The organism is Kitasatospora sp. NPDC058115 (assembly GCF_042884635.1).
Taxonomy (GTDB): domain Bacteria; phylum Actinomycetota; class Actinomycetes; order Streptomycetales; family Streptomycetaceae; genus Kitasatospora.
This window is the reverse complement of the sequence record NZ_JBHVTL010000023.1, coordinates 1-112,425: the sequence shown is the minus strand read 5'-3', so window position 1 is coordinate 112,425 and position 112,425 is coordinate 1. Positions and strand designations below refer to the sequence as shown.

Here is a 112,425-nt window from a genome sequence, read left to right as displayed (position 1 = left end):
AACGCCGCGAGCGAGACCGGGCGGCCGTCCACGAAGGCGGCCACCGCCGGTTCGCCGTTGACCAGCACCGGGCGGGACTCCCCGGCGAACTGCGTGCCGAACGCGCTCGCCCCGGCCGCCACCTCGGCCGCGCCGCGCCGGAAGGTGGCCGGCCGCAGGGCGCCGCCGTCGGAGCGGGCCACCACGTCCGGGTCGAGGACGGTGAGCAGGGCGTCGAAGTCCCCGCCGCGGGAGGCGGCCAGGAACGCCTCCACCACCTCGCGGCGCAGCGCCAGGTCGGCGTCCGGCGCGGGGGCGGCGCCCTGGACGCGGCGGCGGGCCCGGCTGGCGAGCTGGCGGGTGGAGGCGGAGGTGCGGCCGAGGATCGGGGCGATCTCGTCGAACGGCACCGAGAACAGGTCGTGCAGCACGAATGCCAGCCGTTCCGGCGGGGCCAGGGTCTCCAGCACGATCATCAGCGCGATGCCGACCGAGTCGGCCGTCAGGATCTCCTGCTCCGGATCGGGTCCCCGGGTTCCCCCGATGACCGGGTCGGGCAGCCGGACCACCTGCCCGTCCTGGTCCTGCAGCGGGTCCTCGCGCCGGGCGACCCGGGAGCGCAGCAGGTCCAGGCAGACCCGGCCGGCCACGGTGGTCAGCCAGCCGCCCAGGTTGGCGACCTCGCCGACGTCCGAGCGGCTCAGTTTGAACCACGTCTCCTGGACGGCGTCCTCGGCCTCGCTGAGCGAGCCGAGCATCCGGTAGGCGACCGCCCGCAGATGGGGCCGGTGCTCCTCGAAGCGCTCGGCCAGGAAGTCTTCCCCGTTCATCCGTCACACCTTCGCGTCGGGATCCGTCAGTACCTTGACGGACGCCAGCCGCTCGGCGTGACACGGACACGGACGCGGATACGGACGGATCCTGCCCGCCCCCCGGGCCAGGACGCGGCAGCGGGGCCCTCAGGGGCGGCGCGGACCGCGGGCGGGCGCGGACGGGCCGCCGGAGGGACGCGGGCGCGGCGGACGCGGCGGGCGGGCCGCGCCCGGGGCGGCCTGGCGGCGCTGGATCTCCCGCCAGATCCGCGGCGGGCACGGGCCCTGGGGGTGGTCGGAGAGGAAGCTCTCGTACGGCACCCGGCGCGGCGTCATCCCGATCTCCACCCAGGACGGCTTGCCGGTGCGGTCCCAGCCCTCGTTCTCCATCCGGATGTAGTCGTCGCGGTGGTCCTTGTCCTTGCTGGTGATCTGCAGGACCTCCGCGTACCCGGCCCGGGCGCCGACGACCACGCAGTAGTGCCGGGCCGCCTCCGCGCGGTCCCGGAACGGCACCATCGCCACCCACACCTCCCCCGCCGCCGGGCGGCCGACGGTGGCGGTGCGGGAGGAGGCCCGGTCCGTGGCCGGGGCCGTCCGGCGGGCCCGGACCGGCTCCACCGGGTCACCGGACCAGGACCGGACGCCCAGCCGCCAGATCCAGGCGAACACGCCCACCAGGAGGCACTGCAGGGCGTAGCCGTTCGCCGCCGCCGGATCGTGGCCGGTGCCGAGGACCTTCGGCACGAGGTACGCGCCGACCAGGTGGGCGACCAGTGAGCACGCGGCGGTCAGCACGGCCGCCCGCGCCGGCACCACCCACCGGGCGACGGGCCGCCGGTGCCGGCCCGCCGACCGGTCCACCAGCAGGGCGACCGCGTACGCGATGCCGACCAGGATCGCCACCTGCCCGGGCGTGGCGTGCAGCGGCGGGGTCTGCGCCCGCATCAGGGCGGGGACCACGACCGGCACGGCGAGCGGATACCCCAGCAGCACGCAGAACAGCGGCACCAGGAGAACCGCCGGGCAGCCGCCCCGGCCGGGCCGTCGTCTTCGCGGCGGAACCGCTGAACTCCCGTACTGGTACGCCATGTTCGCCACCCCCAGCGCGATCGTGCGTCCGGCGCAATGTATCGGAGATCCGGGGTCCGCGGGGGTTGCGGCGATAATCCCGCCATGAGCCGCCCCCGAACCACCCGTGACGCCGCTTCGTGGACCGCGTTCGGCGGCGACCTGCACCTCGACCTCGGCGAACGGCGCGCCGCCGGGTCCGGGCTGCGTGCGGCGCTGGAGGACGCGCTGCGCGCGGCCGTCCAGGACGGACGGCTCGCGCCCGGTACCCGGCTGCCGTCCTCCCGGGCGCTCGGCGAGGACCTCGGGATCGCCCGGAACACCGTCGTCGAGGCGTACGGGCAGCTGACCGCCGAGGGCTGGCTCAGCTCCCGGCAGGGCTCCGGGACGACGGTCGCCGGACGCGCCGCGCCCCGGCCCGCCGGGCGGGCCGTGGAGGTCCGGGCGGGCGGGCGCCCCACCGGGCGGCACGACCTGCTCGCCGGGCGGCCGGACCTCTCGCTGTTCCCGCGCAGCGCCTGGCTGGCCAGTGCCCGCCGGGCACTGGCGGTGGCCCCGCACGAGGCCCTCGACTACGGCTCGCCGCTGGGGCGGATCGAGCTGCGTCAGGCGCTCGCCGACTACCTGGCCCGGGTGCGGGGCGTGCGCACCGACCCGGAGCGGCTGCTGGTCTGCGCGGGCTTCGGTCAGGGCCTCGGCCTGCTGGCCGCCGCGCTGCGCGAGCGCGGGGCGGGGCGGGTCGCCGTCGAGGCGTACGGGCTGCCGCCGCAGCGGGAGACCCTGCGGGCGTCCGGGCTCGCTCTCGCACCGTTGCCGCTGGACTGCTCCGGGGCGCGGACGGAGCTGCTGGCGGAGCTGTCGGGCGCGGGAACGGGCGCACGGGAGGGCCGGCGGCGGACGGACCGGCCGGGGACGGACCGCCTGGGGACGGACCGGCTGGGGGCGGTGCTGCTCACCCCGGCGCACCAGTTCCCGACCGGCGCGGCGCTGGCCGCCGACCGCCGGGCGGCCGCCGTCCGGTGGGCCCGCGAGCACGACGGCTACGTGATCGAGGACGACTACGACGGCGAGTTCCGCTACGACCGGCAGCCGCTCGGCGCGATGCAGGCGCTCGACCCGGACCGGGTGGTGTACGGCGGCACCGCCGCCAAGAGCCTGGCGCCCGGCCTGCGGCTGGCCTGGCTGGCGCTGCCCGACGAACTGGTGGAACCGGTCGCCCGGCTCAAGGCCCGGGCGGACACCATGAGCCCGGTGATCGAGCAGCTCACCTTCGCCGAACTGATCACCTCCGGCCGCTACGACCGGCACGTGCGGCGCTGCCGGCTGCACTACCGGCGCCGCCGGGACCGGCTGGTCGCGGCGCTCGCCGAGCGCGCCCCGCGGGTGCGGGTCACCGGGATCGCCGCCGGACTGCACGCCGTGCTGGAACTGCCGCCCGGCTCCCGCCCGGAGGCGGAGTCGGTGGAGCGGGCCCGCGCCGCCGGCCTGGTCCTCACCGGCCTCGGCTGGTACCTCGCCGGTGACACCCCGGCCCCGGACGCCGCCCCGGCCCTGGTCGTCGGCTACGCCACCCCGCCGGAGCACGCCTTCCCCGCCGCCCTCGACGCGCTCTGCGCGGTGCTGCGCACGGCGTGAGGAGCCCGGGACGGGCCGGGGCCGCCGGGCGGGTGCCTCGGCGGCCGGGGGCGGGCGGAGCGGGGACTACTTGTTGCGGCTGCCCAGTTCGAACAGCAGCATGATGAAGCCGGCGAAGAGGTGGATGCCCGCGGTGTAGATCACCAGGCGGTGGTAGACGCGGCGGTTGGCCCACTTGCCCGCGTCCATGGTCTTCGGGGCGTCCTCGGCCCTGGTGTCCGGGACGGGCACGGCGGTCGGGGCGGGAGTGGCGGCGGTCTCGGCCATCGGGGTTCTCCTCCGGTTGTCCTGACGTCGGGTCAGTGGTGCGGGGCGGCGGGGCCGCCACCGAGGCAGAGTTCGCCGCCGGGGCTCTGCAGCAGGGTGTGCATGAAGAGCAGTTCGACCCCGGACGAGGAGTCGGCGGCGATGCAGTGCGGGGTGAGCGAGTCGAAGTGGGCGGAGTCGCCCACCTCCAGCAGGTGGACGCGTTCGCCGAGGGTCAGCTTCAGCCGGCCCTGGAGGACGTACAGCCACTCCTCGCCGGGGTGGACGCGGACCACGGCGTCCTGCACGCCCGGGGGGACGTGCACGCGCAGCGCCTGCATCGCCCGGCCGGGCGCACCGGTGCGCCGGTAGCCCCAGCCCCCGGCGCGGCCGGGCTCGATCGCGCCGCCGCGCACCACCGGGTCCGGCTCGGTGAAGGTCTCGCCGAGCAGGCCGGAGACGGAGGTGCCGTAGGCACGGGCGAGTCCGAGCAGGACGGGCAGCGAGGGCTGCCGGCGTCCGGTCTCCAGCCGGGACAAGTAGGCTGGGGACAGACCGATCCGGGCGGCGGCGACCTCCAGGGTGAGGCGGCTGCTGAGCCGGTGGTCGCGCAGCCTGGCGGCGAGGCCGGCCACCTCCTGCGTCTCGTGGTCGCCCACGGGGGCGGCGGGGACGGCGTCGGCGGGAGCCTCGGGCGGACCGGCTGGGCTGGTGGTCATGTGTCCAGTGGACACCTCGCGTGCCGCCCGGGCAATTTTTTTGCCCCACAGGCAAGGACCGGTGTCGGGCCGCTACGGGCGGGGGATGTTCCTGAGGTTGGACCGGGCCAGGTCGATCATCCGCCCGACGCCGCCGGACAGCACCGTGCGGCCGGCGGCCAGCGCGAACCCCTTCAGCTGGGCGGCGGTGATGTGCGGCGGGATGGACAGCGCGTTCGGGTCGGTGACCACGTCCACCAGCGCCGGGCCTGGCCGTTCCAGCGCCTCCGCCAGCACCTCCCGCACCCGGGCCGGCTCGGTGACCCGCTTGGCCGGGATGCCCATCGCGCGGGCGATCCCGGCGTAGTCGACGTCGCCGTTGTCGATCTCCGACTCCGGGTAGCCGGAGACCAGCATCTCCAGCTTGATCATGCCGAGCGCGCCGTTGTTGAAGACCACCGTCTTCACCGGCAGGCGGTGCTTGACCACCGTCAGCAGCTCGCCGAGCAGCATCGACAGGCCGCCGTCGCCCGCCATCGCCACCACCTGCCGCCCGGGGAAGGCGAGCTGGGCGCCGATCGCGTGCGGCAGCGCGTTGGCCATCGAGCCGTGCAGGAAGGAGCCGATCACCCGGCGGCGGCCGTTGGGCTGCAGGTAGCGGGCGGCCCAGACGTTGTTCATGCCGGTGTCGACGGTGAACACCGCGTCGTCGGCGGCCACCTCGTCCAGCACCGAGGCCACGTACTCGGGGTGAATCGGCAGGTGCTTCTCGATGTCCTTGGTGTACGCGCCGACCACCCCCTCCAGGGCGCGGTAGTGGCGGCGCAGCATGTCGTCGAGGAAGGAGCGGTCGGTCTTCTGCTCCAGCAGCGGCAGCACGGCGCGCAGGGTGGCGGAGACGTCGCCGTGCACCGCGAGGTCCAGGGCGGTGCGGCGGCCGAGCCGGGTGGCGTCGTGGTCGACCTGGACGGTGCGGGCCTGCGGCAGGAAGGAGTCGTACGGGAAGTCGGTGCCGAGCAGCACGACGAGGTCGGCGGAGTGCAGCGCCTCGTGGCAGGCTCCGTAGCCGAGCAGACCGCTCATCCCGACGTCGTACGGATTGTCGTACTGGATCCACTCCTTGCCGCGCAGGGAGTGGCCGACCGGCGCGTGCAGCACCGCCGCGAGCTCCATCACCTCGGCGTGCGCCGCACGCACGCCCGCGCCGCAGAACAACGCGACCCGGCGCGCGGCGTTGAGCGCCCGGGCGAGCTCCTGCACCTGGGACCAGGGCGGGGCGGCGACGGCCTGCTCGGTGAGGAAGTGGCTGGTGCCGGTCGGGTGGGCGGCGGAGAGCGCGGCGACGTCACCGGGGAAGGCCAGCACGGAGACGCCGCGCGCGCCGAGGGCGTGCTGGATCGCGACGCGCAGCAGCCGGGGCAGCTGACCGGGCGTGGAGAGCATCTCGCACCAGCTGCTGCAGTCGGTGAACACCCGCTCGGGGTGGGTCTCCTGGAAGAAGCCGGTGCCGATCTGGGTGGAGGGGATGTGCGAGGCGAGGGCGAGGACGGGGACGCCGCTGCGCTGGGCGTCGTAGAGACCCTGGACGAGGTGGGTGTTGCCGGGGCCGCAGGAGCCGGCGCAGACCGCGAGGCGGCCGGTCAGCTCGGCCTCGGCGGCCGCCGCGAAGGCCCCGGCCTCCTCGTTGCGGACGTGCACCCAGCTGATGCCCTCGGCCCGGCGGATCGCGTCCACCACGGGGTTGAGGCTGTCGCCGACCACGCCGTGGACCCGTTCCACCCCGGCCTGCCGGAGCACCTCCACCATCTGCTCGGCCACACTCACCACGGGAGATCTCCTGACGCCGGGGACGCGCGACACCAGCACCTTCCACCGCCGGCGGGCGCCCCGCACCCGGAGTGGGCCGGACGGGTGAGGGCGGACCCGGCCCCGGACCGGGCCGAGGGGCGCCCCGGCGGTCGGGGCGCCCCTCGGCTGGACCGGTGGACCGGTGGACCGGTGGACCGGTGGAGCCGGTGGAGCCGGTGGGCGGGCTACTCGGCGGCCAGGTGGTCGGGGCCGGAGGTGATGCGGCCGGTGGAGAGGCCGGCCTGGGCCTGGCGGCGGGCCGGTTCGCGGCCGGGGGGCTGGCTGCAGCGCTCCTGGGCGGGCGGGGTGGTGGTGGGCACCGAGACCGGCCGGCCCGCCTTCACCTGGACCGTCTCGCCGTCGTGCCGCAGGTGGATCACCTCGCCCCGGCGCAGCGTGTACGTGGTCTCGTCGTGGTCGATCCGCACCCCCAGCAGCTGTCCGCGGACGAGCAGCGAGAAGCTGAGCCGCATGATCCCGCTGGGCAGCCGGGGCCGGAACCAGAGCACCTCGCCGTGGTCGCGCAGCCCGCCGAAGCCGGCCACCAGGGCGATGCAGGCCCCGGCGAGCGAGGCCATGTGCAGGCCGTCGCGGGTGTTGCCGCCGAGGTCGTGCAGGTCCATCAGGGCGGCCTCGGCGGTGTAGTCGTACGCGAGGTCGAGCTGCCCCACCTCGGCGGCGATCACCGCCTGGGTGCAGGCGGAGAGCGAGGAGTCGCGGACGGTCAGCCGTTCGTAGTACGCGAAGTTGCGGGCCTTCTGCTCGTCGGTGAAGGCGTCGCCGCGGACCTGCATGGCGAGCACCAGGTCGGCCTGCTTGACCACCTGTTTGCGGTAGAGGTCGAAGTACGGGTAGTGCAGCAGCAGCGGGAAGTTCTCCGGCGGGGTGTTCTCGAAGTCCCAGACCTGGTGGTCGGTGAAGCCGTCGGCCTGCGGATGGACGCCGAGGTTCTCGTCGTACGGGATGAACATCGCGGCGGCCGCGTCCCGCCAGGCGGCGGTCTCCTCGGTGTTGACGCCGAGCGCGGCGGCCTCGCGCGGGTGCCGGGCGGCGGCCTCCGCGGCGGCGCGCAGGTTCGTCTGCGCCATGAGGTTGGTGTAGACGTTGTTGTCCGCGATGGCGCTGTACTCGTCGGGGCCGGTGACGCCCTCGATGCGGAACCGGCCGACGGCGTCGTGGTGCCCCAGCGAGCGCCACATCCGGGCGGTCTCGACGAGCAGTTCCAGCCCGTACTCGCGCTCGAACTCGTCGTCCCCGGTGGCCCGGGCGTAGCGGGCGGCGGCGGACGCGATGTCCGCGCCGATGTGGAAGGCGGCGGTGCCGGCCGGCCAGTAGCCGGAGCACTCCTCCCCGCGGATCGTGCGCCACGGGAAGACCGCTCCGGCCAGGCCGAGCTGGGCCGCGCGGTCGCGGGCCAGCGGGAGCGTGGTGTGCCGCCAGCGCAGTGCCTGGTTGACGGCGGCGGGCAGGCAGTAGGTGAGCACCGGCAGCACGAAGGCCTCGGTGTCCCAGAAGCTGTGGCCGTCGTAGCCGGGCCCGGTCAACCCCTTGGCGGGGATGGCGCGTTCCTCGCTGCGGGCGCCGGCCTGGAGCACGTGGAAGACGGCGAACCGGACGGCCTGCTGGAGTTCGACGTCACCCTCGATCTCGATGTCGCTGGTCTCCCAGAACTCCTTGAGGAAATCCTCCTGTTCGGCGATCAGCCCGTCCCAGCCGGTGTACCGGGCGGCGGTCAGCGCGGCCTCCACCTGGTCCCGGACGGCCGGCAGCGAGCGGGTCGCCGACCAGCCGTAGGCCATGAACTTCACCAGCCGCAGCCGCTCGCCGGGGTGCAGCACGGTGGTGACCGTGATCCGGCAGTGGTCGGCCTCCGACTCGGCCACGGTGTCCAGCCGCTCCGGGCCCTCGATCACGTGGTCCATGCCGGCCGCGACCCGGATGCCGCTGTACCGGGTGCGGTGGACGAGCACGCCCTTCGTCCCGCCCGCGTGGTGCGCCTCGGCGAGCAGCGGGGCCTCCAGCACGGCGGCGGCCCGCGGGTCGCCCTCGGGGCCGCCCGGCAGCTGCTCGTTGGCGACCAGCTCGCTCTGCAGCACGACCCGCACCGGGCCGTCCACCGCCTCCACGGTGTACTCGACGGCGGCGACGGCCCGTTGGGTGAGCGAGACCAGCCGGGTGGAGTCGACCTTGATGGTCCGCCCGGCGGGCGAGGTCCACTCGGCGGAGCGCCGCAGCAGGCCCTCGCGGAAGTCCAGCCAGCGGCGGTGGCTGACCAGTTCGCCGTAGCGCAGGTCGAAGGGCTCGTCGTCCACCAGCAGCCGGATGATCTTGCCGTTGGTGACGTTGATGACGCTCTGGCTGGACTCCGGGTAGCCGTAGCCGCCCTCGCCGTAGGGCAGCGGGCGCAGCTCGAAGACGCCGTTGAGGTAGGTGCCGGGCAGGCCGTGCGGCTCGCCCTCGTCGAGGTTGGCGCGCAGGCCGATGTGGCCGTTGGAGAGCGCGAAGACGGACTCGGCGCGGGCCAGGGCGGTGAGGTCGAGGCCGTGTTCGGCGACCTGCCACGGGTCGACGGCGAAGGGCTGCTCCTGACGGTCCTTGCGCTCCTGGCCGGTCATGCCGACGCCTCCGCGGGCCGGCCGTCGTCACCGGAGTCACCGGAGTCACCGGAGTGGTCGGGGTGGTCGGGGTCGTCGGACCGGCCCGGGTCGTCGGGGATCAGCTCGGCGAGGTCGCGGACGACCACCGTGGCGCCGTCGCGGCGCAGTTCGGCGGCCTGGCCGGTGCGGTCCACACCGACCACCGCGCCGAAGCCGCCCGCCCGCCCGGAGGCCACCCCGGCCAGCGCGTCCTCGAACACGGCGGCGTGCGCGGGCTCGACGCCCAGCGCCCGGGCCGCGGCCAGGTAGGTGTCCGGCGCGGGCTTGCCCGGCAGGCCCTCGCGCTTGGCGACGACGCCGTCCACGATCACGTCGAAGAAGCCCTCGATGCCCGCCGCGCGCAGCACGTCCCGGCAGTTGGCACTGGACGAGACGACGGCGGTGGGCAGGGCGAGCGCGCGCAGCCGGCGCACGTAGCGGACCGAGCCGTCGTACGGGGCGACGCCCTGCTCGCGGATCATCCGCAGCACGGTGTCGTTCTTGGCCCGGCTGACGCCGTGCACGGTGCGGGCGCCCGGCGGGTCGGCGTCGGTGCCCTCGGGCAGGTCGACGCCCCGGCTGTGCAGGAAGGCGCGGGTGCCGTCGAGTCTCGGCCGCCCGTCCACGTGGGCGTCGTAGTCGGCGACGGCGTCGAACGGGATGAACGGCCCCCCGGTGCGGGCGGCTTCGGCCCGCAGGAAGGCGTCGAAGGTGTCCTTCCAGGCCGCGGCGTGCACCGTGGCGGTCTGGGTGAGCACCCCGTCGAGGTCGAAGAGGAAAGCGCGGATGTCGTCCGGTAGCCCCAGCATGGGTGCAGTCTTACCCGTCCGCGCGCGCCGTACCGCCCATTCCCGGCGGCGCGTCGCGGGAACGGGCGGTCCGCCGGGGGCGGCGGGCGCTCAGGGCGAGTCCGGGGTGGAGGTGACCGCGAAGGCCGCGCCCTGCGGGTCGCGCACCACGGCCATCCGCCCGGCCTGCATGTCGAACGGCGGCTGGATCACCGAGCCGCCCGCCTTGACCAGGGCGTCCACCGTGGAGTCGGTGTCGTCCACCGAGAAGTAGGTCATCCAGTGCGAGGGCGTGCCCGGCGCCAGGTACTCGGCGACCGGCTGCATGCCGCCCACCGTGTGGTCGCCGACGTTGAGCGAGTAGAACCCGTCCATGCCCTGGATGGTCCCCGGGCGCAGGCCGAACGCCTGCTGGTAGAACCGGCCGGCCGCGGCGGTGTCGGTGGTGTTGAGCTCGTTCCAGACCAGCGCGCCGGGCTCGTTGACGATGCCCGCGCCGATGAAGTCCAGCTGCTGCCAGACGCCGAACACCGCGCCGGTCGGGTCCGCGGCGACCAGCATCCGGCCGGTGGCGCCGACCTCGGCCACCGGGTGGACGATCGTGCCGCCGGCGCCGGCGACGGCCTGCGCGGCGGCGTCGGCGTCGTCCGTGGCGAGGTAGGTGGTCCAGCCGACCGGGGGCAGCGGCTGGCCCTCCGGGGCGGAGCGGGCCATGATCCCGGCGACCGGCTTGCCGTTCAGCGAGCACACGGCGTAGCCGCCGAACTCGGCCGGGCCGACCTCGCCCTGCCAGCCCAGCAGGTCGCGGTAGAAGTCGAGCGCGGCCTGCTGGTCGCTCGTCGTCAGGTCCACCCAGCAGGGGGTGCCGGGCTTGTACGGTGCGGTGACTACGGGCATTCCTGGGCCTCCAAGCGATGGTCGTCCGCCGCGCGGACCGCCGGGGACGCGGCCTGCCCGGCCGCGCGGCCGACGGCCGTACACCGCCCACGATCGCCGCGCCTCCGCGATCCCGCCACCGGACGGGGTCCCGGCGGGTCGCCGCCCGCCGGGCGTTCACCGGCGGGGCGCGGGCGGTCACGGCGCGTGGTGGTGGCCGCCCGCGGTGTGGAACGGCTGCGCCTTGCCGCTCTGCGCGTAGTCCTTGAGCCGGACGAGCAGCTGCGCCCAGGTGCCGGCCACCATCGGCACGCCCTCCTCGCTGCCGGGCTGCCAGCCGCCGTGCCGCAGCAGCAGCCGGGTGCGGTGGCCGGGCCCGCCCTGCTCGTCGGACCGCTCGGCGAGGTCCCAGCTGATCCAGGTGCCGGCCCAGTGCGGCGGGAAGGCCCCGGCGTTCGTCCAGACCACCCGATCCGGGCCGGTGCGCTCGCGCCGCAGCCGGTAGGGCTCGGGGTCGCCGGGCACGCCGAGCAGCAGCAGGTCGTCCTCCCTCTCCACGTCGGTGGTCCACCAGGAGGTGAGGCCGTCGTGGGTGGTCAGCGCGGCCAGGACGACGGCGCGCGGAGCGGCGATGTCGAGCTCCAGGGCGATCTCGGCCATGGGTTCCGCCTTTCGGGCCTGCTGCTCCCCCCGGCGTGTCCGACAGGCCCACCATGGCACGCGGCCGGGGGCCGCGCGCCCCGGGCCTCAGCCGCCGGAACCGTACGTCGTCCGGTCGCAGATGTTGTCGTCGGCCGAGCGGGCGTCCTCGGTGACGCTGGTGGGCAGCGGGGTGGGCACGGCCGGGGCGGAGGGGGCCGCGGCGGAACCGCCGGTGGCACCTGGGGTGGCCGCCGCGCCGTTGGCCGCCGCGAAGTCCTTGCCGACGATCACCGTGACGCCCGCCGAGGTGCCGGGCTCGACGACCGCGCCGGGGAACAGCTCGGCGACCTTCTCGGCGTTCGCCTTCTGGCCCGAGCCGTACTGGACCATCGTGGTCGTGTACTTGAGGTTCTTCGCCGGGCCGACCGCGGTGGCGGTGAACTTGGCGGCCTTGAGCTGCTCGGTCGCCTTGGCGGCCATGCCGGGGGCCGTGGTGCCGGAGTAGACGGACACCTTGACGTCCTTGTTGGCGGTCCCGGTCGCGAGCGGGGAGGCGGCGGACACGGCGGCCGTGGTGGCCGTGGTGGCCCCGGTGTCCGGAGCGGCCGGGGCAGTCGGCGCGGCGGCCTCCGGGGGCTGCTCGCCGGTGGCGTTCTGGCCGTCGATGGTCCGGTCGGCCTTGAGGGTGTCGAAGAGCTTGTCGGCGTCCGGCTGGACGATGTCGAGTTCCTTGTCGACCTTGCGGAAGCGCCAGGGCAGGGTGACGAACTTGAGGTCGTGCAGGTCGATGTTGCGCAACGACAGGCCGAAGGACATCAGCTTGTCGGCGCTGTCGAGACCGGGGTCGACGGTCAGCGACTTGGTGGCGGCGTCGGCCAGCGGCAGCAGGTTCGCCGGATTGAGGCCCTGGCTCTTGATCTTGGAGGCCAGCGAACTGATGAAGGCCTGCTGGCGCTTCATCCGGCCGATGTCGGAGCCGTCGCCGATGCCGTGGCGCAGCCGGACGTAGTCGAGTGCCTGCTGGCCCTCCACCTTCTGCAGGCCCTGCTTCAGGACCACCGCGCCCTTCTTGCCGAGGTTCGGGTTGACGTCGCCCTCGTGGATGTCCTGCGGCAGGCAGACGTCGACCCCGTCGACCGCCTTGGTCATCGCCGAGAAGCCCGAGAAGTCGACCACCATGGTGTGGTCGACCCGGATCCCGGTGAGCTTCTCCACGGTGTTCTGGGTGCACGCGGGGTTGCCGTCCTCGGAACCGCCGGTGGAGAAGGCCGCGTTGAACCGCTGGCTCTTCTCGCCCTTGGTCCACGTGCCGTTGGGCAGCTTGCAGGGCGGGATGGCCACCATCGCGTTGCGCGGCACGGATATGCCCACGGCGTGCTTGTGGTCGGCGTAGACGTGCAGCAGGATCGTGGTGTCCGAGCGGGCGCCGCCCTCCTCGCCGCCACCGAGGTCGGAGTTGTTCTTGCCCCGGCTGTCGGAGCCGATCAGCAGGACGTTGACCGGCTTGTTGCCGGCCGCGTCGGCCTGTGCCTCCGGCGGGCGGTCCTTGGCCACCGCGTCCTGGTCGAAGGACTTGATGTTGCCGTTCAGCTTGTAGTAGATCAGCCCGCCGGTCCCCGCCATCAGCACGAGCACCCCGGCGGCGGACCAGGCGACGATCTTCTTGGCGCCCCACTTGGGCTTGCGGGCCGCCGCCCTGGCCGCGGCCCGGCCGCCGGGCGGTGCCACCGGCGGCCTGCCCTGGGCGGCCCGGCGGGCCTCGGCACGGCCGCCCGGCCGCGGCGGGGGCACCGCGCCGGCGTTCGCGCCGTCGGCCGTGAGCGCACCGGGCGCGTCGTCACCGCGAGCCGGGCCCTCGCCCCACTGACCTGACATGCGTGTACCTTTCACCGCCGGACAGCGCGCCCCCCTACATCCGGACGCGTTGCACACAGAGAGACGGACGGGGTCGCCCCGGGGTTGCACGTACGACGGTCGCAATAACCGATGAACGCCCCCGGGGTTGCGCCCCGCGCAGCCCCCACAGCGGATCCGTCGTCCCCCAACAGACCCGCTTTGGATCATACAAACTGTTCGTCAGATCAAGACGATCCGTCGACGCGGCGCACTCGCCCGCAACGGCGAAGGCCCGGGCGGAGGTGTCCGGCCCGGGCCTTCGTGTCGGTGGGGCGCCAGGGGCTCGAACCCTGAACCTACGGATTAAAAGTCCGCTGCTCTACCCATTGAGCTAGCACCCCGACACCGTGGACATCATGCCAGACCGGGCCGACGCGTGCGGCCGAATGCGGCCCGGCGGACGGCCCGGCGGACGGGGCGGCGGGCAGGGCTGCGGGCCCGGCTGCGGGGATGCCGGGCCCGGGCGTGACCGGGGTCACCTCCCGGCCGGCCCCCGGCCGGACGGGTCAGCCGCGCAGGCGGACCCCCGGGGCGCCGGGGCGCCGGTGCGTCATGAGCGGCCGGCTGACGGCGAACTCCCGGAACCGGCGGGCCGCTTCGGAGTGGTAGGCGGTCCGGTTCCAGACCAGCGTGAGCACCCGGTGACAGCCCGGGGCCTCCACGTGCACCCAGGCGACCGGGACGTGGGTGTCCGTGCCGGACAGCCGGGACATCGCCGGGATGAGGCCGACGCCGAGGCCGCAGCTGATCATGTCCTGGCTGGCCCCCGGCTCGTCCCCCTCGCAGGACAGCCGGGGGATGAGCCCTTCGGCCGCGAACAGCCGGTCCAGCAGCGCGCGTTGCCAGTGCCCTCGGCGGGTGGTGACGAACGGCTCGTCGGCGAGCTCGGCGATCGTCACGCTGCCCCGGCCGTCCAGCCGGTGCCCGCGCGGCACGGCCAGCAGCACCTCCTCCCGGAGCAGTTCGACGGACGCCAGGTCCGGGCCCGTGAGCGGCTGCGAGGCCACGCAGAAGTCGACCTCCCCGCCGCGCAGTTGGCGGTCCATCTCGACCGCGTTGGCCTGCGAGAGCCGCACCTCGGCCCCCGGGTGGGCGGCCCGGAAGGAGCCCATCAGATGGGTCACGGTCAGCAGGGTCTCGGAGGCGACGCCGACCCGGCCGAGCCCGCTCTCCCGGGCCTCGCGCAGCGCCCGGCACCCGGCGTCGAGCTCGCTCAGCGCGCGGTCGACGTGGCGCAGGAACACCGCGCCGTACTGGTTGAGCCGGATCCGCCGCCCCTGCCGGTCGAACAGCGGGGTGCCCAGGTCGGCCTCCAGCCGGGCGATGGTGCGGCTGAGCGAGGGCTGGGCGATGTTCAGCTCCTCGGCGGCGCGGCTGATGTGCTCGAAACGCGCGACGGCCTGGAAGTGGCGCAACTGCAGCAAATCCACGGTTCACCTCTGCTGATGCCTGGCGGGTTATCGGCACATAGCAAAACCGGTCTTGGAACGTATAAGCAATCATCACCTACCGTCGTCGGCGGGGTTCGTCGCACCGGTGGCGGGCAGCGATGCCCGCCACCTCGCACGTCCGTGGCGAGGAACCCGATCCCCCTCACCCTGCCCGTCCGCCGACCCGGAAGGTCGCCTCATGAGCGCTGCGGACCTGGCCCGACTCCAGTTCGCGGCCACCACCAGCGTGCACTGGCTCTTCGTCATCCTCACCATGGGGCTGGTGCCCCTGGTGGCGTTCATGCACACCCGGGCCGCCTTCACCCGGGATCCCGCCACCCGCGCGGTGCGCGAACGCATGACCCGGTTCTGGGGCCAGCTGTACGTCATCAACTACGCGGTCGGCATCGTGACCGGCCTCGTCATGGAGTTCCAGTTCGGACTCAGCTGGAGCGGGCTGAGCAAGTACGCCGGGAACGTCTTCGGCGCCCCGCTGGCCCTGGAGACCCTGGTCGCCTTCTTCGCCGAGTCCACCTTCCTCGGAATGTGGATCTTCGGCTGGGGCCGGCTGCACCGCGGTGTGCACGTCGCGCTGATCTGGCTGGTCGCGCTCACCGCGTACGCCTCGGCGTTCTGGATCATGGTCGCCAACGGCTTCCTCCAGCACCCGGTCGGCCACGAGGTGCGCTCCGGCGTCGCCTACCTGACCGACTTCGGCGCCCTGCTGACCAACTCCAACGCGCTGGTCGCGCTCGGTCACGTCGCGCTCGCCGCGCTCACCACCGGCGGCGTCTTCGTCGCCGGCGTCAGCACCTGGCACTTCGCCAAGGGCACCCGCGAGACCGCGCTGTTCCGCAGCTCGCTGCGGCTGGGCGTCTGGGTGGCCATGCTGTCCTCGTTCTTCGTGGTCGTCGTCGGCAACCTCCAGGTCCCGGTGATCGAGCGGACCCAGCCGATGAAGGCCGCCGTCCTGGAGGGCAGCGGCGTCGCCGAGGAGCAGGCACGGCTGGTCGCCCAGTACGGCCCCGGGGACTACGTGCCCTGGCAGGGCTGGGTGAAGGGCTCGATGGACCTGATGTCGGGCCTCGGCAACCTCGTCTCGACCATCACGTTCGTCGCCGTCTTCCTGCTGCTGAAGGACCTGCTGGTGCGCAAGCGCTGGCTCTGCTACCTGATGACCGCGCTCATCCCGCTGCCGTTCATCGCCTCCGTCGGCGGCTGGGTGGTGCGCGAGATCGGCCGGCAGCCGTGGCTCGTCTACGGCGAGCTGACCGTCGACGACGCGCTCTCCGACGTCGGCCGGGGCTCCCTGGTCGTGTCGTGCACGGTGTTCATCGCCGTCTTCGCCGCCCTCGCGGCGGTCAACTGGACGCTGATCACCCGCTTCGCCCGGCGCGGCCCGGACGGCGCCCAGCTCGGCGCCGGCGATCCGGCCGACGACGACCTGCCCGAGGCGGACGGCAGCGGCGAGACGCTGCCGGTCCCGGCCTTCTGAGCCGGCGAAGGGTCCCGCACCGAGATGAACTCCCCTGACGTGACGGAAGGTTGGGCCGCATGAGCCTGGAGACCCTCTGGCTGGCCCTGCTCGGGCTGCTGCTCGCCGGCTACTTCGTGCTCGGCGGCTACGACTACGGCGTGCAGATGCTGTCCCCGTTCCTCGGCGGCCCGCCCGCCGGGGAACGGGAACCGGAACGGGTACCGGAGCCCGGCACGCGCAACGCCGCGCTCGACGCGATCGCCCCGTTCTTCCTCGGCAACGAGGTGTGGCTGGTCGCCTTCGCCGGTGTGCTGTTCGGCGCCTTCCCGCACCTGGAGGGCAGCCTGCTGTCCGGCCTGTACCCGCTGGTCGTGGCGATCCTGGCGGGCCTGGTGCTCGGCAACGCCGCGGTCCAGCTGCGCGGCCGCTCCCGCGGCGCCCGGGCGCTGCGCCTGTGGAACGCCCTGGTGGTGTTCGGCGGCGCGCTGCCCGCGGTGTGCTGGGGCCTCGTGGTCGGCCTGCTGCTGCACGGTGTGCCCCGCCGGGCCGACGGCTCCTTCCACATCGGCCCCGGCGAGGTGTTCGCACCGTTCACGCTGCTCTGCGGGGCGGCCGCGGCGCTGCTCTTCGCCGGGCACGGCGCGGCCTTCGTCGCGCTCCGCTCCGAGCCCGCGCTCGCCGCCGCCGCCCGGCGGACGGGCTCGACGCTGCTCGCCGCGGCCGGCGCCGCGAGCACCCTCGCGCTGGTGCTCTCGCTGTTCGGGGCGGGCGCCTCGATGACCAGGACGGCCACCTCGGTGGTCCTGTTCGCGCTCCTCGCCGCCGCCCTCGCGGCCGGCTGGTGGTTCCTCGGCCGCGGCCGCGACGGCCTGGCGTTCAGCGCCACCTGCGCCGCGACCGCGCTGCCCGTGCTGCTGGTCGGGGCCGGCCAGTACCCGTACCTGCTGACCGCCTCCTCCGGGGCCGGGATGACCGTCGGCGAGGCCGCCGCCGACGGGGCCACGCTGAAGCTGCTGATCGGGTTCGGCGCGGTGGTGATCCCGCTGATCCTGGTGTACCAGGCCTGGAGCTGGTGGGCGTTCCGCGGCCGGACCGGCCTGCGCCACACCGGCTACTTCTGACCGTCCCCCCGCGGGCCGGCGGTCCACCGCCGCCGGCCCGCGCGATCCATCCGCACCGCACACCGGGCAGGCCCCGGGAGGGAGCAACGGGATGAAGCCGGCCGAACGCCGTCTGCGGCGCGAACTCCCGGTGGTGCGGCGCCACCTCACCACCTCGGCCGGACTGGCGCTGCTGGGCGCCGCCCTGGTCGTCGGCCAGGCCGTCCTGCTGGCCGGCCTGCTCGCGGACGGCTTCGCCGGACACGGCCCGCAGCTCCCCGCCCTGGCCGCCCTCGGCGCCGTCCTCACCCTGCGCGCCCTGCTCGCCTGGGCCCGCGGCGCGCTCGCCCAGCGCGCCGCCGCCGAGACCGGACGCGCCCTGCGCGAGCGCCTCGTCGGACGGCTGCGGCGCACCGGCCCGCGCCGGCTGGCCGCCCGGCGGCACGGCGAGACGGCCACCCTGCTCACCCGCGGCCTGGACGCCCTCGACCCGTACCTCACCGGCTACCTGCCCACCCTGGCCGCCACCGCCGTCGTCCCGCCCGCGGTGATCGGCTGGCTCTGGTGGACCGACTGGGCCTCCGCGCTGATCATCGTGGTCACGCTCCCGCTGATCCCGGTGTTCGGCGCGCTCGTCGGCCTGCACACCGCCCGCCGCACCGCCCGGCAGTGGCGGCTGCTCGCCCGGCTCGGCGGCCACTTCCTGGACGTGGTCGCCGGACTGCCGACGCTGCGCGCGTTCGGCCGCGAGCACCACCAGACGGGCGTGGTGCGGGAGATGGCCGACGCCCACCGGCGGGCCACCATGCGGACCCTGCGGGTGGCCTTCCTCTCCTCCCTCGTCCTGGAGACCGTCGCCACCCTGTCGGTGGCCCTGGTCGCCGTCCCGGTCGGCCTGCGGCTGCTGGCCGGCGATCTCGACCTGCGCACCGGCCTGGTCGTCCTCCTCCTCGCGCCCGAGGCCTACCTGCCGCTGCGCGCGGCGGGCGCGGCGTTCCACGACAGCGCCGAGGGCATCGCGGTGGCCGAACGGGTCTTCGCCCTCCTCGACGAGGAGGAGCCCGCGGCGGCGGGCCCCGTCGCCTCCGCCGTCCCCGACGGCCGGACGGCGCGGCTGTGCCTCGACGCGGTCACCGTCCACCACCCCGGCCGCGCCGCGCCCGCGCTCGACGCGGTCTCGCTCACCGTCCGCCCCGGCGAGCACCTCGCCCTGGTGGGCCCGAGCGGCGCCGGGAAGTCCACCCTGCTCGCGCTGTTCCTCGGCTTCACCGCCCCCGGCGCCGGCCGGGTGCTGGTCGACGGCGCCGACCTCGCCGGGCTCGACCCCGACGGCTGGCTCACCCAGGTCGCCTGGGTGCCGCAGCGCCCGCACCTGTTCGCCGCCAGCGTCGCCGACAACATCCGCCTCGGCCGCCCCGACGCGACCGACGTCGAGGTCCGCGCCGCCGCCCGGGCCGCCTGCGCCGACGGCTTCGCCGAGGCGCTCCCGCAGGGCTACGACACGGTGCTCGGCGAACACGGCGCCGGGCTCTCCGCCGGGCAGCGCCAACGCCTCGCCCTCGCCCGGGCGTTCCTCAAGGACGCGCCGATCCTGCTGCTCGACGAACCGACCGCCCACCTGGACCCGGAGAGCGAGGCCGCCGTGACCCGGGCCACCGCCGCGCTCATGCGCGGGCGCACCGCGATCGTGGTCGCCCACCGCCGCGGCCTGCTGCCGCACGCCGACCGGATCGTCACCGTCCGGGCGGGCGTCCTGCACCCCGCCCCGGCCGCCGAGGGGCTGGTCCTCTCGTGACCGCGCCCGCCGCCCGCGCCGGCTCCCGCACGGCCGCCCGCGCCGCGTCCCGCCCCACCGTGCGGCTGCTGCGGCACCTCCTGCCGCACTGGCGCCGGCTGCTGCCCGCCGTGCTCGCCGCCGCCGGCAGCGAGCTCAGCGGCGCCGCCCTGACGGCCACCGCCGCCTGGCTGATCACCCGCGCCGCCGAACAGCCGCCGCTGTCCGCCGTCGCCGTCGCCGTCGTCGCCGTGCGCGCCCTCGCCCTCGGCCGCGGCACCCTGCGCTACGCCGACCGCCTGCTCGGCCACGACGGCGTACTGCGCGCCGTCGCCGGCTTCCGCGCCCGGGTGTACGAGGCGCTCGTCCCGCTCGCCCCGGCCGGCACCCCGGCGTTCCGCGGCGGCGACCTGCTGACCCGTCTGGTCGCCGACGTCGACGCCGCCCAGGACCTGCTGCTGCGCGTCCTCGTGCCGGTCACCGCCGCCGTCGCGGTCGCGGCGGCCGCCACCGGCGCTGCCGTGGTGCTGCTGCCCTCCGCCGGACTCCTGCTCGGGGTGCTGCTCGCCGTGGCGGGCCTGCTGGTGCCCGCCCTGGTGCTCGCGCTGTCCCGCCGGGCCGGGCACGCCGAGAAGGCCGCCCGCGCCGAACTCGCCGCGCTCACCGTCGACCTGACCGAGGGCGCGGCCGACCTCGCGGCGTACGGCGCCCGCGGCCGCGCCCACCGGCGGGCCGTGGCCGCCGTCGACCGGATCGCCGCCCTGGAACGCCGCGCGGCGCTCACCACCTCGCTCGCCTCCGCCGTGATCCTGCTGCTCCAGGCCGCCGCCGTGGTCGGCGCCACCTGGCTCGGCCTGGACGCCCACGCCGACGGCCGGCTGCCCGCCGTCCGGCTCACCGTCCTCGCGGTGCTCGCCCTGGTCTCCTTCGACGCCCTGACCGCGCTGCCCGCCGCCGCCCGCCGGCTCTCCGGCGTCCGGGCCTCCGCCCGCCGGCTCGCCGACCTGCTGGACACCCCGCCCCCGGTCACCGACCCGGCCGACCCGGCCCCGCTCCCCGCCGACGGCCCGCTCGGCGTCGAGATCACCGGCCTGCGGGTCCGTCACCGCCCCGGCGGTCCGGCCGTCCTCGACGGCGTCAGCCTCCACCTGCCGCCCGGCCACCGGGTGGCCCTGCTCGGTGCCAGCGGCTCCGGGAAGTCCACGCTGGTCGCCGCGCTGATGCGGTTCGTCCCCTACGAGGCCGGCAGCATCCGGGTCGGCGGCCGCGAGCTGCGCGACTGCGCGGGCGACGACGTCCGCCGGGTGATCACCGGCATGACCCAGGACGCCCACGTCTTCCACACCACGATCCGGGCCAACCTGCTCCTGGCCCGCCCCGGGGCCACCGACGAGGACCTGCGCGAGGCCGCCCGCCGGGCCCGGCTGCTCGACTGGATCGAGTCCCTGCCCGACGGCTGGGAGACCGTGCTCGGCGGGGACGGCGCGACCGTCTCCGGCGGCCAGCGCCGACGCCTGCTGCTGGCCCGCGCCCTGCTCGCCGACCCGCCGGTCCTCGTCCTCGACGAGCCCACCGAGGGCCTCGACCCGGACACCGCCGCGGCCGTCCTCGCCGACGTCCTCGACGCCACCCGCGGCCGCACCACCCTGCTGGTCACCCACGACCACGCCGCCCTCGCCGCCGTCGACGCCGTCCTGACCCTCACTCCGGGGCCGGCCCCGGAGCGAGGGTGAGGCGGTCGGCGGTGTCCGACCGGGCCTCCCGGGCGGGGGGCCGCCCGGGGCCCGCCCGCTGATCCTGCGGCCCGGGCCGGGCCAGGCCTGGCCTGAGAACGGCCCAGGGCCACTTCCGTCCCGACGGAAGCCCTTCCACCGCCGCCGCCTCCGGCGCGCGGTCACCCAGGCCGTGGTCGCCGCGCTGCCCCACGGCGACATGCACCTCGTCACCCTGACCGACGGTGTCGTGTACGACAACGTCCGCTACACCAAAGGCACCTGGCAGGGCGCCGCGGTCGTCGGATCCGGCGCGGACGTGTCCCAGGTCGTCACCGCGGCCATGCCCAACGGCGAGATGCACCTGGAGACCCTCGCCGACTGACGCCCCGACGCGCCGCCCCTGTCGCGGGCACGGACCGTCGGCCGGCCCGCGGCAGGAGGAGAACGGGAGAAGCCCCCGGTCGAACCGTCGACCGGGGGCTTCGCGGTGGGCCGCCAGGGGCTCGAACCCTGAACCTACGGATTAAAAGTCCGCAGCTCTGCCAATTGAGCTAGCGGCCCGTGGCCCCGCCGGGTCGCGGCGGGCCGCCGTGATCCTACCCGGTGGGCCCGGAGTCACGCGTCCGGTGGGCGGTGGGTCCAGTGGGCGGCGCGCACCCGGCGCAGCCAGGCGTCGGCGGGGCGCTCGTCGGGGCGGTCGGGGAGGACGCCGGGGCGGTCGAGGCGCTCGGCGGCCGCCGCGAGGAGGCGGTCGGCGCGGGCCGGGTCCTCGGCGACGCGCTCGCCGAGGTCGCGGACCCGCTCGGGGTCGGGCAGCCGCACCAGGTTGCGGCCGGTCTCGTGCAGGTGGACGGCCTGGTCGAGGAGGCGGACCAGGTGGCGGGCGTGCTTGGCGGCCCGGGCGCGGGTGACCGGGTCGGAGGTGTCACGGGTCCGCAGCTTGCGCAACTGCTGGGTGGCGTAGCCGAGGTAGGCGGTGCGAACGGCCCGGGCGCCGAGGAGGGAGCGGCGGATCGCGATCAGCTCCTCGCCCAGCGGGGTGCGGACCTCGTAGAGCTCGTCGGGCAACCAGACCAGCTCGGAGGCGGTGGGGTTGCCGGCGAGCGCCAGCCGGCACCACTTGGCGGCCTCGTGCAGGGTGCGGTCGGGGGCGGTGGTGACGTGCGATTCGGCGGGGCGGTGCAGACCGTGGAAGTCCTCGGTCGGGGCCGCGAACAGGCCGAGCCGGTCGACGTCGGAGCCGGCGTGGGCCAGCCCGTAGGCGGTCGAGCCGACGATGCCGGAGAGCAGGACGGTGCCGGGCGGGGTGGACACGGATCGGGCTCCTCCCGTCGGCCGGTCACGGGATCCCCCGGGAGCGGGGGTCCGCCGGTACCGGGAGTCTGCCGGTCGGGGCGGCCGCGGGCCAGCGAATTCCCGGGGCCGGGGCACGGCGGAGCGCGGCGAGTAGGGTACGGAGCATGGCCACCGCACACGGTTCCGAGCAGCCCGACGTCGTCCTGATCACCGGTGCCGGACGCGGCATCGGCGCCGCCACCGCGCTGCTCGCCGGGCGGCGCGGATACCGGGTGTGCGTCAACTACCGGGCGGACGAGGCCGCCGCCGCCTCGGTGGTGGAGGCGGTCCGGGCCGAGGGCGGCACCGCGCTCGCCGTCCGCGCGGACGTCACCCGCAGCGCCGAGGTGGCCCGGCTGTTCGACACCGTCGACGCCGAGCTCGGGCCGCTCACCGCCCTGGTGAACAACGCGGGCACGCTGGAGCGGCAGTGCCGGCTGGAGGACATCGACGAGGCGCGGCTGAACCGGATCTGGGCCGCCAACATCACCGGTCCGTTCCTGTGCGCCGCGCAGGCCGTGCGCCGGATGTCCACCCGGCACGGCGGACGCGGCGGCGCGATCGTCAACGTCTCCTCGGCGGCCTCCCGGCTCGGCTCGCCCAACGAGTACGTGGACTACGCGGCGGCGAAGGGGGCCGTCGACTCGATGACGCGCGGGCTGGCCCTGGAGGTCGCCGCCGAGGGCATCCGGGTCAACGCCGTGCGGCCCGGCCTGATCCACACCGACATCCACGCCCTGGGAGGCGAGCCCGGCCGGGTCGACCGGGTCGCCCCGAACCTGCCGATGCGCCGCGGCGGCCGGCCCGAGGAGGTCGCGGAGGCGATCCTCTTCCTGCTGTCCCCGGCCTCCTCCTACAGCACCGGCGCCTTCCTGGACGTCTCCGGCGGTCGCTGACCGGACAACCGGAGTTTCCTTCCCCTGACCCGGTGGGCGACCGTACGGTGGTGGCCATGACCGACGACGTGCAGTCCGCCTTCATCGACATCCCCGGCGTGCGCAACTTCCGTGACGCCGGGGGCGTCGGTGCGCTCCGCCGCGGTGTGCTGTTCCGCTCCGGCTCCCTCCACACCCTCACGCCCGAGGGCGCCCTGCGGCTCAAGGCCCTCGGCCTGCGCACCGTCATAGACCTGCGCAGCAGCACCGAGATCACCGCCTTCCCCGACCTGCGGCACGATCTCGACCACGAGACGCTCAGCCTCCCCACCCTGCCCGCCAACCGGGAGGACACCGAGCGCCCCTGGCCGGAGGACCAGGCCGAGCTGTACCCGTTCATGGCCGCCACCGCCGGCCCGTCCCTGGTCGCCGCGATCCGCCGCCTCGGCGCCCCCGGCGCCCTGTCGGCCGTCGTCCACTGCGCCGTCGGCAAGGACCGCACCGGCCTCACCATCGCCGTCGTCCAGTCCCTGCTGGGCGCCTCCGAGGCCGACATCACCGCCGACTTCCTGCTCTCCAACACCGGCCTCGGCCTGCTGGACGGCCCCACCCCCTACATCGACGAGACCGGTGCCGAGCGGATCTCCCGCCCGGTCTCGGCGGAGCTCCTCACCTCGTCCTTCACCTGGATCCACGACCACCACGGCACCGTCCCCGCCTACCTCCGCGCCCACGGCGCCACCGAGGCCGAGCTCGACGCCCTGCGCTCCCAGCTGTCGGCGTAGGCCGGGCGGCGGGGCGGCAGGGCACGCGGGGGGGACTACCGGCGTTCCAGGTGCCACCACTGGGCCGGGGAGTCGGTGTCCTCCCACTGGTGGACGGGGGCCGTCGGGTCCTGGTCCTCGGCCGGGGCGGTGAGGGGCTTGCCGCTGACGAAGCTGGTGAGGGTGAAGGTGCCGGGCGCGTCGACGTGGTGCTCGACCAGCCACTCCTGCGCGCCGAAGGCGTTGGCGGACCACTGCTGGACGGGCACGCCGTCCTCGGTCGAGGCGCCGGTGACGTCCAGGCGCTTGCCGCCGGCGACGTTCTCGACGTGGAACAGCGCCCCGCCCCGGTGGACGGCGGTCAGCCGCCAGAGCTGGGCGTCCGAGCCGTCCTCGGCGCCGAGTTGCACCTTCACGCCGCTGCGGCGGCTGCCGCCGGGGACCTCCAGCAGCAGGCCGGTGGCGACGTTGCGGATCCGGTAGAGGCCGTCGGTGATCTCGTGGTCGGTCACCGGGTGAGTCTCCCACCCGCCACCGACAGCCCCGGGCCCTATGCTGCGGCGAATGGTGTTCGACCCTCATTCCGCGCAGGACGGCCGCCCCGGCGGGCCGTCGGACAGTCAGCAGTCCCCGCTCGCCCGGGCAGTGGGTGCCCTGGAGGCCGCCGTGGCCGCTCCGGCGGACGGACCGGACGGGGGTGAGCGGTTCGAGGCGGCGCTGCGCCTGGTCGGCGGGACGCTCGGGCCCGCCGGGGAGGCGGAGTCGGCGGCCGTCGGCCCCCGGCTGGCGGCCCTGCTCACCGACACCCCGCCGTTCCCCCGGGCGCACCTGGCGATGATGGTCGGCGCCTGTGTGGAGCGCGGCGCCGACCCGGTGGCCTGCGCCGGCCCGGTGCTCGCCGGGCTGCGCGAGGCGCTGACCGGGGCGCTGCTGCTGCTCGACCGGTGGGCCGAGGACGCCGGGGACGCCCTGCCGGACCCCGACCGGGACGATCCCGGCCCGGTCCACGCCCGGCTCGCCGGGGACGGGCGCGCGGGCTCCCGGCACGCCCACCGGGCGGTGGCCGGCTGGTGGACGCTCGACCTGTGGCAGCGGGCCGCGTTCGCGCTCTGCACGCACGCCGCCGTGCGCCGCTCGGCCCGCGCCGAGGGGGTGGCGGAGGTGCTCGGCGAGCTGATCGACCGCTACCGCGAGCGGTCCGAGCAGCACGACCTCAAGGGCCTGCGGTACCTGGCCGCGGCCCTCGACGACGAGCCGCTGCTCGTCCTGCACCGGCCGAGCGGCACCGGCTACCTGCTCCGGATGGACGGCCTGACCGACAACTTCCAGCTGCACACCCTGCTCGCCGAGGTCCTGATCGGCGGCGGCCACCTGCCCGGGCCCCGCCCCGACCCGGAGGTGGTCGCGCTCAGCCGCACCGCGTGGCTGGACGGGCGCCGGTTCATCGCGACGGGGGCGTTCAACCTGGTCGCGCCGGACGGCGGTTGGATCTGGAACGAGGGCATGCCGGAGTCCATCCCGGTGGTGGACGGCGTACGGACCCTCGTCCTGGACCCGCAGCCGTACGAGCGGAGCTGGGCGGCCGGGCGGTTCGTCGAGCAGGTGCCCGGCGACCTGCGGCTGGAGCGGGTCCTGGCCCCGGAGGAGGCCGCGGCCCGGCTGGCGGCCGCGGCGCCCGCGCTGTCCTTCGAGCAGGCGGCGCGGTAGCCGAGCGGGCGGCGCGGTGGCCGAGCAGGCGGCGCGGTGGCCGGCCCGACGGCGGCGGGCGGGGGCCCGGGCGGGCCGGCGGAGGCGGCGGGTTATGGTCGAAAGCCCCGGGGGAACCCCGGGAACCCGCCGCGGATCCGCACCGGACCCGCCGAGGAGTGGAGTCGACGATGGCGAGGATCCCGAACGCGCTCGCGAGCACCGCACCGGCCGCGCTGACCGCCGCGAGCGGCCTGGTCGGCGGCTACGGCGTCGCCCGGTGGACCGGGAAGCGGCAGCTCGGCGGGGCGGTGCTGGCGGTGGCCGGCGCGGGCGCCGCCGCGCAGTGGCACCGGCGCTCGGGAGCGCCCGCCGCGGCCGCGCTGACCGGGCTCTACGTGGCGGCCTTCGGCGGCTCGCACCCGCTGGCGAAGAAGATCGGCGCCTGGCCCTCGGTCCTCGCCGTCACCGGGGTGGTGACCGCCGCCTCGGCGCTCACCTCGGCGCTGGTGACCCGCAAGGACTGAGGGCGGGGCGCCTACCCGCCGAACCTGGCCTCGAAGGCGGCCCGGTTGGGCGAGACCGGCGTCCGGTCCCAGACCGCGAAGACCACCCGGTCGAAGGCCGCGCCGTACCGGGCGAGCGCGTACGCGAAGGCCTCCGCGACCTCGGCCGGGTCGTTGCGGAACACTCCGCAGCCCCACGCCCCGAGCACCAGCGCGCGCACCCCGTGCCGGGCGGCCACCGCGAGCACCCGCTCGGCCCGCTCGGCGAGCACGCCCCGCACGTCGACGCCCCCGGGCGTGCGCAGGGCGAGCTGGCCGGCGTTCGGCGCCGGCGAGGTCAGGAAGGTGACCGGGTAGGGGCGCGCCAGCAGCCCGCCGTCCTCGCCCCGCACCACCGGCACATCGGGCGAGACGATCACCCGGTGGCTGTACCGGAGGTCGGTGGAGGCCCGGTGCGCCTCGTAGTAGTCCGGCGCCTCCAGCAGGCAGGTGTACAGCAGGGCGCTGCGGCAGAGGTCCTCCTCCTGGGCGCGGGCGCCGCGCAGGTAGCCGCCGCCGGGGTTGCGCGCGGAGGCGAAGTTGAGCACCCCGACCGTTCCGGCGCCCGCCCCGGCCAGTCGGCGGGCCGCCTCGATGCTGCCCTCGGCCGTCACCTCGACGGTGGCCGGGTCCGCCACCGGACCAGGGCCGCCGGCCGCGAGCAGCGCGTCCAGCGCGGCCGGGTCGTAGGACACCGTGCCGGCCCGCGCCGCCGTCAACCGCTCCGCCACCTCGACGAGTTCACCCCCGGCCGCGCGGAAGTCCCCCCGTTCGACGATGCCCTCGTTCACCGTCGCCACCTCACGCAGTCTGCTGCTCATGCCGCCGACCGTAGGGGACGGGGGAGGCACCGCGCCACTGGTTATTCTCGGTTGCAGAACAACAGTGCCGGCGCGGACGGCGACGGGCCCGCCCCACCGGAGTGGAACGGGCCCGTCGCGGGTGCGTCAGGTGCTACGCGGCGTCAGTGCCACGCGGCGTCAGTTCTTCCAACGCGGCTTGCGGTCGTCGCGGTTGAAGCCGGAGTTGAAGCCACCGGAGCGGCCGCCGCGGTCGTCGCGGTCACGGTTGAAGCCACCGGACTGCGGACGGCCGCCGGAGCGGTGGTCGTCGCGGCGGGCGAACGGACGGTTGTTGCTGCCGCCGCGCTCGTCGCGGTCACGGCCGAAGGAGCGGTCGCGGTCGCCGAAGGAACGGGCCGGGCGGTCACCGAAGGAACGGCCACCGCGGTCGTCACGGTCGCGGTTGAAGCCGCCACGGTCACGGTCACCGAAGGAACGGCCACCGCGGTCGTCACGGTCGCGGTTGAAGCCGCCACGGTCACGGTCACCGAAGGAACGGCCGCCACGGTCGTCACGGTCGCGGTTGAAGCCGCCACGGTCACGGTCACCGAACGAACGGCCACCGCGGTCGTCACGGTCACGGTTGAAGCCGCCACGGTCACGGTCACCGAACGAACGACCGCCACGGTCGTCACGGTCACGGTTGAAGCCGCCACGGTCACGGTCACCGAACGAACGACCACCGCGGTCGTCACGGTCACGGCCGAAGGAACGGCCGCCGCGCTCGTCACGGTCACGGTTGAACGGGCGGTCGCCGCGGTCGCCGCGGTCACGGTTGAACGACGGACGCTCGGTGCGCGCCTCGCGGTACGACGGGGTGCGCTCCTCGGTCACCGCGGCCGGCTCGGCGGCGGCCGCCGGGGCGGCGGTCTCGTCGGCGGCGGCACCCTCGGCCGTCCCGGCCTCGGCGGCCGGGGCCTCGTCCTCGATGCCCAGCTCGGCGCGCTCGCGCGCGGCCCGCGCGGCCAGGCGGTCGGCCTCGTCGCGCAGCTCGCCGGCGCGGCGCTGGGCGCGCTCCAGCTGGCGGGTCATGTCGGCGACCTCGCGCTCGGCGGCGCCGGCGATGTTGGCCGCGCTCTCCGCCTGGACCTCGACCAGCGAGCGGGCGCCGGTGATCCGGGCCACCTCGGCGTCGAAGGCGTGGTCGAGGATGTGGCGGCTGGCCTCCACGCCCGCGTCCTCCATCAGGCGGAAGACGCCGCGGCGCTGGTGCGGCAGCACCAGGGTGACGACGGTGCCGGAGCGGCCGGCCCGGGCGGTGCGGCCGGAGCGGTGCAGGTAGTCCTTGTGGTCGCCGGCCGGGTCGACGTTGAGCACCAGGTCGATGCCGTCGACGTGGATGCCGCGGGCGGCGACGTCGGTGGCGACGACGACGTTGACGTAGCCGTCCTTGAAGTCGCCGAGCACCCGGGTGCGGGCGCCCTGGGTCATGCCGCCGTGCAGCGCGTCGGCCTTCACGCCGGCCTCGACGAGCTGCTCGGCGACGCGGTCGGCGCCCATCTGGGTGCGGACGAAGATGATCGTGCGGCCCTTGCGGGCGGCGATCGCGTTGGTGATCGGCGCCTTGTCCTTGGGCTTCACCACGAGGATGTGGTGGGTCATGGTGGTGACGGCACCGGCCGACGGGTCGACCTCGTGGGTGACCGGGCTGTTCAGGTAGCGCTTCACCAGGGTGTCGATCTCGTTCTCCAGGGTGGCGGAGAACAGCAGGCGCTGGCCGCCGGCCGGCACCTGGTCGAGGATCTCGGTGACCTCGGGCAGGAAGCCCATGTCGGCCATCTGGTCGGCCTCGTCGAGGACGGCGACCTGGACGTCGTCGAGCTTGGCCGAGCCGCGGTTGATCAGGTCGCGCAGGCGGCCCGGGGTGGCGACCAGGACGTCGACGCCGCGCTCCAGCGCGTAGATCTGGTTCGACATCGAGGTACCGCCGCAGACGACCTTGAGGCGCTGGCCGAGCACCGAGCCGAACGGCTCCAGGGCGTCGGCGACCTGCATGGCCAGCTCGCGGGTCGGGACCAGGATCAGGCCGCGCGGGTGCTTGGCGCGGGTGCGCTCGCCGTCGGCGAGGCGGGTCAGCAGCGGCAGGCCGAAGCTGAGGGTCTTGCCGGAGCCGGTGCGGCCGCGGCCGAGCACGTCCTTGCCGGCCAGGGCGTCCGGGATGGTCGCAGCCTGGATCGGGAACGGGGTGGTGACGCCGCGCTTGGCGAGGGCACGGACGACCTCGTCCGGCAGGCCCAGGTCGCCGAAGGTGATGGTCGGCTCGGCGTCGGCCTCGGCGGCCTCGTCGGCCGCGTCCTCGGCGGCCTCGGCGTCGGTGGCCTCGGCGGCGGTGTCGGTGTCCTCGACGGCGTCGACGGCGGCGATCAGCTCGGCGTCGGCCTCGGCGGGAACGGTGGTGGTGGCATCGGCGGCGGACTCGCTCGCGGGCATGGCGAAGCGGGCGTCGTCAACGAGAGACATGCAAAACCTTCCGGAAGTGGCACGCGCCAAAGTCCGGGGTTCTGTTTCACAACCGCCTCTATGCGGTCAGCCACGGATCGCCGGAACGCGCCAAGGGCGCCAGATGGGAGTAGGGCGCCAGTCAAATGGATCAAACGAACGATCTACCACCATAGACGAGCCTGGGGATCGGAGGCAAATGCCCTGGCCAGGCTGCGGATCGGCGCTCAGTGGCCGCCCGACGCACCCGAGCTGGGGGGCGCGGTGGTGCTCGGGGCGGGGGTGGGCTCCGGAGCCGTGGTGGCGGTCGGGGCGGGGGTGGTGTGGCCGGGTTCCGGGGAGGACGGGCGCCCGGTCGGGCTGGCCGCCGGGGCGGACGCCGTCGTGCCGCCGGAGCCTCCCCCGGTGCCGCCCGTGGCGGCCCCGGCGCCGCCGGACGGGTGGCCGCTGCCGCCCGCGCCGCCGCCGCTGCCCGCCGCGCCCCCGGACGGCCCGCCGGTGGCGGCGCCGGCGGCTCCCGGGCGGGGCGCGGGGCTGGTGTTCGCGCCACCGGCGCCGCCGGTCACGCCGGGCGCGGACTCGCCGGTGGCCGCCGCCGGGACCGGCTCGATGCCGGCGGGCGCGCCGTTCACGCCGCCCCCACCGTTGCCGCCGCCCGCGCCCGCCGCACCGTTCACGCCTCCGCCCGCCTCACCGGGGGCCGCGTTCGTCCCCCCGGCCGGCGCGCTCTGCGCCTGCGCGCCCGCCGCCCGCTCCGAGCGCCCGGCCGCGACCCCCGGGTGGCCGGCGCCGCTCGGCGAGGCCGAGGCGGTCGTCCCGGGCCTGGTCGGCGTCCCCGCCTGGCCGACCGGCACCACACCGTGCCGCTCGTCCGCGCCCGGCCCGACCGACATGCAGCCGGTCAGCCCCAGCCCGGCCACCGCCAGGACCGCCGCGCCGCGCACCACGGCACTCCGGACCACCGCCGTGTCCCGCTCCGTCACCGCACGCACCACCCGCACCGCACGCATCGCCGCCACCGAGTCCCTCTCCTGCACCCGCCCCGCCCCGGCCGCCCACCCACGCGCACGGCCACCCTTGCGGGTGTCCAACGCCCGCCCGGGGCGCGCGGACACGGGTGGCACGGCCGGAAGCACCCGGACGGGCACCGCAGGAGCGCCGGACGAGCGCCCGCAGGAGCCCGGGCCGCCCGCGTTCAGCCCCAGAGCGCCGCGGCCAGCTCCGCACCCGCGTACACCGCCGCCAGGCCCGCCGCGACGCTGCCCGCCACGTTCGCCAGCGCGTACCGCCCGGCCCCGCCGACGGCCAGCCGCAGCGTCTCGTACGAGAACGTCGAGTACGTGGTCAGCGCCCCGCACAGCCCGGTCCCGAGCAGCAGCTGGACGTGCGAGGACGCCGCGCCGGCCGCCACCGCCCCGGTCACCAGCCCGAGGACCAGGCAGCCGGACACGTTCACCACGAAGGTCCCCCACGGGAACACCGAGTCGTGCCGGGACTGCACGGCCCGGTCGGTCAGGTACCGCACCGGCGCGCCGACCAGCGCCCCGGCCACCACCAGCAGCCAGTTCACGCCGCCCCGCCCTCCTCCGCCGCCCCGGCCGGCCCCGGTCCGCCGGGGCGTCCGGCGTACCGGAGCACCTCGCACCGCTCCAGGGTCACCAGCCCCTCCACCGCCAGTCCCTCCAGCTCGGGCAGGAACGCCCGCACCCGCTCCTCCGTGTCCACGATCACCACCGCCACCGGCAGGTCCTCGCTCAGCGACAGCAGCCGCGCCGTGTGCACCATCGAGGACGCGCCGAACCCCTCGACCCCCCGGAACACGCTCGCCCCCGCCAGCCCGGCCGCCCGCGCCCGGTGCACGATCTCGCTGTACAGCGGGCGGTGCCGGCACCGGTCGTTCTCGCCGACCAGCACCGTCAGCCGCAGCGCCGGTCCGCCCAGCCGGGGCCGCCCCGCGCCCGTCACACCGGCCGCCCGGGCCCGCGCAGCAGCAGACGGCGCGTCACCGCGGCCGCCGCCCAGACCGCCGTCAGCGCCGCCACCAGGGTCAGCCCCAGGTACGCCACGGCCGGTCCGGGCCGCCCCTCCTCCAGCAGCCGGCGGACGTCCACCGCGTACGTCGAGAAGGTCGTGAACCCGCCGAGCACGCCCGTGCCGAAGAACGGCCGCAGCAGCGGATGGGCCGGCCGGCCCTCGGTGACCACCACCAGGAAGACCCCGATCACGGCGCACCCGACCACGTTCACCAGCAGCGTCGTCCACGGGAACACCGAGGGTCCGGTCGTCCACAGCAGCCCCGCCCCGTACCGGGCCGTCGCCCCCAGCGCTCCGCCGACGGCCACCACCGCCACCGCCGGCCCCTGCCCGCGCAGCACCGGCGGACGCCGCCGGGCCGTCCCGGCCGCCGCACCGTCCGCCACCAAGTCCTCCGAGGTCGCCACAGACCCATGAAACACCGGCCCCGACCGCCTGGCACACCGTCACCGCAGACCCGACAATGAACCGGTGGAGATGACCCGGGAAGAGTTCGAGGTACTGGTCGCCGACGCGCTCGACCGGATCCCGCCGCAACTCGCCGCGATGATGGACAACGTCGCCGTCTTCGTCGAGGACGAGCCCGACCCCGCCGACCCGGAGCTGCTCGGCCTCTACGAGGGCACCCCGCTCACCGAGCGCGGCGAGTGGTACGCGGGCGTCCTGCCCGACCGGATCATCGTCTACCGCGGCCCGACCCTGCGCCTGTGCGAGGACCGCGAGCAGGTCGTCGAGGAGGTCCGCACCACGGTCATCCACGAGGTCGCCCACCACTTCGGTTTCGACGACCACGAGCTCGACGAACTCGGCTGGTCCTGACCCCGCCGCCCACCCGGCCGAAACCCGTTTTGGCGTTCGGCCCCGCATCCCATATGCTTCTCGACGTCCCCGAACGCTGGAAACAGCCGGACAGGCCGCAAGCCCTCATCGTCTAGTGGCCCAGGACGCCGCCCTTTCAAGGCGGTAGCACGGGTTCGAATCCCGTTGGGGGCACGCAGTACCGTAGTAAAGTGTTGTGCCGCAAGACCTGAGTGGTTCGCCACTCCAAGGTCCCGTGGAGCAGTTGGTTAGCTCGCCACCCTGTCAAGGTGGAGGTCGCGGGTTCAAGTCCCGTCGGGATCGCTCGTCTCGCAAGAGACGGTGCAGTACGGCCAGGTAGCTCAGTTGGTACGAGCGTCCGCCTGAAAAGCGGAAGGTCGCCGGTTCGACCCCGGCCCTGGCCACAGGTGCCTGAGAAGGCGGGAAGGCCCCGGAGAGATCCTCTCCGGGGCCTTCCGCGTGTCCGGGGCACGCCCGGCCTCCGCCCGGCCTCCGCCCGGGCTGCCGGACGGGTCGGGCGGGTCGGGCGTGCCCCGGTCCCGGGCGGTCAGCTGTCCAGCCACCCCCCGTCGGCGGCGATCAGCGAGCCGTCGGCCGCGTAGAGGCGGAGTTCGGCCGGGATGCCGCGCTTGGCGACGGCGATCCAGCGGGCCTCGGAGTCGCCGAGCGCGAGGATGGCCGGCTCGGCGGTGACGCCGTCGCGCCACCGGATCTCGGCGCGGGCGACACCCGGGCCGATCAGTCCGGCCTGGGCCCGGGGGACGTGGAACAGCGGGTCGGCCTCGCCGTTCTTGGACTGGGCGCCCAGCCAGACCTTCGGGAACTGCTCGCCGGGGGCGTGCACGAAGCCCGCCGGGCCGCCCGGCGGCGCGATCAGGGCGTCGGCGGGAGTCGCCAGCCGCCGGCCGTCCAGGACGTAGTAGAAGACCACGCGGTCCGCGTCCGGGCGCCCGTACTGGTCGACGTAGTCCGCGGTCGGCGCCGCCCCGGTGTAGCCGGCCGAGGCGTCCTCGGCCCAGATCAGCCGGGCCTGCTCGTGGATCCGCTCCGCGCCCGGGGCCGGCCACAGGGCCGCGACGACGCTCCACGGCTTGCCGTCCACGGTGCCGGAGAGCACCTGGATCCGGGCCGGGTCCAAGGGGTCGCGGGGATCGTGCTGCGGGGCGGCCGCGGCGCCCGGGGCGGCGCCCGGCACCAGGACCGCCGAGACGCCGGCGGTCGAGACCGTGACCGCCGCGGTGCCGGCCGGACCGCCCGCTCCGCCGCCCACCCCGCCCTGCACCGCCGCGACGCCCCCCGCCACCGCGACCAGGGCCAGCGCCAGCGCCGCGCCCAGCGACGTCCGCCGCCGGGCCACCCTCCGCCGGCCGCCGGCCAGCACGGCCTCGTACGGCGCCGGGCCGCTCTCGACCGTCCCCGCCAGCCCGGACAGCGCCCGGGCCACCTCCTCGCCGCCCTCGGCCGCCGCGTCCGCGGGCGTCCCGTCGTGGTTCATGCCGCACCTCCGATGCTCGTCGTGCTGATGAGTGAGGAGAGCTCGCGCAGCTTGGCGATGCCCTTCGACGCCTGGCTCTTGACCGTGCCGACCGAGCAGCCCATCGCGGCGGCGGCCTGGGACTCGCTCAGGTCCTCCCAGTACCGCAGCACCACCGCCTGGCGCTGTCCGGGCGGCAGCGTGCCGAGGGCCGCCAGCAGGGCGGCCCGGTCGTCCAGCCGCGCGAAACCGTCCGGACCGGTGCGCTCCGGCACGGCGGTGACCAACTGCTCCGGCACCCGGCGCCGGAAGCGGCGGGCGTGCTCGTTGACCACGATCCGGCGCACGTAGGCGTACGGCTCGTCAGCCCGGGTGACCCTCCCCCAGGCGGCGTAGGTCCGTTCCAGCGCGGTCTGGACCACGTCCTCCGCCAGGTAGCGGTCCCCGGTCAGCAGGAACGCCGTCCGGATCAGACGTGGCCAGGCCCCGGTCACGAACGCGTTGAACTCCGCGTCCCGCTCGGCCTTCTTGGCTCCCATGAGCACCTCCTCACCCCACCAGAGCCCACGACGGCCCCGGACCGTTGCCGGGAACGCCGACGGCCGGCCCGGGAGGACCGGCCGAACGGGCAGAACGGGAGGTCAGGGCCTCCGCGGACCGGATCAGCGGCTGTCGCCGGAGGCCCTGGTCATGATCTCCAGATTGTGGCCGCTCGGGTCCTCGAAGTAGGCGCCGCGGCCGCCGGACCAGGCGTTCACCCGGCCGGGGCGGCGGTGGAAGGGGTCGGCCCAGTAGGTGAGCCCGCGCTCCCGGACCCGGCCGAGGACGGCGTCGAACTCCTCCTCGCCGACCAGGAAGGCGTAGTGCCCGGTGGGGACCGGGCCGTCGACCCGCATCACGTCCAGGGCGACGTCGTTGGCGAGCCGCACGACCAGGAACGGCTCGCTGCGCACCAGGGCGGGGAGGCCGAGGACCTCGGCGAGGAAGCGGGCGGTCTCCTCCTCGTCCCGCGCCGGGACGATCGTGTGATCGAGCTGAACAGCCATGGAACGTTTCCCTCCTGGGCCGGCGGACGTCTGCCGAGCGTAGGACTTCAAGTCCGCTTCACATCAAGCGCGCCCGAGCCGGGCCATGAGCCGCGCGGCGGGACGTACCGCGTCGCGCGGGGGCGGTCGGCTGCTCTTAGTACCTTTTCATCATCAGATCGACACAACTACGATGACGTCCTGTGGGCATGATCGATCGTCATCTCCAGATCTGCGTCATCGGCGCCGGTCCGCGCGGCCTCTCGGTACTGGAGAGACTCTGCGCCAACGAACGAACCGGGCCCGGCGGGGCCACCGTCACGGTGCACCTGGTGGATCCGGCGCTCCCCGGCCCCGGCCGGGTCTGGCGCACCGACCAGTCCCGGCACCTCCTGATGAACACGGTGGCCTCGCAGATCACCGTGTACACCGACGACAGCGTACGCATCGAGGGCCCGGTCGAACCCGGTCCGAGCCTGTACGAATGGGCCCGATCGCTTGCCCGGGAGGGCCGTTCTCCGGACCACCCGGCCCGCCACGACGACGTGACGCTCGCCGAGGCCGCCGCGCTCGGCCCGGACACCTACCCGACCCGCGCCTTCTACGGGCACTACCTGCGCGACGCCTTCCGGGCCGTGGTCGCCGCCGCACCGCCCACCGTCACCGTCCGGGTGCACCGCTCCCGGGCGGTCGCGATGGCCGACGCGCACGGCTTCCCCGGCGGCCCGCAGGGCGTCCGGCTGGAGGACGGCACCCGGCTGAACCGGCTGGACGCCGTCGTGCTCGCCCAGGGCCACGTCCCCGCCCGGCTCACCGCGCGCGAGGAGCGCACCGCCGGCCTGGCCCGGATCCACCACCTCGACTACGTCACCCCCGCCAACCCCGCCGACGTCCACGTCGCCGCCCGCCCCGGCCAGAGCGTCCTGCTGCGCGGCCTCGGCCTCAACTTCTTCGACCACATGGCGCTGTTGACGCTCGGCCGCGGCGGCCGCTTCGAACGGGTGGAGGGCACCCTGGTCTACCGGCCCTCCGGCGCCGAGCCGAAGCTCTACGCCACCTCCCGGCGCGGCATCCCGTACCACGCGCGCGGCGAGAACGAGAAGGGCGCCCACGGGCGCCACCTGCCCCGGCTGCTCACCACCGAGGTGGTCGCCGAACTGCGCGAACGCACCCGCAAGGGCGAGTCGGTGCGCTTCTCCGCCGACCTCTGGCCGCTGGTCTCCCGCGAGGTGGAGGCCGTCTACTACGGCGCGCTGCTCACCGCCGGGGGCCGCGACGCCGAGCGCGAGGCGTTCACCGACCGGTTCCTGACCGCCGCCGACCCGGCCGCGGTGCTGGACGCGTACGACGTCCCGCCGGACCGCCGGTGGTCCTGGGAGCGGCTCTCCCGCCCGTACGCAGGCCGGGAGTTCGCCGACCGCGCGGACTTCCGCGACTGGCTGCTCGGCCATCTGCGCCAGGACGTCGCCGAGGCCCGGGCGGGCAACATCAGCGGCCCGCTGAAGGCCGCCCTGGACGTGCTGCGCGACCTGCGCAACGAGATCCGGCTGGCGGTCGACCACAGCGGCATCGAGGGCGCCTCCTACCGGGACGACCTGGACGGCTGGTACACCCCGCTGAACGCGTTCCTGTCCATCGGCCCGCCGGCCGAACGGATCGAGCAGCTGATCGCGCTGATCGAGGCCGGCGTGCTGGAACTGCTCGGCCCCGGCACCGAGATCAGGATCGACCCGGTCGACCCGGCGTTCACCGCGCACTCCACCACCGTCCCCGGCCCGCCGGTCCGGGCCTCGGTGCTGGTCGAGGCCCGGCTGCCGGAACCGGACCTGCGCCGCACCGACGACCCGCTGCTGCGCCACCTGCTGGACACCGAGCAGTGCGCCGCCTACCGGATCCCCGGCGAGTCCGACGGCGGCTACCAGACCGGCGGACTCGCCGTCACCGAGCGGCCCTACCGGCTGCTGGACGCGCGCGGCCGGGCGCACCCGCGCCGCTTCGCGTACGGCGTGCCGACCGAGTCCGTGCACTGGGTCACCGCCGCGGGCATCCGCCCCGGCGTCGACTCGGTGACCCTGGGCGACTCCGACGCCATCGCCCGCGCGGTGCTGGCGCTCTCCCCCGCGCCCGAGTGGCCCGCGGTGCCGCCGCCGCGCGACGGCGGCGAGGGCACCGACGGCGCCGCCGGGACGTTCCCGCTGCACGGGACCGGCGGCACGGGCGGGACCGGCGGCACCGGCCGGCCCGGCCCCGCCCGGACCGGCGGAACCGACGAGACCGACGAGACCGAACCGAGAGGCGTCGTCGTATGACCGACCAGCACCCCGACCCGGCCGGGGCGGACACCGACTCCGGACTGCTCTCGCCGGTCCGGGCCGGCACCCCGGTCGAGGCCGCCGTCTCCGACCGCGCCTGGCTCCAGGCCATGCTGGACGCCGAGGCCGCGCTGGCCCGCGCCCAGGCCGGGCTGGGCACCGTGCCCCCCGCCGCGGCCGCCGCGATCACCCGGGCCGCCCGGGCCGAGCACTTCGACGTCCGCGCCCTCGCGCTGGCCTGCCGGGAGACCGCCAACCCGGTGGTCGGCCTGGTGCAGGCGCTGAGCCGGGTGGTGGCCGCCGAGGACCCGGCCGCCGCCGAGTACGTGCACCGCGGTTCCACCAGCCAGGACGTCCTGGACACCGGCGCGATGCTGGTCGCCGCCCGGGCCCTGCGGCTGGTCCGGGCCGACCTGGACCGCACCGCCCGCGCGCTCGCCGCGCTGGCCGCCGAACACCGTGACACCCTGCTGGCCGGCCGCACCCTGGCGCTCCAGGCGGTGCCCACCACCTTCGGCCTCAAGGCGGCCGGCTGGCGGCAGCTGGTGCTGGACGCCGACCGCCGGCTCGCCGCCGTCCTGGCGGACGGACTGCCGGTCTCGCTCGGCGGCGCCGCCGGCACCCTGGCGGGCTACCTGGAGTACGCCCGGCTGGACGGCCCGGACCCGGACGTCGAGGCCGGCGACTACCTGGACCGGCTGGCGGAGGCCTTCGCGGCGGAGACCGGCCTGGCCCGCCCGGCGCTGCCCTGGCACGTGCTGCGCACCCCGATGGCCGACCTGGCCGCCGCGCTGGCCTTCACCACCGGGGCGCTCGGCAAGATCGCGGTGGACGTGCAGTCGCTGACCCGCACCGAGGTCGGCGAGGTGACCGAACCGGCCGTGACCGGGCGCGGCGCCTCCTCGGCGATGCCGCACAAGCGCAACCCGGTGCTGTCCACCCTGCTGCGCAGCGCCGCCCTCCAGGTGCCGGTGCTGGCCGCCGGGCTGACCCAGTGCCTGGTCACCGAGGACGAGCGCTCCGGCGGGGCCTGGCACGCCGAGTGGCTGCTGCTGCGCGAGTGCCTGCGGCTGACCGGCGGCGCCGCGCACACCTCGGCGGAGCTGGCCGAGGGCCTGCTGGTCCGCCCGGAGCGGATGCGGGCCAACCTGGAGCTCACCGGCGGGCAGCTGGTCTCCGAGCGGATCGCCGCGCGGCTGGCGCCGAAGCTGGGCAAGGCGGAGGCCAAACGGCTGCTGACCGACGTCTCGCTGACCGCCGACCGGGAGGGCCGGGCGCTGGCCGAGGTGCTCGGCGAGCGGCCGGAGCTGGCCGGGCACTTCACCCCGCGGGAGATCGCCGCGCTGTGCGACCCGGCCGGGTACACCGGCGCGGCCGGCGCCCTGGTGGACCGGGCGCTGCGGGCCTGAGCGCGCCTCCCGCGGACCGCCCCGGCCCCCGCCCCAACAGTCCCGCGCGCCCCGGGTGATGACGGCCGGTCACCCGGGGCATAGGCTGCCGGCCGTGGACGAACTGACCTTCCGCGCGAAGGACCGGTACCACTGGTCCTGGCCTTTCGCCGTCGTGGCCGGGATCGCCGTGGCCGTCGCCGGCGTCCGGGTCGTGCACGACTTCGGCACGACACCCCTCTCCTGGGCGATCGGCGCCCTCCCGGTCCTGCTCCTCCCCCGGCTGCTGGCCCGCGCGTCGTGGAGCACGGTGGGGCCCGCCGGGATCACCTTCCACGGGGCCTTCACCCGGCGCGGCCGCACCTACCCCTGGCACGAGGTCCGGTGGATGGAGGTGTACCGGCAGGAGACCCGGTTCGGGACGTACCGGACCCTGCAGATCCACTTCGCCGACGGGCGCAGCCGCTTCCTGCCCGGGCTCGTCCAGAACCACTCGCACCCCTCCCCCGACTTCGAGGAGCAGGTGTACCGCGTCCGCAACTGGTGGCACCTGAACACCGACCCCGCCGGCCGGGTCCGCCCGCCGAAGAAGTTCCTCGACCTCCCGACCTCCCGGCTGGTGGGCCTGGTCGCCGTGCTCGCCATCGGTCTCGTCCTCCCGGTGGTCGTCCTCCACCGGTGGTAGGAGCCCCCCTCCCCCGGTAGGAGCCCCCCTCCCGCACGCACCGCGTCCGCGCCGATCCGGACGGTGACCGCGGCACCCCGGGCCGCCGTTGGCAGCGGACGGGCGTCCCCTGTGACACTGGAGTCGCTCGAAAACCGAGGTGCGCTCCGCCGCATCTCCTTGCGAACCTAGAGGGATGCCCGCCGTGAGTTCTCCCGCAGTCCAGTCCGCCGCCGAGTCCGCCCGGAGCGACGGGCCCGGCATCGGCGAGCTGGCCGCGCGCCTGCCCGAGCTGACCCTGCGCGACCAGGTGCGGATCGGCCGCCGGCTGGACGGCGCGCGCCGGGTCCGCAAGCCCGAGGCGCGCGCGAAGATCGCCGCCGAGATCGCCGCCGACGTCGCCAGGGCCGAGCTGCTGGTCGAGCGCCGCCGCGCCGCCGTGCCCGCCGTCGACTACCCCGCCGAGCTGCCGGTCAGCCAGAAGAAGGACGAGATCCTCGAAGCCGTCCGCGACCACCAGGTGGTGATCGTGGCGGGCGAGACCGGCTCCGGCAAGACCACCCAGATCCCGAAGATCTGCCTGGAGCTGGGCCGCGGCGTGCGCGGTCTGGTCGGCCACACCCAGCCCCGCCGGATCGCCGCCCGCACGGTGGCCGAGCGGGTCGCCGAGGAGCTGCGCAGCCCGCTCGGCGAGGCGGTCGGCTGGAAGGTCCGGTTCACCGACCAGGTCGGCCCGGACACCCTGGTCAAGCTGATGACCGACGGCATCCTGCTCGCGGAGATCCAGACCGACCGCGAGCTGCGCCAGTACGACACCCTGATCATCGACGAGGCGCACGAGCGCAGCCTCAACATCGACTTCCTGCTCGGCTACCTCAAACAGCTGCTGCCCCGCCGCCCCGACCTCAAGGTGATCATCACCTCGGCGACCATCGACCCCGAGCGGTTCTCCCGGCACTTCGAGGACGCCCCGATCGTCGAGGTCTCCGGCCGCACCTACCCGGTCGAGGTCCGCTACCGCCCGGTCGTGGACGAGGCCGGCGAGGACGGCGACGCCGACGAGGCGGACCGCGACCGCGACCAGATCCAGGCGATCTGCGAGGCCGCCGAGGAGCTCCAGGCCGAGGGCCCGGGCGACATCCTGGTCTTCCTCTCCGGGGAGCGCGAGATCCGCGACACCGCCGACGCGCTCACCAGGCTGAAGCTGAAGAGCACCGAGATCCTGCCGCTCTACGCCCGGCTGAGCTCCGCCGAGCAGCACAAGGTCTTCCAGCGCTCCTCCTCCCGCCGGATCGTGCTGGCCACCAACGTCGCCGAGACCAGCCTCACCGTCCCCGGCATCAAGTACGTGATCGACCCGGGCACCGCCCGGATCTCCCGCTACAGCCACCGCACCAAGGTCCAGCGGCTGCCGATCGAGGCGATCAGCCAGGCCAGCGCCAACCAGCGCAAGGGCCGCTGCGGCCGCACCTCGGACGGCATCTGCATCCGGCTCTACTCGGAGGAGGACTTCCTCTCCCGCCCCGAGTTCACCGACGCCGAGATCCTGCGCACCAACCTGGCCTCGGTCATCCTCCAGATGACCGCCGCCGGACTCGGCGACATCGCCGCCTTCCCGTTCCTGGACCCGCCGGACTCCCGCAACATCAAGGACGGCATCAGCCTGCTGCACGAGCTGGGCGCGCTCGACCCGGAGGAGAAGGACGTCCGCAAGCGGCTCACCCCGCTCGGCCGCAAGCTGGCCCAGCTCCCGGTGGACCCGCGGATGGCCCGGATGGTGCTGGAGGCGGACAAGAACGGCTGCGTGCGCGACGTCATGGTGATCGCCGCGGCGCTCTCCATCCAGGACCCGCGCGAGCGCCCCGCCGAGAAGCGCCAGGCCGCCGACGAACGGCACCGCCGGTTCACCTCGGAGACCTCCGACTTCCTCTCCTTCCTGTCGATGTGGCGCTACGTGCGCGAGCAGCAGCGCGAGCTGTCCTCCTCCGCGTTCCGCCGGATGTGCAAGGCCGAGTTCCTCAACTACCTGCGGATACGGGAGTGGCAGGACATCTACTCCCAGCTGCGCACGGTCGCCAAGCAGCTCGGCGTCACCATCGAGGAGGCGCACGACGACGCCGAGCCGGACGCCGACCGGATCCACCAGTCGCTGCTGGCCGGCCTGCTCTCCCACCTCGGCCTGTACGACGTGGAGAAGCGCGAGTACGGCGGCGCGCGCGGCGCCCGGTTCGCGGTCTTCCCCGGCTCCGGCCTGTTCAAGAAGCCGCCGCGCTGGGTGATGTCCGCCGAGCTGGTGGAGACCTCCCGGCTCTGGGCCCGGATCAACGCGAAGATCGAGCCGGAGTGGGTCGAGCCGCTGGCCGGGCACCTGGTGAAGCGCAGCTACAGCGAGCCGCACTGGGAGAAGAAGGCCGGGGCCGTCATGGCCTTCGAGAAGGTCACCCTCTACGGGGTGCCGGTGGTCGCCCAGCGCAAGGTCAACTACGGCCGGATCGACCCGGAGCTCTGCCGCGAGCTGTTCATCCGCAACGCCCTGGTCGAGGGCGACTGGGAGACCCACCACCGCTTCTTCGCCGAGAACCGCAAGCTGCTCAGCGAGGTCGAGGAGCTGGAGAACCGGGCCCGCCGCCGGGACATCCTGGTCGACGACCAGACCCTGTTCGACTTCTACGACGGCCGGCTGCCCGACGACGTCGTCTCCACCCGGCACTTCGACTCCTGGTGGAAGCAGGCCCGCCGGGAGCAGCCCGACCTGCTCAACTTCGAGAAGTCGATGCTCATCAACGACGCCGCCGACGGCGTCGCCGAGGCCGACTACCCGGACCACTGGCAGCAGGGTGCGCTCCGCTTCAAGCTCACCTACCAGTTCGAGCCGGGCAGCGACGCGGACGGCGTGACCGTGCACATCCCGCTGCCGGTGCTCAACCAGGTCACCGCGGAGGGCTTCGACTGGCAGATCCCCGGTCTGCGCGAGGAGCTGGTCACCGCCTGGATCAAGGCGCTGCCGAAGGCGGTGCGGCGCAACTTCGTGCCCGCCCCGGACTACGCCCGCGCCGCGCTGCGCGAGCTGAAGGGCCACCAGGAGCGCCAGGAACCGCTGCTGCCGGCCCTGGAGCACGCCCTGAAGCGCCTGACGGCGGTGACCGTACCCCCGGAGGCCTGGGACGAGGAACGCGTCCCCGAGCACCTCAAGGTGACCTTCCGGGTGGTGGACGGCCGCAGGAAGCTCGCCGAATCCAAGGACCTGGAGGACCTCCGGCTGCGGCTCAACCCGAAGCTGAAGGAGACGCTCTCCTCGGCCGCCTCCGGCCGGGGCATCGAGCGGTCCGGGCTGACCGCCTGGCCGGAGGACCTGCCGGTGCTGCAGCGCACCTTCGAGCAGCGCTCCCGCGGCCACTCGCTGCGCGCCTACCCGGCGCTGGTGGACGAGCGGGAGACGGTCGGCATCCGGCTGTTCGACACCCCGGAGGCGCAGGAGGCGGCGATGTGGGAGGGCACCCGGCGGCTGCTGATGCTCTCCACCACCTCGCCCGCCAAGTCGATCCAGGGCCGGCTGGGCAACCAGGCCAAGCTGGCGCTGTCGTACAACCCGCACGGCTCCGTCCCGGCGCTCTTCGAGGACGTGGTGGCCTGCGCCGCGGACCGGCTGATGACGCTGGCCGGCGGTCCGGCCTGGGACGAGGCGGCGTTCGGCGTGCTGCGCGACAAGGTCCGGGCCGACCTGTACGACCTCTCGGCGGACACCACGCTGAAGACGGCCACCGCGCTGATCGCCTTCCACAAGGCGTCGACCCGGCTGAAGTCGGTGAGCAGCCCGGTGCTGCTGAACGCGGTGAACGACATCCGGCTGCACCTGGCCTCGCTGGTGCACCCGGGCTTCGTCGCCGAGACCGGCTGGCAGCGGCTGCCGGACCTCAAGCGCTACCTGCTGGCGGTGGACCGCCGGCTGGAGGCGCTGCCCAATCACCCGCAGCGCGACGCCCAGCAGCTGCTGAAGGTGCAGCAGGTCCAGCGGGCCTACGGGGAGCTGCTGGCGGCCGTGCCGGCCGGGCGGCAGCCGTCCCCGGAGGTGCGGGCGATCCGCTGGATGATCGAGGAGCTGCGGGTCAGCTTCTTCGCGCAGTCGCTGGGCACGCCCTCGCCGGTCTCGGAGAAGCGGATCACCAAGGCGATGGAGGCGGCCAGGGCCACGCTCTGAGCTGCGCCGGGGGCCCCCGGGAGCCGGTTCGGAGCCGGTTCGACCTGGGGCCCCCACATGGGCTACGATCTGTCTTGTTCGCAGCGCGGCCCGCAAGGGAGAGCGGAGCGGACGGATCAGGAACACTCTGGTCCCGTGGAGCAGTTGGTTAGCTCGCCACCCTGTCAAGGTGGAGGTCGCGGGTTCAAGTCCCGTCGGGATCGCCGTAGGCGAAAGGCCCGGAACCGTTTGGTTCCGGGCCTTTCGCGTTTCCCGCTCCGGCCCTTTTACCCGGACTAGGTCTAGACCACAAGTGACCGTGCGTGTGATAGTCGTCACCCGCCTTTCCCGGGAACCGCCCGTTCGGACACCCTTCCCAGAAGGCACTAATTTAATATGTAAAATTGTACTGCTATTCACAGTAAATCCCCCCCACCCCTTCCCCCTCAAATCGTTATCCGGAGTTCAACATTCCGGGGTGGATCGCATCAGTACGACAGTCCTGTAGAAGGCACTCCGCGGGGGTGCGCCGGGACAAACAAAGGGGCTGCTTACCGGACCCGGCGGAGTCCGGTAAGCAGCCCCTTCGAAAGAGCCTTGAGCGTTCGACCTGTCAGGCCTCGGTGCGCTGCGCCGGAATACCGGCCAGCAGGGCGCGCACCTCCGCCTCACGGTAACGGCGATGGCCGCCCAGCGTGCGGATCGACGTGAGCTTGCCGGCCTTGGCCCAGCGGGTCACGGTCTTGGGATCCACACGGAACATGGTGGCGACCTCTGCCGGAGTCAGCAGGGGCTCGGCATCGGGGGTACGAGCGGTCATGAGCGGCCTCCTCGGGAGAACCGAACCAGGGCGGTTCTATCCTTCAAATTCTGCACCTTGGCCCGCGATGCCCGAAATGGCATAGACGGGCCGAGTCGGTTATAGGACGAACGGCTTGTCCTGGTGTCTACAACTACACCATCCGTCCAGCCCTATCGACCAAACCGCCAAAATTGACCCCTCACGGGTTCAAGCCCGGCGGATGGCGATGGACCACCCCATAACGGGCGGTCACCCTATAGTGACATTCGGTTACGAGGGGACCAGACCCGCCGTTTCCCCGCAAAGCACGCATCGACTCCAGAACCACCCAAAAGTGGGCACGCTCACGTGAACTTGGGCTGGTTGTCCCATTTTTGCACATAGGGGTGAGTTCGCGTCAACAGTGAGTAGTGTCACGTTCGACAGGTATTGACCCGAACCGGGACCTTGGTCATACGGCTCAGGCCGTAGGACTCTTACAGTCTTACAAGTACCACCGACGCCCGCCCCGGCCAGCGGTGACGCCGCCTCAGCCGGCCCGCGCCCGCCCGCACCCGCACCCGTGGCCGCCCGCACGCGGCCCGCCCGGCTCAGTTCGCGTGGCGCAGCGCCAGCACCTGCCGCCAGCGCACCGTCAGCGCCTCGTAGGCCCGCAGCGCCTCCGCCGAGTCCCCCGCCCGCAGCGCCCGCAGCCCGTCCTCCAGTTCCCCCGCCGAACGGTCCGCCAACAGCCGCTCCGGCCCCAGCAGATGCACCAGCCCCCCGTAGTCCAGCTCCACCAGCGACCGCGGATGGAACTCCTCCAGCCACCGCCCGACCTGCTCCGCCCCCCGCACCAGCTCCCCTTCCGGCACCGCCTCGCGCAGCGCCCGGTACGCCCGGGCCACCCGGCGGCGCGCCTGCGCCATCGGCGTCAGGTAGAACAACGACGCCCGGTCCCCCCGGACCCCTTCCCCCTCCTTCTCCCCCGCCCCTGCGGGAACGAAGCATCGATCCTCGTCCCCGAACGGCAGGAACCACCGCACCGGCACCTCCCACCGGCTGGTGAGGATCCACGGCCGGGCGTCCGGGTGGTCCGCCCGCCAGCGCTCCCGGTCCGCCTCCGCCTCGGCCCGGGTGGCCGGCGGCAGCGCGGTGTCCAGCAGCGCCACCGGCGCCCCGGCCCGCAGCTCCTCCAGGGCCTGCCAGTTGCGCAGCCTGGTCGCCCAGGGGCAGATGTACAGCACCCCGTCCACCAGCCGGACGAAGGCCCGCTCGCTCTCCCGCTCCGGCAGCGCCCGCGGGGTCCGGCCGACCAGCTCGGCCAGCGCCGTCCGCTGCTCCGCCAGCGCCGCCGCGGCCACCGAGCGGCCCGCCTCCGGCGCGTCCGGGCCGTGCTCCGCCGCGTAGACCTGCCAGTGCGCCCGCTCGGGCTCCGGGTAGGCGGCCAGCGGCTCGTAGACCCGCAGGTGCGCGGCGTAGGGCGGCAGCACGGAGGTACGCACGACGGTCACGTCCTGCATCGTCGCACGCACCCCCCGCCGCCCGGGAGTGTCCGGTCACCGCGGGCCGGCCGGCGCCGGGCGGCGGCGCCGTTCGCGGACGCGCCCCCGGGGCCCGAACGGGCTGCTGGCGCCCTCTTCGTCTCACCCCTCGGACAAGCGGCCCGAGCTTCGTCAAGGGTGCGGATCGGCGACGCCCTCGGGGCTACGCTTCGCCCTAGGCGCCCGCACCACAGCAAGCGGGCCTCGAATACTGGAGTCACCACAGTGACCGACGTACAGACCGCCGCCCCCTCGCACTCCGTACCCGGCGTGCTCGGCAGGATCTTCGGCAACTCCCAGGACGGCGCCACCGGCGACGGCCACGAGCAGGTCGTGCTCTGCCACGACCGCTCCTCCGGGCTGAAGGCGATCATCGCCATCCACTCCACCGCGCTGGGCCCGGCCCTCGGCGGCACCCGCTTCTTCCCGTACGCCTCCGAGGAGGCGGCGCTGGAGGACGCGCTCAACCTCTCCCGCGGCATGTCCTACAAGAACGCGCTCGCCGGGCTCGACCTCGGCGGCGGCAAGGCCGTCATCATCGGCGACCCGAACAAGGACAAGAACGAGGCGATGCTCCGCGCCTACGGCCGGTTCGTCGAGTCGCTGCGCGGCCGCTACATCACCGCCTGCGACGTGGGCACCTACGTCCAGGACATGGACGTCGTGGCGCGCGAGACCGGGTTCGTCACCGGCCGCTCGCCCGAGCACGGCGGCGCCGGCGACTCCTCCATCCTGACCGCCTTCGGCGTCTTCCAGGGCATGCGCGCCTCCGCCCAGGCCCGCTGGGGCCAGCCCACCCTGCGCGGCAAGCGGGTCGGCGTGGCCGGCGTCGGCAAGGTCGGCCACTACCTGGTCGGTCACCTGGTCGCCGACGGCGCCACCGTGGTCGTCACCGACGTCTCCGAGGCCGCCGTCAACCGGGTGCGCGCCGCCCATCCGGAGGTGGAGGTCGTCGCCGACACGGCCGCGCTGCTCCAGGCCAAGCTGGACGTCTACGCGCCCTGCGCGCTCGGTGGCGCGCTCACCGACGACAGCGTGGCCGCGCTGGGCGAGCACGGCACCGTCGTCGTCTGCGGCGCCGCCAACAACCAGCTGGCCCACCCGGGCGTCGAGAAGGACCTCGCCGACCGCGGCATCCTCTACGCCCCGGACTACCTGGTGAACTCCGGCGGCGTCATCCAGGTCGCCGACGAGATCGACGGCTTCAACTTCGAGCGCGCCAAGAACAAGGCGACGAAGATCTTCGACACCACCCTGGAGATCTTCACCCGGGCCGCCGCCGACGGCGTGCCGCCGGCCGTCGCCGCCGACCGGCTCGCCGAGAAGCGGATGCGCGAGATCAGCGCGCTGCGCTCGGTGCTGCTGCCGGGCGCCCGCCGGGGCTGATCCCGGCCGGACCGCGAGCGGACCCGGCCCGGTGACCGGCCGGTGACCGACCGATGGTGCGCGGGGGGCGTCCCCATCCGTCCCCCGCGCATCACAATGTGGAACCGGATTCTCACTTCTGCACCCGATCGGGTGATCCAACGTCCCCCTTGGGGGGATAATCGGTGCGGAAACAACGGACCTGAGACACCTGCGGACAGCGCGCAGAAAGCCGCAAAACCTCCCCTGACCTGGGACGACCTGGTCGCGGGTGCGGCTGGTGCGCGCCACGTCACACCGACGACGTACCGTCCAGCGGCAGAAACAGGTACCGTTGATGCTCCAAGGGACGGTTCTCCCCATTCGGGCAGGCCGCTCCTGATCATGAACACGTGTCAGACTCGGGGCCGTGAGCCCCATCGTTGAGGGGGTCGACCCATGGGGCGCGGCCGGGCCAAGGCCAAGCAGACGAAGGTCGCCCGCGAGCTGAAGTACAACAGCGGCGGGTTCGACGCCAATCGTCTCTCCAGCGAGCTGGGCGTATCGCCCTCCACCTCCCCGATCGAGCCGGAGCCGATCGAAGAGGACGAGGACGACGACCCGTACGCGGAGTACGCGGCTCGTTACGCCGATGACGGCGAGGACGACGACACCGAGTCGGGTACCGGGCCCTCCCAGGCCCGCCGTCGCGCGTAGTCTCCCAGTCTGACCGGACCGGCTTCGGTGCCCAGCGCACCGGGCCGGTTTTCGGCGTTCCCGCACGACCGCACCGACGGGCCCGCCCCGGACGGCGCGGCGGGCGGACGCGAAGGGCCCCTCCGGCACGGCCGGAGGGGCCCTCGTGCGTCACCGGACGGGCTCAGCCCGCCGTGAAGCCCTCGTAGGCGTTGTAGAGGGCCGCGCCCTCGGTGTGCTCGTCGGTGCGCTCGACGATGTCGCCCAGCACCCAGGACTCCACGCCGCGGTCCTCCAGGACCGCCAGCACGGCGTCCACCGAGTGCGGCGGGACGACCGCGACCATGCCGACGCCCATGTTGAGCGTCTTCTCGATCTCCAGGGTGGCCACCTTGCCGACCTCGGCGACGGTCCGGAAGACCGGCAGCGGGGTCCAGGTGCCGCGGTCCAGGCGGGCGTGCAGGCCGGCCGGGATCACCCGGGCCAGGTTGGCCGCCAGGCCGCCGCCGGTGACGTGCGAGAAGGCGTGCACCTCGGTCGCCCGGATCAGCGCCAGGCAGTCCAGCGAGTAGATCCGGGTCGGCTCCAGCAGCTCCTCGCCGAGCGTGCGGCCGAACTCCTCGACCTTGCGGTCCAGCTTCCAGCCGGCCTGGTTCAGCAGCACGTGGCGGACCAGCGAGTAGCCGTTGGAGTGCAGGCCGGAGGCGGCCATCGCGATCACCACGTCGCCCGCCCGGACGCGCTCGGCGCCCAGCAGCTCGTCCGCCTCGACGACACCGGTGCCGGCGCCCGCGACGTCGTACTCGTCCGGCCCGAGCAGGCCCGGGTGCTCGGCGGTCTCGCCGCCGACCAGGGCGCAGCCGGCCAGCGCGCAGCCCTCGGCGATGCCCTTGACGATCGAGGCGACCCGCTCCGGGACGACCTTGCCGACGCAGATGTAGTCGGTCATGAACAGGGGCTCGGCACCGCACACCACGATGTCGTCGACGACCATGCCGACCAGGTCGTGGCCAATGGTGTCGTGCTTGTCCATGGCGGCCGCGAGGGCCACCTTGGTCCCCACGCCGTCGGTGGCCGAGGCCAGCAGCGGCCGGCGGTAGTCCTTGAAGGCGGAGACGTCGAAGAGGCCGGCGAAGCCGCCGAGACCGCCGACCACCTCGGGGCGGTTGGCCTTCTTCACCCACTGCTTCATGAGCTCGACGGCGCGGTCGCCCGCCTCGATGTCGACGCCGGCGGCGGCGTAGGTGGCGCCGTTCTGGTCGGTAGTCACTGCTGTGCGGCCCTCTCGGGTCTGTGGTGGGGGTTGGAACGCCGGTGGGGTCCCGGTTGCGGGACCCCACCGCGGGTTCGTCGTTACGGGCGGCGCAGCGCGTCGGCCGCGCCCGCCCCGCCGAGCAGCGACTGGACGCCGTCCAGGTCGCTGCCGCTGGTCGGCTTGCCGCGGACCGCGGGGGTCTGCTGGCCGCCCTTGATCTCGGCCTCCAGCAGGAGCTTGCCGAGCAGCGCCGGGTCCGGCAGCTCCATCGGGTACTCGCCGTCGAAGCAGGCCCGGCAGAGCCGGTCCTTCGGCTGTTTGGTGGCCTCGATCATGCCGTCGATCGAGATGTAGGAGAGCGAGTCCGCGCCGAGCGTGCGGCCGATCTCCTCGATCGTCATGCCGTTGGCGATCAGCTCCGCGCGGGTGGCGAAGTCGATACCGAAGAAGCACGGCCACTTCACCGGCGGCGAGGAGATCCGGATGTGGACCTCGGCGGCGCCGGCCTCGCGGAGCATCTTCACCAGGGCGCGCTGGGTGTTGCCGCGGACGATCGAGTCGTCGACCACGACCAGGCGCTTGCCCTGGATGACCTCGCGCAGCGGGTTGAGCTTGAGCCGGATGCCCAGCTGGCGGATGGTCTGGCTGGGCTGGATGAAGGTGCGGCCCACGTAGGCGTTCTTCACCAGGCCGGAGCCGTACGGAATGCCGCTGGCCTCGGCGTAGCCGATGGCGGCCGGGGTGCCGGACTCGGGCGTCGCTATCACCAGGTCGGCCTCGACCGGGGCCTCCTTCGCCAGCCGGCGGCCCATCTCCACGCGGGAGAGGTGGACGTTGCGGCCGGCGATGGTGGTGTCCGGGCGGGCCAGGTACACGTACTCGAAGACGCAGCCCTTGGGCTTCGCCTCGGCGAAGCGCGAGGTGCGCAGGCCGTTCTCGTCGATGGCGATGAGCTCGCCGGGCTCGACCTCGCGGATGAAGGAGGCGCCGCAGATGTCCAGCGCCGCCGTCTCGGAGGCGACCACCCAGCCGCGCTCCAGCCGGCCCAGCACCAGCGGGCGGATGCCCTGCGGGTCACGGGCGGCGTAGAGCGTGTTCTCGTCCATGAAGACGAGCGAGAAGGCGCCCTTGACCTTGGGCAGGACGACCTTGGCCGTCTCCTCGATGGAGAGGTCCGGGTGGCCGGCGAGCAGCGCCGTCACCAGGTCGGTGTCATTGGTCGCGGCCGTCCGCCCGGAGCGGGAGACGTGCTCCTCGCCGGGGAGTTCGGCGACCATCGCCGCCAGTTCGGCGGTGTTCACCAGGTTTCCGTTGTGACCGAGGGCCAGGGAGCCGTGCACGGTCGCCCGGAAGGTCGGCTGGGCGTTCTCCCAGACCGAGGAACCGGTGGTCGAGTAGCGGGCGTGTCCGACGGCGATATGCCCGTGCAACGACCCCAGCGAGGCCTCGTCGAAGACCTGGGAGACGAGTCCCATGTCCTTGAAGACGAGAATCTGGGAGCCGTTGCTCACTGCGATGCCCGCGGATTCCTGACCGCGGTGCTGCAGGGCGTAAAGGCCGAAGAACGTGAGCTTGGCGACCTCCTCGCCGGGAGCCCAGACACCGAAGACGCCGCAAGCGTCCTGGGGGCCTTTCTCGCCGGGAAGAAGATCGTGGTTGAGTCTTCCGTCACCACGTGGCACGCCTTCGAGTCTAGGCCAGCCGACCCGGCGTTCCGGCACCCGGTCGGCCGGATCTGAACGGGCGTGGGCCGGTAACGCGCGTAGACAAAACCCCTTACCAGCGGCGGGTTTCGCCGTCCGGACCCGGCCCGCGAACGCGCCGGGCCTTGCGGTTCGCGCCCGTTGGCGCGTTCCGGGCGGGTACGGCGCTTCGCCCCGCGTTCGCCCGCCGTTCGTCCAACGTGAGCCTGCTCACCCGGGGGCCCCGTCGGCGCGGGAGGCCCGGGCGGCGGGCAGCAGCAGGCCCCAGCACCCCGGGTGGACCGTCCAGGTGCGGGCCCGGACCGGGCCGACCGGGTGGCCGTCCGCCTCGTAGCCGAAGCCGCGGCCGGCCACCGAGACGCTGGCCGCCCGGGCCCGGAGCAGGGCGCCGGGGGCGCGCACCACGATCTCCATCACGCCCTCGCCGGCCGAGTCGCCGGACGGCAGGGTCACCTGGACCACCCGGACCGGCCGGTGCACGTCGGCGAGCAGCCGCCCGTCCGCCTCGACCCGCAGCCGGGAGCTCTGCTCGCCGTGGCCCGGCTCGCCGCGTCCGGTGCGCCCGGCCGGTCCGGTCCGCGCGACCCGCTCCGGGGTGAGTACGGTCCCCTGCTCGGCCGCAGCCAGTTTCGCCCATAGCGAACGCCAGCCGCTCGGACGGCCCACCGGGCGCCGCGCCCCGCCGCCCGAGATCCGCACCCCGCCGAGCGCCACCCCGCCGCCGTCGTCCACCAGCAGGTCCAGCTTCCGCGCCGCCCCCGCCAGCACCGCCCGCGCGGCCGCGACCGGAGCCGGCGGCACGCCCAGCCCGCGGGCCGCCGCCACCTCCTCCGGACGGCCGACCGGGACCAGCCCCACCGGGTCCGTCCCCAGCTCACGTTGGCGGTACAGCGCCTGGAGCACCCGCTGCAGCGCGAGATCGGAACCGATCACGACCGGTCGCCTCCGGCCGCGGTGCGAAAGCACCCGGTCGAGCTCGGAGGGCGTCTCCGGGCAGGCCACCTTGACGTCCGTCCCGCCGGAGAGAACGTCCTTCGCGATCCGCACCGACTCGCCGTCGGACTGCCGGGCCGCCGGGTCGAGGAGCAGCAGGAGCGGCTCCGGGCCGCCGGTTGCAGGCGTGGACTGGGACGACACAACCGGTCCTTCCTCAGGTAATCTCTCGGTGCAAGAGCCCCTTGCGCTATTGCGCCAGGGGCTTCGTCTATCTCGGGGCAGACTGCGGCCTACGCAGGATGCCCCAACCGGAAGGGGTGTACGCCTGTGCCGGCACTCGTGCTCGTTGGCGCTCAGTGGGGAGACGAGGGCAAGGGGAAGGCGACCGACCTCCTCGGCGGCTCCGTCGACTACGTCGTCCGCTACCAGGGCGGCAACAACGCCGGTCACACGGTGGTCATCGGCGACCAGAAGTACGCGCTGCACCTGCTGCCTTCCGGCATCCTCAGCCCGAACGTGACGCCGGTGATCGGCAACGGCGTCGTCATCGACCCGGGCGTGCTGCTCTCCGAGCTCAACGGCCTGAACGAGCGCGGCATCGACACCTCCAAGCTGCTGATCTCGGGCAACGCCCACCTGATCACGCCGTACCACCGCACCCTGGACAAGGTCACCGAGCGCTTCCTCGGCAAGCGCCGGATCGGCACCACCGGCCGCGGCATCGGCCCGACCTACGCGGACAAGATCAACCGCGTCGGCATCCGGGTCCAGGACCTCTTCGACGAGTCGATCCTGCGCCAGAAGATCGAGGCGGCGCTGCACGACAAGAACCAGCTGCTGGTCAAGCTGTACAACCGCCGCGCCATCCCCGCCGACCTGGTGCTGGAGGAGTACCTGGGCTACGCGGACAAGATCAAGCCGTTCCTCGCCGACACCACGCTGGTGCTCGACGAGGCGCTGAAGGCCGGAAAGGTCGTCCTGCTGGAGGGCGGCCAGGGCACCCTGCTCGACGTCGACCACGGCACCTACCCGTTCGTCACCTCCAGCAACCCGACCTCGGGCGGCGCCTGCACCGGCTCCGGCATCGGTCCCACCAAGATCGACCGGGTCATCGGCATCCTGAAGGCCTACACCACCCGCGTCGGCTCCGGCCCGTTCCCGACCGAGCTGCTCGACGAGGACGGCGAGGCGCTGCGCCGCATCGGCGGCGAGCGCGGCGTGACCACCGGCCGCGACCGCCGCTGCGGCTGGTTCGACGCGGTGATCGCGCGCTACGCGACCCGGGTCAACGGCCTGACCGACTTCTTCCTCACCAAGCTCGACGTGCTCACCGGCTGGGAGCAGATCCCGGTCTGCGTGGCGTACGAGATCGACGGGCAGCGGGTCGAGGAGCTGCCGTACAACCAGTCCGACTTCCACCACGCCAAGCCGGTCTACGAGACGCTGCCGGGCTGGAGCGAGGACATCAGCAGGGCGAAGACCTTCGCCGAGCTGCCGAAGAACGCCCAGGCGTACGTGAAGGCGCTGGAGGAGATGTCGGGCGCCCCGATCTCCGCCATCGGCGTCGGCCCGGGCCGGGACGAGACGATCCAGATCAACTCGTTCCTGTAGGCACCGCCGCCGGGGAGGCCCTGCGGACCGTCCGGTCCGCAGGGCCTTCCTTTGCCCTCGCATCTTTGAACTAGCGCAAAACACCATTGCCTCTAGTGCATTCACGGACTACCGTTCCGGATCATGACCGCGAAGCTGCCCGTCCCCGTCACCCTCACCGGCCGCCACGTCCGCCTGGAGCCGCTGGACCGCCGCCACCTGTCCGACCTGTGGAGCACCGTCGGCCCCGACCCCGAGGTGTGGCGGTGGATCCCGTTCGGCGCTCCGGCGTCGGAGGAGGAGCTGGGGGCGATCCTGGACGTCCGGCTCGCCGAGGCGGCGGCCGGGAAGGCCGTGAAGTTCGCCGTGATCGAGCTCGCCACCGGCCGGGCCGTCGGCATCACCGGCTACTACGCGTTCGACGCGCAGGACGAACTGGTCGAGATCGGCGGCACCTGGTACGCCCGGTCGGTGTGGCGCACCGCCGTCAACACCGAGGCGAAGCTGCTGCTGCTCGTGCACGCGTTCGACGAGTTGGGCATGGGTCGGGTGTTCTGGAAGACCGACGCGCTCAACGACCGCTCGCGCAACGCGATCCTGCGTCTCGGCGCCCGGTTCGAGGGCGTCCACCGCCGCGAGAAGCGTCGCGCCGCCGGCGTCTGGCGCGACACCGCGTACTTCTCGATGCTGCGCGACGAGTGGCCGGACGCGCGCGCCCGCCTGGAGCAGCGGCTCGCCGCCGGCTGAGCGCGACCGGCCCTACGGATCCTTGCGGGGCGCCAAGTCCCGTTTGCCCGAACGCCGTTCCCGCGGCTGACGGGTCGCGATGATCTGCGCCACCACTCCGACGAAGACCACCGACACCAGCAGGCCCGTCAGCAACACCACGGCCATCAGCGATCGACCGCCGCCACGGCCGGGACCGCCCCGCCGCACACCCCGATGAGTTCCACACCCCAGTCATCGGCCAAAGGGGCGGCGAGGTCAAGCCCCCGCCCGCATGTTCGACCCGCGCCCGTCGCGACGGCGCCGCGCGGCCGCCCGCGGCGCGGCCCGTCGAACGCGGGCCCGGTCCCCGGTGGAAGCAACATCGACTGTCTCCAGTCCAGTTGAGGGGTGGAGCCGACTGCCGGCGCAGGCCGGCCCCGTGCCGACGACGTTAGGGTTCCAGGGGCAACTGTTGCTACTGCTTCTGGCGCACTTCACCCCATCGAGCGACCTTGTGGACCCGGTGTCCACGGGGCGGCAAACTGCACCGGAGGCACCGACCGAGGAGAGACGCGCATGCCACCACGCCTGTCGCCCAGCGTGCGCCAGCAACGGCTCGGCTCGGAACTGCGCAGGCTGCGGGAGCACGCGGGCATGACGTCCAAGGCCATGGCGGCGGCCCTGGGCACCGACGTCCCCAAGATCTCCCAGATGGAGAACGGCAAGTCGGGCATCAGCGCCGACCGCCTCCGCTCCTGGGCCTCCGCCTGCCGCTGCGCCAACCTCCCGCTGATCGAGGCCCTGACCCTGATGACCCAGGACCGCGGCAAGCACTGGTGGCACCACTTCCGCGGCCGGGTCCCGGCCGGCATGCTCGACATCGCCGAGCTCGAACACCACGCCGAGTCGCTGCTCGTCCTCAACACGACCTCGATCCCCGGACTGCTCCAGACCAGCCGCTACGCCGCCGCGATGTTCGCCCGGCTGCGGCCGCCGCTCCCCCGCCACGACGCCGACGTCCGGACCGCCTTCCGCACCGAACGCCAGCAGGTCCTCTCCGCCGGGCGGCCGTTCACGGCGTTCATACACGAGGCCGCGCTGCGGATGCAGTTCGGCGGCCCCACCGTCCTGCGGGAACAGCTGGCCAGCCTGCTCGACGACGCCGAGCGCCCCGGGGTCACCCTGCGGGCGATCCCCTTCGCGGTCGACACCTACCCGGGCTCCGGCGAGGACCTCTTCCTCGCCCACGGCCCGGTGCCCGAACTCGACACGGTGCAGATCGACCTCACCCAGGGGCCGCAGTTCATCGACTCGGAGGCGGACCTGGCCTCCTACCGCGCCATCGTCGCCGAGTCCGACTCGCTCGCCCTGGGCCCCGAGGAGACCCACGAGTTCATCCGGCGCATCATGACGGACCTGAAAGGCCGGCAACCCCGATGACCGACTGGCAGAAGTCCTCGATGAGCGGCAACAGCAACCAGTGCGTCGAAGTGCGGGCCGCCGGCGACCGCATCGAGCTCCGCGAGTCCGACGCCCCCGACGCGATCGTCACCACCACCCGCCCGACGTTCGCGCTGTGCATCGAGGCCGTCAAGCACGGCGCGTTCGACCACCTCATCCCGTGAAGGAGACCCTCCCGATGGACACCTGGCAGAAGGCCGCCCCCGGCGGCGAGGGCGACGACGCCCTGGAGATCCGCACCGTCGACGGCATGGTCGAGATCCGCGACCCCAGGAACGACGCCGTCATCGTCCGCACCACCCCCCGCAAGTGGGCCGCCTTCGTCCTCGGCGTGAAGGCCGGCGAGTTCGACCACTTCGTCGCCTGACCTCCCCGCCGCCCGCACCGGCCCCCGCACCCCGCGGGGGCCGGTGCGGGCGCCCGCTCCCGGCACGGCACCCGGGAAAATGGGCGCGAGGCGGCGGGGCGGGCTTCGCTAGGATTGGGGAGCCCACAGTGGAACGTCGCTCTGGCCGGCAGCCCGGGAGGCGGCGCCTGTGCCCCGTTCCCTCCGCAGCCCCAGACCCTGCGCCCGTCACAGCACTCCGGGACAGGGGTGCGTGCGGGAGAAATCGGAGCATCCGAGGATGGCTCGGCACCTGATCACCAGCGCCCTCCCCTACATCAACGGGATCAAGCACCTGGGCAACATGGTCGGGTCCATGCTGCCGGCGGACGTCTACGCGCGGTACCTGCGGCAGCGCGGGCACGAGGTGCTGTACATCTGCGCGACCGACGAGCACGGCACGCCCGCCGAGCTGGCCGCACAGGAGGCCGGGCTGCCGGTGGCGGAGTTCTGCGCCCGGGCGCACGAGCAGCAGAAGGCGGTGTACGACGGCTTCCGGCTGTCGTTCGACTACTTCGGCCGCAGCTCCTCGCCGCAGAACCGGGAGATCACCCAGGAGATCGCGCGCGAGCTGCACGCCAACGGGTTCATCGAGGAGCGGGCGATCCGCCAGGTGTACTCCAACGCGGACGGCCGCTTCCTGCCGGACCGGTACATCGTCGGCACCTGCCCGCACTGCGGCTACGACAAGGCGCGCGGCGACCAGTGCGAGAACTGCACCCGGGTCCTGGACCCGACGGACCTGCTGGAGCCGCGTTCGGCGATCAGCGGCAGCGCCGACCTGGAGGTGCGGGAGACCACGCACCTGTTCCTGCTCCAGTCGAAGCTGACCGGGCAGGTGGAGGACTGGGTCGCCGCGCACGGCGACGAGTGGCCGGTGCTGGCCTCCTCGATCGCCCGCAAGTGGCTGACCGAGGGCCTCCAGGACCGCGCGATCACCCGTGACCTGGAGTGGGGCGTGCCGGTGCCGGCCGACGTGTGGCCGGAGCTGGCGGCCGCCGGCAAGGTCTTCTACGTCTGGTTCGACGCGCCGATCGAGTACATCGGCGCCACCAAGGAGTGGGCGGACGCGGCCCCGGCCGGCGAGCAGCGGGACTGGAAGTCCTGGTGGTACGAGGCGGACGACACCGTCCGCTACACCGAGTTCATGGCCAAGGACAACGTCCCGTTCCACACCGTGATGTTCCCGGCCACCATCCTCGGCTCGCGCAGGCCGTGGAAGAAGGTCGACTACGTCAAGGCCTTCAACTGGCTGACGTACTACGGCGGGAAGTTCTCCACCAGCCAGAAGCGGGGCATCTTCACGGACGTCGCCCTGGAGCTGCTGCCGGCCGACTACTGGCGCTACTTCCTGATGGCGCACGCCCCCGAGTCGGACGACTCCAGCTTCACCTGGGACCTCTTCGCCTCGGTGGTCAACAAGGACCTCGCCGACACCCTCGGCAACTTCGTCAACCGGGTGCTGTCCTTCAGCCGCAAGCGGTTCGGCGACGACGTGCCGGCCGGGCACCCGGCGGGCGAGGCGGAGGAGCGGCTGGGCGCGCAGATCGCCGAACTGCTGGCCGACTACGAGACCCAGCTGGAGGCGCTCAACTTCCGCAAGGCGGCGCAGAGCCTGCGCACGCTGTGGAGCGCGGGCAACGCCTACCTGGACGAGAAGGCGCCCTGGCTGCAGGTGAAGACCGACCCGGAGGCGGCGGCGCTGACCCTGCGCACGGCCATGAACCTCATCCACCTGTACGCGGTGGTCTCCGAGCCGTTCATCCCGGCGGCGGCGCAGGCGATGCGCGAGGCCTTCGCGCTGCCGGCCGACGCCCCCACGCGCACCGCCGCCTGGGTGGACGCGGACGCGGCGCGGGCGCTGGACGCGGTGCCGGCCGGGACGCCGTTCACGGTGCCGCCGGTGCTGTTCGCCAAGATCACCGACGAGGACCTGGCCACCTGGACCGAGCGCTTCGGCGGCGGCGCGTAGGCGGCCGGCCCTCGCCGGAGGGCCGATGACGGACGGCCGCCTCCCTCACGGAGGCGGCCGTCCATCGGTTTTTCACCCGATCGTGGAATCGCCCGGCCCACGGCGGATCGGCGAGACTGGCCGTCCCCGACCGATCCGCCAGGGAGGTGCCGACGATGGACGCCGAGGACGAGCCGTTGGCCGAGTGGTACGCCGAGCGGGCGCGCCGCCGCCGGGCACCGGGGACGCGGGACGCGATCACCCTCGCGCCCGGGCCGCGGCGCGCGGCGCACCTCTTCCAGGACGTCCCCCGGCTGGTGGTCGAGTGGGACGGCCACACCTGGCAGCCCGTCGCGGTGGCCGAGAACTACGCCGCGGCCTACCCGCTGATCGTCCGCCCGCAGCCGCCCGGCGGGCCGCAGCCGGTGTTCCCGCAGACGGACGCGCCCGTCCCGCTGCTGCGCAGGGGGACGGGCCGGCACCGCAAGCCGGACCGCTGACCCGGGGGCGGGCCCCGGGGATCAGGCCGCGCGGGCGGTGTGGACGGTGAGGGCCGCGAGGTAGAAGGCGTCGGGACGGGCGAGGATGCCGGTGGGGGCGTCGCGGTCCAGCAGCGCGTCCAGGGCGGCGAGGTCGGCGTCGTCCAGCAGATCGGCGAACTGCTCGCGTCGGCGGGCGAGTTGGACGTACAGGAACTCGCGGGCCGGGGTGTCCAGCGGGGCCGGGTGGTCGACCAGGAAGGTCCGGCTGCCGGCCGGGACCAGGCCGGCGGCGGCCAGCATGGCCGGCCAGTCCTCGACCACGGCCACGGTGCCCGGGACGGCCGCGCGCATCGCCGCGAAGGTCTCCTCGTGCGCCGCGTCCAGCCGGGCCTGGAGGCCCGGGCGGCCGACACCGAGGTCACGCGGGAGGTAGCGGGCCGGCAGGCCGCGTTCGGCGACGGCCAGCACGCCGCCCGGGCGCAGGGTCGCGGCCAGCGCGGTCAACGCGGCCTGCTGGTCGCCGAGATGGTGGATCGCGTTGCCGGACCAGACCAGGTCGGCGGCGCCGAGCGTGCCGAAGTCCTCCGGCAGGTCGGCGCGCAGGGTCGCGACCCGGCCGACCGAACGCGTCCGGGCGCGCTCCAGCAGGGCGGCGGACTGGTCGACGGCGACGACCTCGGCGGCCGGGAAGGCGTCCGCGAGCAGCCCCGCGATCACCCCGGGGCCGCTGCCCACGTCGAGCACCCGGCGGACGGGGGTGGCGTCCAGCAGCCCGCCCAGCCACCGGGCGGCCTCGGTGACGGCCGGGGCCTGGACGCCGGCCTCGCGCTCCAGGTGGACGGCGAGGGCGTCCCAGTCGACGTCGGTGCCCGGGCCGTGGTCATGGCCGTGGCCGTGGCCGTGGTGGGCGTGGGAATGGCCGTGGTCGTGGGCCGGCTGAGGGGTGTGGGCGTGCCGGGTCATGGGGGACTCCGTCCTCTCGGTGGATCGGTTCAGGCGGCGGCGAGGGCGCGGTCGACGTCCTCGTCCACCAGGTCGTGGTTGAGCGCGAACGCCGCCGCGGCGCCCGCTCCGGCGGCGGTGACCACCTGGGCGCGCGGGTCGGCGACATTGCCCACCGCCCACACCCCGGGCACGCTGGTGCGGCCCGTGCGGTCGGTGGCCACCCAGCCCTGCGGGTCCCGCGCGCAGGCCGGCCCGAACAGCAGGGCGTCCCGGGGCACCATGTGCGGGAAGAGGAACACCGCCTCGCGCGGCACGGCCGTGCCGTCCGCCAGTTCGACGCCGCGCAGCCGGTCGTCGGTGACCACCACCCGCTCGACCTCGCCCTCGACGACCCGCACGCCCCGGGCGGCGAGCTTGGCGTGGTCGTCCGCGGAGACCTCCAGGGTGTGCGCGAGGAGCACCACGTCCGCCGACCACTGGCGCACCAGCAGGGCCTGGTGCACCGCGCCCGGGTGGGTGCCGAGCACGCCGAGCGGGCGGTCGCGCACCTCGTAGCCGTGGCAGTACGGGCAGTGCAGCACATCGCGGCCCCAGCGTCCGGCCAGGCCGGGCAGCTCCGGCAGGCCGTCGCGCAGACCGGTGGCGACGACCACCCGGCGGGCCCGCAGCGCCGGGCCGCCGGCCAGGTGGACGTCGAAGGCGGGCGCGTCCGCGGCCGGCACCGGCTCGATGTGGTCCACCCGGGCGTCGAACAGGTCGACGCCGTACCCCGCCAGTTCGGCGCGGCCGGCCTCCAGCAGCGCGGCCGGGGCCACGCCGTCCCGGGAGAGGAAGCCGCCCATCCGCGCGGCCGGGGCGTTGCGCGGCTGCCCCGCGTCCACCACGGCCACCCGGCGGCAGGCCCGGGCCAGCACCAGGGCCGCGCTCAGCCCGGCGGCGCCGCCGCCGACCACCACGACGTCATGGCCGTCGGCGGCGGCGGGGTACTCGGGAACGGTTCCGGTTCGCGTGTCACTCACGGCGATCACCTCCACCGCCAGGCTGCGCCGACCACCGGGCGGGAGGCAACTTTCGTTGCTGTTTCGGCAACGCCCGCCCGGGCCGCCGGGCGGTGCGCCGCCAGTACGAACGGGCCGCCACCGCCAGCGCCGTCCCGTACACGGCGAACGCGCCCAGTCCGATCCAGGCGACCAGCAGGGTGTCCGCCGCCGTGGGGAAGTCCCCGCGCGGCACCTCCACCACCCCCGCCGTGGCCAGCGCCGACCAGCCGACGCCGACCACCCCGTACGGCGCCAGCGTCCCCGCGCCCAGCAGGGCGGGCGCCAGCGGCAGCCAGCGCGGGACCGGCCGCCCGGCCAGCGGGAGGGTCCAGCGCGGGAACACCTGCCCCCAGGGGCGGACCAGCCCCCAGAGCAGGAACACCCCGAGCCCCGCCAGCAGCGCCGTCCCGTCCAGGCCCCAGGACTCCAGGGTGAGCCAGATCCCGGAGGCGCCGTTGCGCACCGCGGCGGCGTGCATATCGGCCCCGCTCACCCCGGCGAAGGTGCCGCCGGACGCCCAGAACAGCTTCATCGCGACGTACGGGACGAACGCCGCGCTCCCCGCGAGCGCCGTCAGCTGGACCGCCCCCGGGGCCGCCGACGGGACGGGGGCGACGCCGGGGACGGGGACGGCGGCGCCAGGGTCGCCGGGGTCGCCGTCCGCCAGGGCGACGGCGGGAGCCCCGGGGCGCGCCGCGCCCGCGAGCAGACCCGTGCCGAGCGCCGCCAGCAGGTGCTGCGCCGTTCCCGGGCCGCTGTCCACGCCCTGCCCGAACAGCAGCGTGATCACGTCCATCAGCAGGCCGAACGCGCCCGCCCCGGCCGGCCCGCACAGCCCCCACAGCACCTTCCGCAGCGCCGGGCGCGGCCCGCCGGCGGCCAGGGCCGCGCCCGCCGCCACCGCGGCCAGGCCCACCGCCGCCACCGCCCAGCCCGCGGCGGCGGCGCCGAACAGCGGCGCCCCCGGCAGCGGTGTCCCGCCCAGCGCGCAGCCCGCGCCGAACACCGCGTACCCGGTGCCCCAGGCGGCCACCGCCCGCCCGTCCGCCCCCGCGTCCGCCCCCACGTCCGCCCACCACCGCCGGGACGGCCACCGCCGCCCCCGCCACCCGCGCGTCGTCGTCATGCCGTCACGCTCGCAGCGGGCGGACCGCCCGCGCCTCGCCCACCGGAACGAGCCCGCTCCCCCCGCCGGGGGAGCTTTCCGCTTGCCCTGGAGCGCACTCCAACTCCTAGGGTTCGGCAGGCGGATCACCGAACGGAACGCACCACCGACGCACCACGAGGGGGACCACCACCATGCGCTACCGCACGCTCGGCGGCACCGGCATCGAGGTCAGCACCTACTGCCTCGGCACCATGATGTTCGGCGCGATCGGCAACCCCGACCACGACGACTGCGCCCGGATCGTCCACGCCGCGCTCGACGCGGGCGTCAACTTCGTCGACACCGCCGACATGTACTCGGCGGGCGAGTCCGAGGAGATCGTCGGCAAGGCCCTGCAGGCCCGGGGCGACCGCGACGACGTCGTGCTCGCCACCAAGGTCCACTTCCCGATGGGCGAGGGCCGCAACCACAGCGGCAACTCCCGCCGCTGGATCGTCCGGGAGGTCGAGGAGAGCCTGCGCCGGCTGCGCACCGACCGGATCGACCTCTACCAGGTGCACCGGCCGGACCCGGACACCGACCTGGAGGAGACCCTCGCCGTCCTCGGCGACCTGGTGCGGGCCGGCAAGATCCTCGCCTTCGGCTGCTCGACCTTCCCCGCCCACGAGCTCGTCGAGGCCCACCGCGTCGCCGAGCGGCGCGGCCTGCCCCGTTTCCGCACCGAGCAGCCGCCGTACTCGCTGCTCGCCCGCGGCATCGAGCGGGACGTCCTGCCGACCGTGCGGCGGCTCGGCATGGGGGCGCTGACCTGGTCCCCGCTCGCCTCCGGCTTCCTCACCGGCCGCTACCGCAAGCACCGGCCGGTCGACCTCGGCAGCGGGCGCGCCGCCCTCATGCCGGCCCGCTTCGACCCGGCGCTGCCGGTCAACCAGGCCAAGCTGGACGCCGTCGAGCAGCTGACCGCCGTCGCCGAGGACCTCGGCCGCACCCTGCCCGAACTGGCCCTCGCCTTCCCGCTCGCCCACCCGGCGGTCACCTCGGTGATCATCGGACCGCGCACCCCCGGCCAGCTGGAGGCGGCCCTCAAGGGCGCCGACCTCGTCCTCGACGACGCCACCCTGGACCGGATCGACGCGATCGTGCCGCCCGGCACCGACGTCTACCCCCCGGACGGCGTCTGGCGGCCCCGCGCCCTGACCGACCCCGCCCTGCGCCGCCGCCCGGCCGCCGACCGCCCGGCGGCCGACTGACCGGGAGGCGGGGCACCGGCCGGAGAGGGCGGGGCACCGGCCGGAGAGGGCGGGGCGGGCGTCCTACCCGCGCAGCAGGTCGACCACGCCGGTGAGGTCCTCCACGCCGTGCCGGGCCGGGTCGGCGTCGAGGCGGCGGCGCATCAGCTCGAAGTAGGGCGTGAGCAGTTCGCTGCTCACCCCCTGCTCCTCGGCGGTGCGCAGGAAGGTCGGCACCCCGGCGACCTGCATCGCCAGGCTGGAGACGACGCCCTCGGTGTAGTCGCCTGCCGCCAGCTGCCCGGCGGTGGCCGCCACCGAGCCGGTCATCGCGGTGAGCCAGGAGGAGAGCAGCGGGGCCAGCGCGCGCGGGTCGACGGACTCGCCGCGGACCAGCGCGAAGGCGTGCGCGACACCCGCGAACATGCCGTACATCGCGCTCAGCAGCGCCACGTCGTGCAGCGCGGCGTGGCCGGCGTCCGCGCCGACGTACCGGGCGTCGGCCGGGGCCGCGAGGGTCGCGCGGTGCTCCTCGAACAGCTCCGGGGAGCCGCTGTAGAAGACGTACGGTCCGGCCTGCGGAACGCCGATCATCGGCGGGACGGCCATGATGCCGCCGTCCAGGTAGCGGGCGCCCCGGCCGGTCACCAGGGCCGCGCGGGCGCGGGCCGTGCCGGGGGTGCTGGTGACCAGGTTGACGACGTCCTTGCCGGTGAGGTCGACGCCGGCCAGCGCCTCCTCGACCGAGGCGTCGTCGAGCAGGCAGACCACCACCAGCCGGTTGGCGGCCACCGCCTCGCCCGCGGTGGCGGCGACGGCGGCGCCCCGGGCGGCGAGCGGTTCGGCCCGGGCGGCGGTGCGGTTCCAGACGGTGAGCGGGTGCCCGGCGGCCAGCCAGGCGCCGGCCAGCGCGGTGCCCATCGCACCGAGGCCGAGCAGGGTGAGCGGGGTGAGCGGGGTGAGCGGGGTGAGCGGGGTGAGCGGGGTCCTCGAAACGGCGTCAGCGGCGTTCTGTGTCATGCTGGCCAGCCTCGTTCGGGCCCCGGGAACGATCAAGTACGCACTTCGGAGTGGGTGGTTACCCTGAGGTGAGCGAGCAGGCCGGCGAAGGGGCGGGGCAGGAGATGGCGGTGACCGTGCCGAGGCCCGGTGCGTACGTCTGCGGGATCGACGCCGCGATGGACGTCATCGGCGGCAAGTGGAAGGTGCTGATCCTCTGGGCACTGGGCGAGCGGCCGCACCTGCGCTTCGGCGAGCTGCGCCGCCAGGTGCCGGGGGTCACCGAGAAGGTGCTCGCCGCCCACCTGCGCGAGTTGGAGGCGGACGGCATCGTGCACCGCGCCTCGTACGACGAGGTGCCGCCCCGGGTCGAGTACTCGCTCACGCCCGCCGGGCACCGGCTCAACGAGGCGCTGGCGCCGCTGGGCGCCTGGGGCCGCCAGCACGTGCTGAACGACGCCCCGCACTCCTGAACGGGCCGGATCAGGCGATCGAGGCGGACACGATCGCCGCCACCGCGAGGTTGCAGCTGGCGGTCACCCAGACCGCCGGGTGCGGCTCCGGGTCGACCAGGATCGCGCCCAGCTTGCCCGGCGTCAGCACGTCCACCACCCAGAACGCGACGGCCATCAGCACCAGGCCGAGCACGCCGAAGCAGACGGTGGAGACCAGGCCCTTCCCGAAGTCCTCGTAGGTGTAGAGGATCGCGGTGAAGACGATGCCGCCGATGCCGAGCAGTGCCGAGCTGAGCAGCACGGCGGCGTTGCGGTTGCGGTCCACCCAGATCTGCCGGCCGAGCTTGCCGGGCGTCAGGACGTCCACCAGGACGATGCCGAGCAGCAGCAGGACCACGCCGACGCCGCCGAAGGCCGCCGCCGCGCCGAGACCGTGCAGGATGTCGTTCATGGGTGTCCGCCCCCCGGGTCGGTGTCACAGGTCGCCCGCCGAAAGCGGGCCGGCCGCGCGCAGGCCCCCTCCCGCGGTCAAGGATCGGCAAAAGATAACCCATCACGACCGGGTTCCGAGCGGGAACGGACCCCTCCCGCACCATCCGGACCACGCGTACCATCGGACGCCATGACCCAGCCGCCGCCCGCCGGTTCCACCCGGACACCGGACGCCACCGGACCTGTCGCCGCCGCGACGGCCGCCGCCGGACCCTCCGTCGCGGGGCCCCGCGCCACGGCGCCGGGCGCCCCCGCCCGCCGCCGCTCCGGCTTCGTCGCCCTGGGCATGGTCGGCACCCTCGCGCTCGCCCTCTCCGGCTGCTCGTCCTCCTCCGGGAAGAACCCGCCGAGCCGCTGCGTCGACCCGGCCACCCTCAAGGTCCTCGACAGCCACTCCTGCACGACCAAGGGCACCACCACCGCCGGCCGCTGGTACTACTGCGGCTCCGGCGCCACCACCGCCACCGGCGGCACCTTCGACAAGGCCGCCACCAAGCGCGGCGGCTTCGGGTGCCCGTCCGGCTCCAGCGGCTCGGGCGGGGGCTGATCCGCCGTGCGCCGCCGCACCGTCGAACCCCGCCCCGACTGGCTGGCCACCGTCGAGGGCCAGGGCCTCATCTACGCGATGTGCTCGGACCCCTGCAACCAGGGCGGCCCGCACGCCTACTGGGACGAGTCCGCCTACTACGAGTTCTCGCTGCCCGAGGTGGAGGCGCTGGAGGAGGTCGTCGAGGAGCTGCACGAGATGTCGCTGGCCGCCGCCGGCCACGTGGTCCGCACCGGCCGGTTCGCCGACTACGGCATCACCGACCCGCGGCTCGCCGCCGCCGTCGCCGAGTCCTGGCGGCGGCGCGACGAACAGCCCACCCTCTACGGGCGGTTCGACCTCGCCTACGACGGCACCGGCCCGGCGAAGCTGTTCGAGTACAACGCCGACACCCCGACCTCGCTGATCGAGGCGGCCGGCCCGCAGTGGTTCTGGATGGAGGAACGGTTCCCGCACGCCGACCAGTGGAACTCGCTGCACGAGCGGCTGGTCGCCGCCTGGGCCCGGCAGAAGCACCTGCTGCCGCCCGGCCCGGTGCACTTCGCGCACTCGCGCGGCGACACCGAGGGCGAGGACTGGATGACCACCCTCTACCTCCAGGAGTGCGCCGGGCAGGCGGGCATCGAGACGGTCGGCATCGCCGTGGAGGACATCGGCTGGGACGGCCTGTCCGGCCGCTTCGTCGACCTGGAGCACCGCTTCGTGCGCGCCGCGTTCAAGCTCTACCCGTGGGAGTGGCTGGCTTCCGACGAGTTCGGCGAGCAGCTGCTGGACGTCGTCGACCACGGCGGCTCGACCGGCTCCACCCTGTGGATCGAGCCGGCCTGGAAGATGCTGCTCTCCAACAAGGCGCTGCTGGCCGTCCTCTGGGAGCTGTACCCGGGCCACCCCAACCTGCTGCCCGCCTACCTGGACGGCCCGCGCGAGCTCGCCGGCCCGGACGGCCCGGGCTACGCCGCCAAGCCGCTGCTCGGCCGTGAGGGCGCGGGCGTGCGCATCGTCGAGCCGGGCGGCCGCGAGACCCGGCTCGCCGACTGGGCCGGCGACCCGGACCGCTACGGCGCCGAGGGCCACTGCTACCAGCAGCTCCACCCGCTGCCCGACTTCGACGGCAACCGCCCCGTCCTCGGCACCTGGGTGGTCGACGGCGAGGCCGCGGGCCTGGGCATCCGCGAGACCGACGACAGCCCCATCACCCACCAGGGCGCCCGCTTCCTGCCCCACCTCATCGTCTGAGCCACCGGACCCCGCCCGCCCCGCCACCGCCCGCCCGCCCCGCCGCGGAATGCGGGCCGGGCGGGTGCGGTTTGATGGAGTTATGGCATCTCGTGCACGTGTACGCGCCCCCGAGCTGGTCGGGGCAGGCGGTTGGCTGAACACCGGCGGCAAGGAGCTGACGCTCGCCGACTTCCGGGGCAAGATCACCATTCTGGACTTCTGGACGTTCTGCTGCGTCAACTGTCTGCACGTCCTCGACGAGCTGCGGGAGCTGGAGGAGAAGCACCGGGACACGCTGGTGATCGTCGGCGTGCACTCGCCCAAGTTCGTGCACGAGGCCGACCACCGGGCCGTGGTGGACGCGGTGGACCGGTACGAGGTGCACCACCCGGTGCTGGACGACCCGGCGCTCGCGACGTGGAAGCAGTACGCGGTGCGGGCCTGGCCGACGCTGGTGGTGATCGACCCGGAGGGCTACGTCGTCGCCCAGCACGCCGGCGAGGGGCACGCGCACGCGCTCGCCCGGCTGGTCGAGGAGCTGGAGGCGGAGCACGCGGCGAAGGGCACCCTGCGGCGCGGCGACGGCCCGTACGTGGCGCCCGAGCCGACCGCCGGGGACCTCAAGTTCCCGGGCAAGGCCGTCCGGCTGCCGAACGGCCACTTCCTGGTGACCGACTCCGGCCACCACTCGCTGGTCGAGCTGGAGGCCGACGGCGAGACCGTGGTGCGCCGGATCGGTGACGGCGTGCGCGGGCTGGTGGACGGCACCGGCCCCCGGTTCAGCGAGCCGCAGGGCCTCGTGCTGCTGCCGGAGGGCACCGCCGACTACGACCTGGTGGTCGCCGACACCGTCAACCACGCGCTGCGCGGCGTCCGGCTCTCCGACGGCGCCGTGACCACCCTGGCCGGCACCGGCCGCCAGTGGTGGCAGGGCTCGGCGACCGAGGGCCCGGCCCGCGAGGTCGACCTCTCCTCGCCGTGGGACGTCGCCTGGTTCGACGGCCGGGTGTGGATCGCGATGGCGGGCGTCCACCAGCTGTGGGCGTACGACCCGGCCTCCGGCACGGTCGGCGTCGCGGCCGGCACCACCAACGAGGGCCTGGTCGACGGTCCCGCCGCCGAGGCCTGGTTCGCCCAGCCGTCCGGCCTGGCCGTGTCGGCGGACGGCGAGCGGCTCTGGGTCGCCGACTCCGAGACCTCGGCGCTGCGCTGGGTTTCACGTGAAACCAAGGCCGTGCACAGCGCCGTCGGCACCGGCCTGTTCGACTTCGGGCACCGGGACGGCGCGGCCGCGCAGGCCCTGCTCCAGCACCCGCTGGGCGTCACCGTGCTGCCGGACGGCTCGGTGGCCGTCAGCGACACCTACAACCACGCGCTGCGCCGCTACGACCCGGCGAGCGGCGAGGTCAGCACGCTCGCCACCGACCTGCGCGAGCCGTCCGGCGCGGTGCTGGTCGACGGCGACATCGTGGTGGTCGAGTCCGCCCGGCACCGGCTGACCCGGCTGCGGCTGCCCGAGGAGGCCGTCCGGGTGGACGCGGTCGCGCACCGCACCCAGCGGGCCGCGACCGAGGTCGCCCCGGGCGCGCTGCGCCTCGACGTGGTCTTCCGGGCGCCCACCGGCCAGAAGCTGGACGAGCGCTACGGACCGTCCACCCGGCTGCTGGTCAGCGCCACCCCGCCCGAGCTGCTGGTCTCCGGCGCGGGCGCGGACAGCGCGCTCTCCCGCGAGCTGGTGCTCTCCGACACGGTGACCGAGGGCGTGCTGCACGTCTCGGCGATGGCGGCGTCCTGCGACGACGACCCGGCGATCGAGTACCCGGCCTGCCACGTCCACCAGCAGGACTGGGGCGTGCCGGTGAAGCTCACCGACGGCGGCGCGCGCCGGCTGCCGCTGGTGCTGGCCGGCCTGGAGTAGCCGCCCGCCGCGCCCGGTGGCGCGGGGGCCCGGCGGGCGTGAAACCCGCCGGGCCCCCGCGCGTCCCGCCGGGGGCTCAGCCCTCCAGGAAGGCCTTGATCGCGCTCGCCAGCAGGTACGGGTCCTCCGCGCCGCACAGCTCGCGCGCCGAGTGCATGGAGAGCGCCGCGATGCCGCAGTCCACGGTCTGGATGCCGAGACGGGCCGCGGTGATCGGGCCGATCGTCGTCCCGCAGGGCATGGCGTTGTTGGAGACGAAGGTCTGCCACGGCACGCCGGCCTTCTCGCAGGCCGCCGCGAACACCGCCCGGCCGACGCCGTCGGTGGCGTACCGGTTGTTGACGTTGACCTTGAGGATCGGCCCGCCGTTGGGCATCGGGTGGTGGCCCGGCTCGTGCCGCTCGCTGTAGTTCGGGTGGACGGCGTGGCCCATGTCCGAGGAGAGGCAGACGGTGCCGGCCAGCGCCCGGGCCCGGTCCTCCAGGCCGCCGCCGCGCGCGTACACGCTGCGCTCCAGGACGTTGCCGAGCAGCGGGCTCTGCGCGCCGGTGTCCGACTCGCTGCCGGTCTCCTCGTGGTCGAAGGCGGCCAGCACCGGGATGTACGGCAGCGCCGCGCCGTCCGCCTCGGCGGCGGCGGCCACCGCGGCCAGCGCGGCGGTGGCGGCGTGCACCGAGAGCAGGTTGTCCAGCCGCGGGCCGGCCAGCAGCTCGCGGTCCCGGCCCAGGTAGGAGGCGGGCTGGACGTCGTGGGTCATGAGGTCCCAGCCGCTCACGTCGGCCGCGTCGACCCCCGCCCGCTGGGCGACGTAGCCGATCAGCGAGCCCTCGTCGACCGGGCCGAGGCCCCAGATCGGCGTGAGGTGGCGCTGCTTGTCCAGCTTCATGCCGTCGTTGACCTGGCGGTCCAGGTGGATCGCCAGCTGCGGCACGCGCAGCAGCGGCTCGTCCAGCTGGACCAGCCGCCGGCTGCCGTCGCGCAGGGTGAGCCGGCCGGAGAGGCCGAGGTCCCGGTCGAGCCAGGTGTTGAGCGGCACCCCGCCGTAGATCTCCACCGCGACCTGCCGCCAGCCCGCCGACCCGGTGTCGGGAATCGGCTTGACCCGCAGGTTGGGTGAGTCGGTATGGGTGCCGACCACGCGGAACGGCGTCTCCGGGCCCGCGCCGGCCGGCACGTACCAGGCGATCAGCGCGCCGCCGCGGACGACGTACCGGCCGCCGGCCACGCCGTCCCAGGAGTCCGTTTCCAGCACCTGCCGGAAGCCGGCTTTCTCCAGACGCTCGGCCGCGCTCGCGACCGCGTGGTAGGGCGACGGCGAGGTGCCGAGGAAGGCGATCAGGTCATCGGTGTGCGTCCGGTCGAAGAAGGCCTGGCGGGCGGCGGTCGACATGCTGCTCCTGGGTCGAGGGAGGGCCGAGGCCGAAATGGGGGATCGGCTTCGCACCTTGAGCATATGCCCGTACACGGACATGACACTCGGAGCATCCCAACGGATGCAGAACGCAGACAGAAACGTGAACTGACGCCCCCTCCACTGTCGCTGGACCCCTGGTACGGTGCCCGGCCGGCCCGACCGGCGCCGGGCACACCGAAGGGCCCGGTCGGCGGGACCGGGCCCTTCGGTGTGAGGGTGGGGTCAGGCGGTCAGGACGGTGTCACGCACGGCGTGCCCGGTGAAGGGCGGCGGCGGGGACGGGTGGCGTCAGAACGCCTCCTCCGCCAGCTCCATGATCTCGTTGTCGATGCCCTCGGCGATCAGGCGCTGCGAGGCGACGGTCGGCAGCACGTTCTTCGCGAAGAAGCGGGCCGCCGCGACCTTGCCCCGGTAGAACGGCACGTCCTTCCCGGAGGCGCCGGCCTCCAGCTTGGCCAGGGCCACCGCGGCCTGGCGCAGCAGCAGCCAGCCGACCACGACGTCGCCGGAGACCATCAGCAGGCGGGTGGTGTTCAGGCCCACCTTGTACATGTTCTTGACGTCCTGCTCGACCGAGGAGAGGTCGGCGAGCAGCTTGCCGACGATGGCCTCCAGGTCGCCGGCGGCCTGGGCGAGCAGCGCGCGCTCGGCGGCCAGGGCGTCGCCGCCCTCGGCGGAGCCGAGGAACTTCTGGATCTGCTCGGACAGCGCGGTGAGCGCCTGGCCGCCGTCCTTGACGATCTTGCGGAAGAAGAAGTCCTGGCCCTGGATGGCCGTGGTGCCCTCGTAGAGGGTGTCGATCTTGGCGTCCCGGATGTACTGCTCGATCGGGTACTCCTGCAGGTAGCCGGAGCCGCCGAAGGTCTGCAGGGACTGCGCGAGCTGCTCGTAGGACTTCTCCGATCCGTAGCCCTTGACGATCGGCAGGAGCAGGTCGTTGAGGCGCTCGGCGGCCTCGTCGTGCTCGCCGCGCAGCTTGGCCGCGGTCATGTCGTCCTGGACGGAGGCGGTGAACAGCACCAGGGCGCGCATGCCCTCGGCGTACGCCTTCTGGGTCAGCAGCGAGCGGCGCACGTCCGGGTGGTGGGTGATGGTGACGCGCGGGGCGGTCTTGTCCAGGAACTGCGAGATGTCGGCGCCCTGCACGCGCTCCTTGGCGTACTCCAGCGCGTTCAGGTAGCCGGTGGAGAGGGTGGCGATGGCCTTCGTGCCGACCATCATCCGGGCGAACTCGATGATCTTGAACATCTGGCGGATGCCGTCGACCTTCTCGCCCAGCAGCCAGCCCTTGGCCGGGTGCTTGGCGCCGAAGGTCATCTCGCAGGTGTTCGAGGCCTTGAGGCCCATCTTGTGCTCGACGTTGGTGGCGTAGACGCCGTTGCGCTCGCCCAGCTCGCCGGTCTCCCAGTCGAAGTCGAACTTGGGGACGATGAACAGGCCCAGGCCCTTGGTGCCCGGCTTGCCGCCCTCGGGGCGGGCCAGCACCATGTGGACGATGTTCTCGGACATGTCGTGCTCGCCCGAGGTGATGAAGCGCTTGACGCCCTCGATGTGCCAGGAGCCGTCCTCCTGCCGGACCGCCTTGGTGCGGCCGGCGCCCACGTCCGAGCCGGCGTCCGGCTCGGTGAGGACCATGGTGGAGCCCCACAGGCGGTCGGTCATCCGCCTGGCGATCTCAAGCTGGGCCTCGGTGCCCTCCTCGGCGATGACGCCGGCGAAGGCCGGGCCGGAGGAGTACATCCAGATGGCCGGGTTGGAGCCGAGGATCTGCTCCGCGAAGGCCCAGATCAGCGAGTTCGGGGTGACCTGGCCGCCGATCGACTCCGGGATGCCCAGGCGCCACCACTCGGCGTCCATGAAGGCCTGGTAGCTCTTCTTGAAGGTCGCCGGGATCGGCGCGGTGCTGGTCTCCGGGTCGAAGACCGGGGGGTTGCGGTCGGTGTCGGCGAAGGACGCGGCGAGGTCGTTCTCGGCGAGGCGCGCGATCTCGCTCAGGATGTTCTTCGCGGTCTCGACGTCCATCTCCGCGAACGGTCCGGTGCCGTACACCTGCTCGCGGCCGAACACCTCGAAGAGGTTGAACTCGACGTCGCGCAGGTTGGACTTGTAGTGACCCATGGCCGTTATCTCCGGTTCGTCGCTGCCGGGACACCTCCGCGTTCGGGCGCCCGTACCCACCAGTAGGCCTCATGATGCTACCCAGCGGTAACTTATTTCAAGCCCCCGCCGGTGAATCCTCCGCGGATCACCGCATGAACGTGGTCACGTCCCACAAGCCAGGACGGTCCGCTCTTGTCAGGATCGACGCCCGCGCGGGGCCCCGCGCTCCCGATAGCCTGTCCGTGTGTACGGCTATGACCAGAACGCGTACCCGGGCGATCCCTACCAGCAGGCGGGGCCGCAGCCGGGCATGAACGGCATGCCCGGCCCCGGCCCGTACGGCGAACAGCCGCCGAGCGCACAGCAGTCCCTCTACCCGGAACCGTCGCCGCCATCCCTGGCGGACGCGGTCCGGGCCTTCACCACCGGCTCGATGGCGGTGGAGGACTTCCAGGCCATCTTCATCACCTCCAAGGTGCACTGCCCGCGCGGCGACCGGCCGGGCTTCCTGGCCCTGCACAACACGCCGACGCCGGTCATCCCGATGTTCAGCTCGCTGAAGGAGCTGCGCCGGTACGCCGGCAAGGACTCCAAGCACTTCACCGTCACCGGCGCCGAGGTCCTCGACCTGCTGCCGACCGGCTACGGCTTCGCGCTGGACATGGAGGGCGAGCACCGGATGGTGTTCGACGCCAAGGCGGTCGAGCAGATGGTCGACTTCACCATGCGCCGGATGTACGGCTGACGGACGATGGACGGGGGCCCACCCGCCCCCGCCCGGCGGCCGTCCCGTCCGGGTTTGGTTCAAAATTCAACTTGCTTCTTGTTGAGGATTGAACTAATCTCGTGGACACAGGCCAGAGGAGCACCCCCGAAGGAGGCCGACATGCCCGCCGTGACCGTCGACAACCCGCTGACCCTCCCGCGCGTCACCACCCCCGACCCCGCTGCCTCGGCCGCCCGGCCCGTCCTCGCGGTGGCCACCGCCCCCGAGGGCTTCGAGGGCGAGGGCTTCCCCGTCCGCCGCGCCTTCGCCAAGATCAACCAGAAGTACCTCGACCCGTTCATCATGATGGACCAGATGGGCGAGGTGGATTACGCGGCCGGGGAGCCGAAGGGCACCCCCTGGCACCCGCACCGCGGCTTCGAGACCGTCACCTACATCATCGACGGAACGTTCATCCACCGGGACTCGCACGGCGGTGGCGGCACCATCACCGACGGTGACACCCAGTGGATGACGGCCGGCTCCGGTCTGCTGCACATCGAGACCCCGCCGGAGTCGCTGGTGCGGTCGGGCGGCCTGTTCCACGGCCTCCAGCTGTGGGTGAACCTGCCCGCCTCGGACAAGATGATCACCCCCAAGTACCAGGACATCCGCGGCGGCAGCGTCAAGCTGCTCAGCACCGAGGACGGCGGCGCGCTGCTGCGCGTCATCGCCGGCGAGCTGGACGGCCACCAGGGCCCGGGCACCACCTTCACCCCGATCACCATGATCCACGCGTCGATCAGCCCCGGCGCCCAGATCACCCTGCCCTGGCGCGCCGACTTCAACGCCCTCGCCTACGGCCTCGCCGGCAACGGCGCCGCCGGCACCGACCTCCGCCCCTTCCACCGCGGCCAGGCCGTCGTCTTCGGCGACGGCGACTCGATCACCCTGCGCGCCGACGAGAAGCAGGACTCCCGCGACACCAACTTCGAGGTCGTCCTCCTCGGCGGCCTGCCGATCCGCGAGCCCGTCGCCCACTACGGCCCGTTCGTCATGAACAGCCACCGCGAACTCCAGCAGGCCATGGAGGACTTCCAGGCCGGCCGCCTCGGCACCATCCCCGCCGACGGCCACTGATCCGGCCACGGACCGGTGACCGGTCGCGCACCCGCGACGCCCTCCGCCGCCCGAACGCCGCCCCCGCGGCGCTCCGGGCGGCGGAGGCGTTCCGGTGGCAGGGCGGGGGATCCGGCCCTACCGTCGGACCACGGGGGACGTTCCGGCCGAGTGTGAGGAGCGACGGGATGTTCTGGCAGTTCATCGTGGTGACGGCCGCCTCGTTCGGCTTCCCGACCGCCGCGCTGCTCTTCTTCATCGGCGGGCCGCGCTTCCCCGACGAGCGACGCGACGACCGGTAGCGGGTCGGCGCGCCGGCGGGGCGGTGCGCCGGTGCGCCGGCCGGTCAGCGCGCCGGGAGTGCCCAGGCCGTGTCGCGGCCCAGCAGGGCGAGCGTCCGCGCGAACGGCCCGGCCGCCCCTGCCCCCGGCCGCCGTACGGCCGGGGCCCGGCCCGGCGGCCGGTCCGCCGCCGCGAGCAGTGCCGCGGCGAGCGGCGGTTCGCCCTCCACGGCGGCGATCAGCCGGGCCGGCGAGCCCAGGGCCGCCGCCACGTCCCAGGCGTGCACCAGCGTGTCCCGCAGCTGGAGGCCGACCGCCCGGTCGAACGGGAGCGGCGCGCCGCCGTCGACGTCCGGAAGCCGCAGCGGCGCGGCGTGCGGTGCGGCGGCGGCGAGGGCGACGGTCAGCCGCGCGGCGGAGTGCCGGAACGCGCCGGCCGGGTCGCCGTGCACCGGGACGTCGCGCCAGAGCGCGGGGTCCGGCCCGGCCCCGGCCGCCGCGGCGGCGAGCCCCAGGTGCCGCCCGACCATGTGCTCCAGCAGCCACCGCAGCGGCCGGCCTGCGCAGGGCGTCGCCAGCACCAGTTGCTCCGGCTGCACGGTGTCCACCACCGCGGCGGCCAACTCCAGGGACCGGCTGTGCAGTTCGAGCAGGATCATGCCGCACCCGGCTCCGTCGCCGCGGCCGCCGGCGCCCCGGCGGACAGGAAGCCGATCACGTTGTCGATCACGGTCGGCTCGGTGAGGATCCGCCGGTGGCCCAGCCCCCGGGTGACCAGCAGTTCCAGCCGGTCCCCGTAGGCGGCCCGCAGCCGGCCGGCCTGGGTGAACGGGACGACGTCGTCGTCCTCGTCGTGCGCCACCAGGATCGGCAGGCCGATCTCCTCGGGGCTGCGGGTGGCGTCGAAGTGCGCCCGGACGTCGGCGATCCCGGGGAACATCGCGCCGCCCTCCACCCGGCGCCGCAACTCCCGCTCCACGGTGGCGTTCAGGCCGAGCATGGCGCAGAAACCGGCGGGCATCCAGGAGACCTCGGCGACCCCGGCCACCGCGGCCAGCCGCCCGGCCCGCAGCCCTTCGCGCAGCGCCAGGAAGGCCGCGTTGACGCCCAGCGAGTGGGCGATCACCGCCTCGAAGGCGCCGTACTCCTCCTGCAGCCGCAGCGCGATGGCGCGGTGGTCCAGCACGGTGGCGGTGCGGCCGCCGGAGTCGCCGTGCCCGGGGGCGTCGTAGCCGACGGCGGTGAGGCCGAGCCCGCGCAGCCGGGGCACGAAGTCCGCGAAGCGCGAGGCCCGGGACTGCCAGCCGTGCATCAGCAGCACGGGCCGGGTGCCGTCGCCCCAGCGGTGGACGACCACCTGCTCGCCGCGGTGGCGCAGCGTCCGGGTGTCGGCCCGGTCGTGCACCGCGCGCTCGCGGGTGCGGACGCGGCCGCGCCGCAGGGGGTGGCGGTAGAGCTCGTACGCGGCCCGGCCGGCCAGACCGGGGGCGGCCAGCGAGGTGGCGTTCAGGGTGGTGCGGATCAGTGCGACGGCCGGGTCCATGCGGGACTCCCTGTGGGTGCCGAGGGGCAAGAGCCGAACGGGACGAGATGTTAGCACGACCGTTCGTTCAATTTTCTGCCCACCGGCCCGCCCCGCTACCCTGGCGGCACGGACATGCCGGAGGACTGGGGTGAGAGCGGTGGCCGGAGCGACCACGGACGGACGGGTCCTGCGCGGCGAGGAGACCCGCCGGACGGTCCTGCGCAGGGCCGTCGAGATCGCCTCCGTCGAGGGCCTGGACGCCCTGTCGATCGGCCGGCTCGCCACCGACCTCGGCCTCAGCAAGAGCGGGGTCTTCGCCGGCTTCGGCTCCAAGGAGGAGCTCCAGCTCGCCACCGTCCGGGCGGCCCGGCGGATCTTCTCCGACGCGGTGCTCGCCCCGATCGCCGACGAGCCCCCCGGCCTGCGCAAGCTCCGCCTGCTCTGCGAGTCCTGGCTGGCCTACTCGCGCGCCCGGGTCTTCCCCGGCGGCTGCTTCTTCTACGAGGTCAACGCCGAGTACGACGCCCGCCCCGGCCCGGTGCGCGACGCCCTCGCGGCCAACTGGCGGGAGTGGCACGCCACCGTCCTCGCCCTGGTGACCGGGGCCCTCGGCACCGGCGAACTGCGCGCCGACGCCGACCCGGAGGACATCGCCTTCACGCTGATCGCCCTGCTGGAGAACGCCAATCCGCAGGCCCTGCTGTTCGACGAGGACACCCCGTACGAACGCGCCCACCGCGCCGCGCTGCGCCGGCTGCGCTCGGACGCCGTCGACCCGGACACCCCCGCGCTGCGGACCGCCTGAACCGGCGCGCTCAGGCGGCGTCCAGCACCCGTTCCAGGACCGCCGCCCGGGCCAGCAGCCGTTCGTCCGCCCCGGCCTCGCCGACCAGTTGCAGGCCCAGCGGGAGGCCCTGCTCCGTCACCCCGGCGGGCAGGCTCAGCGCGGGCAGCCCGGCGAGGCTCCACGGCAGCGACATCACGGCGCTGCCGGTGCTGCCCAGCCCGGACGGGGCCGGGCCGGTCGCCGAGGGGGCCAGCAGCACGTCCACCCCGGCCCGCCGGCGCTGCCCGGCGAGCCGCGCGCGGAAGTCCTCGCGGGCCCGCAGCGCCGCCCGGTAGGCGGCCGGGGTGACGGTGCGCCCCTGCCGGATCCCCGCCACCGTCTCCGGCCGGTAGAGGGCCCCGAAGCGGTCGAACCACTCGGCGTGCGAGGCCGCCATCTCGAACCGGTTGATCGCCTGCAACTGCCGCTCCAGCTCGTCGAAGTCCGGCAGCAGGTCCAGTTGACGCACCGTCAGGCCGCGGACGGACAGCAGCTCCAGCTGCCGCCGGAAGGCCCGCAGCGCCTCCGGGCGGGCCCGCTCCAGGTACGGGCCGACCGGGACGCCGAGCACCGGCACGTCGTCGTCCCCGGTGCACCGGGGCCCGGTCTCCCAGTCGTCGCAGAGCAGCGGGGCGGCCAGCGCGACGCCCGCGAGGTCGGCGGTGAAGACGCCCGGGGTGTCGAGGCTCGGCGCGTTCGGGATCACGCCCGCCGCCGGAATCCGCCCGTGCGTCGGCCGGAAGCCCACCACACCGCAGTAGGCGGCCGGGCGGACGACCGAGCCGACCGTCTGGGTGCCGACCGCCAGCGGCACCAGCCCGGCCGCGACCGCCGCCGCCGAGCCGCTGCTGGAGCCGCCCGGGGTGTGGCCCGGATGGTGCGGGTTGCGGGTCGGGCCCGGGGCGCCGCCTGCGAACTCGGCGGTCACCGTCTTGCCCGCGACCAGCGCGCCGGCCGCCCGCAGCCGGTCCACCAGGGCGGCCTGCGGACCGGCCAGGACGCCCGGCGGCAGCGCCGAGCCGGCGTGCGTGGGCAGGCCGTCCACGTGCACGATGTCCTTGACCCCGACGGCCACCCCGTACAGCGGCGGCGCCTGCGCCGGATCGGGGTGCCGGGCGGCGAGCGCCCGGGCCTCGGCGTGCAGCCGGTCGGCCCGGCCGGGTTCCGGCACGAAGGCGTGGATCAGCGGGTCCACCTGCTCGATCCGGGCGCAGAGCCGGTCGACGTGGACGGCCAGGGCGGGTACGCCCGCGCGCAGCGCGGCGGCCTCACGGGTCAACGACCGCGGCCGGACCGGGGATTCCTCCATGGCGACCACGGTAGCCCCGGCCACGCGCAAGCCGTTCACCGCATCACCGGTGCGGCGTTCAGCCGGTCGGCCAGGCCGTCTCCCGCTGCTCGCCGGGCGGGCGCGGCCGGTGCTCGTCGGCCAGCCAGGGGGCCTCGCGCAGCAGGTAGGCCCCGCAGGTGTGGCAGCAGAGCTCGGGGGCGCGCCCCCAGTCCACCGCCTCCCGGGCGGGCGCCCGCGGGTCCAGCTCCCGGCCGCACATCGCCACGCTCCCGCCGCCGCGGACCATGTGCCACAACCGCACCCCGGCGGGCGCGCCGCCGGGCGCGTACTCGGCACGCATCCGGTGCATCATGCCCCCATCGTCCGGCGGTCCGCCGGGCCCGGCAAGCGGGGCCGGGCCCGGCGGAGGTGGTCAGACCAGCCCGCCCCAGAGCCGCAGCCGGGCGATCCCGCCGTCCGGGAAGACGTCCAGCCGGACGTGGGTGGCCGGGCGCGGCGCGTCGATCACCAGGCGGTGCACGGCGTCCGGCTGCAGCCGGGTGCGCGGCACCAGCGCGAACCACTCCCCGGGGTCCGCGCCCAGCGCGTCCCGGCCGGACAGCGCCGCCCAGCCCGCGGCGTTGCCGACGTAGTAGCCGGTGTCGATCTCCACCGCCCGCACCGCGCCCCGCCCGGCCAGCCGCAGCCGGACCCAGTCGTGGCCGGCGTCGCGGCGCCGGCGGTTCTCCCAGCCGTCCCCCATCGCCCGGGACCGGCCGGGCAGGACGAGGCCGACCGGGGCGGAGTAGAAGCGGTCCGAGGCGTCCTCGACGGCGCCGCCGTTCTCGGCCGCCGCCAGGTCGAAGGTGCCGAGCGCGGCCAGCCAGCCGGGGTCCGGCCGGGCCTCGCCGTGCACCCGGAAGCGCGCGATGCCGCCGTCGGGGTACTGGCTGAGACGCAGGTGGGTGATCCGGTGGCGGTCGCCGACCGCGAAGCCGTTGGCGGCGTGGCCGCGCACCGGGGAGCGGGGGACCAGCGGGTGCCAGACGGTCCCCGGGGCCAGCAGGTCCTCCGGGCCCGGGGTGCCGGGGAGTTCGGCGCCCTCGACGGCGATCCGCCGCGGGTGGTTGCCCCGGAAGTGCGCGGTGTCGACGACGACGCCGTGCACGATGCCCGGCACGCCCAGCCGGACCAGCGCCCAGTCGTGGTCGCCGTCGGCCGGGTGCGGGTGGTCGGCGTCGGCGCCGCGCCGCCGCCTGGTCTCCCAACCGTCCATGAGCTGGCCCTTGTTGCCGAAGGTGTGCGGGCGGAACACGGCCGGCCCGGGCAGCAGCAGGTTCTCCCGGTCGGCGAACAGCTCGTCGTTGGCGGCGACGACGGCGCCGCCCAGCCGGCGGTCGGCGAGGTCAGTCAGGGCGGTGAACGGGAACTCGGCGGCGCGGTAGTCGGCGTACGGGTCGCCACCGCCGTACGGCGGGGCGCAGGTGTCGGACAACTGGTCGGGATTCGGGCTGGAGTTCGCGTCGGCGGTCATGCCTCCACCCTCGCGCCGGGCCCCGGCCGGGTCCACCACCGGAACCGGGCGGAGCTCCTCGGCCGCCCGGCCCGTCGGCGATGCTTTCCGGCCACCCCCGCGGAACCCGGCACGCCCCCCCTCGATAGGGTGCCGCTCCTGCGACACCGCCGGTGATCATTATCGGCCGTCAAGTCGTCACATTCCGGACAGATTTCACCCAAAACGCTGGAGCCACGATCGTGCGCACTTCCCGCCTCCTGGCCGCGTCCACGCTGCTCGCGCTCACCCTCGGCGCGACGGCCGGCACGGCCGTCGCCGGCGCCGTCGCCGTCTCCCCCACCCCGACGGCCACCGGTACCGCCACCGGCACGGCCGGCCCCACGGCCACGGCCACCGCCACCGCCACCGCGACCCCGAGCACCACGGGGACCCCCTCGGCGAGCGCCTCCCCGAGCGCCTCGCCGAGCGCCACGGCCACGCCCTCGGCGACCCCGACGCACCGGCCCACGGTGCCGCCGACCCTGCTCCCCACCACCGCACCGGGCCTAGCCTGCTCGGGCGGCGTGTCCCAGGGCGAGGAGTGGCTGAAGGTCACCGGCACCGGCCTGTGGAACACCACCCTCGCCCCCGGCGCGACCCAGGAGACCTCCGTGACCTGGGAGAACCTCAGCGGGGTCGAGCTGACGAAGTTCCATACCTACCTCTACCTGACCCTGTTCGACCGGGAGGACGGCGTCGACAGCCACGCGTGGGACAAGGACTTCTTCACCGTCCAGTTCCACGCACCCGGTCAGGACTGGAAGTCCGTCGAGCTGAACGACTGGTACCTCGACACCGGCACCTTCCGGCTCGGCAAGGGCGAGAAGCTCACCCTCCGGTTCCGCATCACGCCGACCGCCAAGGCGCCGCTCGCCATGTACTCGGGCAACTTCGGCGGCGGCGACACGGCCATGGACAACGCCCTGCTGCCCCACCCCGCCAAGCCCGACCCGAAGGGCTGCACGCAGTACATCAACCTCTACGAGGGCGAGTTCAAGCTGACCGGGGCCGGCGCCGCGAGCACCGCGTCCGCCGCCGCCAAGCCCGCCGCCCCGGCCTCCGCCAAGCCGGCCGGCACCGCCTCGCCGTCCGCGGCGAACGGCCCGCACCTGGCCGAGACCGGCTCCGACTCCTCCACCCTGCCGATCGCCGTCGCCGGCGCGGCGGTGCTCGCGGCCGGTGCCGGGACGCTCCTCGTGCTGCGCCGCCGCAAGGCCGGCGCGCACAACTGATCGATGGCCGAAAAGAAATACGAGGATCGCGTACAACCGACCGCACCCCTCGCACGTCACCTCAACGTAGTAACCACCAAGCAGCCGTCACCATCGAACGCCGGAGCCGTGATCGTGCGCACCTCCCGACTGACCGCCACCGCCGCCCTGCTCGTCCTGACCACCGGGATGACCGTGGCCGGCACCACCGGCGCCTTCGCCGCGGACCCGACCGCCGCCCCCTCGGCCACCGCGACCGCCGAGCCGACCGCGGCTCCGTCGGCCACCGCCGAGGCGACCGGAACCCCGTCCGCGACCACCGGGCCGACGGCCACCGGCACGCCCGCCCCGACCGCGACCCCCTCGGCCACGGCGACCCTGCCCGAGGGCTGCACGTCCCAGCGCGACGTCAAGATGCCGGTGCAGGTCAGCCCCGCCGACTTCGTGATCGTCAAGGACGGCACGGCGCAGGAGATCGCCGTCTCCTTCCAGAACACCAGCTCGACCACGCTGACGGACTTCAAGCTCACCTACCGGATCGACTCGAACAAGAGCCTCTGGAGGCCCAAGTCCGAGGTGAAGGTCCAGAACGGCGAGTGGAAGCCGGCCAACGCGACCACCGACCACGGCTCGGTGGAGCTCGGCACCTTCCAGGTCAAGCCGAACGAGACGATCGTCACGAAGATCCGGCTCACCGTCGACTACTCGCCGTGGCAGGAGTTCCGCCTCGACCTCAACGGCGCCTCCGAGGTGCTCCCGTACGGGGTGGGCCCGGAGAACGTCAAGTACACCTGCAACCGGCTGGTCGGCTCGTACTCGTCCAGCATCAAGGCCGTCGAGAAGCCCACCGCGTCGCCCTCGGCCACCACCGCGCCGAGCTCCACCGCGACCAAGGCGCCGACGGCCACCGCCACCGCGAGCACCACCGCGAGCGCCTCCGCCACCGCCACGGCCACCGCGAGCACCTCGCCGTCCCCGACCGTCACCCAGCCGGCCGGCACCACCGGCGGCACCGGCGCGAACGGCGGTCACCTCGCCAGCACCGGTGCGAACGGCTCCACCGTGCCGCTCGCCATCACCGGCGGCGTCGCCGTCCTGCTCGGCGCCGGCGCCCTGCTGATCGCCCGCCGCCGCAAGGCCGCCCGCGGCTGACCCACCGCCCGGACCGGTCAGCGTCCGGGTCCGTGATCCAGATCCTCCGAAACAGGAGCACTCACTTGAGCTCTTCCCGACTCCTGACCGCCGCCACGCTGGTCGCGCTCTCGCTGGGCGCGACGGCCGGCGCGGCCACCGCCGGAGCGGTCACCGTCCCGGCCTCCCCGACGACCGCGTCGTCCGAGGCCACGACGGCAGAACCGACCGCCACGGCGGAACCGACCCCGTCCGCCACGGCCGAGCCGACGGCGACCGCGGAACCGACCGCGACTGCGACCGCCGAGCCCACCGCGACCGCGACCGCCGAGCCGACCGCCACCGCGACTGCGACCGCGACCGCCGAGCCGACCCCGACCGCGACGGCCACCGGCACGCCGACCGGCCTCCCCACCACGCCCGCCGAGTGCACGCCGCAGCGTGACCTCGCCCTGCCCCTCTACGCGTACCCGGGCACGACGGCCACCGTCGTCAAGGGCGGTGCGGCGCAGGACATCTTCGTCACCGTCAACAACACCGGCAGCCTGCCGGTGAAGGACTACCGGATCACCCTGCTGATCCAGGGCCCGCAGGGTTCCGCCCCGCTCAAGACCCTGGTGCAGACGCAGGCCGGCCCCTTCAAGCCGGTGGAGCAGAACGCCGGCGAGCCGTTGTCCATCGGCTCCTTCCCGATCCCCCCGAACGAGCACTTCACCGTCGGCCTACGGATCTCCGCCGACGCGGCGTCCGTCCTCGGGAACTACTCGATCTCCCTCAAGGGCGCCTCGGAGGCGCTCCCGGCCGGCTCGGGCAAGGGCGAGGACGTCTGCCACCGGATGACGGCCTCCTACACGGGCAAGCTCACCGTCTCCGACACGGCCCCCACCGCCACCCCGACGGCGAGCGGATCGCCGACGGCCACCCCGTCGGAAACGCCGTCGGCCACCGGGACGCCCGGCACGAGCGCGAGCCCGTCCGCCTCGTCCTCGCCGAGCGCCGCCATCCCGGCCGGCACCACCGGCGGCGGCACCACCACCGGCACCGGCGGCTCGACCGGGATCCTCCCGACCTCCGCCCGCCTCGCCGAGACCGGCACGGGCTCCACCGCGCCGCTCGCCCTCACCGGCGCCGCCGCGATCACCCTCGGAGCCGGTTCCGTGTTCACCGCCCGCCGCCGCAAGGCCGCCCGCGGCTGACCCACCGCCCCACCCGCCCCGTCCCGCCCGCGCACACCAGTGCGGGCGGGACGCCGCGTTCCCGCCCTGAACGACAACGCCACCTGCACCGGCGGCTCAACACCGCCACCACCCCCGCTGCCGCGGCAGGCCATCGCCCCGCCACCCGCGAATCCCGGGGCTTCCCCACGCACCGACGCCACCACGCCCACCCCCGGCGCCCAGGCAGGACACCGCCCAACGACCCCACGACGCCCGCCGCAGCAAGGCATCACCCCACCACCCGCGGCCCCCGGCACCACCACCCTCACCCCCGCCGCCGCCCGACGACCCCGCGAGGCCCGCCGCAGCAGGGCATCGCCCCGGCACCCGCAGACCCCGGCACCCGCGCGGAACGCCGGGCTCGACGCTACGAGGCCCGGCGGAGCAGGGCGTCGCCCCACCGCCCGCGGCCCCCGGCACCACCACCCCCACCCCCGATGCCGGACGCCGGACTCGACGCCACGACGCAGCAGGGCATCGCCCCGGCACCCGCGCGGAACGCCGGACTCGACGCTACGAGGCCCGGCGGAGCAGGGCGTCGTCCTGCCACTTGAGGATCTTGTCGAAGCTGACGATCGCCCCGCGCAGCGGGTGGTTGCGGAGTTGGACGTGGTCGGTGAGGGCGTGGATGAGGAAGAGGCCGCGGCCGGATTCGGCGGTGAGGTCCGGGAGCGTGTCGAGGTCCAGCGGCCGGAGGTAGGACAGCGGCGCCGGGTCGGCGGCCGGTGGCAGGACGTGGGTGTCGTACGGGCGGCCGTCGAGGGGCGGGCGGTGCGCGGTGAGCAGCGGGGCGGGGACGGTGGCGCGTCCGCGCCGGGGCCGGGGCCGCGCCCGCCCGGCCCTGCGGGCGGGCGGCGGCGGGGCGGGGGCCGGACGGCCGGCGGCCGGGGTGGCGGGGCCGGGCAGGCCGGGGCCCGAGTCGGTCACCTCGATCCGCAGCAGGTCGCCGCTGATCGAGGCGGTGACCTGGTAGCCGTCGTCGGGCCGGGTGCCCGCGCCGTGCTCGACGGCGTTGGCGCAGGCCTCGCTGAGGGCGACGCCGAGGTCCTGGGCGATCTGCGGATCGACGCCGGCGGTCGCCATCGCGCCCAGCAGTATGCGGCGGGCCAGCGGCACGCTGGCCGGGTCGCGCTTGAGGTGCAGAGTCCACCAGATGTCCACGGGAGGTCCCTCCTGGCTGCGGCTCCACATATAACGAGGTATCTCCGAACGGTGCGCAGGTGAACCGTGCCGGAGGTCCGCTACCGCCCGTTCGGCGGATGGACGGGGGGACGGGCATGTGCCGGGCGGCGCGCCGGCGGGGTGGTGCGCGGGGCCGATCGGGGCATTCGTAGGGATTTCCCACCCTGCCGGTCCGGCAGGGGTGGGCGATGAGATGATGGCCCGGCCATGACTGCCCCAGCCGCCGCCCCGCACCCGGGCGCCCTCGCACCGGACGCGCCGGTGGGGGCCGCCGCCTGGGACCTGCGGCTTGCCCGGGCGGTCCCGTTCGCCCTGGTGTGCACGCTGATCGCGGCCGCCGGGCACGCCCTGGCGGGCGGCGGGGACCCCACGCTTCCCGCGCTCGCGACCGGGTTCGCCGCCGTCCTGGTGCTCGCCGCCGCCTTCGGCGGGCGGGAGCGCTCGCTCGGTGCGATCGCCGGGGCGCTGGCGGCGGGCCAGTTCGGGCTGCACTGCCTCTTCCACTCCTTCGGCGGCCACGCGGCCGCCGGCGCGGCCGGTGCGCACCACGGCGGTCCGCCGGGCTCCGGCCCGCTGACCCTGCCGCAGGTGGCGGGCCGGCTGATCTGCAACGAGGCCCGGCCCGGCACCCTGGCCGGCCTGCCCGGCAGCCCGACCGCCGAGCAGCTGGTGGCCGGCGCGGGGCTGGATCCGCAGGCGTACGCGACCGTGCCGTGGTGGCAGGGCGGGGTGCTCGGGATGACCCCGACGATGCTGGCGGCCCACCTGGCCGCGGCCCTGGTGGCCGGCTGGTGGCTGCGGCGCGGCGAGGCGGCGCTCTGGCGGCTGGTGCGGATCGCCGCGTCGGCCGCGCGGGCCCGCGCGGCGGAGCCGCTGCGCACCGCGTGCGCCCTGGCCGCGGTGCTGCTGCGCGGTCTGTTCGGCCTGCCCGCCGGCCCGGTCCGCCGGCCCGCCGGCCCGGGCGGGGACGATCCGCTGCCGGCCGGTGCCGCGCTGCGGCACAGCGTGGTGCGACGCGGTCCGCCGCTCGGGGCCCTCGCGTACTGACCCGCCCCCCGGTGTCCCCCGGTGCCCCCCACCGGTTCCGGCCCGACGGCGGACGGGTGTACGCGGCAGCCGTGCCGTACCCGCCCACTCGTGCGGTCCTGCGGCCTCCCCCACCTCGTCCCCCCGCCGCACGGCCCCGCCGCGGCACGGGTCCTCCCGTGCCCGGGAGCGGGCCTGCCCGCCGAGCCTCCGAACGGAGCCACGAACCCCATGCGTTCCCTTTCCCCCCGCCGCACCGCCACCGTCGCCCTCGCCGCAGCCGCCGCCGTGGTGGCCCTGGCCGGCCCCGCCTCCGCGCACGTCACCGTGAACCCGGGCAGCGCCGACCAGGGCGGCTACACCGCCGTCGACTTCCGCGTCCCGAACGAGAACGACGCCGCCGGCACCGTGAAGCTGGAGGTCAACCTCCCGGTCGACCACCCGCTGGCGTCGGTCCGCACCCAGCCGCTGCCGGGCTGGACCGTCACCGTCGAGAAGGCCAAGCTGGACAAGCCGCTCAAGGTGCACGGCAACGACGTCAACGAGGCCGTCTCCAAGATCACCTGGACCGCCGACGCCGGGGTGAAGATCGCCCCCGGCCAGTTCCAGGAGTTCCGCGTCTCGCTCGGCCCGCTGCCGACCGACGCCGACTCCCTGGTCTTCAAGACGCTGCAGAGCTACGAGAACGGCGACGTCGTCCGGTGGATCGACGAGGCCAAGGACGGCCAGCCGGAGCCGGCCAAGCCCGCCCCGGTGCTGAAGCTGACCAAGGCCCCCGCCGGCGAGGCCTCCGGGGTGACCGCCACCGCCTCCCCGTCGGCCGCCGGCGGCCACGGCGACGGCCACGGCGACGCGACCACCGCGGCCGCCCCGGCCGACGACAAGGCCAGTGACTCCACCGCCCGGGTGCTCGGGGTCGTCGGCATCGTGGTCGGCGTGATCGGCACCGCCGTCGGCGTCCTCGGCCTGCGCCGCCGCAGCGGCGGCTCGGCCTCCTGACCCCAGCACCGGCGGGGCCGCGCCCGGCACCCTCCACGGGCCGCGCGCCCGTGTCCCGGCCGCGGCCCCGCCGGTGATCCACCGCACACGATCGGACCTCTCCCATGCCCCTCGCCCCCCGCACCGCCCGTCCCGCCCGGCTGGCCGGCGCCGTAGCCGTCGCCCTCGCCGCCGCGCTCACCCTGACCGCCTGCGGCTCCGACGGCGGCGGTTCCGCCTCCCCCGCCAAGGTCGTCCAGCAGAAGTCCGACTCGCCCTACGAGGGCACCGTGCTCGGCAAGAACTTCGAGAAGCCGGACCTCCAGCTGACCGACACCGCCGGCCGGCCGTACGACCTGCGGCAGAAGACCGCCGGCCGGACCACCCTGCTGTTCTTCGGCTACACCAGCTGCCCGGACGTCTGCCCGACCACCATGGGCGACATCGGCGTGGCGATGAAGAAGCTCTCCCCGGAGGAGCGGCAGAAGGTCGACGTCGTCTTCGTCTCCACCGACCCGCAGCGCGACACCCCGCAGGTGCTGCGCACCTGGCTGGACTCGATGGGCAGCGACTTCATAGGCCTGACCGGGGACCTGGAGAAGGTGAAGGCCGCCGCCAAGGCGCTCGGCATCCTGATCGAGGACCCGGTGGTCAACGCGGACGGTACCGTCACCTCCACCCACGGCGCCCAGGTGCTGGCCTTCCTGCCCTCCGACGACAAGGCCCACGTGCTCTACCTGAGCGGCACCGAGGTGAAGACCTTCGAGCACGACCTGCCGCTGCTCGCCCGGGGGGTCGCCGCGTGAAGGGCTCCCTCGGATTCCGCCGGACGGCACTCGCGGGGGCGGCGCTGGCGACGGCACTGGGCGGCGGCGCCTTCCTGGTCGCCTGCGGGGCCGGCGGCCAGGACGCCGGCGCCGGCGCGTCCGCGAGCGGCGCGGCCCGGCTGAGCGTCGCCGACTCCTACATCCCGATGCCGCCGGCCGGCGGCATGGCGGCCGGCTACCTCACGGTGCGCAACGACGGCGGCCAGGGCGACGCCCTGGTCAAGGTCTCCAGCCCCGGCGCCTCCTCGGTCACCATGCACCGCTCCACGGCCAGCTCCATGGAGCAGGTCGACACGCTGGACGTCCCCGCGCACGGCGCGTTGGAGCTCGCCCGCGGCGGCGCCCATCTGATGATCATGGGGTGGCAGAAGGCCCCCGCCCTCGGCGACGAGCTGGAGCTCGACCTGACCTTCGCCCGGACCGGCACCATCTCGGTCAAGGTGCCGGTCAAGGAGCTCACCTACCGCCCCGGCCAGCAGTAAGGGACCCGCACGATGCTGAACGCACCGGGACTGATGGGACGGCGCGCCGTCGGGCTGCTCGGCGTGCTGGGCGCCGTCGTCGCACTGCTGCTCGGCGGCGCCGGGCCGGCCGCCGCGCACGCCACCCTGCAGTCCACCGACCCCGCGCAGAACGCCGTCCTGCCCGCCGCTCCGCAGTCGGTCACGCTGACCTTCAGCGAGGCCGTCTCGCTCTCCTCGGACTCGGTGCGGGTGCTCGACCCGGCCGGCAGGGCCGTGGACGCGGGCAACCCGGCGCACGCCGACGGCCGGAACAACACCGCCCGGGTCGGGCTCGGCAGCGGACTGGCCAACGGCACGTACACCGTCGCCTGGCGGGCCGTCTCCGACGACTCGCACCCGATCGGAGGGGCGTTCACCTTCTCCATCGGCGCGCCGTCGGCCACCACCGTCTCCACCACCGCGCTGCAGAGCGCCGAGGCGGACGGCCTGGTCGCCGCGCTCTACGGCACCGGCCGGGCGGTCGCGTACGGGGCGTTCGCGCTGCTCGCCGGAGCGGCCGGCTTCGTGCTGCTCTGCTGGCCGGCCGGGGCGGCCCGGCGACCGGTGCAGCGGCTGCTGATGAGCGGCTGGGTGGCGCTGCTGGTGTCCACCGTCGCGGTGCTGATGCTGCGCGGCCCGTACGAGCGGGGCTGGGGGATCGGCAAGGCGTTCGACCTGTCGCTGGTGCGCACCACGCTGGACGAGCGGATCGGCACCGCGCTGGCCGCCCGGCTGCTGCTGCTCGCGGCCAGTGGGGTGTTCCTGTCGCTGCTGGTCGGCCAGCTCGGGCAGCCGGCGGGCCGCGCCGCCGGGACCGGAAGCGGGACCGGAAGCGGGACCGGGACGGCACCGGAGGACGGCGACAGCGAGGAGGCCGAGCTGCGGGAGCTGGAGCGGCGCGCCGCCGAACGCCCGCAGCGCGACGCCCGGCTGGGCCTCGGGGTGGCCGGACTGGTGCTGGCCGTCGCGCTCTCGGCGACCTGGGCCGGCGCCGACCACGCCTCGGTGGGCATCCAGGTCTGGCTGGCGCTGCCGCTCGGCATGCTCCACCTGGTCGCCATGGCGCTCTGGCTGGGCGGCCTGGCGGCCATGCTGGTCGGGTTGCGCGAGGGGATCGGCGCGGACGTCGCCGGCCGCTTCTCCACGGTCGCCTTCGGCTCCGTCGTGGTGCTGGCCGGCACCGGCCTCTACCAGTCCTGGCGCGGCGTCGGCAGCTGGGACGCGCTGACCGGCACCGACTACGGGCGGCTGCTGCTGGTGAAGACCGGCTGCGTGATCGCGATGCTGGGCGCGGCCTGGCTGTCCCGCGGCCGGCTGGCCCGGCTGCGGGCCACCCCGGAGGAGGCGGCCGAGGTCGTCCCGGCGGCGCTCGCCGTCGCGGCCGGCGGCTCCGTCACCACGGACCGCGGCACGGCCCGCGGCGGGAGCAGCGCGAGCAGCGGGAGCGGCGGGAGCGGCGACGAGGGCGGCCCGGACTCCGACGACCCGGTCCGGCGGGCCCAGCTGGCCCGCCAGCGGGCCGCCCGGGAGAACGCCGACCGGGACCGCGGACTCACCCCCGCCCGGGCCGGGCTGCGCCGCTCGGTGCTGATCGAGGCGGCCGTCGCGGTGGCCGTCCTGGTCGCCACCACGCTGCTCACCAACGCCCCGCCCGGACGGGTGGCCGGCGAGGTCGAGGCCGGGGCCGCGAACGGCACCGCCCCGGCGGCCGGCGCCGGCGCGGGCGCCTCGGCCCCGCAGACGGTGCCGGGCCGGACGCTGGAGCTCAAGCTCCCGTACGACACCAAGGGCCGCACGCCGAACGCCAAGGGCACCGCCACGGTCACCCTCAACCCGGCGGGCACCGGGTCCAACGAGGTGCACCTGGCCCTGGACGGCGCGGACGGGCAGCCGGTCGAGGTGCCGGAGGTGGAGCTCGCCTTCACCCTGCCGGACCGCGACCTCGGCCCGCTCACCGTGCCGCTGAGCGCCGAGGGCACCGGGCGCTGGACCGGCACGGCGCAGCTGCCGCTGACCGGGAACTGGGTCGTGTCGGTGCTGGTCAGATCCTCCGACATCGACCAGACCACGGAGATCAAGCAGCTGAAGATCGGATAGGCGGACCGTCCTCATGGAGATCAGCACCGACAGCGCCACCGAGCACGACAGCACCACCGCCGCCACCGGCGGGAGCACCGCTTCCGGCTTCACCCGGCGGGCCCTGCTCGGCACCGCCGGGGCCGGCCTGGTGGTCGGCGCGGGCGCCGGCGCCGCCGCGGCCCTGGCCGCGGACCGGCCCGGCCCGCACCGCCCGGCGTCCCCGGCCGGCGGCCTCGGGCCCGCCCGGGTGGAGTTCCACGGGGAGCACCAGGGCGGGATCCTCGAACCCCAGCAGGCCCGGGTCCAGCTGGCCGCCTTCGACCTGGCCGACGGGGCCGGCCGGGACGCCCTGCGCGCCCTGCTCCGGCGCTGGTCGCGGACGGCCGCCCGGATGGCTGCGGGGGAGCCCGCCGACGAGTTCGAGAACCAGGTCGCCCTGGACGCCGGCCCCTGCTCGCTCACCGTCACCTTCGGCTTCGGCGCGGGCCTGTTCGAGAAGACCGGCCTGACCGGCGAGCGCCCGGCCGGGCTGGAGCCGCTGCCCGCGTTCCCGGCCGACGCGCTCGACCCGGCGCGCGGGGACGGCGACCTGTTCGTGCAGATCGGCGCCGACGACGCGCTGGTGGCCGTGCACGCCCTGCGGGTGCTGCAGCGCCAGGCGGCCGGGACGGCGGCGCTGCGCTGGCAGATGTCCGGCTTCGCCCGGACGCCCGGCGCCACCGCCGCCCCGATGACCGGGCGCAATCTGATGGGCCAGATCGACGGCACCAACAACCCCCGGCCCGGTGAGGAGGGCTTCGCCGCCAAGGTGTTCGTCACCGCCGGGGGAGAGCAGCCGGCCTGGCTGGCGGGCGGCTCGTTCCTGGTGTTCCGGCGGATCCGGATGCTGCTGGACAGCTGGGAGGCGCTGCCGGTGGACCGCCAGGAGCGGGTGATCGGTCGGCGCAAGTCGGACGGCGCCCCGCTCGGCGCCCCCGAGGGCGCGGGCGAGCGGACCGCGGTGGACCTCGCCGCCCAGGGGCCGGACGGATCGCTGGCCGTCCCGTCGGACGCGCACATCCGGGTCGCGGCGCCGGCCGCCAACGGCGGGGCGGCCATGCTGCGGCGCGGCTTCTCCTACCACGACGGGCTGCTGGCCGACGGCTCCCCGGACGCCGGGCTGCTCTTCCTCGCCTTCCAGGCCGACCCGCGCAGGGGGTTCACCCCCGTGCAGCGCAAGCTGGCCCGGGGCGACGGCCTCTCCCGCTTCCTGCGGCACGAGGCGAGCGGCGTGTACGCCGTCCCGCCGGGCGCGCCGCAGGGCGGGTACGTCGGGCAGGGCCTGCTCGGCTGACCTCGCCCGACGGCCCCGGCGTCCACCACGCGTGCCGCCCGCTCCCACGGAGCGGAACGCGATCACGGGAGCGGGCCGAAGTGGTTAAGGTGACTCCTTTCGGCGTTCCGCCGTTCTCTTCCCACAGGTCCCGTTCCCCTTGGAGGCGTCATGTCGGCAACCCGCTACACGTACCTCGGGCCGGCGGGCACCTTTACCGAGGCGGCCCTGCGCACCCTGCCGGAGGCGGCGACCCGGGAGCTGGTCCCGATGTCCTCGGTGCAGCTGGTGCTGGACGCGGTGCGCGGCGGTGAGGCGTCCGGCGCGTTCGTGCCGATCGAGAACTCGGTCGAGGGCGCCGTCACGGCGACCAACGACGAGCTGGCGGCGGGCGCGCCGCTGATGATCTACCGCGAGGTGCTGCTGCCGATCACCTTCGCGCTGCTGGTGCGGCCGGGCACGACGCTGGCCGACGTGAAGACCGTGACCAGCCACCCGGTGGCCCAGGCGCAGGTCCGCCGCTGGCTGGCCGCCAACCTGCCGGACGCGCACTGGGAGTCCGCCGCCTCGAACGCCGACGGCGCCCGGCTGGTGGCCGAGGGCCGGTACGACGGCGCGTTCGCGGGCGAGTTCGCGGCGCCGATCTACGGGCTCGACCCGCTGGTCAAGGACATCGTGGACGCGCAGAGCGCGACCACCCGGTTCGTGCTGGTGGGGCGGCCCGGGCGGGTCTCCTCGCCGACCGGGGCGGACAAGACCTCGATGGTGGTCTGGCTGCCGGACGACCACCCGGGTGCGCTGCTGGAGCTGCTCCAGGAGTTCGCGGTGCGGGGGGTCAACCTGATGCGGATCGAGTCCCGGCCGACCGGCGAGGGGCTGGGCAACTACTGCTTCCTCATCGACTGCGAGGGGCACCTCAGCGACCGCCGGGTGGCCGAGGCGATGATGGGCCTCAAGCGGATCTGCCCGCAGGTGCGGTTCCTCGGTTCCTATCCGCGCGCCGACCAGCAGGCGTCGCGGCACCCGCGGCCCGGTACCTCGGACGCGGATTTCACCGCGGCCTCGGACTGGCTCTCGCGCTGCCTCGACGGCCGCGGGGACATCTGAGCCCCGAGGCACCCCCGACACTCCGGACATCCGGGCGCCATTCACCGGCCAACTGTCCTTTTCGAACCGTTTTCCACCCCGCCGGGCGGCCGTCCACAGGGCGGCCGCCCCGGTGCGGGGCTTGTCCACAGGGGCGGTCACTGTCCACAGGTCCGAGTTATCCACAGGCCTGGGGATGAGTCGACAAACCGGTATAGCCACTGCACGTTTCGGTCGGATCATCGGTTTGCGTCGCAGAGATGACTAATCGGACCAGAGTCACCCGGGTGCCAGCAAATCACCCGTCCGAGTGCTTCAATTCGCTCACCCGGGAAGGTCAATTCAGGTTTGAAACGTGAATTCCTCGGTTCGGTCCGTTGTCCACCGGAGCCGCCCCACGATCCACAGGCCACGGCCCCAGCCTGTGGATAACTGCCCCCCGAGCCGTTGTCCACCAGGGTTATCCACAGGCTGGGGAGAGTTATCCCCAGGGAAAACCGGTACCGGTGGACAGGTCCCCGCCCGGTAGGCTTGGGCCCGTGATTGACCTTCGCCTGCTCCGTGAGGACCCTGACCGAGTGCGCGCCTCGCAGCGCGTCCGTGGCGAGGACGTCGACCTGGTCGACGCCCTCCTCTCCGCCGACGAGCGGCGCCGGTCCTCGGGCACCCGCTTCGACGAGCTGCGCAACGAGCAGAAGTCGCTCGGCAAGCTCGTCGCCAAGGCCCAGGGCGAGGAGAAGGCCGCCCTGCTCCAGCGCACCAAGGAGCTGGCCGCCGAGGTCAAGGCCGCCGACGCCGAGCAGACCGGCGCCAAGGAGGAGGCCGAGCGCCTGCTCCGCTCGCTGGCGAACCTCATCGACCCGGCCGCCCCGGTCGGCGGCGAGGAGGACTTCGTCACCCTGGAGGAGATCGGCACCCCGCGCGACTTCGCCGCCGAGGGCTTCGAGCCCCGCGACCACGTCGAGCTGGGCCAGCTGCTGGGCGCGATCGACACCGAGCGCGGCGCCAAGGTCGCCGGTGCCCGGTCGTACTACCTGACCGGTGTTGGCGCGCTGCTGGAGCTCGCCCTGGTCAACATGGCGATCGCCCAGGCCACCGCCGCCGGCTTCATCCCGATGATCACTCCGGCCCTGGTCCGCCCGGCCGCCATGGACGGCACCGGCTTCCTCGGCCAGGCCGCGGAGAACGTGTACTTCCTGGAGGGCGACGACCGCTACCTGGTCGGCACCAGCGAGGTCCCGCTCGCGGCGTACCACATGGACGAGATCCTGGACGCCGAGAAGCTGCCGCTGCGCTACGCCGGCTACTCGTCCTGCTTCCGCCGGGAGGCCGGCACCTACGGCAAGGACACCCGCGGCATCATCCGCGTCCACCAGTTCGAGAAGGTGGAGATGTTCGTCTACACCACGCCCGAGGACGCCGAGAACGAGCACCGCCGCCTGCTCCAGTGGGAGAAGGACTTCCTCAACGCCCTCGAACTGCCCTACCGGGTGATCGACGTCGCCTCCGGCGACCTCGGTGCCTCGGCCGCGCGCAAGTTCGACATCGAGGCCTGGATCCCCACCCAGGGCAAGTACCGCGAGGTCACCTCGACCTCCAACACCACCGAGTACCAGTCGCGCCGCCTCGCCATCCGGATGCGCGAGGAGGGCAAGGTCCGCCCGCTGGCCACGCTGAACGGCACCCTGGTCGCCGTCCCGCGCACCATCGTGGCGATCCTGGAGAACCACCAGCAGGCCGACGGCTCGGTCGTCGTCCCCGAGGCGCTCCGCCCCTACCTCGGCGGCCGCACCGTCCTGACGCCGGTCAAGTAGCACCGGCACCGGCCGGTTCCGGCACCGGAACCGGCCGGCACCGCGGCGACGCGGACGCAGTAACGAAGCAACTCCCGGGAGACCACGGCCCATGAGCACCACCGACCCCAGCCCCGTCTCCCCCGCGAACGGCAACGGCCTGCCCTTCAAGCTGGTCGCCACCGACCTCGACGGCACCCTGCTGAACAGCGTGGAGAGCGTCTCGACGCGCAATCGCGCGGCGCTGGCCGACGCCACCGCCGCCGGAGCGCTGCACATCATCGTCACCGGCCGCTCGGCCGGCTGGGCCCGCCCGGTCTTCGACGAGATCGGCTACCGGGGCATAGCCGTCTGCGGCCAGGGCGCCCAGGTCTACGACGCGGGCGCGCACAAGCTGCTCACCTCGCTCACCCTGGACCGCCGGGTGGCCGCCCTCGCGATCGAGCGGATCGAGGAGGAGACCGGCCCGCTGGCGATCGCCGCCAACCAGGACGGCCTGGACGGCGACGTGCTGGCCGGCCCCGGCTACGAGCTGCTGATCGGCTCCGACCTGCCGGTCGTCCGGGCCGCGAAGGACGAGCTGCTCACCGCCCCGATCAGCAAGCTGTACATCCAGCACCACGGCCTGACCGACGACGCCCTCGCCGACGCCGCCCGTCGGCTGGCCGGCGACCTGGTCGGCGTGGTGATGGCCGGCGCCGGTGTGGTCGAGCTGCTGCCGCTCGGCCTCTCCAAGGCCACCGGGCTGGCCGTCGCCGCCCATCGGCTCGGCGTGAAGGCCGCCGACACCATCGCCTTCGGCGACATGCCCAACGACGTGCCGATGTTCGGCTGGGCGCGGTACGGCGTCGCGATGGCCAACGCGCACCAGGAGCTGCTCGCGGTGGCCGACGAGGTCACCCTGAGCAATGACGAGGACGGCGTCGCGGCCGTGCTGGAGCGGCTCTACCCGGCCGGGCTGGTCTAGGCACTCTCTCTCGGATCACGCCAGGCGGTCCGACGTGATCCGAGAGAGAGGACCTGGGGCCCGTCTCCGCCGGGTGAACGTCCTTCCCGTCCCCGCCGGTTCAGCCGTTGGAGTGACCCTGCGGTGAGCCGCCGCGGCGAAGCCGCGGGTCGGCGGGGGTGCGGCCGCGTTCGGCGGCCGGGCGGCCCCGGTGGAGTTTGTATGCTCCCAGGGTTGCCCGCTTCCGCCCTGAGAGGTGCGCGCCATGTCAGTCCAGTGGGGCCAGAGCCCGCCGGATCCGGCGGGGCGGCGGCGTGCCGACGGCGGCGGACTCCGGACCGACCCCCCCGAGGACGCCCCCGGGATCCCGGTGCCGCGCACCGGCGGCCGGGCGGAGGCCCGCCGGGCGGCGCAGAGCCGTACCGCCCAGAACCGCGCCGCCCAGAGCCGCACAGCCCAGGGCCGGGCCGTACCACCGACCCGCACCGGCCAGAGCCGGACGGTGCGCGACCGCGGCGACCGCGGCGACCGGTCCCGGCGGCGGGCCGCCCCGCAGGGCCGGTCGCGCGACGCCCGGCGCGGCGCCCGGCGGCTGATCGCCTGGTCGGTGGCCGGAGTGCTGGTGGCCCTGGCCGGCGCCGGCGGCGCGGTGTACTACCGGCTGAACGGCAACCTCCGGTCCTTCGACCCCGACGCCATCGCCCGCGACCGCCCGCCCGAACCGAGCGCCGACGCCCACGGCCACCGGCCGGTCAACCTGCTGCTGATCGGCTCCGACTCGCGGGCCGGGGGGAACGCCGACCTCGGCGGCGGCGACGAGGGCGGCGCCCGCTCCGACACCACGATCCTGCTGCACGTCCACGCCGACCACCGGCACGCGGTCGGCGTCTCGATCCCCCGCGACGCCCTGGTGACGATCCCCCGTTGCAAGCTCCCGAACGGCACCTGGACCCGGGAGCAACCCGGACAGATGTTCAACTCCGCCTTCTCGGTGGGCAATTCCGAGGCCGGCAACCCCGCCTGCACCCAGAACACGGTGGAGAAGCTCACCGGCATCCGGATCGACCACACCATCGAGGTCAACTTCGCCGGGTTCGCCGCGATGACCGGCGCCGTCGGCGGCGTCGACGTCTGCCTGCCGAACGCCGTCCACGAGGGGAACATCAACCCCAACCTGGGCCGCAAGGGCAAGGTGGTGCTCGCCAAGGGCCGCCAGCGGGTCTCCGGGCAGCAGGCGCTGGACTACGTGCGGCTGCGGCACGGCATCGGCGACGACTCGGACGTCGGGCGGATGAAGCGTCAGCAGGCCTTCCTCGCCTCGCTGCTGGCCAGGATCAAGAGCAAGGGGCTGAACCCGGGCACCCTGCTGCCGCTGGCCGACGCCGCCACCCGGTCGATGACGGTCGACCCCGGCCTGGACTCGGCGGCCAAGCTGGTGGACTTCGCCCTGACGCTCAAGGACATCGACCTGCACGAGGTCAAGTTCCTGACCACGCCCTGGCGTTACAACGGCCCCCGGATCGACCTGGTGCACCCGGCGGTCGACACCCTGTGGCGGACCCTGCAGGCCGACCGGACCATCGACGGCCAGGACGCCACCGGCCACCGGCAGGACGCGCCCGCCGAACCGTCCCCGCCCCCGGCGCCCGCCGCGCCTCCGCCGTCACCGCCGCCCCCGCCCCCGACGCTCGGGGCCGACGGCGCGCCGATCCGGGTCACCGTCCACAACGGCACCGGCACCCCCGGCCTGGCCGCCCGGGCCGCCGAGATGCTCCGGGCGGCCCGGGTCACCGTCGCCAAGGCGGCCACCGCGCGCGGCCCCGCCCGGCCGGCCACCACCACCGTCGAGTACGGGGCCGGTCAGCGGGCCGACGCGCAGAAGGTCGCCGCGCTGTTCCCGGGCGCCGCGCTGGCGCCCGGGCGGGGAGCCGGGATCAGCGTGCGGCTCGGTCTGGACTACGCCGCCGGGGCCGCGGGCGGCGCGCCGGCACCGGCCACCGCCCCGGCCGCCGCGGTGCCGCCCGGCGCCCCGGCACGGCTGCCCGCCGCCGTGGTCGGCGAGGCGCGGTCCGCCGACGACGACATCTGCAGCAACGTCTCCTACGGCTGACGCCCCGGCCGGAGCGGGCCGGGCCGCGGCCGGAGCGGGCCGGGCCGCGGCCGGAGCGGGCCGGCCGGGGCGCGGGACTCAGAGCGCGGAGCGGATCCAGCCGTCGACCAGCCCGGTGAGGTCCTCGTCGGCCTGGCCGTGGCCGACCACATGGGTGCGGATCACGTCCCCGCCGCCGCCGAACAGGCCGCCGCGCCGGTCCGCCTCCAGCACCACCTCGACCTTGCCCTCGGTGGTCACGAAGCTGACCTCCAGCGAGTTGCAGGCGTGCGCGTACTGCGGCGCCGAGGAGTACTCGATCTCCTGGTAGAACGGCAGCGTCTGCCCGGTGCCGCGGATGTGCCCGGCCTCCAGGTCCGCCGAGCGGAACCGGAAGCCCAGCTGGAGCAGGGTCTCCAGGATCCGGCGCTGCACCGGCAGCGGCTCGACCTCCAGCGGGTCGGAGTCGCCCTTGTCCAGCGCGCCCGCGATGTCGACCTCGGTGCGCACCCCGAGCTGCATGCCGTGCAGGTGCTGTCCGGCGATGGTGGTGACCGGGGTCTCCCACGGCACCTGGACGGCGAACGGGATCGAGCGGTTCTCGCCCGGCGCCAGCTTCAGCGGCGCGGTCACCGAGAAGCGCGCGAACGGGTACACGCCGGTGCTCTCGCCGTCCTCGTGCTCGATCTCCACCCGGGCGACCAGGGTCAGCGTGATCCCCCGGATGTCCGCCTCCACCGTCCCCCCGGTCAGCTCGACCGTGCCGGCCATCGTCCCGCCGGGCTGCACGACCGGCGTGCTCAGAACGGTGTCGACGCCGGGACCGCCGACGCCCAGGGCACCGAGCAGCTTCTTGAAGACCATGCGGACGCTCTCCTCGCATCAAGGGGGTGTGGACCGGTCCCCGTCGTCACCGGATCGCCGGTCGTCCGGAGGAACGCCAGGGTGACACGGACGGTTCCCGCGCCGTTCGACCGCAGTTGTAGGATGACCGGGCAAGCAGTTGTAGGATGACCGACGACCGAGGCCTCGCACGGCCCCGCACCCGGGGAGGAGCCCGCCATGAGCAGCGCGCACAGCGCTCACAGCGCCCACGACACGCTGCAGACCGCCGGCCGCCGCTCCCTCGTCGACACCGCGATCGAGCAGCTGCGGGAGCAGCTGAGCGCCGGCGTCTGGCCGGTCGGCTCACGGATCCCGACCGAGCACGAGCTCGCCGAGCGGCTCGGCATCGGGCGCAACACCGTGCGCGAGGCGATCCGGGTGCTGGTGCACGCGGGCATGCTGGTCTCCCGGCAGGGCGAGGGCACCTTCGTGCGCTCCACCAGCGATCCGGCCGCCGTGCTGCGCGGTGTCCAGCGCTCCGGCGTGCGGGACGTCCTGGAGGTCCGCGCCGCTCTGGAGGCCGAGGCCGCCCGGCTGGCCGCGCTGCGGCACACCCCCGAGGACATCCGGCGGATGCGGGCCGCGCTGGCCCGCGAGGCCGAGGTGATCGCGGCACACCCCGAGCGGGCCGGCCGCGAGGCGACCGTCGAGCACGACCTGGAGTTCCACACCGCCGTCGTCGAGGCCGCGCACAACCCGGCGCTGACCGAGGTGTACCGCTACTTCGGCGCCTCGGTGCGCGAGTCGATGCGCACGGCGTTCGGCGACCACGACATGCCCGAGGTGGTCGTGGCGACCCACCAGGCCCTCGTCGACGCGATCGAGAGCGGCGACCCGGACCGGGCCGAGCGGGCGTGTCGCGAGCTGCTCGCCGAGCCGACCGCCGCCGTCGAGCAGCTCCTCGCCGCCATCGCCGCCCGGAAGTGAACGGGCCGAGGCCCCCGTTCCCCGCTCCCCGGGTGTGCCCCCGCACGCCTCGAACTCCACGAAAGCAGCACCACCCATGGCCGTCACCCGTGCCCAGCAGCCGGTTGTCACCACCACCGCCGGCTCCGCGCCGCTCCCCGTCCGCAGCCGGCTGGCGCACCCCGCACTGCTGCTGACCGGCATCGTGCTGGTCGCCCTGAACATGCGCGCCTGCCTGGCGGCGGTGTCGCCGATGGTGGCCGAGATCCAGCACACCTTCGGGCTCTCCGCCACCGCGAGCGGGCTGATCACCACCGTGCCGGTGCTCTTCCAGGGCGTCGGCGCCCCGCTCACCCCCCGGCTGACCCGGCGCTTCGGCACCGAGCGGGTGGTGCTGGGCGCGGTGCTGGTGCTCGGCGCGGGCGTGCTGCTGCGGGTGCTGCCCTCGGTGGCGGCGCTGTACGCCGGGTGCGTGGTGATCGGTGTCGCGATCGCCGTGCTGAACGTGTCGATGCCGGGTCTGGTCAAGCGGGAGTTCCCGGGCCGGGCCGCGGCGATGACCGGCGTCTACTCGACCACCATGCTGGTCGGCGCGACCATGGCGGCCGGCCTCTCGGTGCCGCTGGAGCACGCGCTCGGCGGCGGCTGGCAGGCCTCGCTGGGCTCCTGGTCGGTGCTGGCGCTGGTCGCGGCGGTGGCCTGGCTGCCGCAGGTGCTGCGGGCGCGGGCCGCCCGCACCGCCGCCGCCCCGGCCGCGCCGGGCGCCTCCCCGACCGCCGCCCCGGCCGCCTCCGCGCGCCCGATCGAGGGCATCTGGCGCTCGCCGCTGGCCTGGCAGATCAGCCTGTTCATGGGCATCTCGTCGCTGCTGGTCTACACCCTGGTCGCCTGGATGCCGACCATCCTGGCCGACCACGGCATGGACCGCGGCGAGGCCGGCCTGGTCTTCGCCTTCTCCAACCTGGTGCAGGTGGCCGGCGCGTTCCTGGTGCCGCTGTTCGCCGGCCGGATGACCAGCCAGCGGGCGCTCGCCGTCTCGATGGCCGCGCTCAACGGCCTCGGCATCGCCGTCCTGCTGATCGCCCCGGTGCCCGGCGCCTGGGTGTCGGCCACCATCCTCGGGGTCGCCCAGGGCGGCTCGCTCGGCCTCGGCCTCGCCTTCATCGTGCTGCGCACCGACAGCGTCGCCGGCGCCGCCCAGCTGGGCGGCATGTCGCAGGCGGTCGGCTATCTGGTCGCGGCGGCCGGCCCGGTCGGCGCCGGCGCCCTGCACCAGCTGACCGGCGGGTGGACCACGCCGCTGGCGCTGATGCTGGTGCTGGCCGCCGTGGTCGCCGCCGCGGGCTGGGGCGCCGGCCGCAACCGGACGCTCTGAGCCCCCGCGCAGCCGCCCCCGCGCGCGTCGGTGTCCTACTCGTCCGAGGCCAGGGTGAGCCCGGCCAGCCGCACCGAGGCCGCCGCGGCCGCCCCCACGACGACCACCAGCAGCAGCGGCACGGCCAGGCCGAGCGAGACCGCCGAGGTGAGCGAGCCCTCGGCGGCCACCGACTCGGCCACCGCCAGCCCCCACTGCTGGACGCTGAGCGTGCGGGCGCCCTCGACGAAGTTGCCGACCAGCGACTCCCACACCAGCGCGTACGCCAGCCCGGCCACCACCGCGTGCCGGGTCACCACCCCGAGCAGCAGGAACAGCGCGCTGTACGCGGCCCCGGCGACCAGCGCGGCGGCCGTGTAGCCGAGCGCCAGCCCCTCCTTCGTCCCGTACATCAGCAGCCCGGCGAGCAGGACCGGCACCGCCGCGAACGCCCAGGTGGTGCCGATCGCGACCACCAGCTTGGTGGTGATGATCTTCCACCGCGGCAGCGGCTTGGCCAGCAGGTAGACGATCGAGCCGTCGTCGATCTCGGTGGCGATGGCGCCGGTGCCGACGACCAGGCCGAGGATCGGCAGCAGGGTGCCGAGGCCGAGCTTGCCGAGGACGTTCACGACGAGGTCGTGCTTGTCGCCGCTGGACCCGGCGGCGATCGCCGAGACGACCAGCAGCAGGGCGGGGACCACCAGCAGCAGCAGGCCGCGGCGGCGGCCGAGCAGGCCGCGCAGCGTCAGCCTGGCGACGGTCGGGTTCATGGTGGGTCGGCCTTCCTGAGGTCCTTGGTGGTGGGTGCCGGTCGGCGGGGCGGTGCCCCCGCTGCGCGCCGCTAGGCGGAGACGAGGTAGGAGAACACGCTCTCCAGCGACTCGTCCGCCGGTGCCACGGTGTACAGCCGGATCCCGGCCCGCTGGGCGACCTTCGGCAGCAGCGTGGTGAAGCCCTGGAAGTTCACCGCCTGGATGCGCAGGGCGTTGTCCTGCCGGTCCAGCTCGATGCCGGAGGTCGACGGGTCGGCGATCAGCGCCGCCGCGAGCCGCCGGTCGTCGCTGGAGCGCACCAGGTAGCGGTGCGGGCGGTCGGTCATCAGCCGGCGGATCTTCCGGAAGTCGCCGGAGGCGGCGTGCCGTCCGGCCACCACGACCTCGATGTGCCGGGCCAGCTGCTCGACCTCCTCCAGGATGTGCGAGGAGAACAGCACCGTCCGGCCGTCCGAGCCGAAGCGCCGCAGCAGGTCCATCAGCTGGAGCCGCTGGCGCGGGTCCATGCCGTTGAACGGCTCGTCCAGCAGCAGCACGGCCGGGTCGTGGACCAGCGCCGAGGCCATCTTGACCCGCTGCTTCATGCCCTTGGAGTAGGTGCCGGTCCGCCGTTCCTGGGCGTACTCCATCTCGACCAGGGCGAGCGCCCTGCGGGCCGCGGCGCCCGGGTGCGCCAGCCCGTGCAGTTCGGCGTTGGCGAGGACGAACTCCCAACCGGTCAGGTAGTCGTACATCGACTCCCGCTCGGGGACCAGACCGATCTGCCGGTACACCTGCTGGTTGCGCCAGATCGGCGCGCCGTCCAGGGTCACCGCCCCGGTGGACGGCGCCAGGAAGCCGCTCATCATGTGGATGAGGGTCGACTTCCCGGCCCCGTTCGGCCCCAGCAGGCCGGTGATGCCGGGGCCGATCGCCATGCTGACGTCGTTGACGGCGACCACGTTGCCGAACCAGCGGGAGACCTTGTCGATGGTGATGGTGGCCATGACGCCCTCTCAAACGTTGCGGTAGCGGCGCAGCAGCAGCCGGTACGAGCCGGCCACCATCGCGACGGCGACGGCGGTGAACACCAGCAGGCCGAGCCCGCCCGGCGCGTGCAGCCGCTCGGCGCCGGTGCCGAGGTCGAACAGCTCGTTGGTCAGGCTCTCCACCAGCCCGCCGGGCGAGAGCAGCACCGCCCACTGCGCGGAGTCCGGGAGGCTCTCGTCGAAGCCGACGGTCGTCATGCTCATCCCGACCACGACCGCGACCACCGTGGTGCTGATCGCGAGGTAGCCCATGATCGCGGCCACCCCGAAGCCGCGGCGCGGCGTGGCGGCGGCGATCACCACCGCGACCGAGGTCGGCACCAGCGCGTAGAGCACCGCCGCCACCAGGCCGTAGAAGAAGTGCTCGGTCTGGTCGCCGAAGTCCAGCTTGATCAGCAGCGAACCGGCGTACAGCACCACCAGCGGCGCGAGCATCAGCAGCAGCTGGGCGCAGGCCATCGCCCCGAACTTGGCCCGCACGTAGTCGGCGCGGGTGATCGGGCGGGAGAAGTACAGCGGCACGGTGTGGTGGCGCAGGTCCCGGGAGAACAGCACCGGCGCCTGCGAGGCGAGGAAGATCGAGACCACCAGCCCGATCGCGCTCAGGTACTGCGCGTAGTCCACCGGGAGCCGGTCGGACGCGGTCATCAGCGCGACCGCGACGATGATCAGGGCCGGCACGGTGGCCGCGCCCAGCACGATCATCGGCAGCACCTTGGACTTGCCGGACCGCCCGAGGCCGTAGGCGGCGCGCAGGCTCTGGGTGAACAGCGAGCGCGCGGCGTACGCCCGGCCGAGCCGGGGCCCGGTGTAGCCGCGGTAGCCGATGTCGTGGATGACACCGGTGTCGGCCGGCCGGAACTCAGGAGGCAGCGACATCTGCGGTACTCCCCTCGTTCTCCGTCGTCCCCGTCGTGTCCGTCGTGCCCGTCGTCTCCGCGTCCCGGGTGAAGAGTTCGGCGACCCGGTGCCGCCGTTCCTCCAGCCGGACCAGCCCGAGCCCGAGGTCCGCGACCGCGTCCCGGATCGCGTCGTAGGTGTCGTCACCGGCCAGCCGCACCAGCAGGACCCGCGTGCCCTCCGGCTCCACCGAGAGGCCCCGCGCCGCCAGCCGCTCGCGCACCGCGGCGCCCGCGTCCAGGCCGTGGTCCTGCGGATGGTCCGTCACCTCGACCGCCAGGGTGGCCGTCGTCCCGGTGAAGGACGCGGTGGACGAGGAGCGCAGCAGCTTGCCGCCGTCGATGACCACCAGGTGGTCGCAGGTGCGCTCCAGCTCGCCGAGCAGATGGGTGGTGACCAGCACCGAGATGCCGAAGTCGGTGTACACCCGGCGGATCAGCGCCAGCATGTCGTCGCGGCCCACCGGGTCCAGCCCGTTGGTCGGCTCGTCCAGCAGCACCAGCTTCGGGTCGTGCACCAGCGCCTGGGCCAGCTTCACCCGCTGCTTCATGCCCGTCGAGTAGCCGCCCATCGGGCGGTAGCGCTCCTCGTAGAGCCCGACGTGCCGCAGCGTGTCCGCCGTCCGCTCGCGCGCCGCGGCGGCCGGCAGCCCGGCCATCCGCGCCATGTGCACCACGAACTCGGTGGCCGAGACGTCCGGCGGCAGGCAGTCGTGCTCCGGCATGTAGCCGACCTGCTCGCGGATCTCCGACCCCTGGGTGGCGATGTCCAGCCCGAGCACCCGCCCGGTTCCGGAGGTCGCCGGGGCCAGCCCCAGCAGGATCTTGATGAGTGTGGACTTGCCCGCCCCGTTCGCCCCCACCAGACCGACCACCCCGGGCTCGACCTCAACGGTCAGCTGATCGAGGGCGGTCACCCGGGGGAACCTCTTGGTGAGGCCGTCCGTCTTGATGACAGTGGACACGGCCCTCACCGTAGTGCCCGCCCCCGTCTCCGGTCATGAGCTGCGATGAGGACCCCGCCTGCTGCTCCGGTATGACGGCGCCGCCCGCTTCCCCTAGGGGATCACCGCTCCCGCCCCGGGGGGCGGCGGCCACCGCACGCCGCCCCCGAGCCGTCGTCAACCCAGCTGCGCGAGGCCCTCGGTGGCGATCCGCTCGAAGACCGCGAAGTCATTGGCGAAGATCGAGTCCGGCACCGGCCAGTGCACCACCAGCTCGGTGATGCCCAGCTCCCGGTAGGTGCCCGCCCAGTCCACGAAGGCGTCCAGCGAGGCCAGCGGCCGCTCCGCCGTCGAGCCCTGGAGCAGCATCTTCTCCAGCGTCTCGACGTCCCGGCCCTTCTCCTCGCAGGCGGCCGTCAGCTTCTCGATCTGCGTCGCGACGACCGCGGGCGCCTGTTCGGCCGGCACGTCCGCCGGTCCCTTCGGGTCGCCGTAGGTCACCCAGCCCTGGCCGTACTCGGCGGCCAGCCGCAGGCCGCGCGGTCCGGCCGCGGCGACGTAGAACGGCACCCGGGGCCGCTGCACGCAGCCGGGGATGTTCCGGGCCTCGACCGCCGAGTAGAAGCTGCCCTCGCGGGTCGTCGCGTCGTTGCGCAGCAGCTCGTCGAGCAGCGGCAGGAACTCCCCGAAGCGGTCCGCCCGCTCCTTCGGCGTCCACGCCCGCTGGCCCATCGCCGTCGCGTCGTAGCCGGTCCCGCCGGCCCCGATGCCGACCGTCAGCCGCCCGCCCGAGACGTCGTCGAGGGTGATCAGGTCCTTCGCCAGGGTCACCGGGTGCCGGAAGTTCGGCGAGGTCACCAGGGTGCCCAGGCGGAGGCGCTCGGTGGCGGTGGCGGCGGCCGTCAGGGTCGGGACGGCGCCGAACCACGGCTCGTCGCGGAAGCTCCGCCACGAGAGGTGGTCGTAGGTGTACGCGGCGTGGAAGCCGAGGTCCTCGGCCTGCCGCCAGATCTTCTGTCCCTCGCCCCACCGGTGGATGGGGAGGATCACCGTGCTCAGTCGCATGCTCCCGACCCTACGCGTATCGCCGACGGGTGCGGTTCGAGTTATCCGCAGCGATGACACCTGCACGACCGTTAATGTGGCGTAATGGGCGCACCGGCAGGGACGAGCTTGATACCGTGGTCGATTAGGCCATTGTTGATGCCAATAGCCAGGACGAGCAGCTGAACAGTCTGTCCACCCTGCCCCAGGAGAACCTGGCGGTGCCATTCATGACGAAGGCCCTCAGAGCCGCGGTGACCGTGTGCCGCATCGGCCTGACACTGGTCTCGCGGTCCTGTCCGGCAGAAGATAACATCAACACACTTAGCCGAGGAAGCGGTCCATATGTCACCAGCAACAGGTCGCACATTGGCCGATAGAGGACGGTATTCGTGCGGGCTGTGATGACTCGGGCACGCCAGATCCGCTGCATCACGAGGATCTCCATGCCAACCAGCCTGGCGAGAGAAGGATCTGACTCCCGGCGAAGATTAACTTCGCCTGGCGAACGGAGCCGAGGTTACGGTTGGCATGGGATCCTCGCTCGGGTTCCAGGCGAAGGACCGTGGCTTCCTGTTCTCGATCCAGGCATTGAAGGCAAGAAGGTAGGTGGCGATCTGCCCCTTGGCGATATCGCGGGTCGCGTGGATCTTTACCCGGCCAGCCTCGCCGGCAGCCTTGGCGGCGATACTTTCGATCGCCCTCTTCTTCATGGCCTCACGCAGGTTCAATCGAGGGTCATTTCCTGGGAGCATCGCACCCGTGACAAGACCTTCCTCCCAACTCTCCCATTGCCCAATGGAGAGGTCCCTGCGTTCCCGTCGAGTGATGTAGGCGGCTGCAGCGGCGGCAGATGGGGTAATTCGGATTGCCTTCCAGAGTCGAAGGCCAAAGTGAGTGGCTTCCCCGACGCCGGGCATCTTCTCGACCAGCGCAAGGTGCTCCTCATTGGTCATGCTGCTGCTGGAAGACGAGAAACTGTTTGCATCGTAGGCCGCAATGAGCTTGATAGTGGCGGCAAGGGTGGCCGTGTTCTTGTGGCCAGCGATGCTGAGAGAGTTTGCGGCGCTGCGATGATAGTTAATATCCAGGACAGCAAAGCATTCCGCCGGGACACCGTAGAAGACTGGAAGCCAGACCGGGCGATCTCCAGCGGCGATGGCCATGAGGCGATGCTGCCCATCAATCAGGTTGCCATCGGGATCAAATGCGATTCCCTGATGTGTCAGCTTCCAGCGCCCCTCATCAATCGCTGTCCGCCATTGTCTAACTTTCGAGCTGGAGATAGGCCGGTTGTGCTTGATGTTGCGCTTGAACCACTCCTTTGCCAACTCGGGCGTGACAAGGGTGAGCGTCATCGTGATCTCTGCTGGAGGCGTTAAGCCATCGCCCAGTGAGAGCTGCCGACTGGTCATGCAGAAATAATACACGGCCAAGTGGGTGGTGAATCCCGGAGCCGGAACCTCCTGATGCAAAGCCTGGGATTGGAACAAATTATCTAATGTATCGATAGCGCTATCGATTAATGATTCAGCGCTGCCGCGGCCTGCACCGACCTCAACCATCTGCTCATTGACGCGCCAATGACGGCGGCGTCGTTATTCCTGCGGAGGGCATGGGCACCCGAGTCGGCGGGCGCCCGGCGTGTCTGGACTGTGCTGGACCCTGGCGCTGAGACTGATCTCGCGTCAGGAGCAAGAGACGCGCCTTTGTGGAGCTCCGGCATGCCGGCACGGTAGGTGTGCCAGGACGAGAGGGAGGTGCCGGTGGTCGAGTCCTCGGTCAGGCTGCGATGGGTGAACGAGGCTCGACTGAGGTCACCAGGGTGCCCAGGCGGAGGCGCTCGGTGGCGGTGGCGGCGGCGCGCGGGCTCCGTGTCGGGTTCAGCGCGGCAGCCAGCTCAGCAGGGCCGCCGCCGTGAACACCGCGCCCGCCGCCAGGCAGACCGCGCGCCGGGTCAGCCGCCCGGAGCCCGCCGGGGGCCGGGGCTGCGGGACCGGGGCCAGCAGCGCGTCCGCGAAGGCCCGGGCGGTCGGCGGGCGGTCCGCCGGCTCGACGGACATCGCGGCCCGCAGCAGCAGGGCGACGTCCGGCGGGAGCTCCGCTGCGGCCGGGAGCGGCGGTAGCGTCGAGGCGGCCGGCCCGTCGGTCATCATGGCGGTGGCGCGTCCGCCCGGGCCGAACGGCTTCTGCCCGGTCAGCAGCTCGTAGGCCACGACGGCCAGCGCGTACACGTCGGCCCTGCCGTCGAACCCGCCGGTCTGGAAGGCCTGTTCCGGCGCCATGTAGGCGGGCGTGCCCGTGGTCACCGTCAGCCCGGACGCGTCGGCCAGCCGCTTCGCGCTGCCCAGGTCCGCCACCAGCACCGCGGCGGGCGCGGGGCCGGTGGCGAGCAGCAGGTTGGACGGCTTGACGTCGCGGTGCACCACGCCCGCCTCGTGCAGGACCTGGACCGCGTAGCCCGCCTCCGCGGCCAGTCGCAGCGCCTCCTGCGGGTCGCACCGCCCGACCAGGTCCGCCAGGGTGCCGCCGCGCACGAGGTCCATGACGAAGAAGGGCCGGTCCTCCTGCACCCCGACGTCGTGCACCCGGACCACCCGCGGACTGGCGATCCGGCGCAGCAGCCTCGCCTCCGCCAGGAACCGCTCGCGCACGTCGGCGTTGGCGGCCCAGTTCTCGGCCAGCACCTTCACCGCGACCTCGGTGTCGAGCTCCGGATCGTAGGCCTTCCAGACCGTGGCGAAGGAGCCGGCTCCGAGCCGCTCCAGGAGGAGGTAACGACCGAGCTTGCGCATGTGGCAGCATTCTGCCGGAGTCGGGGGGAGCGTGGAACTCCCGTTCGACGGGCGGGGTGCCGGGCGGGACGAACGGGGGGATCCGGGTGTTCGAGGAGGGCGAGCTGGAACGGCTCGTGGAGGCCGCTCGGGCGGGGGACCCGGGATCGATGGAGCACCTGCTGGCCAGGCTGCGGCCGGTGGTGCTGCGCCGCTGCTCGCGCTTCCTGCCCCACCACGCCGACGCGGAGGAGGCCGCGCAGGACGCGCTGCTGTCCATCAGCACGCACCTGGGCGGGTACGGCGGCCGCGGCTCCTTCCTGGGCTGGGTGACGGTGATCGCCTCGAACGCCGCCCGGTCCACCTACCGCTCGATGCGCCGGCGCGCCGAGGACAGCCACGCCGACCTCCCCGAGCCCGCCGACCCGCGCACCACCAGCGTCATCGCCGGGACCCGGCTCGACCTGATGGAGGCGCTGGCCGCGATGGAGCAGCAGCACCCCGCCCTGGTGGAGGCCTTCGTGCTGCGCGACCTCGGCGACCTGACCTACGTCCAGGTGGCCGCGGAGCTGGGCGTCCCGTTGGGCACGGTCAAGGACCGCATCCACCAGGCCCGCCGCTTCATGCGCGAGCGCCTGGTCACCGGACCGTGAACGGCCGTCCCCCGGCGGGCGGCCGCGCCGTCGTCCGGCCCCGGTCCGCCGTCGCCGCCCTGCTGGCGGCCGCCGCGCTCGGGCTGGCGACCGGCCGCTTCGTCCTGCCACCGCCCCCCGGCGCCACCGCGCACCCGGCGGCGCCGCCGACCGCCGCGGTGTCCGCCGGGTCCGTCCCGACGCCCGCCTCCCCGGCCTCCGGCTCCGCCTCGCCGACCGGCACGACCGGCACGACCGATACGACCACCACGACCGCCGCGACCGGCGCGACCGGGCCGATGACGACCGCGAACCTCCTGGGACCCGCGGCGTTCGGCCCGGACGTCGACACCGGCCGGATCCACGTCACCGACCGGTACGGCGACGGCAACTACGCCAACGCGGCCTGCACCGGCGAGAAGACCTTCACGCAGACCCTCGGCGGGCCCGGTGCCCACTTCCGCGGACTGCTGACCGGCACCCGGACCGCGCCGGACGACCCCACGCGGGCCATCGACCGCGCCGACCAGGTCGCCCTGGAGGTCGCCGCCGAGGCCCCGAGCCCCGCCCTGGCGCAGAACTTCGCCGATCGCCTGCTGCTGGAGGAGGTGCCCTGCCAGCAGGAACCGCCGGGGCACTGGGTCTACGGAAGGACCACGACGCTGCAGCTCGCCCCGGACGTCACCGCGAGCTGGATGGGCGTCTACCAGGGATCGCTCAACACCACCGGCCGAGCGCCCGAGGGCGAGGAGCCCTGCGGCGGCGTCGCCGTGCTCCGCAGCGGCCGCCACTACGGGATCCTGGAGGTCTCCGCCTGCCTGGGCACGGCCGCGATGGACCGCGTCGTCAGGGCCGCTCTGTCACAGCTGTGAAACAGCCGGTCGGGGGGCCAACTTTCCCTCCTCCGGCGTCATCACCCCGGTTGTACGAGGACGCAGCGGGCGTCCCGACCAGCAGGGGGACCAGATGACCGAGAACCGTTCCGTCCAGCAGAAGTCCGTTCGCCGCCGCAACCGGCTCGCCGCCGTGGCCTGCTTCGCCGCCGCCGTGATCACGGCCGGCGTCGTCGGCACCCAGTCGGCCACCGCCGACGGGGCCGCGCGCACCGCCGCGCCCGGCACCGCGGCCGCCGCGCCCGGACTCGGCTCCACCGGCCTCGTCCAGAGCGAGGACTTCCGGCGGGGCCCGAACCCGGTCGGCGCGACCGTCGCGCTGGACGGCCGCCAGGGGCTGTCCGCGTGCTCCGGCGAGGAGACGATGCGCGGCCTGACCAAGGACCGGGCCACCGCGTACGCGTCCGTGACCTGGACCTTCGACACCGAGGGCGCGCTGAACGAGACGGCCGCGAACGCTCCCACCCGGGCGGCGGCCGACACCTGGGAGAAGCAGCTCGTCGCGCTCGTCCAGGCCTGCCAGGACGAGCCCGCCGGCCACTGGTACTACGGCGCGGCCCACACCCTGACCGCCCCCGGCGGCACCGCCCGCTGGTACCTGTCCTACAACGGCGACGGCGTCGTCAGCGGCGGGGCCGCGGTCCTGCGCAGCGGCACCCGGGTCGGCGTCGTCGAGCTCGTCGACCGGTCCACCGGTACCCCGGGCCGCGTCGAGGACCTCGTCGGCGCGGCGCTGAAGCGCCTCTCCTCCTGAGGGACGGCCCGCTCCGCCCGCACGGCCGGGCGGAGCGGGGCGGGCCGGAACCCCGAAGGCGGGGGGTCGCCCGGCCCGCGGGAGGGGGTCAGGGGTGGGGGCGCTGGGCGGGCAGGCGCAGGGGGTGGGCGGGGGTGGTGCGGCGGGCGAGGTCGGCGAGGGTCTCGAAGAGGATGTCGCCGATCAGCACGGGTTCGCGGGAGGGCGGTGGGGCCTGCTCCTCGGGGAGGGGTGCGGGCTCGATCTCGATCTCGTCTCGGACCTGGCGAGTTCGCATGGCTCTTCCTGCCGACGGGGTGGCCGAGTGGGTCCTGCCCGGTCGGGGGCGGTGGGACACCCCGGAAGCGGGCGGATCGGCCGGAACTGGCGCAGCGGGGGCCGAAACGTGCCGCGGTGATCACGACGGGGACGGAACGGGGACGGGCCGGGGACCGGACGGGGACGGGGAGTGGGGGGCCGCGTCGGCGGTGGGCGAAGATGGAGCGGTGACCACACCGCACACCGCTCCCCCGACCCGGCTGATCGCCACCGACCTGGACGGCACGCTGCTCTGCTCCGGCGGCACCGTCACCGAGCGCACCGCCGCCGCGCTGGCCGCCGCCGAGGCGGCCGGGATCCAGGTGGTGTTCGTGACCGGCCGCCCGCCGCGCTGGATGCAGCAGGTGAGCGCGCACATCGGCGGCCACGGGGTGGCGATCTGCTCGAACGGCGGCGCCGTGGTGGACGTGCGGCGCGGGGCGCTGCTGGAGTCGTTCCCGCTGGCGGCCGAGGACGCGCTGGCGGTGGTGCGCCGGCTGCGCGCCAAGCTGCCGGGCACCGCGTTCGCCTTCGAGTACCCGGAGGGCTTCGCCCGGGAGCCCGGTTACGAGGTGCGGATGTGGGGGCAGGACGAGAACCACCCGGTCGGCCCGGCCGAGGAGCTGCTCGGCCCGGGCGGCGCGGTGCGCGGGCTGTTCAAGCTGCTCGCCAAGCACCCGGACCTGGACCCGGACAAGCTGCTCGCCGAGGCCAGGGACGCCGCCGGGGAGCTCGCCGAGATCACCCGCTCGGCGCCGATACCGCTGCTGGAGATCAGTGCGCCCGGTGTCACCAAGGCGAGCACGCTGGCCCGCTGGTGCGCCGGGCGGGGGATCGACCGGAGCGAGGTGGTGGCCTTCGGCGACATGCCGAACGACCTGGAGATGCTGGCCTGGGCCGGCACCGCGTACGCCGTGGCCAACGCCCATCCGCAGGTGCTGGCGGCGGTGCCGCTGCACACCGTGAGCAATGAGCAGGACGGCGTCGCCGCGGTGCTGGAGGAGATCCTCCGGCACCGCGGCGAGTGAGGGCGGCGGCGGCCGCCGTTATCCGAAGCGGCCGTTGACGTAGTCGGCGGTCCGCTGGTCGCGCGGGTGGTGGAAGACCTGCTCGGTCGGCCCGGCCTCGACGATCCGGCCGGGGGTGTCGTGGGTGGCCAGGAAGAACGCGCAGCTCTGCGACACGCGCTGGGCCTGCTGCATGTTGTGGGTCACGATCACGATGGTGAGCCGGCCGCGCAGCTCCTCGATGGTCTCCTCGACCCGGCGGGTCGAGGTCGGGTCGAGCGCCGAGCAGGGCTCGTCCATCAGCAGGATGTCCGGCGAGACCGCCAGCGACCGCGCGATGCACAGGCGCTGCTGCTGGCCGCCGGAGAGCGAGCCGCCGGGGGCGTCGAGGCGGCTGGCCACCTCGTCCCAGAGGCCGGCCTGGCGCAGGCTGGTCTCCACCAGGTACTCGCGCTCGTCCTTGGACACCTTGATCCCGGCGAGCTTGAGCCCGCTGGAGACGTTGTCCTTGATGGACATCGCCGGGAACGGGTTGGGCCGCTGGAACACCATGCCGATCCGGCGGCGCACCTCGGCGGGGCGACGGCCGGGGCGGTAGACGTCGTCGCCCTCCAGCAGCACCTGGCCGGAGAGCGCGGCGCCGCGGACCATCTCGTGCATCCGGTTGAGGATCCGCAGGTAGGTGGACTTGCCGCAGCCGGACGGGCCGATCAGGGCGGTCACCTCCCCGGCGGGCATGGCGAGCGAGACCCGCTCCAGCACCTTGCGGGAGCCGAACCAGGCGGAGACGTCGCGGGTCTCCAGCCCGGCCAGCACGGGCTCCTGCTCGTAGCCGTCGTAGTGCGCGTCCTGCGGGTAGAGCAGCTTCCCGTCCTGGCCGGCGTAGTCGGCGGCCGGCAGCGTCATCGTGGTCTCGTCGGCCCCCGGGGCCTGGTCGTGCGGCAGGTCGGTCATCGGTGCATCCGTCATCGGTACGGTCCTCCGGGCGCGCTTCAGTAGAGGTTGGGCAGCAGGGCGGCGGCGTTCTCGTAGACCGCCCAGAGCAGCGCGCCGATCACCGGCGCGAGGCTGAGGTAGGCGGCCGAGCGGTGCCAGTACCGGGCCAGCACGACGACCGCGGTCACCGCGCCGAGCAGGCCCAGCGTCCACAGCTGCAGCGTGGCCAGCGCGCCCTTGTCGGCGGCCAGCGCCTTGTCGTACGGCACGGTGGCGGGACGGCCGCCCGGGTTGGCCACCGGGTCGTTGTCCAGCCGGGCGCCGATCATCACCGTGGAGCGCGGGATCCAGTCGGAGTCGCTGGTGACCAGCACCAACCGGTTGCGCACCGGGTCCGCGATCGGGTGGTCCCCGTCGCCGTACACGTTGACGGTGTAGGTGAACTTGCCCTGCCCGGTGGTGGCCTCGATCTTGTCGCCCACCCGCAGCTTGGTCAGTTCGGCGAACGGCGCCCCGAAGGTCGCCCCGCGGCCGAACAGCACCGCGACGCCGGTCTGTCCGGGCAGCGCGGTGTCCCGGCGGTGGCCGGGACCGCGCATGAGGTCCCGGCCGGTGGTGCCCTCCACCACGACCGCCTGGTGCAGGCCGATCGCGGGGATGTCCAGCAGGGCGACGGGGGAGCCGTCCGGCGCCTTGCCGGTCGGCGCGGTCGCCTTGCCGAGCTGGTCGCGGAAGGACTTGTAGGCGGTGGACTGGAAGTGCTTCTGCTGCACGTGCGAGAGCGTGAACAGGTAGCCGACGAAGCCCATGGTGATCGCCGCCAGCAGGCTCACCGCCCAGGCCCCTTGCAGGAACCGGACCCGCTTGGCCGTCCGGCCGGGGCCGCCGGAGGCGGAGCCGGACCCGGCGCCCTCCGCGGCGGGCGCGGGGTCGGCCGCCGGGGCCGGCGCGGACTGCGCCGGCCCGACGGGCTTCTCCAGGGCGGGGGCCGTCATGACCGGCCGCCCGTCTGCGAACGGCGGCGCAGCAGGCGGCGGCCGAGCAGCGGCGGGACGATGACGACGGCGAGCAGTTCGAGCGCGGTGAGGGTGCTCAGGGTCCAGTCCTCCGGACGGCCGGCGACCTCGACGACGTCCGCCGCGACCTCGGTGCCGGCGCCGCTGCGGCCGCGGGCGACCACCTGGCCGGTCTGCGGGTCGACGACCTGCTCGACCGCCTGGTCCCCGCCGTCGGCGGCCGGCGCGTTCGGGTCGGCGGCGTCGGCCGCCGGGGCGTTGGGGTCGCCCGCCGCGCCGGTGCCCGCGGCGCCGGCGCCGCCCGTGCCACCGGCC

Annotated in this window: 102 protein-coding genes, 6 tRNA genes and 1 pseudogene (1 of these 109 only partly in view); 55 read left to right on the top strand and 54 right to left on the bottom strand. The window is 74.3% G+C overall.

Features of this window, described 5'->3' with window-relative positions; all coding sequences use genetic code 11:
* Both ACFVVL_RS24330 and ACFVVL_RS24325 read right to left on the bottom strand, forming a co-directional pair.
* Positions 1-809 carry the 5' portion of a sigma-70 family RNA polymerase sigma factor gene (locus ACFVVL_RS24330; RefSeq protein WP_380291000.1) on the bottom strand. 85 nt of this gene lie to the left of the window's left edge, so the window shows 809 of its 894 coding nt (coding positions 1-809); it begins with the start codon at positions 807-809; its stop codon lies beyond the left edge, outside the window.
* Between the two features lie 129 nt (positions 810-938).
* On the bottom strand, positions 939-1,883 hold the full coding sequence (locus ACFVVL_RS24325; protein WP_387678545.1) for a hypothetical protein: 945 nt from the start codon (positions 1,881-1,883) through the stop codon (positions 939-941).
* Between the two features lie 84 nt (positions 1,884-1,967).
* Here ACFVVL_RS24325 and ACFVVL_RS24320 point away from each other — a divergent pair, with 84 nt between their 5' ends.
* On the top strand, positions 1,968-3,497 hold the full coding sequence (locus tag ACFVVL_RS24320) for a PLP-dependent aminotransferase family protein (protein WP_387678542.1): 1,530 nt from the start codon (positions 1,968-1,970) through the stop codon (positions 3,495-3,497).
* A 66-nt stretch (positions 3,498-3,563) separates the two neighbouring features.
* On the opposite strand, the gene ACFVVL_RS24315 is transcribed toward ACFVVL_RS24320, so the two are convergent.
* From ACFVVL_RS24315 to ACFVVL_RS24270, 10 genes are all read right to left on the bottom strand, one after another.
* The gene (locus tag ACFVVL_RS24315; protein ID WP_380291006.1) at positions 3,564-3,764 is read right to left on the bottom strand and encodes a DUF6126 family protein; all 201 of its coding nucleotides are present in this window, start codon (positions 3,762-3,764) and stop codon (positions 3,564-3,566) included.
* Between the two features lie 32 nt (positions 3,765-3,796).
* The gene (locus tag ACFVVL_RS24310; RefSeq protein ID WP_380291008.1) at positions 3,797-4,462 is read right to left on the bottom strand and encodes a helix-turn-helix domain-containing protein; all 666 of its coding nucleotides are present in this window, start codon (positions 4,460-4,462) and stop codon (positions 3,797-3,799) included.
* A gap of 72 nt (positions 4,463-4,534) precedes the next feature.
* Positions 4,535-6,247, bottom strand: a complete 1,713-nt coding sequence (locus tag ACFVVL_RS24305; RefSeq protein ID WP_380291052.1) for a pyruvate dehydrogenase — start codon at positions 6,245-6,247, stop codon at positions 4,535-4,537.
* A 227-nt stretch (positions 6,248-6,474) separates the two neighbouring features.
* Positions 6,475-8,904 carry a glycoside hydrolase family 65 protein gene (locus tag ACFVVL_RS24300; protein WP_387678537.1) on the bottom strand — a complete coding sequence of 810 codons (2,430 nt, stop codon included), beginning with the start codon at positions 8,902-8,904 and terminating at the stop codon, positions 6,475-6,477.
* Positions 8,901-9,734 carry an HAD family hydrolase gene (locus ACFVVL_RS24295; protein WP_387678534.1) on the bottom strand — a complete coding sequence of 278 codons (834 nt, stop codon included), beginning with the start codon at positions 9,732-9,734 and terminating at the stop codon, positions 8,901-8,903. The genes ACFVVL_RS24300 and ACFVVL_RS24295 overlap by 4 nt, the downstream gene beginning before the upstream one ends.
* Positions 9,735-9,824: 90 nt before the next feature.
* A complete protein-coding gene (locus ACFVVL_RS24290; RefSeq protein ID WP_380291014.1) occupies positions 9,825-10,610 on the bottom strand; it encodes a VOC family protein in 786 nt (261 codons plus the stop codon).
* Between the two features lie 177 nt (positions 10,611-10,787).
* Positions 10,788-11,249, bottom strand: a complete 462-nt coding sequence (locus ACFVVL_RS24285; protein ID WP_387678531.1) for an SRPBCC domain-containing protein — start codon at positions 11,247-11,249, stop codon at positions 10,788-10,790.
* An 87-nt stretch (positions 11,250-11,336) separates the two neighbouring features.
* Positions 11,337-13,106, bottom strand: a complete 1,770-nt coding sequence (locus tag ACFVVL_RS24280; RefSeq protein WP_387678528.1) for an LCP family protein — start codon at positions 13,104-13,106, stop codon at positions 11,337-11,339.
* 289 nt (positions 13,107-13,395) lie between these two features.
* A tRNA-Lys gene (locus tag ACFVVL_RS24275) sits at positions 13,396-13,468 on the bottom strand.
* Between the two features lie 165 nt (positions 13,469-13,633).
* A complete protein-coding gene (locus ACFVVL_RS24270) occupies positions 13,634-14,557 on the bottom strand; it encodes a LysR substrate-binding domain-containing protein (RefSeq protein ID WP_380291020.1) in 924 nt (307 codons plus the stop codon).
* 199 nt (positions 14,558-14,756) lie between these two features.
* Here ACFVVL_RS24270 and ACFVVL_RS24265 point away from each other — a divergent pair, with 199 nt between their 5' ends.
* From ACFVVL_RS24265 to ACFVVL_RS24245, 5 genes are all read left to right on the top strand, one after another.
* The gene (locus ACFVVL_RS24265; RefSeq protein WP_387678524.1) at positions 14,757-16,052 is read left to right on the top strand and encodes a cytochrome ubiquinol oxidase subunit I; all 1,296 of its coding nucleotides are present in this window, start codon (positions 14,757-14,759) and stop codon (positions 16,050-16,052) included.
* Between the two features lie 59 nt (positions 16,053-16,111).
* Positions 16,112-17,155, top strand: a complete 1,044-nt coding sequence (locus ACFVVL_RS24260; protein ID WP_387678521.1) for a cytochrome d ubiquinol oxidase subunit II — start codon at positions 16,112-16,114, stop codon at positions 17,153-17,155.
* Between the two features lie 91 nt (positions 17,156-17,246).
* Positions 17,247-18,929 (top strand): thiol reductant ABC exporter subunit CydD, encoded by a 1,683-nt coding sequence (cydD, locus tag ACFVVL_RS24255; RefSeq protein ID WP_387678518.1) that lies wholly within the window; start codon positions 17,247-17,249, stop codon positions 18,927-18,929.
* The gene (cydC, locus tag ACFVVL_RS24250; RefSeq protein ID WP_387678515.1) at positions 18,926-20,641 is read left to right on the top strand and encodes a thiol reductant ABC exporter subunit CydC; all 1,716 of its coding nucleotides are present in this window, start codon (positions 18,926-18,928) and stop codon (positions 20,639-20,641) included. Before cydD ends, cydC begins: the two co-directional genes overlap by 4 nt.
* 172 nt (positions 20,642-20,813) lie before the next feature.
* Complete coding sequence (locus ACFVVL_RS24245) at positions 20,814-21,005, top strand: hypothetical protein (protein WP_387678512.1); 192 nt, start codon at positions 20,814-20,816, stop codon at positions 21,003-21,005.
* 106 nt (positions 21,006-21,111) lie between these two features.
* On the opposite strand, the gene ACFVVL_RS24240 is transcribed toward ACFVVL_RS24245, so the two are convergent.
* A tRNA-Lys gene (locus ACFVVL_RS24240) sits at positions 21,112-21,184 on the bottom strand.
* A gap of 54 nt (positions 21,185-21,238) precedes the next feature.
* Positions 21,239-21,937 (bottom strand): DNA polymerase beta superfamily protein, encoded by a 699-nt coding sequence (locus tag ACFVVL_RS24235; RefSeq protein WP_387678509.1) that lies wholly within the window; start codon positions 21,935-21,937, stop codon positions 21,239-21,241.
* A gap of 146 nt (positions 21,938-22,083) precedes the next feature.
* Between ACFVVL_RS24235 and ACFVVL_RS24230 the strand changes: the two genes are divergently transcribed.
* Positions 22,084-22,854, top strand: coding sequence for an SDR family oxidoreductase (locus ACFVVL_RS24230; RefSeq protein WP_387678506.1), 771 nt, complete (start codon positions 22,084-22,086; stop codon positions 22,852-22,854).
* 56 nt (positions 22,855-22,910) lie between these two features.
* Entirely contained in the window at positions 22,911-23,618 is a 708-nt protein-coding gene (locus tag ACFVVL_RS24225; RefSeq protein WP_387678503.1) for a tyrosine-protein phosphatase, read from the top strand.
* Between the two features lie 35 nt (positions 23,619-23,653).
* Here the strand turns inward: ACFVVL_RS24225 and ACFVVL_RS24220 are convergent, their stop codons facing one another.
* Positions 23,654-24,109 carry an RICIN domain-containing protein gene (locus ACFVVL_RS24220; protein WP_387678500.1) on the bottom strand — a complete coding sequence of 152 codons (456 nt, stop codon included), beginning with the start codon at positions 24,107-24,109 and terminating at the stop codon, positions 23,654-23,656.
* A gap of 52 nt (positions 24,110-24,161) precedes the next feature.
* Here ACFVVL_RS24220 and ACFVVL_RS24215 point away from each other — a divergent pair, with 52 nt between their 5' ends.
* Positions 24,162-25,304, top strand: coding sequence for a hypothetical protein (locus tag ACFVVL_RS24215; RefSeq protein WP_387678497.1), 1,143 nt, complete (start codon positions 24,162-24,164; stop codon positions 25,302-25,304).
* Positions 25,305-25,474: 170 nt separating this feature from the next.
* Positions 25,475-25,810, top strand: coding sequence for a hypothetical protein (locus tag ACFVVL_RS24210; protein ID WP_380291042.1), 336 nt, complete (start codon positions 25,475-25,477; stop codon positions 25,808-25,810).
* Between the two features lie 11 nt (positions 25,811-25,821).
* On the opposite strand, the gene ACFVVL_RS24205 is transcribed toward ACFVVL_RS24210, so the two are convergent.
* From ACFVVL_RS24205 to crcB (ACFVVL_RS24180), 6 genes are all read right to left on the bottom strand, one after another.
* The gene (locus ACFVVL_RS24205; protein ID WP_387678494.1) at positions 25,822-26,649 is read right to left on the bottom strand and encodes a TIGR02452 family protein; all 828 of its coding nucleotides are present in this window, start codon (positions 26,647-26,649) and stop codon (positions 25,822-25,824) included.
* Positions 26,650-26,808: 159 nt separating this feature from the next.
* Complete coding sequence (locus tag ACFVVL_RS24200) at positions 26,809-29,130, bottom strand: DEAD/DEAH box helicase (RefSeq protein ID WP_387678491.1); 2,322 nt, start codon at positions 29,128-29,130, stop codon at positions 26,809-26,811.
* Between the two features lie 206 nt (positions 29,131-29,336).
* Entirely contained in the window at positions 29,337-30,128 is a 792-nt protein-coding gene (locus ACFVVL_RS24195) for a hypothetical protein (protein WP_387678488.1), read from the bottom strand.
* A gap of 176 nt (positions 30,129-30,304) precedes the next feature.
* Entirely contained in the window at positions 30,305-30,679 is a 375-nt protein-coding gene (gene crcB, locus ACFVVL_RS24190; protein ID WP_380289174.1) for a fluoride efflux transporter CrcB, read from the bottom strand.
* Positions 30,676-31,074: a DUF190 domain-containing protein gene (locus ACFVVL_RS24185; protein ID WP_387678484.1), complete on the bottom strand. Its 399-nt coding sequence runs from the start codon at positions 31,072-31,074 to the stop codon at positions 30,676-30,678. The genes crcB (ACFVVL_RS24190) and ACFVVL_RS24185 overlap by 4 nt, the downstream gene beginning before the upstream one ends.
* Positions 31,071-31,532: a fluoride efflux transporter CrcB gene (gene crcB, locus ACFVVL_RS24180; protein ID WP_387678629.1), complete on the bottom strand. Its 462-nt coding sequence runs from the start codon at positions 31,530-31,532 to the stop codon at positions 31,071-31,073. Before crcB (ACFVVL_RS24180) ends, ACFVVL_RS24185 begins: the two co-directional genes overlap by 4 nt.
* A gap of 88 nt (positions 31,533-31,620) precedes the next feature.
* Here crcB (ACFVVL_RS24180) and ACFVVL_RS24175 point away from each other — a divergent pair, with 88 nt between their 5' ends.
* The 4 genes from ACFVVL_RS24175 to ACFVVL_RS24160 all read left to right on the top strand — a co-directional run bounded on the left by ACFVVL_RS24175 (position 31,621) and on the right by ACFVVL_RS24160 (position 32,366).
* A complete protein-coding gene (locus ACFVVL_RS24175) occupies positions 31,621-31,962 on the top strand; it encodes a metallopeptidase family protein (RefSeq protein ID WP_350547852.1) in 342 nt (113 codons plus the stop codon).
* Positions 31,963-32,063: 101 nt separating this feature from the next.
* Positions 32,064-32,136, top strand: a tRNA-Glu gene (locus ACFVVL_RS24170).
* 55 nt (positions 32,137-32,191) lie between these two features.
* Positions 32,192-32,265: transfer RNA gene (locus ACFVVL_RS24165), tRNA-Asp, on the top strand.
* 27 nt (positions 32,266-32,292) lie between these two features.
* A tRNA-Phe gene (locus ACFVVL_RS24160) sits at positions 32,293-32,366 on the top strand.
* 143 nt (positions 32,367-32,509) lie between these two features.
* Here the strand turns inward: ACFVVL_RS24160 and ACFVVL_RS24155 are convergent.
* The 3 genes from ACFVVL_RS24155 to ACFVVL_RS24145 all read right to left on the bottom strand — a co-directional run bounded on the left by ACFVVL_RS24155 (position 32,510) and on the right by ACFVVL_RS24145 (position 34,482).
* The gene (locus ACFVVL_RS24155) at positions 32,510-33,457 is read right to left on the bottom strand and encodes a hypothetical protein (protein ID WP_380289228.1); all 948 of its coding nucleotides are present in this window, start codon (positions 33,455-33,457) and stop codon (positions 32,510-32,512) included.
* On the bottom strand, positions 33,454-33,975 hold the full coding sequence (locus ACFVVL_RS24150) for a SigE family RNA polymerase sigma factor (protein WP_380289230.1): 522 nt from the start codon (positions 33,973-33,975) through the stop codon (positions 33,454-33,456). The genes ACFVVL_RS24155 and ACFVVL_RS24150 overlap by 4 nt, the downstream gene beginning before the upstream one ends.
* Before the next feature lie 123 nt (positions 33,976-34,098).
* Positions 34,099-34,482, bottom strand: a complete 384-nt coding sequence (locus ACFVVL_RS24145; RefSeq protein ID WP_387678479.1) for a VOC family protein — start codon at positions 34,480-34,482, stop codon at positions 34,099-34,101.
* Between the two features lie 188 nt (positions 34,483-34,670).
* On the opposite strand from ACFVVL_RS24145, the gene ACFVVL_RS24140 reads away from it, so the two are divergent.
* From ACFVVL_RS24140 to ACFVVL_RS24120, 5 genes are all read left to right on the top strand, one after another.
* Positions 34,671-36,770 carry an FAD/NAD(P)-binding protein gene (locus tag ACFVVL_RS24140; protein ID WP_380289234.1) on the top strand — a complete coding sequence of 700 codons (2,100 nt, stop codon included), beginning with the start codon at positions 34,671-34,673 and terminating at the stop codon, positions 36,768-36,770.
* Positions 36,767-38,182 carry a 3-carboxy-cis,cis-muconate cycloisomerase gene (gene pcaB / locus ACFVVL_RS24135; protein WP_387678476.1) on the top strand — a complete coding sequence of 472 codons (1,416 nt, stop codon included), beginning with the start codon at positions 36,767-36,769 and terminating at the stop codon, positions 38,180-38,182. Before ACFVVL_RS24140 ends, pcaB begins: the two co-directional genes overlap by 4 nt.
* Positions 38,183-38,276: 94 nt before the next feature.
* Entirely contained in the window at positions 38,277-38,846 is a 570-nt protein-coding gene (locus tag ACFVVL_RS24130; RefSeq protein WP_387678473.1) for a hypothetical protein, read from the top strand.
* Positions 38,847-39,021: 175 nt separating this feature from the next.
* Positions 39,022-43,023: an ATP-dependent RNA helicase HrpA gene (gene hrpA / locus ACFVVL_RS24125; RefSeq protein ID WP_387678470.1), complete on the top strand. Its 4,002-nt coding sequence runs from the start codon at positions 39,022-39,024 to the stop codon at positions 43,021-43,023.
* A gap of 129 nt (positions 43,024-43,152) precedes the next feature.
* Positions 43,153-43,226, top strand: a tRNA-Asp gene (locus ACFVVL_RS24120).
* Positions 43,227-43,615: 389 nt separating this feature from the next.
* Here the strand turns inward: ACFVVL_RS24120 and bldC are convergent.
* The gene (bldC, locus tag ACFVVL_RS24115; protein WP_014137253.1) at positions 43,616-43,822 is read right to left on the bottom strand and encodes a developmental transcriptional regulator BldC; all 207 of its coding nucleotides are present in this window, start codon (positions 43,820-43,822) and stop codon (positions 43,616-43,618) included.
* A gap of 572 nt (positions 43,823-44,394) precedes the next feature.
* On the bottom strand, positions 44,395-45,297 hold the full coding sequence (locus tag ACFVVL_RS24110; protein ID WP_387678467.1) for a hypothetical protein: 903 nt from the start codon (positions 45,295-45,297) through the stop codon (positions 44,395-44,397).
* A gap of 300 nt (positions 45,298-45,597) precedes the next feature.
* Here ACFVVL_RS24110 and ACFVVL_RS24105 point away from each other — a divergent pair, with 300 nt between their 5' ends.
* A complete protein-coding gene (locus tag ACFVVL_RS24105; protein ID WP_387678626.1) occupies positions 45,598-46,713 on the top strand; it encodes a Glu/Leu/Phe/Val dehydrogenase dimerization domain-containing protein in 1,116 nt (371 codons plus the stop codon).
* A 417-nt stretch (positions 46,714-47,130) separates the two neighbouring features.
* Positions 47,131-47,388 carry a DUF3073 domain-containing protein gene (locus ACFVVL_RS24100; RefSeq protein WP_327679361.1) on the top strand — a complete coding sequence of 86 codons (258 nt, stop codon included), beginning with the start codon at positions 47,131-47,133 and terminating at the stop codon, positions 47,386-47,388.
* 163 nt (positions 47,389-47,551) lie between these two features.
* On the opposite strand, the gene purM is transcribed toward ACFVVL_RS24100, so the two are convergent.
* The 3 genes from purM to ACFVVL_RS24085 form a co-directional block, all read right to left on the bottom strand.
* On the bottom strand, positions 47,552-48,637 hold the full coding sequence (purM, locus tag ACFVVL_RS24095; protein WP_380289251.1) for a phosphoribosylformylglycinamidine cyclo-ligase: 1,086 nt from the start codon (positions 48,635-48,637) through the stop codon (positions 47,552-47,554).
* Positions 48,638-48,720: 83 nt separating this feature from the next.
* On the bottom strand, positions 48,721-50,304 hold the full coding sequence (purF, locus tag ACFVVL_RS24090; protein ID WP_380289253.1) for an amidophosphoribosyltransferase: 1,584 nt from the start codon (positions 50,302-50,304) through the stop codon (positions 48,721-48,723).
* Positions 50,305-50,535: 231 nt separating this feature from the next.
* Positions 50,536-51,462 carry a diacylglycerol kinase gene (locus tag ACFVVL_RS24085; RefSeq protein WP_380289255.1) on the bottom strand — a complete coding sequence of 309 codons (927 nt, stop codon included), beginning with the start codon at positions 51,460-51,462 and terminating at the stop codon, positions 50,536-50,538.
* A gap of 126 nt (positions 51,463-51,588) precedes the next feature.
* On the opposite strand from ACFVVL_RS24085, the gene ACFVVL_RS24080 reads away from it, so the two are divergent.
* The 7 genes from ACFVVL_RS24080 (at position 51,589) to ACFVVL_RS24050 (ending at position 57,856) form a co-directional block, all read left to right on the top strand.
* Positions 51,589-52,872, top strand: coding sequence for an adenylosuccinate synthase (locus ACFVVL_RS24080; protein WP_380289257.1), 1,284 nt, complete (start codon positions 51,589-51,591; stop codon positions 52,870-52,872).
* 123 nt (positions 52,873-52,995) lie between these two features.
* On the top strand, positions 52,996-53,598 hold the full coding sequence (locus tag ACFVVL_RS24075; RefSeq protein WP_380289259.1) for a GNAT family N-acetyltransferase: 603 nt from the start codon (positions 52,996-52,998) through the stop codon (positions 53,596-53,598).
* Between the two features lie 537 nt (positions 53,599-54,135).
* Positions 54,136-54,999: a helix-turn-helix domain-containing protein gene (locus ACFVVL_RS24070; protein ID WP_380289261.1), complete on the top strand. Its 864-nt coding sequence runs from the start codon at positions 54,136-54,138 to the stop codon at positions 54,997-54,999.
* A complete protein-coding gene (locus ACFVVL_RS24065) occupies positions 54,996-55,184 on the top strand; it encodes a DUF397 domain-containing protein (protein WP_380289263.1) in 189 nt (62 codons plus the stop codon). Before ACFVVL_RS24070 ends, ACFVVL_RS24065 begins: the two co-directional genes overlap by 4 nt.
* Positions 55,185-55,198: 14 nt before the next feature.
* A complete protein-coding gene (locus ACFVVL_RS24060; RefSeq protein ID WP_380289265.1) occupies positions 55,199-55,387 on the top strand; it encodes a DUF397 domain-containing protein in 189 nt (62 codons plus the stop codon).
* A 259-nt stretch (positions 55,388-55,646) separates the two neighbouring features.
* Entirely contained in the window at positions 55,647-57,377 is a 1,731-nt protein-coding gene (gene metG / locus ACFVVL_RS24055; RefSeq protein ID WP_387678460.1) for a methionine--tRNA ligase, read from the top strand.
* Positions 57,378-57,532: 155 nt separating this feature from the next.
* Positions 57,533-57,856, top strand: a complete 324-nt coding sequence (locus ACFVVL_RS24050; protein WP_380289269.1) for a DUF6087 family protein — start codon at positions 57,533-57,535, stop codon at positions 57,854-57,856.
* A gap of 21 nt (positions 57,857-57,877) precedes the next feature.
* On the opposite strand, the gene ACFVVL_RS24045 is transcribed toward ACFVVL_RS24050, so the two are convergent.
* From ACFVVL_RS24045 to ACFVVL_RS24035, 3 genes are read right to left on the bottom strand one after another with little or no spacing between them, the layout of a single operon-like run.
* Positions 57,878-58,801, bottom strand: coding sequence for a class I SAM-dependent methyltransferase (locus tag ACFVVL_RS24045; protein WP_387678456.1), 924 nt, complete (start codon positions 58,799-58,801; stop codon positions 57,878-57,880).
* A 29-nt stretch (positions 58,802-58,830) separates the two neighbouring features.
* A complete protein-coding gene (locus ACFVVL_RS24040) occupies positions 58,831-59,802 on the bottom strand; it encodes an NAD(P)/FAD-dependent oxidoreductase (RefSeq protein WP_387678453.1) in 972 nt (323 codons plus the stop codon).
* Complete coding sequence (locus tag ACFVVL_RS24035) at positions 59,795-60,949, bottom strand: hypothetical protein (protein WP_387678450.1); 1,155 nt, start codon at positions 60,947-60,949, stop codon at positions 59,795-59,797. The genes ACFVVL_RS24040 and ACFVVL_RS24035 overlap by 8 nt, the downstream gene beginning before the upstream one ends.
* Before the next feature lie 173 nt (positions 60,950-61,122).
* On the opposite strand from ACFVVL_RS24035, the gene ACFVVL_RS24030 reads away from it, so the two are divergent.
* Positions 61,123-62,181, top strand: a complete 1,059-nt coding sequence (locus ACFVVL_RS24030; RefSeq protein ID WP_387678447.1) for an aldo/keto reductase — start codon at positions 61,123-61,125, stop codon at positions 62,179-62,181.
* A 63-nt stretch (positions 62,182-62,244) separates the two neighbouring features.
* Here ACFVVL_RS24030 and ACFVVL_RS24025 read toward each other — a convergent pair whose 3' ends face one another.
* The gene (locus ACFVVL_RS24025) at positions 62,245-63,180 is read right to left on the bottom strand and encodes an NAD(P)-dependent oxidoreductase (RefSeq protein ID WP_387678444.1); all 936 of its coding nucleotides are present in this window, start codon (positions 63,178-63,180) and stop codon (positions 62,245-62,247) included.
* Positions 63,181-63,284: 104 nt separating this feature from the next.
* On the opposite strand from ACFVVL_RS24025, the gene ACFVVL_RS24020 reads away from it, so the two are divergent.
* Positions 63,285-63,632 (top strand): winged helix-turn-helix transcriptional regulator, encoded by a 348-nt coding sequence (locus tag ACFVVL_RS24020; RefSeq protein WP_387678623.1) that lies wholly within the window; start codon positions 63,285-63,287, stop codon positions 63,630-63,632.
* Between the two features lie 10 nt (positions 63,633-63,642).
* Here the strand turns inward: ACFVVL_RS24020 and ACFVVL_RS24015 are convergent, their stop codons facing one another.
* On the bottom strand, positions 63,643-64,065 hold the full coding sequence (locus ACFVVL_RS24015; RefSeq protein WP_380290463.1) for a DUF350 domain-containing protein: 423 nt from the start codon (positions 64,063-64,065) through the stop codon (positions 63,643-63,645).
* A 171-nt stretch (positions 64,066-64,236) separates the two neighbouring features.
* Between ACFVVL_RS24015 and ACFVVL_RS24010 the strand changes: the two genes are divergently transcribed.
* The 3 genes from ACFVVL_RS24010 (at position 64,237) to ACFVVL_RS24000 (ending at position 67,789) form a co-directional block, all read left to right on the top strand.
* Positions 64,237-64,653 carry a hypothetical protein gene (locus ACFVVL_RS24010; protein WP_387678441.1) on the top strand — a complete coding sequence of 139 codons (417 nt, stop codon included), beginning with the start codon at positions 64,237-64,239 and terminating at the stop codon, positions 64,651-64,653.
* 6 nt (positions 64,654-64,659) lie between these two features.
* Complete coding sequence (locus ACFVVL_RS24005; protein WP_380290467.1) at positions 64,660-65,889, top strand: glutathionylspermidine synthase family protein; 1,230 nt, start codon at positions 64,660-64,662, stop codon at positions 65,887-65,889.
* An 82-nt stretch (positions 65,890-65,971) separates the two neighbouring features.
* Entirely contained in the window at positions 65,972-67,789 is a 1,818-nt protein-coding gene (locus ACFVVL_RS24000) for an NHL domain-containing thioredoxin family protein (RefSeq protein ID WP_387678438.1), read from the top strand.
* Positions 67,790-67,865: 76 nt separating this feature from the next.
* Here the strand turns inward: ACFVVL_RS24000 and ACFVVL_RS23995 are convergent, their stop codons facing one another.
* Positions 67,866-69,179: a M18 family aminopeptidase gene (locus ACFVVL_RS23995; protein WP_387678435.1), complete on the bottom strand. Its 1,314-nt coding sequence runs from the start codon at positions 69,177-69,179 to the stop codon at positions 67,866-67,868.
* 312 nt (positions 69,180-69,491) lie between these two features.
* On the bottom strand, positions 69,492-71,321 hold the full coding sequence (locus tag ACFVVL_RS23990; RefSeq protein ID WP_380290473.1) for an acyl-CoA dehydrogenase: 1,830 nt from the start codon (positions 71,319-71,321) through the stop codon (positions 69,492-69,494).
* A gap of 226 nt (positions 71,322-71,547) precedes the next feature.
* Between ACFVVL_RS23990 and ACFVVL_RS23985 the strand changes: the two genes are divergently transcribed.
* Positions 71,548-72,048, top strand: a complete 501-nt coding sequence (locus tag ACFVVL_RS23985; RefSeq protein ID WP_380290475.1) for an SseB family protein — start codon at positions 71,548-71,550, stop codon at positions 72,046-72,048.
* A 141-nt stretch (positions 72,049-72,189) separates the two neighbouring features.
* Positions 72,190-73,149: a pirin family protein gene (locus ACFVVL_RS23980; RefSeq protein ID WP_387678431.1), complete on the top strand. Its 960-nt coding sequence runs from the start codon at positions 72,190-72,192 to the stop codon at positions 73,147-73,149.
* Between the two features lie 325 nt (positions 73,150-73,474).
* Here the strand turns inward: ACFVVL_RS23980 and ACFVVL_RS23975 are convergent, their stop codons facing one another.
* Together ACFVVL_RS23975 and ACFVVL_RS23970 are read right to left on the bottom strand one after the other, a co-directional pair.
* On the bottom strand, positions 73,475-74,068 hold the full coding sequence (locus ACFVVL_RS23975; protein ID WP_387678428.1) for a maleylpyruvate isomerase N-terminal domain-containing protein: 594 nt from the start codon (positions 74,066-74,068) through the stop codon (positions 73,475-73,477).
* A complete protein-coding gene (locus ACFVVL_RS23970; protein ID WP_387678426.1) occupies positions 74,065-74,952 on the bottom strand; it encodes an alpha/beta fold hydrolase in 888 nt (295 codons plus the stop codon). The genes ACFVVL_RS23975 and ACFVVL_RS23970 overlap by 4 nt, the downstream gene beginning before the upstream one ends.
* A gap of 139 nt (positions 74,953-75,091) precedes the next feature.
* On the opposite strand from ACFVVL_RS23970, the gene ACFVVL_RS23965 reads away from it, so the two are divergent.
* On the top strand, positions 75,092-75,739 hold the full coding sequence (locus tag ACFVVL_RS23965; protein WP_387678423.1) for a TetR/AcrR family transcriptional regulator: 648 nt from the start codon (positions 75,092-75,094) through the stop codon (positions 75,737-75,739).
* A 10-nt stretch (positions 75,740-75,749) separates the two neighbouring features.
* On the opposite strand, the gene ACFVVL_RS23960 is transcribed toward ACFVVL_RS23965, so the two are convergent.
* The 3 genes from ACFVVL_RS23960 to alc form a co-directional block, all read right to left on the bottom strand.
* Entirely contained in the window at positions 75,750-77,069 is a 1,320-nt protein-coding gene (locus tag ACFVVL_RS23960; protein WP_387678420.1) for an amidase, read from the bottom strand.
* Between the two features lie 58 nt (positions 77,070-77,127).
* Positions 77,128-77,391, bottom strand: a complete 264-nt coding sequence (locus ACFVVL_RS23955) for a hypothetical protein (protein WP_387678417.1) — start codon at positions 77,389-77,391, stop codon at positions 77,128-77,130.
* Between the two features lie 72 nt (positions 77,392-77,463).
* Positions 77,464-78,525, bottom strand: a complete 1,062-nt coding sequence (alc, locus tag ACFVVL_RS23950) for an allantoicase (RefSeq protein ID WP_387678620.1) — start codon at positions 78,523-78,525, stop codon at positions 77,464-77,466.
* 260 nt (positions 78,526-78,785) lie between these two features.
* On the opposite strand from alc, the gene ACFVVL_RS23945 reads away from it, so the two are divergent.
* From ACFVVL_RS23945 to ACFVVL_RS23935, 3 genes are all read left to right on the top strand, one after another.
* On the top strand, positions 78,786-79,817 hold the full coding sequence (locus ACFVVL_RS23945) for an LAETG motif-containing sortase-dependent surface protein (RefSeq protein ID WP_387678414.1): 1,032 nt from the start codon (positions 78,786-78,788) through the stop codon (positions 79,815-79,817).
* 114 nt (positions 79,818-79,931) lie between these two features.
* Entirely contained in the window at positions 79,932-80,948 is a 1,017-nt protein-coding gene (locus ACFVVL_RS23940) for an LPXTG cell wall anchor domain-containing protein (RefSeq protein WP_387678411.1), read from the top strand.
* A gap of 65 nt (positions 80,949-81,013) precedes the next feature.
* Positions 81,014-82,123 (top strand): hypothetical protein, encoded by a 1,110-nt coding sequence (locus ACFVVL_RS23935; RefSeq protein ID WP_387678408.1) that lies wholly within the window; start codon positions 81,014-81,016, stop codon positions 82,121-82,123.
* A gap of 534 nt (positions 82,124-82,657) precedes the next feature.
* On the opposite strand, the gene ACFVVL_RS23930 is transcribed toward ACFVVL_RS23935, so the two are convergent.
* Complete coding sequence (locus tag ACFVVL_RS23930) at positions 82,658-83,305, bottom strand: ATP-binding protein (RefSeq protein ID WP_387678405.1); 648 nt, start codon at positions 83,303-83,305, stop codon at positions 82,658-82,660.
* Positions 83,306-83,533: 228 nt separating this feature from the next.
* Here ACFVVL_RS23930 and ACFVVL_RS23925 point away from each other — a divergent pair, with 228 nt between their 5' ends.
* The 10 genes from ACFVVL_RS23925 to ACFVVL_RS23880 all read left to right on the top strand — a co-directional run bounded on the left by ACFVVL_RS23925 (position 83,534) and on the right by ACFVVL_RS23880 (position 95,986).
* Positions 83,534-84,373, top strand: a complete 840-nt coding sequence (locus ACFVVL_RS23925; RefSeq protein WP_380290497.1) for a hypothetical protein — start codon at positions 83,534-83,536, stop codon at positions 84,371-84,373.
* 210 nt (positions 84,374-84,583) lie between these two features.
* Positions 84,584-85,351, top strand: coding sequence for a YcnI family protein (locus ACFVVL_RS23920; protein ID WP_380290499.1), 768 nt, complete (start codon positions 84,584-84,586; stop codon positions 85,349-85,351).
* Between the two features lie 104 nt (positions 85,352-85,455).
* On the top strand, positions 85,456-86,136 hold the full coding sequence (locus ACFVVL_RS23915; protein WP_387678401.1) for an SCO family protein: 681 nt from the start codon (positions 85,456-85,458) through the stop codon (positions 86,134-86,136).
* Positions 86,133-86,639 carry a copper chaperone PCu(A)C gene (locus tag ACFVVL_RS23910; protein ID WP_380290503.1) on the top strand — a complete coding sequence of 169 codons (507 nt, stop codon included), beginning with the start codon at positions 86,133-86,135 and terminating at the stop codon, positions 86,637-86,639. The genes ACFVVL_RS23915 and ACFVVL_RS23910 overlap by 4 nt, the downstream gene beginning before the upstream one ends.
* A gap of 12 nt (positions 86,640-86,651) precedes the next feature.
* The gene (locus tag ACFVVL_RS23905; RefSeq protein ID WP_387678398.1) at positions 86,652-88,757 is read left to right on the top strand and encodes a FixH family protein; all 2,106 of its coding nucleotides are present in this window, start codon (positions 86,652-86,654) and stop codon (positions 88,755-88,757) included.
* Between the two features lie 13 nt (positions 88,758-88,770).
* Entirely contained in the window at positions 88,771-90,072 is a 1,302-nt protein-coding gene (gene efeB, locus ACFVVL_RS23900; RefSeq protein WP_387678395.1) for an iron uptake transporter deferrochelatase/peroxidase subunit, read from the top strand.
* 150 nt (positions 90,073-90,222) lie between these two features.
* Positions 90,223-91,158 (top strand): prephenate dehydratase, encoded by a 936-nt coding sequence (gene pheA / locus ACFVVL_RS23895; RefSeq protein ID WP_387678392.1) that lies wholly within the window; start codon positions 90,223-90,225, stop codon positions 91,156-91,158.
* A 518-nt stretch (positions 91,159-91,676) separates the two neighbouring features.
* Positions 91,677-92,951 (top strand): serine--tRNA ligase, encoded by a 1,275-nt coding sequence (gene serS, locus ACFVVL_RS23890; RefSeq protein WP_387678390.1) that lies wholly within the window; start codon positions 91,677-91,679, stop codon positions 92,949-92,951.
* A gap of 91 nt (positions 92,952-93,042) precedes the next feature.
* Positions 93,043-93,897 (top strand): HAD family hydrolase, encoded by an 855-nt coding sequence (locus ACFVVL_RS23885; protein WP_380290514.1) that lies wholly within the window; start codon positions 93,043-93,045, stop codon positions 93,895-93,897.
* A gap of 244 nt (positions 93,898-94,141) precedes the next feature.
* On the top strand, positions 94,142-95,986 hold the full coding sequence (locus ACFVVL_RS23880) for an LCP family protein (protein WP_387678387.1): 1,845 nt from the start codon (positions 94,142-94,144) through the stop codon (positions 95,984-95,986).
* A gap of 78 nt (positions 95,987-96,064) precedes the next feature.
* Here ACFVVL_RS23880 and ACFVVL_RS23875 read toward each other — a convergent pair whose 3' ends face one another.
* On the bottom strand, positions 96,065-96,829 hold the full coding sequence (locus tag ACFVVL_RS23875; RefSeq protein ID WP_380290518.1) for a sporulation protein: 765 nt from the start codon (positions 96,827-96,829) through the stop codon (positions 96,065-96,067).
* 198 nt (positions 96,830-97,027) lie between these two features.
* Between ACFVVL_RS23875 and ACFVVL_RS23870 the strand changes: the two genes are divergently transcribed.
* Together ACFVVL_RS23870 and ACFVVL_RS23865 are read left to right on the top strand one after the other, a co-directional pair.
* On the top strand, positions 97,028-97,777 hold the full coding sequence (locus tag ACFVVL_RS23870) for a FadR/GntR family transcriptional regulator (RefSeq protein ID WP_380290520.1): 750 nt from the start codon (positions 97,028-97,030) through the stop codon (positions 97,775-97,777).
* A 76-nt stretch (positions 97,778-97,853) separates the two neighbouring features.
* Positions 97,854-99,131, top strand: coding sequence for a CynX/NimT family MFS transporter (locus tag ACFVVL_RS23865; protein WP_387678384.1), 1,278 nt, complete (start codon positions 97,854-97,856; stop codon positions 99,129-99,131).
* Positions 99,132-99,166: 35 nt separating this feature from the next.
* Here the strand turns inward: ACFVVL_RS23865 and ACFVVL_RS23860 are convergent, their stop codons facing one another.
* The 7 genes from ACFVVL_RS23860 to ACFVVL_RS23830 form a co-directional block, all read right to left on the bottom strand.
* Positions 99,167-99,883: an ABC transporter permease gene (locus ACFVVL_RS23860; RefSeq protein ID WP_387678381.1), complete on the bottom strand. Its 717-nt coding sequence runs from the start codon at positions 99,881-99,883 to the stop codon at positions 99,167-99,169.
* 71 nt (positions 99,884-99,954) lie between these two features.
* Positions 99,955-100,872: an ABC transporter ATP-binding protein gene (locus ACFVVL_RS23855; protein WP_380290526.1), complete on the bottom strand. Its 918-nt coding sequence runs from the start codon at positions 100,870-100,872 to the stop codon at positions 99,955-99,957.
* A gap of 9 nt (positions 100,873-100,881) precedes the next feature.
* Positions 100,882-101,793: an ABC transporter permease gene (locus tag ACFVVL_RS23850; protein ID WP_387678377.1), complete on the bottom strand. Its 912-nt coding sequence runs from the start codon at positions 101,791-101,793 to the stop codon at positions 100,882-100,884.
* Positions 101,777-102,778 carry an ABC transporter ATP-binding protein gene (locus ACFVVL_RS23845; protein WP_387678374.1) on the bottom strand — a complete coding sequence of 334 codons (1,002 nt, stop codon included), beginning with the start codon at positions 102,776-102,778 and terminating at the stop codon, positions 101,777-101,779. Before ACFVVL_RS23845 ends, ACFVVL_RS23850 begins: the two co-directional genes overlap by 17 nt.
* A gap of 156 nt (positions 102,779-102,934) precedes the next feature.
* Positions 102,935-103,822, bottom strand: coding sequence for an LLM class flavin-dependent oxidoreductase (locus ACFVVL_RS23840; RefSeq protein ID WP_387678371.1), 888 nt, complete (start codon positions 103,820-103,822; stop codon positions 102,935-102,937).
* Between the two features lie 470 nt (positions 103,823-104,292).
* Entirely contained in the window at positions 104,293-105,366 is a 1,074-nt protein-coding gene (locus tag ACFVVL_RS23835) for a hypothetical protein (protein WP_387678368.1), read from the bottom strand.
* A 318-nt stretch (positions 105,367-105,684) separates the two neighbouring features.
* Positions 105,685-106,596 carry a serine/threonine-protein kinase gene (locus ACFVVL_RS23830; RefSeq protein WP_380290534.1) on the bottom strand — a complete coding sequence of 304 codons (912 nt, stop codon included), beginning with the start codon at positions 106,594-106,596 and terminating at the stop codon, positions 105,685-105,687.
* A gap of 86 nt (positions 106,597-106,682) precedes the next feature.
* Here ACFVVL_RS23830 and ACFVVL_RS23825 point away from each other — a divergent pair, with 86 nt between their 5' ends.
* From ACFVVL_RS23825 to ACFVVL_RS23815, 3 genes are all read left to right on the top strand, one after another.
* Positions 106,683-107,228, top strand: a complete 546-nt coding sequence (locus ACFVVL_RS23825) for an RNA polymerase sigma factor (protein WP_387678365.1) — start codon at positions 106,683-106,685, stop codon at positions 107,226-107,228.
* Positions 107,225-108,079: a hypothetical protein gene (locus ACFVVL_RS23820; protein WP_387678362.1), complete on the top strand. Its 855-nt coding sequence runs from the start codon at positions 107,225-107,227 to the stop codon at positions 108,077-108,079. Before ACFVVL_RS23825 ends, ACFVVL_RS23820 begins: the two co-directional genes overlap by 4 nt.
* 94 nt (positions 108,080-108,173) lie before the next feature.
* The gene (locus tag ACFVVL_RS23815; protein WP_387678360.1) at positions 108,174-108,854 is read left to right on the top strand and encodes a hypothetical protein; all 681 of its coding nucleotides are present in this window, start codon (positions 108,174-108,176) and stop codon (positions 108,852-108,854) included.
* An 88-nt stretch (positions 108,855-108,942) separates the two neighbouring features.
* Here ACFVVL_RS23815 and ACFVVL_RS23810 read toward each other — a convergent pair whose 3' ends face one another.
* Positions 108,943-109,131 (bottom strand): hypothetical protein, encoded by a 189-nt coding sequence (locus tag ACFVVL_RS23810; RefSeq protein WP_387678358.1) that lies wholly within the window; start codon positions 109,129-109,131, stop codon positions 108,943-108,945.
* Between the two features lie 208 nt (positions 109,132-109,339).
* On the opposite strand from ACFVVL_RS23810, the gene ACFVVL_RS23805 reads away from it, so the two are divergent.
* Positions 109,340-110,179, top strand: coding sequence for an HAD-IIB family hydrolase (locus tag ACFVVL_RS23805; protein ID WP_380290544.1), 840 nt, complete (start codon positions 109,340-109,342; stop codon positions 110,177-110,179).
* An 18-nt stretch (positions 110,180-110,197) separates the two neighbouring features.
* Here ACFVVL_RS23805 and ACFVVL_RS23800 read toward each other — a convergent pair whose 3' ends face one another.
* The 3 genes and pseudogenes from ACFVVL_RS23800 to ACFVVL_RS23790 form a co-directional block, all read right to left on the bottom strand.
* Positions 110,198-110,974, bottom strand: a complete 777-nt coding sequence (locus ACFVVL_RS23800; protein ID WP_380290552.1) for a phosphate ABC transporter ATP-binding protein — start codon at positions 110,972-110,974, stop codon at positions 110,198-110,200.
* A gap of 176 nt (positions 110,975-111,150) precedes the next feature.
* Positions 111,151-112,089 carry a class E sortase gene (locus ACFVVL_RS23795; RefSeq protein ID WP_387678355.1) on the bottom strand — a complete coding sequence of 313 codons (939 nt, stop codon included), beginning with the start codon at positions 112,087-112,089 and terminating at the stop codon, positions 111,151-111,153.
* Positions 112,086-112,425, bottom strand: a pseudogene (locus ACFVVL_RS23790) (phosphate ABC transporter substrate-binding protein); the annotation flags it as partial. The pseudogene ACFVVL_RS23790 and the gene ACFVVL_RS23795, both read right to left, overlap by 4 nt.

Bases quoted from the DNA above. Each gene is read 5' to 3' on its own strand.
- ACFVVL_RS24325 (WP_387678545.1), bottom strand. From the start codon at position 1,883: ATGGCGTACCAGTACGGGAGTTCAGCGGTTCCGCCGCGAAGACGACGG.
- ACFVVL_RS24320 (WP_387678542.1), top strand. From the start codon at position 1,968: ATGAGCCGCCCCCGAACCACCCGTGACGCCGCTTCGTGGACCGCGTTC.
- ACFVVL_RS24315 (WP_380291006.1), bottom strand. From the start codon at position 3,764: ATGGCCGAGACCGCCGCCACTCCCGCCCCGACCGCCGTGCCCGTCCCG.
- ACFVVL_RS24310 (WP_380291008.1), bottom strand. From the start codon at position 4,462: ATGACCACCAGCCCAGCCGGTCCGCCCGAGGCTCCCGCCGACGCCGTC.
- ACFVVL_RS24305 (WP_380291052.1), bottom strand. From the start codon at position 6,247: ATGGTGGAGGTGCTCCGGCAGGCCGGGGTGGAACGGGTCCACGGCGTG.
- ACFVVL_RS24300 (WP_387678537.1), bottom strand. From the start codon at position 8,904: ATGACCGGCCAGGAGCGCAAGGACCGTCAGGAGCAGCCCTTCGCCGTC.
- ACFVVL_RS24295 (WP_387678534.1), bottom strand. From the start codon at position 9,734: ATGCTGGGGCTACCGGACGACATCCGCGCTTTCCTCTTCGACCTCGAC.
- ACFVVL_RS24290 (WP_380291014.1), bottom strand. From the start codon at position 10,610: ATGCCCGTAGTCACCGCACCGTACAAGCCCGGCACCCCCTGCTGGGTG.
- ACFVVL_RS24285 (WP_387678531.1), bottom strand. From the start codon at position 11,249: ATGGCCGAGATCGCCCTGGAGCTCGACATCGCCGCTCCGCGCGCCGTC.
- ACFVVL_RS24280 (WP_387678528.1), bottom strand. From the start codon at position 13,106: ATGTCAGGTCAGTGGGGCGAGGGCCCGGCTCGCGGTGACGACGCGCCC.
- ACFVVL_RS24265 (WP_387678524.1), top strand. From the start codon at position 14,757: ATGAGCGCTGCGGACCTGGCCCGACTCCAGTTCGCGGCCACCACCAGC.
- ACFVVL_RS24260 (WP_387678521.1), top strand. From the start codon at position 16,112: ATGAGCCTGGAGACCCTCTGGCTGGCCCTGCTCGGGCTGCTGCTCGCC.
- cydD (WP_387678518.1), top strand. From the start codon at position 17,247: ATGAAGCCGGCCGAACGCCGTCTGCGGCGCGAACTCCCGGTGGTGCGG.
- ACFVVL_RS24230 (WP_387678506.1), top strand. From the start codon at position 22,084: ATGGCCACCGCACACGGTTCCGAGCAGCCCGACGTCGTCCTGATCACC.
- ACFVVL_RS24225 (WP_387678503.1), top strand. From the start codon at position 22,911: ATGACCGACGACGTGCAGTCCGCCTTCATCGACATCCCCGGCGTGCGC.
- ACFVVL_RS24215 (WP_387678497.1), top strand. From the start codon at position 24,162: ATGGTGTTCGACCCTCATTCCGCGCAGGACGGCCGCCCCGGCGGGCCG.
- ACFVVL_RS24210 (WP_380291042.1), top strand. From the start codon at position 25,475: ATGGCGAGGATCCCGAACGCGCTCGCGAGCACCGCACCGGCCGCGCTG.
- ACFVVL_RS24205 (WP_387678494.1), bottom strand. From the start codon at position 26,649: ATGAGCAGCAGACTGCGTGAGGTGGCGACGGTGAACGAGGGCATCGTC.
- ACFVVL_RS24200 (WP_387678491.1), bottom strand. From the start codon at position 29,130: ATGTCTCTCGTTGACGACGCCCGCTTCGCCATGCCCGCGAGCGAGTCC.
- ACFVVL_RS24175 (WP_350547852.1), top strand. From the start codon at position 31,621: ATGACCCGGGAAGAGTTCGAGGTACTGGTCGCCGACGCGCTCGACCGG.
- ACFVVL_RS24155 (WP_380289228.1), bottom strand. From the start codon at position 33,457: ATGAACCACGACGGGACGCCCGCGGACGCGGCGGCCGAGGGCGGCGAG.
- ACFVVL_RS24150 (WP_380289230.1), bottom strand. From the start codon at position 33,975: ATGGGAGCCAAGAAGGCCGAGCGGGACGCGGAGTTCAACGCGTTCGTG.
- ACFVVL_RS24145 (WP_387678479.1), bottom strand. From the start codon at position 34,482: ATGGCTGTTCAGCTCGATCACACGATCGTCCCGGCGCGGGACGAGGAG.
- ACFVVL_RS24140 (WP_380289234.1), top strand. From the start codon at position 34,671: ATGATCGATCGTCATCTCCAGATCTGCGTCATCGGCGCCGGTCCGCGC.
- pcaB (WP_387678476.1), top strand. From the start codon at position 36,767: ATGACCGACCAGCACCCCGACCCGGCCGGGGCGGACACCGACTCCGGA.
- hrpA (WP_387678470.1), top strand. From the start codon at position 39,022: ATGCCCGCCGTGAGTTCTCCCGCAGTCCAGTCCGCCGCCGAGTCCGCC.
- bldC (WP_014137253.1), bottom strand. From the start codon at position 43,822: ATGACCGCTCGTACCCCCGATGCCGAGCCCCTGCTGACTCCGGCAGAG.
- ACFVVL_RS24100 (WP_327679361.1), top strand. From the start codon at position 47,131: ATGGGGCGCGGCCGGGCCAAGGCCAAGCAGACGAAGGTCGCCCGCGAG.
- ACFVVL_RS24075 (WP_380289259.1), top strand. From the start codon at position 52,996: ATGACCGCGAAGCTGCCCGTCCCCGTCACCCTCACCGGCCGCCACGTC.
- ACFVVL_RS24070 (WP_380289261.1), top strand. From the start codon at position 54,136: ATGCCACCACGCCTGTCGCCCAGCGTGCGCCAGCAACGGCTCGGCTCG.
- ACFVVL_RS24065 (WP_380289263.1), top strand. From the start codon at position 54,996: ATGACCGACTGGCAGAAGTCCTCGATGAGCGGCAACAGCAACCAGTGC.
- ACFVVL_RS24060 (WP_380289265.1), top strand. From the start codon at position 55,199: ATGGACACCTGGCAGAAGGCCGCCCCCGGCGGCGAGGGCGACGACGCC.
- metG (WP_387678460.1), top strand. From the start codon at position 55,647: ATGGCTCGGCACCTGATCACCAGCGCCCTCCCCTACATCAACGGGATC.
- ACFVVL_RS24050 (WP_380289269.1), top strand. From the start codon at position 57,533: ATGGACGCCGAGGACGAGCCGTTGGCCGAGTGGTACGCCGAGCGGGCG.
- ACFVVL_RS24045 (WP_387678456.1), bottom strand. From the start codon at position 58,801: ATGACCCGGCACGCCCACACCCCTCAGCCGGCCCACGACCACGGCCAT.
- ACFVVL_RS24035 (WP_387678450.1), bottom strand. From the start codon at position 60,949: ATGACGACGACGCGCGGGTGGCGGGGGCGGCGGTGGCCGTCCCGGCGG.
- ACFVVL_RS24030 (WP_387678447.1), top strand. From the start codon at position 61,123: ATGCGCTACCGCACGCTCGGCGGCACCGGCATCGAGGTCAGCACCTAC.
- ACFVVL_RS24025 (WP_387678444.1), bottom strand. From the start codon at position 63,180: ATGACACAGAACGCCGCTGACGCCGTTTCGAGGACCCCGCTCACCCCG.
- ACFVVL_RS24020 (WP_387678623.1), top strand. From the start codon at position 63,285: ATGGCGGTGACCGTGCCGAGGCCCGGTGCGTACGTCTGCGGGATCGAC.
- ACFVVL_RS24015 (WP_380290463.1), bottom strand. From the start codon at position 64,065: ATGAACGACATCCTGCACGGTCTCGGCGCGGCGGCGGCCTTCGGCGGC.
- ACFVVL_RS24010 (WP_387678441.1), top strand. From the start codon at position 64,237: ATGACCCAGCCGCCGCCCGCCGGTTCCACCCGGACACCGGACGCCACC.
- ACFVVL_RS24000 (WP_387678438.1), top strand. From the start codon at position 65,972: ATGGCATCTCGTGCACGTGTACGCGCCCCCGAGCTGGTCGGGGCAGGC.
- ACFVVL_RS23995 (WP_387678435.1), bottom strand. From the start codon at position 69,179: ATGTCGACCGCCGCCCGCCAGGCCTTCTTCGACCGGACGCACACCGAT.
- ACFVVL_RS23990 (WP_380290473.1), bottom strand. From the start codon at position 71,321: ATGGGTCACTACAAGTCCAACCTGCGCGACGTCGAGTTCAACCTCTTC.
- ACFVVL_RS23980 (WP_387678431.1), top strand. From the start codon at position 72,190: ATGCCCGCCGTGACCGTCGACAACCCGCTGACCCTCCCGCGCGTCACC.
- ACFVVL_RS23975 (WP_387678428.1), bottom strand. From the start codon at position 74,068: ATGATCCTGCTCGAACTGCACAGCCGGTCCCTGGAGTTGGCCGCCGCG.
- ACFVVL_RS23970 (WP_387678426.1), bottom strand. From the start codon at position 74,952: ATGGACCCGGCCGTCGCACTGATCCGCACCACCCTGAACGCCACCTCG.
- ACFVVL_RS23960 (WP_387678420.1), bottom strand. From the start codon at position 77,069: ATGGAGGAATCCCCGGTCCGGCCGCGGTCGTTGACCCGTGAGGCCGCC.
- ACFVVL_RS23955 (WP_387678417.1), bottom strand. From the start codon at position 77,391: ATGCGTGCCGAGTACGCGCCCGGCGGCGCGCCCGCCGGGGTGCGGTTG.
- ACFVVL_RS23925 (WP_380290497.1), top strand. From the start codon at position 83,534: ATGACTGCCCCAGCCGCCGCCCCGCACCCGGGCGCCCTCGCACCGGAC.
- ACFVVL_RS23920 (WP_380290499.1), top strand. From the start codon at position 84,584: ATGCGTTCCCTTTCCCCCCGCCGCACCGCCACCGTCGCCCTCGCCGCA.
- ACFVVL_RS23915 (WP_387678401.1), top strand. From the start codon at position 85,456: ATGCCCCTCGCCCCCCGCACCGCCCGTCCCGCCCGGCTGGCCGGCGCC.
- ACFVVL_RS23905 (WP_387678398.1), top strand. From the start codon at position 86,652: ATGCTGAACGCACCGGGACTGATGGGACGGCGCGCCGTCGGGCTGCTC.
- efeB (WP_387678395.1), top strand. From the start codon at position 88,771: ATGGAGATCAGCACCGACAGCGCCACCGAGCACGACAGCACCACCGCC.
- pheA (WP_387678392.1), top strand. From the start codon at position 90,223: ATGTCGGCAACCCGCTACACGTACCTCGGGCCGGCGGGCACCTTTACC.
- ACFVVL_RS23885 (WP_380290514.1), top strand. From the start codon at position 93,043: ATGAGCACCACCGACCCCAGCCCCGTCTCCCCCGCGAACGGCAACGGC.
- ACFVVL_RS23880 (WP_387678387.1), top strand. From the start codon at position 94,142: ATGTCAGTCCAGTGGGGCCAGAGCCCGCCGGATCCGGCGGGGCGGCGG.
- ACFVVL_RS23875 (WP_380290518.1), bottom strand. From the start codon at position 96,829: ATGGTCTTCAAGAAGCTGCTCGGTGCCCTGGGCGTCGGCGGTCCCGGC.
- ACFVVL_RS23870 (WP_380290520.1), top strand. From the start codon at position 97,028: ATGAGCAGCGCGCACAGCGCTCACAGCGCCCACGACACGCTGCAGACC.
- ACFVVL_RS23865 (WP_387678384.1), top strand. From the start codon at position 97,854: ATGGCCGTCACCCGTGCCCAGCAGCCGGTTGTCACCACCACCGCCGGC.
- ACFVVL_RS23860 (WP_387678381.1), bottom strand. From the start codon at position 99,883: ATGAACCCGACCGTCGCCAGGCTGACGCTGCGCGGCCTGCTCGGCCGC.
- ACFVVL_RS23855 (WP_380290526.1), bottom strand. From the start codon at position 100,872: ATGGCCACCATCACCATCGACAAGGTCTCCCGCTGGTTCGGCAACGTG.
- ACFVVL_RS23850 (WP_387678377.1), bottom strand. From the start codon at position 101,793: ATGTCGCTGCCTCCTGAGTTCCGGCCGGCCGACACCGGTGTCATCCAC.
- ACFVVL_RS23840 (WP_387678371.1), bottom strand. From the start codon at position 103,822: ATGCGACTGAGCACGGTGATCCTCCCCATCCACCGGTGGGGCGAGGGA.
- ACFVVL_RS23835 (WP_387678368.1), bottom strand. From the start codon at position 105,366: ATGGTTGAGGTCGGTGCAGGCCGCGGCAGCGCTGAATCATTAATCGAT.
- ACFVVL_RS23830 (WP_380290534.1), bottom strand. From the start codon at position 106,596: ATGCGCAAGCTCGGTCGTTACCTCCTCCTGGAGCGGCTCGGAGCCGGC.
- ACFVVL_RS23815 (WP_387678360.1), top strand. From the start codon at position 108,174: ATGACCGAGAACCGTTCCGTCCAGCAGAAGTCCGTTCGCCGCCGCAAC.
- ACFVVL_RS23810 (WP_387678358.1), bottom strand. From the start codon at position 109,131: ATGCGAACTCGCCAGGTCCGAGACGAGATCGAGATCGAGCCCGCACCC.
- ACFVVL_RS23795 (WP_387678355.1), bottom strand. From the start codon at position 112,089: ATGACGGCCCCCGCCCTGGAGAAGCCCGTCGGGCCGGCGCAGTCCGCG.